This is a genomic window from Streptomyces coeruleorubidus (genome assembly GCF_008705135.1).
GTDB lineage: Bacteria > Actinomycetota > Actinomycetes > Streptomycetales > Streptomycetaceae > Streptomyces > Streptomyces coeruleofuscus.
Genome location: NZ_CP023694.1, coordinates 3,256,862 through 3,372,204, shown reverse-complemented (window position 1 = coordinate 3,372,204; position 115,343 = coordinate 3,256,862). Strand labels below are relative to the sequence as shown.

Genomic DNA, 115,343 nt, shown 5'->3' with positions numbered 1-115,343 from the left:
TGGTGATGGTCGGGGACAAGTCGCACAAGAAGAAGGACCCGACCAGTTCCAACATCAGGACCAAGGCCGACGCGAAGGCCGACGCCAAGGCCTGACCAGGACTTCTTTCGAGTCCGTCACGCACCTTTTCCGAGGGCGCCGCCCCCGCCGTACGAACGCGCATGCCGCCGTACGGCGACCGGGGCGGCGCCCTCGGCTTTCCCGGTGGCCGGGAGCCGGCCGGGATGGGCCGGGGTGGGCCGGGAGTCAGGGATTCGGTGCCGTCAGATAGCGCTGCACCGTCGGCGCCAGCCACGCCACGATCTCCTGGCGGCTGAGCGCCACGGCCGGCGGGAGGCGCAGGACGTACCGGGTGAGCGCCAGCCCGAGCAGCTGCGTGGCGGTGAGCGCGGCCCGCACCGGGACCTGCTCGGGGTCGGGGCACGCCTGGCGGGCGACCGGAAGCAACTGCTCCTGGAAGATGCCCTGCATGCGCTCGGCCCCGGCCTGGTTGGTGGCGCCGACCCGGAGCAGGGCCGTGAGCACCTCGTTCTCCTCCCACATGGCGAGGAAGTGGGTCACGAGGGCTGACCCGACCTCGTCCCGGGGCAGCGGGCCCAGATCGGGCAGCTTCAGATCGACGGCGACGGCGGCCGCGAACAGGCCCTCCTTGCTGCCGTAGTACCGCATCACCATGGACGGGTCGATGCCCGCGTCCCGCGCGATGGTGCGGATGGTGGCGCGCTCGTAGCCGTCGGCGGCGAAACGCTCGCGTGCGGCGTCGAGGATGGCGGCGCGGGTGGTGTCGGAGCGCCTGGCGGGGGCGGTGAGCTTGTTGTCGGGCATACCAACGAGCGTATGCCAACACCTGTAGGCCAACAAGCGTTGACGAAGTCGGCATCCGGTTCTACGTTGGTCAGCGAGCGTTGGTCAACGACCGTTGGCAAACGTGTGTTGGCCAACAGGCATCGCCCCACACGTGTTGGCTTATAGGGAGGCCCTGATGAGCGACACCACCCCGCACCGTGATCATCGTCGGTTCCGGCCCCACCGGCCTGCTTCTGGCCGGCGACCTGGCCGCCGCCGGCGTCCCCGTCACCGTCGTCGAGAAGCGCCCGCACGGGATCAGCAACCTCTCCCGCGCGTTCGTCCTGCACGCCCGCACACTGGAGCAGTTCGACGCCCGAGGGCTGGCGGACGAACTGGAGGCGGTCGGCCGGCGGCTCGGCCGGTTCCGCCTCTACGGCCGGCTCGGCCTCGACCTCTCCGCGCTTCCCTCCCGCTTCAACCACCTCCTCGTCCTTCCGCAGTACGAGGTGGAGAAGGCCCTGGAGCGGCGGGCGCTTGAGGCCGGGGCGCGGTTCCGCCACGAGACCGAGGTGACCGGGCTGACGCAGGACGCTCAGGGCGTGACGGTCGAGATCCGCGGGCCCGGCGGAGACGCGGAGGCGCTGCGTGCGGCGTACGTCGTCGGCGCCGACGGGATGCGCAGCACGGTGCGGAACGCCGTCGGGCTGCCGTTCCCCGGCCGTTCGGTGATCCGCTCCGTCATGCTCGCGGACGTACGGGTGACCGAGGACCCCGGGGAGCTGCTCACCTTCGACGCCGTCGGCGACGCCTTCGCCTTCGTCGTCCCCTTCGGCGACGGCTACCACCGCGTCGTCTGCTGGGACCGCGGCCGCGAGCTCCCCGACGACGCGCTGGTCGGGCTCGACGAGATCAGGGAGACCACCCGGCGCGCCCTCGGCCGTGACTTCGGCATGCACGACCCCCGCTGGATGTCCCGCTTCCACAGCGACGAGCGGCAGGCGCCCTCCTACCGGGCCGGCCGCGTCTTCCTCGCCGGTGACGCCGCGCACGTCCACACCCCGGCCGGCGCCCAGGGCATGAACACCGGCCTCCAGGACGCCGCCAACCTGAGCTGGAAGCTGGCCGCCGTCATCGAGGGGCACGCGGCCGACGCGCTCCTCGACACCTATCAGGCCGAACGGCACCCCATCGGCAGGACGGTGCTGCGCAGCAGCGGCGGCATCGTGCGTGCCGCGATGGCCCGGCGGCCCTGGACGATCGCGCTGCGCACCGCCTTCGCCGCCTTCCTCGGCACCGTCGGCCCGGCCCGCCGCAAGGCGCTCGGCCAGGTCACCGGGATCGGCTACCGCTACCCCGCGCCCCGCGGCTCCCACCGCTTCACCGGCATGCGCGTCCCGGACGTCGCCCTGGCCGGAGGCGGTCGCCTCCACGAGGCGATGCGCGGCGGCCGGTTCGTGCTGATCACCCCGGAGCCGTACAAGGCCGGGGCCGCCCGTGCGGGCCGGCTGGCCGTGGAGCGCTGGGCGAGCGACCGCCGTACGACCGTGCTGGTGCGGCCCGACGGGTACGCGGCATGGGCGGCCGATTCGGCGGACGCCCGGGCGATCGAGGCGGCCGTCACCGCCCACGTGGGGTAGCGCCTCGGCGGGCCGGCGCAGGCACCGGCCCGCCAGGTCACCGGCGAACGCGTCGGACGCCGGTTCAGTCCTGCCGGTCCTCCGTCGTGCGGAGCAACTCCCTGAGCAGCTCCGACAGCTGTCCGGCCTGCCCGTCGTCGAGGCCGGACAGCGCCTCCGTCTGGACGGCGAGTCCGGCACCGACCGCCTCGTCGATCAGCTCCAGGCCCTTGTCGGTGAGGGTGACCTTCAGGCCCCGGCGATCGTGCGGGTCGGGGGAGCGGCGCAGCAGGCCGGCGCGTTCCAGCTTGTCGAGGCGGCCCGTCATGCCTCCCGTCGTGAGCATCAGCGTGGCCGAGAGCTGCCGGGGCGAGAGCGTGTAGGGCTCGCCGGCGCGGCGCAGGGTCGCCAGGACGTCGAACTCCCCGCGGCCGATCCCGAACCGCGCGTACGCCTTCTCCGTCCGTTCGCCCATCGCGCGGGAGAGCCGGTAGATGCGGCCGAAGACCTCCATGGCGGCGGTGTCGAGGTCGGGCCGGACCGTCGCCCACTGGTCGATGATCGCGTCGACGGGGTCCTTGCGCTGCTCGGGGCGTTCGCTCATGGGCACGAGTATCCGACGACTCTGGGTCGCCCGCAAGAAAGTGGCTTGACGGCAAGTGGCTTAGCGCTAAGCTACTTGGTACTGACCTACTCGGAAGGGTGCGACTCATGCGTCCCCAGGCCGCGCACCGCGCCACGCTCACCGCCCTCACCGCCCTCGCCCCCGTCTCCTGGGGCACGACCTACGCCGTCACCACCGAGTTCCTCCCGCCCGACCGGCCCCTGTTCACCGGCCTCCTGCGCGCCCTGCCCGCCGGTCTGCTCCTGCTGGCCATCGCCCGGGTGCTGCCGCGCGGCGCCTGGTGGTGGAAGTCGGTGGTGCTGGGCGCGCTGAACATCGGCGCCTTCTTCCCGCTGCTGTTCCTCTCCGCTTACCGGCTGCCCGGCGGCATGGCGGCGGTCGTCGGCTCGGTCGGCCCGCTGTTCGTGGTCGGGCTCTCGGCCCTGCTGCTGGGGCAGCGGCCGTCGCCGCGCACGCTGCTCACCGGGATCGCGGCCGCGTTCGGCGTCAGCCTGGTCGTGCTCCAGGCGGCCGGGGCGCTGGACGCGCTGGGCGTGCTGGCGGCCTTCGCCTCCACGGCGTCCATGTCCACCGGCACCGTGCTCACCAAGCGGTGGGGGCGCCCCGAGGGCGTCGGCCCGCTGGCCCTCACCGGCTGGCAACTGACCGCGGGCGGCCTGCTCATCGCGCCCCTCGCCGTCCTCGTCGAGGGCGCGCCGCCCGCGCTGGACGGCCGGGCGGTCGGCGGCTACCTCTACCTCGCCCTGGCGAACACGGCGGTCGCGTACTGGCTGTGGTTCCGCGGCATCGGCCGCCTCACCGCCACGCAGGTCACCTTCCTCGGCCCGCTCTCCCCGCTGACCGCGGCCGTCGTCGGCTGGGCGGCACTCGGTCAGGCGCTGACACCGGTGCAACTGGCGGGCATGGCGCTGGCTTTCGGGGCGACGGTGGCGGGGCAGATCGGGCCGCGGCGGAAGCCGTCGGGCCCGGAGGCGGTTCGGGGTGCCTCTGGAGGGCCGGTCCTCGGGTCTCCTGGGAGGAAGGCCCCGAAGGACTCGACGGAGGTGGCAGGTCAGGGCGTGACGGGTCAGGACGTGACACGTCCGGCGCTGCGGCGATAGGTCCCGCTCCCGCTCATTCCGCCGCCACGATTCGCTCGACCGCGGCCGTCACGAGCTGTTCGCGCTCGGCCTCCGTGAAGACGTCCGGCAGGGTGAGCTGCTCGACGATCAGCCAGTTCAGGGTCAGCATGAGCAGTTTGACGGCCATGGCGTCGCCGGGGAGGCCGGACGCCTCGTGGTAGGCGACGTTGGCGTCGACGTCGGCCCGGACCCGTTCGGTGAGGACCTTGCGCAGCTCGGGGCGGCGGGTGGCCTCCAGCCGGAGTTCGAGCAGTGCGAGGTAGCCGGTGCGGAAGGAGGCGACGCGGCCGACGAGTTCGCGCATCAGCTCCACGTAGGTCTCCCGGTCGCGGCCGGCCGCGCGCTGGCGGGCGATGGTGGCCTCGTCGGGCTGGAGTCGCTCGTAGACACGGGCTCCGGCCTGGGTGAGCAGGTCGTCGCGGTTGGCGAAGTAGTTGGACGCGGTGCCCGCGGGTACGGCGGCCTCGGTGTCCACCGCCCGGAACGTCAGACCCCGCGCGCCTTCTCCGGCCAGCACCTCGATCGCCGCGTCGACGAGGGCGGCACGCCGCTGTTCGTTCCGCCTGACCATTGACACCACTCCATCCGTAGTACTACGTTCAAACCACTTCAGTCAGAGTACTACATGTGGAGTTAACTGATATGCGAAAGCTCGTGTACTACGTCGCCGTCACGCTCGACGGCCGCATCGCCGGGCCGGGCGGTGAGTACGACTTCTTCCCCGGCGGCGACGAACAGCAGTCCGCCGCCTACAGCGCCTGGACCAACAGCCTGTACCCCGAGACCGTGCCGACCGCCTTCCATGCCGCCGCCGGCCTCGCCGACGCACCCAACCGGCGCTTCGACACCGTCGTCATGGGCCTCGGCACTTACCGCCCCGCCCTCGACGGGGGAATCACCAGTCCGTACGCGCACCTGCGCCAGTACGTGGTCTCCAGCACGCTCAAACCCGACATCGACCCGGCCGTCACCGTCGTACCGGGGGATCCGTCGGCCCTCGTCCGCGAGCTCAAACGGGAGGAGGGCACCGGCCTGGACGTCTGGCTCTGCGGAGGCGGCAGGCTCGCGGGCACCCTGCTGCCCGAGATCGACGAACTGGTGATCAAGAACTACCCGGTGGTCGCGGGCGCCGGCGTCCCGGCCTTCGACGGCGCCTTCGACCCCACGGTCTTCGACGTAGCCGAACGCACCGCCTTCCCCAACGGCGTCACCCTCACCCGCCTCACCCGCCGCTAGGCCGCGCCATGAGGGACGCCGGATCGCACCGGCCTCCGGGCACGAACGAGGGCGCCGGATCGCACCGGCCCCCGGGCACGAACGAGGGGCGCCCGGCATCGCGCCGGGCGCCCCTCATCGCCGTACGGTCGGCTACTGCGCCGCCGCGTCCGCCGCCTGCGCCCTCAGTGCGCGCTCCACGCCCGCGCGCGACTCCGACACCAGCCGCCGCAGGGCCGCGTTCGGCTCGGCGGAGGCCAGCCAGGCGTCCGTCCTGTCCAGGGTCTCCCGGGAGACCTGGACCGTCGGGTAGAGGCCGACGGCGATCTGCTGGGCCATCTCGTGGGAGCGGGACTCCCAGATGTCCTTGACCACCTCGAAGTAGCGGTCCGCGTACGGGGCGAGCAGATCGCGCTGGTCCGTCTGGACGAAGCCGCCGATGACGGCCTCCTGCACGGCGTTGGGCAGCTTGTCGGAGTCGACGACCGACGCCCACGCCTCCGCCTTGGCCTCCGGGGTCGGCCGGGCCGCGCGCGCCGTGGCGGCGTGCCGCTCACCGGCGGCCGTACGGTCACGGTCGTACTCGCCCGCGATCTCCGTCTCGTCGAAGCGGCCCACCGCCGCGAGCCGCTGCACGAACGCCCAGCGCAGCTCCGTGTCGACGACCAGGCCCTCGATCGTCTGCGAGCCGTCCAGCAGGGCGTCCAGCAGGTCCAGCTGCTCGGGCGTGCGGGCCGTCGCGGCGAACGCGCGCGCCCACGCCAGCTGGTGGTCGCTGCCCGGCGCCGCCGCCCGCAGGTGCGCCAGCGTCGCGTCGGTCCAGCGGGCCAGCAGCGCCTCGCGCGCGGCCGGGTCTGCGTACAGGTCGACCGCCAGCTTCACCTGGCGGTGCAGCGACTGCACGACGCCGATGTCGGACTCCTTGCCGATGCCGGACAGCACCAGCGAGAGGTAGTCGCGGGCGGGCAGCTCGGCGTCACGGGTCATGTCCCAGGCCGACGCCCAGCACAGGGCGCGGGGGAGGGAGGACTCGAAGTCACCGAGGTGTTCCGTGACGAAGGCCAGGGACTGCTCGTCCAGGCGGACCTTCGCGTAGGACAGGTCGTCGTCGTTGAGCAGGATCACGGCCGGGCGGCGCTTGCCGACCAGCTGGGGTACGGCGGTCAGCTCGCCGTCCACGTCCAGCTCGATCCGCTCCTCGCGGACCAGCTTGCCGCTGGCGTCGTCCAGTTCGTACAGGCCGACGGCGATCCGGTGCGGGCGCAGCGTCGGCTCGCCCTTGGCGCCGGCGGGCAGGGCCGGGGCCTCCTGGCGGATGGCGAAGGACGTGACGACACCGTCCGCGTCCGTCTCGATCTCCGGGCGCAGGATGTTGATCCCGGCCGCCTGGAGCCACTTCTCCGACCATGTCTTCAGATCGCGGCCGGAGGTCTCCTCCAGGGCGCCCAGCAGGTCGGACAGGCGCGTGTTGCCGTAGGCGTGGCGCTTGAAGTAGGCCTGCACGCCCCGGAAGAACTCGTCCATGCCGACGTAGGCGACGAGCTGCTTCAGGACGCTGGCGCCCTTGGCGTACGTGATGCCGTCGAAGTTGACCAGGACGTCGTCCAGGTCCCGGATCTCGGCCATGATCGGGTGGGTGGACGGCAGCTGGTCCTGCCGGTAGGCCCACGTCTTCATGGAGTTGGCGAAGGTGGTCCACGCGTGCGGCCACCGGCTCCCGGGCGCGTGCGCCTGGCAGGCGATCGAGGTGTACGTGGCGAACGACTCGTTCAGCCACAGGTCGTTCCACCACTCCATGGTCACGAGGTCGCCGAACCACATGTGGGCCAGCTCGTGCAGGATGGTCTCCGCGCGCATCTCGTACGCCGCGTCCGTCACCTTCGAGCGGAACACGTACTGGTCGCGGATGGTCACCGCGCCCGCGTTCTCCATCGCGCCCGCGTTGAACTCCGGCACGAACAGCTGGTCGTACTTCTTGAACGGGTACGCGTAGTCGAACTTCTCCTGGAACCAGTCGAAGCCCTGCCGGGTCACCTCGAAGATGGCGTCCGAGTCGAGGTACTCGGCGAGCGAGGGACGGCAGTAGATGCCGAGCGGGACGGACTGGCCGTCCTTCTCGTAGACGCTGTGCACCGAGTGGTACGGGCCGACGATGAGCGCCGTGATGTACGTCGAGATGCGCGGCGTCGGCTCGAACACCCAGACGCTGTCCTGCGGTTCGGGCGTGGGCGAGTTCGAGATGACGGTCCAGCCCTCCGGCGCCCTCACGGTGAACTGGAAGGTCGCCTTCAGGTCCGGCTGCTCGAAGCTCGCGAACACCCGGCGGGCGTCCGGCACCTCGAACTGGGTGTAGAGGTAGGCCTGGTCGTCGACCGGGTCGACGAAACGGTGCAGGCCCTCACCCGTGTTGGTGTACGCGCACTCGGCGACCACCCGGAGGATGTTGCGGCCCTCCAGCAGGCCGCGCAGGGCGATCCGGGAGTCCGCGAAGACCTCGGCGGGGTCGAGGGAGCCCCCGTTGAGGGTCACCTCGTGCACGGCCGGGGCCACCAGGTCGATGAACGAGTCCGCCCCGTTCTCCGAGACGTCGAAGCGCACCGTCGTCACGGACCGGTAGGTGCCGCCCTCCTGCGCGCCGGAGAGGTCGAGTTCGATCTCGTACGAGTCAACGGCGAGCAGCTTCGCCCGCTGCTGCGCCTCCTCGCGGGTCAGGTTTGTGCCAGGCACGCGGTCATCTCCTCGGTATGGGTGGGTTGCGCCATCTTTCCACGGCAGCTTCGCATCAGGCGACGACCTTGGTGTCTCCTAGGGAAACCCCTTGCCCGGCGAGGGGCCGGGCGAACTCCCGTACGGCCGCCGTCTCCGCGTCCCGGTGCCACACCAGGCCGGGCGCCGACTCGGGCACGGGCTCCACCGGCACGAACACGGGCCGATGACCGGCGGCCCGCGACCCACGCCGGGCCCTGCCGTCATCGCGGCCGGGCCGGGGCGGTCGTCCGGCTGCCGGCCCCGGCGGCGGGCTCACACGCCGGCTCGGCGCTGCGGCTCGTCGTCTGCGGCCCGGTCCACGGGGGGGGGGCGTCCCGGTCTGCGCCCAGACCTGGCCGTCGGCCGCCGCGCCGAGGGCCCGCGAGTCGGGGTCGGCGCTCTTCGCGGGTGCCCGGGGCGGTGCCGCCTGCGGGGCGGGGAGACGGGGACGGTGTTCAACACGGGGATCGCGCTGGGCGCGTTCACCGGGGGCCGCGCGGCCGAGGCGCTGGGCCCGACGGCGGTGCCCGGCGTGGGCGGCTGCCCGGCGCTCCTGGCCCTGCCGGCGGTCGTACGGGCCGGGCTGCCCGGGACAGAGGCAGCACGACGTCCGGATCCCGCCGGTCCGGAGGGCCCGGGCGAGCAAGCCTGATGAGCATGACGACGACCTACACCGCACAGCCCATCGCCGCGCGCGTCCTGAAGGAACTGCGTACGACGGACGACGCGGGCCGCCCCGCGGTCCCCTTCACCGACAGCGAGGGCGGCGCGCCCCTGCGCTGCTGCCTGGGCCGCAGTGAGCCGGGCCAACGCATCGCCCTGGTCTCCTACGCCCCGCTACGCCGCTGGGCGGCGGAACAGGGCGTCGATCCCGGCGCGTACGACGAAGTGGGTCCGGTCTTCATCCACGCAGACGACTGCCCGGGACCGGACGCCGACGCCGCCCTGCCCTTCACCAACGCCCACCGCACGGTCCGCCGCTACTCGGCCGAGGGGCACATCCTGGGCGGCCGGCTGGTCGAGGAGCCTGGCGACTTCGACGAGGCCCTCGCGGAAGCGTTCGACGACCCGGCCGTGGCGCTCGTCCACGTCCGGGCCGTCGAGTACGGCTGTTTCCTGTACGAGGTGCGCAGGGGGCGCGAGGTGCGCAGGGACTAGCTAGCCCTTCAGCTCGGCCGCCACCAGTTCCGCGATCTGGACCGCGTTCAGCGCGGCGCCCTTGCGGAGGTTGTCGTTGGAGACGAAGAGGGCCAGGCCGTTGTCCACCGTCTCGTCGCGGCGGATGCGGCCGACGTAGGACGGGTCCTTGCCGGCGGCCTGGAGGGGGGTGGGGATGTCGGAGAGCTCGACGCCCGGGGCGTCCTTCAGCAGCTCCGTCGCGCGCTCCGGGGAGATCGGGCGGGCGAAGCGGGCGTTGACCTGGAGGGAGTGGCCGGAGAAGACCGGGACGCGCACGCAGGTGCCGGAGACCTTCAGCCCGGGGATCTCCAGGATCTTGCGGGACTCGTTGCGGAGCTTCTGCTCCTCGTCGGTCTCGTTCAGACCGTCGTCGACGATGTTGCCCGCGAGCGGCAGCACGTTGAAGGCGATGGGGCGCTTGTAGACGCCCGGCTCGGGGAAGTCGACCGCCTCGCCGTCGTGCGTGAGCTGGTCCGCTTCGGCGACGACCTTCTGCGTCTGGCCGTGCAGCTCGGCGACGCCGGCGAGGCCGGAGCCGGAGACCGCCTGGTACGTGGCGACGACCAGGGCTTCCAGGCCCGCCTCCGCGTGCAGTGGACGCAGCACCGGCATCGCGGCCATCGTCGTGCAGTTCGGGTTGGCGATGATGCCCTTGGGGCGGTTCGCGATCGCGTGCGGGTTCACCTCGGAGACGACCAGCGGGACCTCCGGGTGCTTGCGCCACGCCGAGGAGTTGTCGATCACGACGGCGCCCTGGGAGGCGACCTTCTCGGCCAGCGCCTTGGACGTGGCACCGCCCGCGGAGAACAGCACGATGTCCAGGCCGGTGTAGTCGGCGGTCGCCGCGTCCTCCACCGTCACGCCGTCCAGCTCGGAGCCCGCCGAGCGGGCCGAGGCGAACAGACGCAGCTCCGTGACCGGGAAGTTCCGTTCCTTGAGGATCCTGCGCATGACCGTGCCCACCTGTCCGGTGGCTCCGACGATTCCGACCCTCACGGTGACTCCCTCTCCTGCGTCTCTTCACGTGCTCGTTGCTTGGCCGAGGCTTTTCCATCATGCGGCCGACCAAGGCCCGTCTGTCCACTTCTTTCCCCGGTCTGCCCGGGGAGTGGGACGACGTGTCCCGTTCCATGGTTGCGGACATTCGGCGTCCACCCCTGCTGAGCTGGATAAATTCGTCTGCCGGGGGTCATACGCCGCAAGGTCGCCTGCCCCTGTTGTTCTCGGCCACACGGAAGTGTGACGTACGCCTCTGCCGCCCGCCGGAAAGAGGACCGAACGTTCCGGGCGGTGCCGGCGTCCTAGGAGAAACACGGCGAGGGGGGTGGCTTGTGCTGCTGCGCGGAAGGGCCCGGCGGGGCAGGGAGGCGCACGCCGGGACCGGTGACGATCCGCTGGACGCGGCACAGGAGCGCCGGGTGCGGGCGGTGCTCGCGCTGGGCGGGGTGCCGCAGGCGGACCTGCCGGACGGGGTACAGCAGGTCCGCCTGCGGCTGCTGGAGCGGGCCGCGAGCGGCCGGGAGGCGCCGCGGGACGTCTCGGCGTGGGCGGCGGTGGTCGCCTCCAACCTGGCCATGGACTGGCACCGGGCCAAGCGCCGCCAGGAGCGCCTCGGGGAGCGGCTGGCCGCCCTGCGGCAGCTCGAGCACCCCTCCGGCGAGGACACCAGCGTGCTGTCCGTCGCCGTCGCCCAGGGCCTGGACGAGCTGCCCGACGCCCAGCGGCAGGTCGTCGTGCTGCGTTTCTACGCCGACCTGCCGGTCCGGTCCATCGCCGAGCAGCTCGGCGTCCCCGAGGGCACGGTCAAGAGCAGGCTGCACACGGCGGTACGGGCTCTGCGCGCCCGCCTGCACGAGGACGAGGTGGTGTGACATGCCCGCCCGGAACGACGACGGCCGGCGCGACGCCGACTACGACGGCATGGACGCGCTGATGGCAGCGCTCGTCGACGACCCGCTGCCGGAGGGGGCTCGACGGGACCCGGCCTTCATGACGGCCCACCGCGCGGCCATGGCGGACGTGGCACAGCTGCGGGACCAGCTGCTGCTCCTGGGAGACACCCTGGCGCGCGACGCAGGGGCGGACGTGGCCGGGGCCGAGGGGGAGCCCGGCGCCGGGAGCGAGGCCGGGGCGCGGGCTCGGGGGGAGGCGGGGCCGGCGGCCGGCCCGCACGCCGACGGGCCGGGGGCGGCCGTCGACCCGTCGATGAGGGGGCTGCCCGTGGGGCCCCGGGCAACTGGGGGCCGGCCCGGGCAGCGGAGCGGTGTCGGGTCGTCGTCCGGGCGGCGCAGCCGGCCCCGGCCCCTCGTCGTGGTGCTGCGCGGGCTCGCCGCTGCCGTGGCCGCCACTGTCGTCGTGGGTATGGGATGGCTCGTCGTGCAGGGCGGTAGCGGGTCGGGGCAGGACTCGGGCTCCGGCTCCGACTCGGCCGCCGACTCCGCGGCCGGTTCGCGCCAGGGTGTTCAGGAATCCGGGCCCGGGCGCGCCGGCTACCTCGCCTGTGCCCGGCTCGTGGCCGAGGGCACCGTCGCCGAGGTCGAACCCGTCCCCGGCACGGGCCAGGACCGCGTCACCGTGGACGTCGACCGGTACTACAAGCCCGCCAAGGGCCAGGACCGGGTCGTCTTCCCCATGGACGAGGGCGCCGCACCCCAGCCGCGGCCGGGCGAACGCGTCCTCGTCGGGATCACGCGCGGGCAGGCCCAGCCGGACCTGTGGAAGGCAGGGGAGAAGGAGATCGCCCCCGAGCGGGCCCGGATCGCCGCCGCCCTTCCCGAGTCGGGAACCCTTCCCTGCGAGTGAGCACAGGGCGGAAACGCCGAGGGCGGGCGTCCGTCCGGACGCCCGCCCTCTTGATGCCGTCGAACCGCTACGGCAGGACCTTCTCGATCTTCACGCTGCCCACGCCCGCGGCCGTCCCGCGCGCGTTGACCAGCTGGACCTCGCCGAAGAACACACGCCCCTCGGGCGCGGCCGCGGCGGCGGTAACGCTGCCCGAGACCGTCGCCGAGTCGCCCGTGCCGAGCTTCACCGGCGCCGAACCGTCGACGGTGATGCTGCCGAGGGAGGGAGCGAAGAACACGTCCCGGTAGTCGTACTCGGTCGTGCCGGCCGGCACCGAGTAGCCGTCGACCTTGACCGTGTACTTGCCGGCGGCCGGGGAGGGAACGGAGACGGACTCCTCCGAGTCGCCGTCCGCGGAGCTGCCGACCTGCTTGCCGGCGGCGTCGTAGACCGCGAGGTCCAGGTCGGCGGCCGCGTCCGAGACACCGCCGATGGCGACGTCCAGCGACTTCGCGCCCGCGGGCACGTCGACCGTGATGGTCTGCGTCTCGCCGTCCTTGATCGACGGCCGGGTCGTCTTGGAGGAGCCGAGCGAACCGCCCACCAGCTTGCCGTCGATCGGGGCGAAGCCGTTCGTCACCTTCCAGGAGGCGGCGGCCGGGGTGCCGACCTTCGCCTCGGGCACGGTGACGGTCTCCGGCTCGAAGGCCGCGCCGAGCACGGCGACATCGAGCTTGTACGGGTTGTCGAGCAGCGGCGACGTACGGCGCGACTCGACCTCGATCTCCCACACGCCGGGCTGCGGGTTCGCGTAGGAACGCAGGTCCGGGCGGCAGGTGTTGGCCGGGTTCGCGTAGTTCGGGTAGCAGTTGATCGTCGACGTCGGGTCGGAGGGGACGCCGAACGGGTGGATGGAGATGAACCGGGTCTGGCTCTTGTCCTTCAGCCCGCTCATCGCGACCTCGAGCGTCTTCGCGCCCTCGGGCACGGTGACGTAGTAGTGCCGCGAGCTGTTGCGCTGCACCGAACCGGACGCGGAGAACGTGTACTTCAGCGGCGCCGCGACCACGACCGTGCTGAGGACCTGCCTGTCGATGCCCTCGGTCTTCGGGTCGTCGACCTCGAGGATCGCGCTCTTGATGCCCGCGGACTTCGGCGCGGCCTGGACCTTGACGGTGACCGGCTTGTTCAGCGGCAGCTTCACCTCGTCGGAGCCGACGATCCGGAACGTGCCGCCCGCGTTGTTCTCGAAGTGCAGCTCGTGCCGGACCGCCTTGTCGGCGCCGGACGTACGCGTCACGGTGATCTCGTACGTCTTCTTCTGGCCGGCCTTCAGGCCGCCCTCACGGTCGTACAGCCCCGTGCCGTAGCCGGGCGTCTTGAGCTTGTCGTCCATCGCGGTGTCGACCGGCGCCTTCACCGTGTACGCGTGGGAGGTCGCGCCGTCGCGGATCGAGTCCCAGGCGTCCTCGATGTTCATCAGGCCCGCGCCCTCCTCGTACGCCTGCACACCCTTGATGTGGTCGGCGGTCGAGGTGAGGGCCGTGCGCAGGGTCGCCGGCGTGAGCTCGATCTTCTTCTGCTCGGCGGCCGACAGCAGCAGCGCGGCGGCGCCGGCGGCCTGCGGGGAGGCCATCGAGGTGCCCTGGAGCATGCCGTAGCCGGCCGGCAGGGAGTAGCCCGCCTCGGCGACCGGCTGGCCCGGCATCCACGTCTGGATGGTGTTGATCGCGGCGCCCGGGGCGACCAGGGTCGGGGTGAAACCGCCGTCCTCACGCGGGCCGCGCGAGGAGAACGGCATCAGCGCGTACTTCTTCTCCACGACCGAGCCGTAGTTGGCGGCCCAGGTCTCCTTGGAGACGGAGGCGCCGACCGAGATCACCTTGTCGGCCAGGGCCGGGTCGCCGATGGTGTTGGTGCCGGGGCCGGAGTTGCCCGCGGAGATCACCAGCTGGACGCCGTAGGTGTCGATCAGGCGCGTGTACAGCTCGGCGCGCGCGTTGTTGCCGTCGTTCAGCGCCGGCAGGCCGCCGATCGACATGTTGACGATGTCGACGCCGCGCTTGGTGACGAGGTCGATCATGCCCTCGGTGAGTGCGACGTTGGTGCAGCCGCCGGACCAGGTGCAGGCGCGCGAGGAGACGAGCTTGGCACCCGGCGCGGCGCCGTCCATCTTGCCGCCGAACAGGCCGTTCGCGGCGGTGATGCCCGCGACGTGCGTGCCGTGCTCGGACTCGATGACGCCGATGTTGACGAAGTCGGCCTTCGCGCCGGCGCCGTTGTAGACGACGTCCTTGCGGATCTCGACGACGAACGGCTGCCGCTCGGCGACGTCGGTCTTCGGGTCGTCGGTGCCGAAGTAGCCGATCTGGAAGCCGTCCTTGTACGGCTTCATCGCGGTGTCGTCACCGAAGTCGTTGTTGTTGTTCAGATCGACGCGGACCGTGCCGGCGGCCGGGTCGTACAGCACGCCCCAGGCGTCCGTGGTGTCGCCGTCGCGGTTGGCGTCACCCGCGGCGTCACCGCCGGTGGTGTACGACTCCTTGAAGGTGCTCACCCGGTACGAGCCCGACGGGGCCTGCCACGTCCTGCCGTCGTGCGTGAACGTGGGGCCGGAGACGGAGGTGTCCATCCGGCGCCAGGTGTTGTCGTTGTCGACGACCGGGTCCGTCGCGGTCACCCAGTCGACGATCTTCCGCTCGCCGGTCGTGGTCTTCTGGAGCGCCGGGTGGCCGAGGTCGACGCCGGAGTCCAGGATGCCGATGGTGATGCCGCGGCCGTCCGCCTTCGGGTGGTCCTCGACGAAGTCGACCGCGCCCGTCTCGAAGGACGGGTTGTACGGGTTCTCCGCGGGGGTCTTCTTCCCCGGCGCCGGGTACGTCCCCGCGGCGGCCTTGGCGCCCTTGGCGGCGTCCGCGGCCGGCGTCGGGTCGTCCAGCGGGATCTCCTCGCGCAGGTCGATGCCGTGCACGGAGGAGAGCTTGACGGCGGCGGCGATGGCGGAGTCCGCCCGGGACGTCGGGACGGTGGCGCGGACGTAGCCCAGCTTGTCGTCGGTCCGGCCGACCGCGCCGCCCTTGACCGCGTCCAGCTGCCCGGCGACCTGCTCGGTCTGCCCGGGCGCGGTGGCGACCATCATCGTGACGGTCTTGTCGCCGTCCGCCTTCGCCTCGGCGAGCAGGTCCGCGTCGCCCGAACCGAGCTTGGCGTGCGCGGACTTGACGTCGGTGTCGGCCGGGGCGGACGCGCCCGGCTCGTCGGCGGCGAAGGCGAGGGGGACCGGCCCGGCCGCGGAGAGCGCGGCGACGAGACCGGCGGCCACGGCGACGCGTGCCACGCGTCTGCGGGCCGATATCAGGTCACGCTGGGGGGTGTTGGTCATCGGCATCCCTTGTAGGTAAAGGAACGAGCGGGAGCGACCGGGGCCGATCGGTCCTGGTCGCGACCGTCCGGAACGCAGGCCCGGACGATCGCACAGCTTTACGTAAGGGGAGGTTCTTTGGGGAGCCTTGACCGAAACGAAATGGATGTATGGGGAAAACCCGCGATGCGTTTTGCGGGCATGAGTCCCGAAGGCGGCGAAATCGGTTAACGTCCCGGAGTGAGACAGAAGTTGAGGGTGGCGGCCTACGCCGTATGCGTCCGTGACGGACAGATCCTGCTCGCCCGTTCCCCCGCCGCCGACGGCACCCCCGAGTGGGTCATGCCCGGCGGCGGCATGGAGCACGGCGAGGACCCCTACGACACCGTGCGCAGGGAGGTCGAGGAGGAGACCGGGTACCACATCGAGGTCACCGGACTGCTCGGCGTGGACTCCTCCCACCGCGTCTTCCGCGAAGGCATCGGACGTGCCGTCGACCATCACGCCGTCCGCTTCGTCTACGAGGGCCGGATCATCGGCGGCGAACTGCGCAACGAGGTGAACGGCTCCACCGACCTCGCCGCCTGGCAGGACCTGGACGCGGTGCCCGGACTGGTCCGGGTGGGGATGGTCGACATAGCACTGCGCCTGTGGCGGGAGCGGCCGGCCACCGGACGGCTCGCCGACGTCATGGAGGACGCCGAATAGGTTCAGTACCCCGGAAGATGAACACCGCGTGACCGGCTCCCGGCCGTTCCCGGAGCGGCCGACGACGCGCAGGGTAGTCCAAGATCCACGTACGGTGATCGGCGCTGCGCGTTGCCACCCCGTTTACGCGCAGGTCATTCCCAGTGCCAACGATCCAGTACGAGCGGGATGTTCGCGTGCCGGACATCCCGCGACCACTGCCGACGCGTTCGCACTCGGGGAGAGAAGCGCATGTCGCGCACACGCTCAGTCGCCGGCTCCGGCCAGGGCATCCACCGTCGTTCCGTCCTCGCCGCCACGGGAGCGGTCGCCCTGTCCGCGGGCGTCGGCTACGCCCTGCGGCCCAGCGACAGCCAGGCCGCCACGGGCACCAGGGAAACCACCGAGGCCGTCGCCGCCTCCTCCCGCCGGGCACCGGCCGCGCCGCTGGCCCCGTACACCAAGGGCACGACCGTGGCGTCCGTGTCCACCCCGCGCGGCTCCGGCTACCGGCGTCTGGGCGACGGACCGGGCTGGCAGCGGGTCGTGCGCTCCGACCTGGCCGCGCCCAAGTCCGGCCGCGCCGGGCGCCGTACCGCGCTCGCGGCGTTCGTCCAGCTCACCGACCTGCACATCATCGACGCCCAGCACCCGCTGCGCCTGGAGTACCTGCGCTCCGCCGACGTGCACGCCTGGCGGCCGCACGAGGCACTGACCGTGCAGGGCGCGATCGCGCTGGTGGAACGGATCAACGCGCTGCGCGGCGCGCCCGTCACCGGAAGCCCGCTGCACTTCGCCATGACCACCGGCGACAACACGGACAACAACGCCAAGTCCGAGCTGGAGTGGTTCCTGAAGGTCATGAGCGGCGGGCGCATCACCCCCAACACCGGGGACCCGCGCCGGTACGAGGGCGTCCAGAACAGCGGCCTCAAGCTGTACTGGCAGCCGGACGCCGCGGTCCGCGACACCGACAAGCAGGCCGGCTTCCCGCACCTCGACGGCTTCCTCAAGGCCGCCATCCGCGAGGTCCGCAGCCCCGGCCTCAACCTGCCCTGGTACTCCACCGTCGGCAACCACGACACCATGCCGATGGGCTGCTACGCCTCGCACGGCGACTCCTTCCTCACCGAACTCGCCGTCGGCGGCAAGAAGCTGATGAACGTGTCCGCCGCCGAGGCGCAGCGGCTCCAGACCCTCATCAAGAAGGCCCGGGACCCCGAGGGCGTCCGCTACCACGACTTCCTCAAGACCCACGCCCGGTCCACACGCTCGGTCACCCCCGACGAGAGCCGCGCCCCCTTCACCCCCACCGAGTACATCCAGGCGCACCTGGACCCGGCCTACCGCGGAATCGGCCCGGCCGGCCACGGCTACTCCTCCGCCAACCTCGACACGGGCACCCAGTACTACGCCTTCCGCGTCTCCGACGACGTCATCGGCATCAGCCTGGACACCACCGACGCGGGCGGCCACTACGAAGGCTCGCTCGGCACGGCCCAGTTGAAGTGGCTCGACCGGACACTGCGGGAGAACAAGGACTCCTACGCGGTGATCTTCAGCCATCACACCAGCAAGACGATGACGAACACCCGCACCGACCCGGCCCGCCCCCACGAGCGCCGGCACAACGGCCAGGAGGTCCTCGCCCTCCTCGGCGGCCACCGCAACGTGCTCGCCTGGGTGAACGGCCACATCCACAAGAACGTCATCACCCCGCACTCGATGTCCGGCGGCGGCTCCTTCTGGGAGGTCTCCACGGCCTCCCACGTCGACTATCCCCAGCTCGCCCGCATCATCGAGCTGGCCGACAACAAGGACGGCACGGTCTCCCTGTTCACCACGCTGGTGGAGTCCTCGGCCCCGCACCGCACGGACTTCTCCGACCTCTCCCAGACCGGCCTCGCGGCCCTCTACCGCGAGCTGTCCCTCAACGCCCCCGGCGCGAGCACGGCCCTCGGCGGCGACCCGGAGGACCGCAACACCGAGCTGGTACTGAAGAAGGGCTGAATCCCGCCCAACCCGCCCGGACCGGTCAACTCCGCCCCGGCGGCTCGGGTCCCACCCCCTGACACCGCTCGACGTGACGGGGGTACGGGGCATGAACAGACGGACACGCACGATCCTGACGGCGGTGACGGCCGTGGCGCTGTCGGCGGCCCTGGCGGGCCCCGCGGTCGCGGCCCCGCCCACGGACGGCCACGACGCGACCCGGCAGGCGATGCGGGCCGCGGTCGCCGACGGCGTCCCGGGCGTGACCGTGAGAGCGCAGCGAGGGCACGGCGCCTGGGCGGCCACGGCCGGAGTGGGCGACCTCGAGACGGGCAAGCCGCGTTCGACGCGGGACCACTACCGCGTCGCCAGCATCTCCAAGACGTTCGTCGCCACCGTCGTCCTGCAACTGGAGGCGGAGGGACGGCTGTCGCTGGACGACACGGTGGAGAAGTGGCTGCCGGGCGTGGTGCGGGGCAACGGCCACGACGGCCGCAAGATCACCCTCCGCCGGCTCCTGAACCACACCAGCGGCATCTTCGACTACCTGGCGGACCCCGGTTTCCAGCGGACGTACATGACCGCGGACGGCTTCATGAAGCACCGGTTCGACGAGGCGGACCCCGAGGAACTGCTCGCCTACGCCCTGGCGAACGAGCCGTACTTCGCGCCGGGCAGGTCGTTCGAGTACTCCAACACGAACTACCTCCTGGCCGCGCGGGTGATCGAGAAGGCCACGGGCAACGACTACGGCGACGAGATCGACCGGCGCATCATCGCCCCGCTGCACCTGACCTCCACGTCCGTCCCCACCACCCGGGTCACCGTGCCCCGGCCGAGCAGCCGTGCCTACTCCAAGCTGGCCGAGACGGGCACGGGCCCGACGTACGACGTCACGGAGCTGAACGCGCGTCTGGCCTACGGCTCGGGTCAGATGGTCTCCAGCTCGGCCGATCTGAACCGCTTCTACTCGGCCCTGCTCCGTGGCAGGCTGCTCCCGCCCGAGCAGCTGAAGGAGATGAAGACCACGGTTCCCTCCAGCCGGGAGACCAGCCGCTACGGCCTGGGGCTCGTCGACCGCGAGCTCAGCTGCGGCGTCCACGTCTGGGGTCACGACGGCGGCATCAGCGGCTCCCAGTCGACCGCCGTGACGACCGAGGACGGCCGCCATTCCCTCGCCGCCAACCTCAACGGCGACTGGTCGGGCAGCACCGAAGCGATCATCGATGCGGAGTTCTGCGACACGTAGGACGGTGCCGCCTGTCCGCTTGGTGAGAGGCCCGCTCATCATGCGAGAAGAACACCCGGACCCTCCATCCCTCGGCTGCCTGGCTCCGAATTCCCAGCGAGGAAGGGCACGCGACAGTCGCAGCCGAGGGGGTCCTCCTCATGAAGGGACAGCAACTCCAGGAGGCGGCCAGGGGCGTCATGGAGGGAGCCCGGCCCCGCGAAGCGCCGCCGGATCCCGCGGTATCCGCTGCGGCGGAGCGGCTCGCCGCGCTGCTGGCGGAGGTCGCCCAGCTCGACGAGGTGCCGCTCGACAGCAACTTCTTCGATGATCTCGGCGCCGACTCGCTGGTGATGGCGCACTTCTGCGCGCGGGTGAGGAACCGGCCGGACCTGCCGCCGGTGTCGATGCGCGACGTCTACCGGCACCCGACCGCCGGCGGCCTTGCGGTCGCACTGCTCGACGGCACCCCGCCGCCACCCGAATCCGAGACGCCCGGCCGACCGGCACTGCCCAGGCGGCAGGCCGAGGCCCCGGCACCGGCGCCGCCGACGGGCCGCCCGCACCGCGTGCTCTGCGGGGCACTCCAGCTTCTGGCCTTCCTCGGCTACGCCTTCCTCGTCGCCGCCGTCACCGCCCAGGGCTACGAATGGATCTCCGCGTACGCTCACCTGCTCGACGCCTACCTGCGGAGCGTGGTGTTCGGTGCCGCGCTGCTCCTCGTGCTGTGCGCCCTGCCCTTGATCGCCAAGTGGCTGCTGTTCGGCCGGTTCACACCACGCCGGTTCCGCGTCTGGAGCTTCACCTACTTCCGGTTCTGGCTGGTCAAGACACTGATCCGGTCGAGCCCGCTGGTCCTGTTCGCCGGGTCGCCGCTCTACCCCCTCTTCCTGAGGGCCCTGGGCGCGCGGATCGGCACAGGAGTGACGATCCTTTCCCGCTCCGCTCCCGTCTGCACCGATCTGCTGACCGTCGGTGACGGCACGCTCGTCCGCAAGGACGCGCTGATGAGCTGCTACAACGCGGCCGACGGGGTGATCGAGACGGGGCCGGTCACCCTGGGCCGGGGGGCGGTCGTCGGTGAGGTGACCGTGCTGGACATCGGGACCCGGCTCGGCGACGCGTCCCGGCTCGGGCACGCGTCCTCCCTGCACACCGGCCAGGCGGTCCCCGACGGCGAACACTGGCAGGGCTCTCCGGCCCAGCCCGCGGACGGCGACTTCCAGGAGGTGGAGCCCGCCCGGTGCGGCACCGCACGCCGAGCGGTCCACGGCACCCTGCTGCTGCTCACGGTGCTGTTGGTGTACCTGCCGCTGGCGGTGGGCTGCCTGGACGTGCTGCTCTCCCGGATGCTGGAGGGATCCGTGGTGGCGAAGGGCGGGGCCACGGTGCTCTACGCCGACCTGCTGGTGGTCACGGCCGTGGTCTTCTTCGGCGGCGTGATCGCCGCTCTCGTCGTCCTGGCCACCGTCCCTCGGCTGCTGGGCCTGCTGGTCCGGCCCGGCCGGACGTACCCGCTCTTCGGCTTCCACTACTCCGTGCACCGGACGATCGTCCTGATGACGAACAGGAAATCCCTGACGCGTCTGTTCGGCGACAGCTCCTGCATCGTGCACTACCTGCGCTGGATCGGCTATCGCCTGACTCCCGTGGAGCAGACCGGCTCGAACTTCGGGACAGCGGTCAAGCACGAGAGCCCCTACCTGAGCAGGGTCGGCACCGGGACCATGGTCGCGGACGGACTGTCCCTGATGAACGCCGAGTACTCCAGCACCTCCTTCCGGTTGTCGCCGACCGTGATCGGGGCGCACAACTTCCTCGGGAACCGGATCGCCTACCCCGCCGGAGGCCGGACCGGCGACAACTGCCTCCTCGCCACCAAGGTGGCCGTCCCCGTCAGCGGACCGCTCCGGTACGACGTGGGACTGCTCGGCTCCCCCTGCTTCGAGATCCCGCGGTCGGTGGCGCGGGACAGCACCTTCGACGAACTCAAGGACGGGGACGCCCTGCGCCGGGCCCTCGCGGCCAAGAACCGGCACAACGCCGTCACCATGGCATGCCATCTGCTCACGGGATGGCTGTACTTCTTCTGCGTCACCCTGCTCTTCGCGCTCGCCGCGAGCCGGTACCCCGCGTGGGGCACAGTGGCCCTCGCGCTCGCCAACGCCGCCCTGCTGCCGTTCACCTTCCTGTACTACGTCCTCCTCGAGCGGGCCGTCATCGCCGCGCACCCACCGGAGCCGTTGTTCTGCTCGATCTACGACCGCCGCTTCTGGCGCCGTGAGCGGTACTGGAAGGTCCCGTCCGAGACCTATCTGCACATCCTCGACGGCACCCCGTACAAGACCGTCGTGTGGCGCCTGCTGGGCGTCCGGATCGGGGCGCGGGTCTTCGACGACGGCTGCCACATGACGGAGCGCCCCATGGTCGCCATCGGGGACGGCTGCACCCTCAACTCGGGCAGTGTCCTGCAGTGCCACTCCCAGGAGGACGGCACGTTCAAGTCGGACCGCAGCGCGCTCGGCGCCGGCTGCACCCTCGGCGTCGGAGCGCTCGTGCACTACGGAGTGACGGTCGGCGACAGTGCCGTGCTGGCGGCTGACTCCTTCCTCATGAAGGGCGAGACGGTTCCCGAGAACGCCCGCTGGGCGGGGAATCCTGCCCGTCCCCTCGACGAAAGCGGAGGTGCGCGGTGATGGCGGCGACAGCGACCGACGCGCGCGTCCCCGGAAGCGACAGCAGGGCCGAGGGCGGCTTCACGGCCGTGCCCCGATGGGCGAAGGAGCCGGTGCCCGGCACCGGGGAGCACGTCAGGAGCGTTCCCGGCGACGTGACGGCGACCCTGCGCGGGCGGGCCCGTGAACTCGGGGTGCCGCTCACCGCGATCCTCCTCGCGGCACACGCGAAGGTGCTCGCCCTGCTCTCCGGCGATCCGGACGTGCGCAGCGGCTGTCTGCTCCCGGGCCGAACCGGGCCGCTGCCCTTCGAGTTGACGGTCGAGCCCGGCACCTGGCGCCGGCTGGTCCTGGAAGCCCGGCGGGCCGAGGCGGCGGTGCCGTCGCCCGGGACCGGCTCGCCGTCCGCGGCCGGAGCCGAAGCGGTGTTCGCCCCGGCCGGGCAGGAGGTCACCGTCCCGGCGGACGGCAGCGTGCTCCTCGGCGTCTCGGCGGGCGAGGAGGGCGGCCGGCTCCTGCTGCGCCTGCGTCACCGGACGGACCTGCTGGACGCGGACTGTGCCGCGCGGATCGGGGGGTACCACCTCGCCGCACTGGAGGCGATCGCCGCCGATCCCGACGCCCCCCACGACCGACGCAGCCTGCTGTCCGCGGACGAACTCCGGTTCCAGCTCGACGGGCTGGCGGGGCCGCACCGCGCGCTGCCGGACCGCCGGTTCCACGAGCTGTTCGAGGAGCGGGTGCGCAAGGTGCCGGACGCCGTCGCCGTGGTCCACCAGGGCCGCGGCCTGACGTACGCGGACCTCGACACACGGGCCAACCGGCTGGCCCGCGCCCTGCTGGCCGAGGGGCTCGGACCCGAGGACACGGTCGCCGTGGTGACCGAGCGCGACCTCCACTGGGCGGCCGCCGTGCTCGGCGTCCTCAAGGCCGGCGGCGTGTACCTGCCCGTCGACCCGCGTCACCCGCCCGGCCGCATCGCCGCGATGCTCACCCGCGCCGACTGCTCGTACGTCCTCACCGAACCGGACAGCACCGGGCAGCTGGACCGGGCGCTCGCATCGCTCCCCGGGACCCGGCGGCTGCTCGTCCCGGGCGTCACCGACCGGGCCACCGACGGAACGGACCTCGGCCTGGACATACCGGCGGACCGGCTCGCGTACGTCTTCTTCACCTCCGGCTCCACCGGGGAGCCGAAGGGCGCCATGTGCGAGCACGCCGGCCTGCTCAACCACCTGTACGCCAAGATCGACGACCTGGGCATCGGCGAGGGCACCGTGGTGGCGCAGACGGCCTCACAGTGCTTCGACATCTCGCTGTGGCAGTTGCTCGCGGGGCTGATGACGGGCGGGCGGACCCTGCTGGTCGAGCAGGACGCCATCCTCGACGCGGACCGGTTCCTTGACACGATCATCGAGGGCCGCGTCAACGTCCTGCAACTGGTGCCGTCCTATCTCGACGTCATCCTGTCCGCCCTGGAACGCCGCCCCCGGGACCTGCCGGACCTGCGGTGTGTGTCCGTCACCGGCGAGGCGCTGAAGACGGAGCTGGTCCAGCGGTGGTTCGCCACCGGTCCCGCCGTGCGACTGGTCAACGCCTACGGACTGACCGAGACCTCCGACGACACCAACCACGAGGTGATGGACCGGCCGCCCGCCACCGACCGGATCCCGCTCGGCCGGCCCATCGCCAACGTGTACCAGTACGTCGTCGACGACAATCTGCTCCCGGTTCCGCTCGGGGCGCCCGGCGCCATCGTCTTCTCCGGGGTGTGCGTCGGCCGCGGCTACGTCAACGACGCCGAACGCACCCGGCTCGCCTACCTGCCCGACCCCCACCGCCCCGGCCGGCGGCTCTACCGCGGGGGAGACTTCGGCCGCTGGCGGCCCGACGGAAAACTGGAGTTCCTCGGCCGCCGGGACGCGCAGGTGAAGATCCGGGGGTTCCGGGTCGAGATCGGCGAGGTCGAGAACGCGCTGCTGCGCGTGCCCGGCGTCACGGACTGCGCGGTCGTGGTGACCGGCGCGGAAGGGCACGCCCGCCAGCTGGCGGCCTTCTGCACGAGCGCGGGAGCGGTGACCGCCGAGGACCTGCGGGAACGGCTCGGGGACCTGCTCCCCGCGTACATGATCCCGTCGTCCTTCCACCGGCTGGACCGCCTGCCGCTCACAGCGAACGGCAAGACCGACCGCAAGGCGCTCGCGGCGCTCGCCGAGGACCTCGGTCCGGCCCGGGATGCCCTTGGCGCCCCGCGGACGCCGGCCGAACGGCGGCTCGCGGCGCGATGGGAGGCGGAACTCGGCCTGCCGCCGGGACGGATCCGCCGGGACGACAACTTCTTCGACCTGGGCGGCACTTCCCTGTCGGCGGTACGGCTGGCGGTCTCGCTGGGCCGGGTGATCTCCCCGCGCGACCTCGCCGGCCGTCCCGTACTGGCCGACCTGGCCGAGCTGATCGACAGCCGGACCGGCGGAGAACCGTGACGGACACGAGGAGTACGAGAGGAGATCCCCATGCTGTCGGCACTCTTCCGCAAGAACAGGGCCACCACGGCACCGGCTCCGGACGGCCTTCCGGTCCTCGATGCCGCAGACACCGGGGACGCCACGGACGCGGCGGCCTGGGCGGCGGGCCGGCGGAACGCGCTGCGTGAACTCGTCGCCGAGCGGGGGGCCCTCGTCGTCCGGGGTCTCGGCCTGCGCACCCCGGCCGACGTCGAGTCGGTCCTGCGCCAGGTGGCCGAGCGCCCCGTGGCCGAACGCGAGGCGTTCGCCGCCCGCGACCGCCACGCGGACGGCGTCTACTCGTCCTCGGCATGGCCGCCCAACCAGCCCATGTGCATGCACCACGAACTGAGCTACGCCTTCGAGTGTCCCGGCCTGCTGATGTTCGCGTGTCTGGAGCCGCCCGACGAAGGCGGTGCCACCGCGGTGGCCGACGCGACGGAGGTGCTGCACGCGCTGCCCGCCGAACTCGTCGACCGTTTCGCCCGGGAGGGCTGGCTGCTCGACAGGGCCTACAACGAGGGGATCGGCGCGACGCTCGGTCAGTCCTTCGGCACCGACGATCGCGACGCGGTCGAGGCCTACTGCCGTGCCCACGCGATCGACTGGTCCTGGCAGCCGGATGGTTCGCTGCGCACGCGCCAGCACCGGCCCGCCGTCGTGCGGCACCCCGTCTCCGGCCGGCACTGCTGGTTCAACCAGATCGCGTTCCTGAACGAGTGGACGATGGCACCCGAGGTCAGGGAGTTCCTGACCGAGGAGTACGGACCGGACGGGCTGCCCTTCAACACCCGTTACGGCAACGGCGATCCGGTGCCCCCGGACGTCGTCGAGCAGATCAACAAGACGTACGAAGCCCACACCGTGCGCCGGCCCTGGCAGCGCGGGGACCTGATGCTCGTGGACAACATCCGCACCGCGCACAGCCGGGAGGCGTACCGGGGGCCGCGGAACATCGTGGTGGCGATGGCCGACCCCGTGCGCCCCGGCCTTCCGGAACCGCGGACGGGGAGGGAAGCGGCATGACCACCCTGCACACCGCACCGCAGACCGCCCGGACGGACACCCCGGCCGTGCCGTCCTTCGCCGTCGTCCCCGGAAGCCAGGTCAAGGAGGTGCTCCAGGGACGGGAGAAGACCGTGGTGGAGGTCGTCGAGGCGACCTACCGGCTGCACGGCGCCGGCCGCACGGTCAACCCGCCGTCCTCCTTCCTGGGCTTCCCCGACCGGCCGACGTCACGGATCATCGCCCTGCCCGCCTCGCTCGGCGGCGAGGGCCGGGTGGACGGACTGAAGTGGATCTCCAGCTTCCCCGCCAACGTCACCTCGGGCATCCCCCGGGCGTCAGCCGTCCTCATCCTCAACGACCCCACCACCGGCTACCCCTTCGCCTGCATGGAGAGCTCGATCATCAGCGCCGCCAGGACCGCGGCGTCCGCCGCGTCGGCCGCCGACCGGCTCAGCAGGGGACGACCCCGCCCCGCCCGCCTGGGGTTCGTCGGGGCGGGTCTGATCGCCCGCTACATCCACACGTACCTGGAGGGCACCGGCTGGACCTTCGACACCATCGGTGTGCACGACCTGTCCCCCGACAGCGCTGCCGGCTTCCGCACCTACCTGGAGCAGTCCGGGGCCGTCGGACGCGTCACCGTGCACCGCAGCGCCGAGGAGCTGATCCGGCTCAGCGACCTGATCGTCTTCGCCACGGTCGCCGACCGGCCGCACATCACCGAGCCGTCGTGGTTCCGGCACAACCCGGTGGTGCTGCACGTGTCGCTGCGCGACCTGGCGCCGCAGGTGCTGCTCAGCGCCACCAACGTCGTCGACGACATCGACCACTGCCTCAGGGCCGCCACCTCGCCGCACCTCACCGAACGCCTCACCGGCAACCGCGACTTCCTGCTCGGCACGCTCGACGACGTGATGGCCGGCCGCGTGACGGTCCCGCCCGACCGTCCGGCGGTCTTCTCGCCGTTCGGCCTGGGCGTGCTGGACCTGGCGGTCGGCTCCTACGTCTACGACGAAGTGGCCCGCTCCGGAGGACTGCAGGTCATCGACGACTTCTTTCACGAACTGAGCCGGCACGGCTGAGGACGGCACCCGTCCGCCGTCCGGCCCTGGACGAGGAGAACATCGTGCCAGTCATATCCGTACCCCACGCCTTCAACGAGGAGGACCTGTACGTCGACCTCGAGCCGATGACGGGACACCGGCTCTTCCTCAAGTGCGAGGGCTTCAACTTCGCCGGTTCCATCAAGCTGAAGGCCGCGACCGAGATGGTGGAGTCCGCCGAGCGGAGCGGGACCCTCAGGCGGGACTCGATCCTGATCGAGTCCTCCTCCGGCAATCTGGGCGTGGCGTTGAGCATGATCGCCGCGAGCAAGGGCTACCGCTTCGTCTGCGTGACGGACTCCCGGTGCAACCTGGCGACCCGGCTGATGATGGAGGCCCTGGGCAGTCGGGTCCACGTCGTCTCCGACGAGCACGCCGCGGGCGGTCTCCTGGGCGCGCGGCTGGCGCACCTGCGCGATCTGTGCGCCGCGGACCACCGTTACGTGTGGCTGAGTCAGTACACCAACCCCGACAACTGGAGGGCGCACTACTTCCGGACGGCCCCGGCCATCGCCCGCTGGTTCCCGTACCTGGACGTCCTGTTCATCGGTGTCGGCACGACCGGCACGCTGATGGGCTGCGCCCGCTGGTTCCGCTCCTGGCACCGGCCGGTGCGGATCGTCGCGGTGGACAGCGTCGGCTCCGCCATCTTCGGCGACCCGCCCGGACGGCGGATGATTCCCGGACTGGGCATGAGCCTTAGGCCTCCCCTGCTCGACGAGAGTTACGTCGACGAGGCGGTCCGCGTCGAGGAGGCCGATTCCATCCGTACCTGCCAGAGCCTGGCGAGGCGGGGCTTCCTGTTCGGCGGTTCGACCGGCACGGTCGTCAGCGGGGCGACGAGCTGGCTCGCCCGGCACGGAACGCCGGGCCTCACACCCGTCGCGATCGCCCCCGACCTCGGTGAGCGCTACCTCGACACCATCTACCAGAGCAACTGGGTGCAGGCCCTGTACGGCGGCGACGCGCTCGCCCCGCCGGTGTCGCACGCCGGCGGAATCGAGGGCCCCAGCGCCGTGCCGGCCCCCTCCGACTGAAGGCGGCCCTTGCCGTGTGCCTCCTCCCCGCGAGACCGGTCCCGCGTCCCGAACGGCTCACGCCCGCGGCCTGGACCAGGCTCCCGGAGCCGCCCCGCCCCGGTCGGCCCCGGCTGTGGCTGGCCCGGGTGGAAGACCTCCGCGGCGCCGTGGCCCCGCTCGCGGATGTGGTGCTGGACAGCGGGGAAAGGGCGCGGGCCGCGGCACTTCACCGGGCGGAGGACAGGGACGGTTACCGGGTCGCCCACGTGTGCCTGCGCATGCTCCTCGGTGCCTACCTCGGCGCCGAGCCGTCGGAGGTGCCGCTGGTACGGCGGCCCTGTCCCGTGTGCCGGGCCCCGCACGGTCGCCCCGACGTGCCCGGCGTGCCCCTGTGCTTCTCCGTCTCCCGGACCGCCGGGCTCTGCCTTCTCGCCTTCGCGGACACAGCGGTCGGCGCGGACATCGAGCGGCTGCCCGCCCCCGACGTCGTCTCCGCCCTCACGGCGACGCTGCACCCCCGGGAGGCCGCCGAACTCGCCGCGTGCCCGCCGGACCGGCGCCCGGCCGCCTTCGCGCGTGTGTGGACACGCAAGGAGGCGTATCTGAAGGGGCTCGGCATCGGACTGGCGCGCGACCTGCGCTCCGACCATCTCGGCGCCTCCGCGCGCGGGCCCAGCCGGGTGCCGGGCTGGGCGATCGACGACGTGGCGGTGGGGAGGGGGTGTGCGGCCGCCGTCGCGGTGGCCGAGCAGTGATCGTCAACGGGGGACGGAGATGTAGCCGATGGGGTCGGTGGTGGGCTGAGTGGAGCCGTCGGCCGGTTCCACGGTGATACAGACGGCGGTGGCCCCGTCGAGGCGCCCGTCCAGGACGTATGCCTGACGTCCGCCCGCTGAGGACAGCAGTCCGGCCGGCCGGTACCGTCCCGATTCGGCGTACCAGAGTTCGTAGACCCGGTCGCCGGTGAGCTGCGGCAATTGGGAGGCGATGAGCGCGGACTGGCCCTGCGCCCGGGAGGCGACCACGCTCGCGGTCCCGCCGCCCGTGAGCTCCTGGCTGCTGATCGTGGCGTCGGGGGCGGCAAGGACATCGGTGAGTTGCCGGTACTCGGCACGGTCCTGCGCGGACTGCTCGCGTGCGGTGTCGGCCTCGGAGTTCTGCCACCAGGCGACGCCTCCGAGAGCCGCGGCCGCCGCCACGGATGCCGCCAGCGCCGGCTTGAGACTCCAGCGTCGGCGTCGGCGCCGGTACCCGCCTGTGACGGACCTGTCCTGACGTACGGTGGCGATCTGGTCGAGCACGCGGTGGCGCAGGTCCGCGGAGGGTGTGCTCGTCTCGGCCTCCCCCAGCCGAACGGCCGCACTCGACAGCTGATCGACTTCCAGACGACATGGGCCGCACACGGCCAGGTGCTTCTCGAAGTCGGTCTCCTCACCGGTCGGCAGCGCGTGCAGCACGTACGCTCCGACCGCGAGGTGGGGGTCGTCGGTGAGGTTCACGAGGCGGCCTCCATGCAGTCGTGCAGGCGCCGCAGCCCCTGGCGCATCCGCGACTTGATGGTTCCCGTCGGCATCGAGAGCGCCTCGGCGACCTCCGCGTACGTCAGCCCCTCGTAGTAGGCCAGCACCAGCGGCAGCCTCAGCTCGCGGGCCAGCTGGGTCAGGCAGCGGAAGACCGCGCGCTGCTCCTCGCGCACCTCGACCTCTTCGGCGACGGTGTCGAAGGACCGTTCCTGCTCCATGACCGCGGCGCGCAGCTCGCGGACGCGACCCGCGGTGACGGACCGCACCCGGTCCACCGCGCGGCGGTGCGCGAGGGTGAGCACCCAGTTCCGGGCGGCTCCGCGCGCCGGCCGGAACCGGTCGGCGGTCCGCCACACCTCCACCATCACGTCCTGGGTCACCTCCTCCGCCTGGGCCTTGTCCCCCACCACCCGGCAAGCCAGTCCCAGCACCGTGTGCGCCAGGGCGTCGTACAGCTCGGCGAAGGCCTGTTCGTCGCCCTCGGCGGCGCGGACGAGCAACTGGTCCAGCCCGGGGTCGTCCGCCGACCCTCCTCGCCGCCCTTGCCTGTCACCTTCCCTCCGAGCTCCGGCTCCTCGGTCCATCGTGCCTCCTCGCCTCAGCTCGACACTGGCCCTCCTGTGCGAGCGGCGCATCCGGTCCGAAGCCGTCCGTCTGACAGATTCACCTGCCTGCCGCAGCAAACGTCCGGTCTCGCGCCGGGCGGGGCGTTTCCCCTCACCCTTTGTTCGAAGCTGCCGCCGCGACAGATCATGATCGATCGCCGCCGGAGTGCGAGGAGGGGCCGCCGGCGACTCCGGCGGCCCCTCCTCTCCCCTCCCGGCCCTGCCCGTCACTACCGGGGCAGTACCAAGACATACGCGGCCGGATCGCGGTCGGCCGAGGCCATCAGGGCCGTGCGGACCACCGTCGCCTGCTGTTCCGGACTGTCGCGGAGCTTCCTGGGCGTGATGTGGACGACGGTGATGCCGAGGCGCTCCAGGTGCTCGCGCTTGCGGGCGTACTCGGACCACAGGGCGTCGTCGTCCTGCCGGGGCGCCCGCGTGTCCAGCTCCAGCGCCACCGCCTGGTCGGGCCAGTACGCGTCCAGGCCCCCGAGGTAGGGGCCGCCGGGCAGGCGCAGGTCCACGTTCCAGACCGGGTCGGGCAGGCCGTACTCGCGCACCATCCGGTACAGGCGGTCCTCCGCGATCACCCGGCCCTCGGCCAGCAGGGACTCCACCGCGTCCACCACGTGCGGACGGCTCAGCAGCCGCGCCTCGTTCAGCTCCCGCACCACCGCCGCCGGCTCGCAGTGGGCGCCGCGCACCGCCTCCGTCATCAGCCGGCGCACGGTGCCGGCGTCCCGGAGGTCGGCCACCGCGTCGGCCAGCGCGCGGGCGACCGGGGCCACCGGCAGACCCGTGACCTGCTCGGGGGCGGGCAGCGGGGCACTGCGGACGATGCGCGCACAGCCCGTCGAGCGCAGCCGACGCAGCCGCGGGACCAGGACGTCGATCGCGTCCAGGGACGGCAGCGGGGGAGTGGAGGAGAACCCGTGCAGCGTCAGGGCGGCCAGGCCGGTGATCATCACATCCGGGTAGGCGGGGGCGTGCCCCCCGCTCGCGCCGGGCTGGGCGGGAACGCCCGTGCCGCGCTCCCGCGCCGCGTACATCAGCACCGCGTGCAGCCGCTCCTCGCTGGTCGGCGGGCCCGGGTGGAGCAGGACGACGCCCGGGAGGAGCTGCTGCCAGGGTCCGCCGGGGCGGCACTGCTCGTTCGTCTCGGACGACGTCACACCGTGCGAGCGGAGCTGCGCGACCGTCATCACGCGGAGCCGGCCGCGGCCGGACAGGTCGTGCAGCGGGCGCGGTGAGAGCGGGGTGTTGTGGGTCATGACCCGCAATTTCCCGTGCTTCGGCCGCCCTTTAACCGCTGTTACAGGCCCGTCGACAAATACGGACAACCCAGCCCTAAAGGACGGGTGTTCGGATGCCGAAAGCCCCTGGTCCGTTCGGGTGCGGACCAGGGGTTACGGCTTGCGGGGCACGCATCTCGTAACGATGGCGGAACGCCCGGATCTCAGGCCAAAGCTACTGGTCGGAGGCCGCGTCGCAGTCCTGCCCCCGCAGCGCCCGCGCCAGGTCGTCCCGGGCCTCCAGCACCAGCCGGCGCAGGGCCGGAGCCGCCTCCCGGTGGGCCTCCAGCCACGCGTCCGTGGCGTCGAGGGTGTCCCGGGACTGCTGGAGCGAGGGGAACATGCCCTGCACCACGTGCATCCCGATCTGGATCGACCGCTCGGCCCACACCCGCTCGATCGCCGCGAAGTACTTCTGCGCGTACGGCGCGAGCAACTCCCGCTGCGAGCCCTGGGAGAAGCCCGCGATGGTCGCCTCGACCATGGCGTTGGACAGCGCGTCCGACTCCACGACCTGCGCCCACGCCTGCGCCTTGACCGCCTCCGACGGCCGGGCGGCCAGACAGCGCACCTGGTGGCGCTTGCCGGACGCCGTGTCGTCCCGGGCCAGCTCCTCGGCCAGCGCCTTCTCGTCCACCACCCCGTGTGCGGCCAGCGGCTCCAGGAACACCCACCGCAGCTCCTGGTCCAGGTCGAGGCCCTCGACCGCCGCCGTGCCCGCCAGCAGGTCGCTCAGCAGCTCGAAGTCGGCCTCGGCGGCGGCCGTCCGGGCGAAGAAACGCGCCCACGCGAGCTGGTGCTCACTGCCGGCCTCGGCCGCGTACAGCTCGCGCCGCGCGCCCTCGGCGAGGAGGCGGGCGGTCGTCTCCCGCCGGGCGGGCGCCGCGTAGTGCGTGACCGCCGACTCGGCCCACGCGTGCAGCATCTGCACCACGCCGATCTCGGACTCGCTCCCCGCGAACCGCAGCACCAGGTCCACGAAGTCCCTCGCCGGGAGCAGCGCGTCCCGCGTCATGTTCCACAGCGCCGACCAGCACAGGGCACGCGCCAGCGGGTCGGTCACCGACCCCAGGTGCTCGCGCAGCGTCGCCAGCGAGGTCTCGTCGAAGCGGATCTTGCAGTACGTCAGGTCGTCGTCGTTGACCAGGACCAGGTCGGGCGCCTCGGCGCCGGACAGTTCCGCCACGACCGTCCGCGGGCCGTCGACGTCGACCTCGGCGCGCGCGTACCGCTCGACCGCCCCGCCGTCCGTCGCCCGGTACAGGCCCACCGCCACCCGGTGCGGGCGCAGTTCGGGATGCGACTCGGCCGCCTCCTGCACCACCGCCAGCTCCTGGACGCGGCCCTGCGGGTCCAGCAGCAGCTGCGGGGTCAGCGAGTTCACCCCGGCCGTCTGGAGCCAGGACCGCGACCAGGCGCTCATGTCCCGGCCGCTGGTCTCCTCCAGCACCGACAGCAGGTCACCGAGGCGGGTGTTGCCGTACGCGTGCCGCTTGAAGTAGCGCCGGGCGCCCTCCAGGAACGCGTCCTGGCCGACGTACGCGACGAGCTGCTTCAGCACCGACGCGCCCTTGGCGTACGTGATGCCGTCGAAGTTCAGCTTGGCGTCCTGGAGGTCGCGGATGTCCGCCGTGATCGGGTGCGTGGAGGGAAGCTGGTCGGCCCGGTAGGCCCACGACTTGCGGCGGTTGGCGAAGGTGATCCAGCCGTTGACGAAGCGGGTCGCGCCGACCAGCGAGAACTCGCCCATGAAGTCCGCGAACGACTCCTTCAGCCACAGGTCGTCCCACCACTCCATGGTGACCAGGTCGCCGAACCACATGTGCGCCATCTCGTGCAGGACGACGTTGGCCCGGCCCTCGTAGGACGCCTGCGTCACCTTGCCCCGGAAGATGAACTCCTCCCGGAACGTCACCAGGCCCGGGTTCTCCATCGCGCCCAGGTTGTACTCGGGCACGAACGCCTGGTCGTACTTCCCGAACGGGTACGGATAGTCGAAGTGGTCGTGGAAGAAGTCCAGGCCCTGCTTGGTGACCAGGAAGACGTCCTCGGCGTCGAAGTAGGGCGCGAGACCCTTGCGGCACAGGGCGCCGAGGGGGATCTCCAGCGTCGTGCCGTCGGCGAACGTACGGGAGTAGCTGTCCGTCACGTAGTGGTACGGGCCCGCCACCACACATGTGATGTACGTCGAGATCGGCTTGGTCTCGGCGAACCGCCAGACCCCGTCGGCCCGTTCGCCCACGCCGTTGCTCCACACCGTCCAGCCCTCCGGCGCCCGCACCTCGAAGCGGAACGGGGCCTTGAGGTCGGGCTGCTCGAAGTTGGCGAAGACGCGGCGCGAGTCGGCCGGCTCGTACTGCGTGTACAGGTACACCTCGCCGTCCTCGGGGTCGACGAAGCGGTGCAGGCCCTCGCCCGTGCGGGAGTAGGCGCACTGCGCGTCGACCACCAGCTCGTTGTCGGCGGCCAGGTCCTCCAGCGTGATCCGCGAGCCGTCGAAGACCTCCCCGGGGTCCAGATCACGGCCGTTGAGTGAGACGGCGGTCACACTCGGGGCGATCAGATCGGCGAAGCTGCTCGCGCCGGGCTCGTTGCAGCGGAACCGGACGGTCGTGACGGACCGGAACGTGCGGGGCCCGTCGGTGTCGTCCGCACCGACCGCGGACCGCAGGTCGAGGGACACCTCGTACCCGTCGACGCCGATCAGGGCGGCCCGCTCCCGGGCCTCGTCGCGGGACAGATTCTCACCGGGCACGGGCGGAACTCCTCAAGCGTCGTCGGATACGGCTGAACGGCGACGATCCTGCCACGTACCCCTGACACGAGGCAGCCGGGAATGACCGGGGCGAGCGGCGGCGTTCCCGGAGAAACGGTTTCCTCATGAGGAGAGACATGTCGGACAAGACTCCCGTCGACTTCTGGTTCGACCCGCTGTGCCCCTGGGCGTGGATGACCTCGCGTTGGGTGCTGGAGGTGGAGAAGGTCAGGGACATCGAGGTCCGCTGGCATGTCATGAGCCTCGCCGTGCTCAACGAGGACAAGCTCGACGAGCTGCCCGAGGAGTACCGCGAACTGCTCGAGACCAAGGCGTGGGGTCCCGTCCGGATCGTCATAGCGGCACAGCAGGAGCACGGCGCCGAGGTGCTGGGCGACCTCTACACCGCGCTCGGCACCCGCTTCCACAACCAGGGCGAGGGCCCCGGCAAGGAGACGGTCGCCGCCGCGCTGAAGGACGTCGGCCTGCCCGAGTCCCTCATGGAGCACTGGGACGGCACCCGGTACGAGCCCGAGCTGCGCGCCTCCCACAAGGAGGGCATCGACAAGGTCGGCCAGGAGGTCGGCACGCCGGTCATCGCCGTGCCCGGCGCGGACGGCGAGCAGATCGCCTTCTTCGGCCCGGTCGTCACCCCGGCCCCCAAGGGCGAGGAGGCCGCCCGCCTCTGGGACGGCACCCTCGCCGTGGCCTCGGTCCCGGGCTTCTACGAGATCAAGCGCACGCGTACCAAGGGCCCGGACTTCTCCAACCTCTAGGCATCACACCGAGGCGTCGGCTCCCGGGTTCTCCAGTTCCTCCGGGAGCCGGCCCCCGCCGGCCTGATGGCCCCAGGGCTGGTACCACCGGCAGCCCGCAGCGGTGCAGCGCCACAGGTCCGTGCGGTGCGTGCCGAGCGCTTTTCTCTCCTCGGGCTTGAGCGGCGTGAACACCTGCGTTCCGCTGCCGCCACAGGTCGGGCAGTGCTTGTCCTTGAAGAACATCAGCCCCTCCTCGCCATCACCGCCAAGTCCGGGAAGTCGGTTACCACCGCATCGACCCCCATGCGGTAGTACAGCGCGTATTCGGCGAACGCGTCCCCGAAATCGGTGCTTCCGGTGCCGCGCCGGAATTCCGCCGGCAGGAACTGGTTCTCCGCCCGGAAGGTGTACGGCCCCACGCGCAGCCCCGCAGCATGTGCGTCCGCGAGGAGTGACGTGCCCACGAGCGACGACTTGTCCGGGCCGATCCAGTCCGCGTACTCGGCGATGTCCGCCAGCCCGTCCGGGGTCATCATCTCCCGGTAGGTCGTCGTGGGCAGGTCGTACGGCCCGCCCGTGGTCCCCAGGGCCTGCCACAGCGGTACGCCCAGGCCTGTCATGCGCTTCAGGCTCGTCGGCTCGAATGACTGCACGACACACTCGCGCCGGCCCAGCCGGTTGCGGCGGATCGCGGCCGCCAGCTTCGGCTCCAGGGGCAGGCCGATGGACCGGAAGTACGTCGGGTGCTTGGTCTCCGGGAAGACGGCGATCGTCCGGCCGTGCGCCTTCGACAGCTTCCGCGCCAGATCCACGACCTCCTGGAAGGTCATGACCTCCTCGCGCCCGTCGAAGACCGTGTTGCGGTTGCGGACCTGCGGCAGCCGCTCCACCGCCCGCAGCGTCTTCAGCTCGGCGAGGGTGAAGTCCTCCGTGAACCATCCGGTCACGGACCGGCCGTCGACCGTCTTCGTCGTGCGGCGGTCCGCGAACTCCGGGCGGCGGGCCACGTCGGTGGTCTGGGAGATCTCGTTCTCGTGCCGGACCACCAGCACATGGTCCTTCGTCGGCACCAGGTCCGGTTCGATCCAGTCGGCGCCCGTCTGCACGGCGTACGTGTACGAGGCGGCCGTGTGCTCGGGGCGCCAGCCGGCCGCGCCGCGGTGCCCGATGACCAGCGGCCCGCCGGGTGTGGCCGCGGCAGCGGGTGCCGCGAGCGCGGGTACGGTCGCGGCCGCCGGGGTGGCGGCGGCCGCGAGCAGGAGAGATCGGCGTCTCAGGTGCATCCAGTTCCCTTTCGCCATCCGGATGGTCAGCTCCTTGCCCGGGCCCGTGCCCCGGCAAGCCGGACCAGGTGCTCCTCGTACCCTTTCGTGTAGTACGCCGCCCGGCCCCGGTCCGGCTCGACGACCTGCGTCGGGCGTGTCCACACCCGCGCGTCCAGCGCGACCCCGTACCGCTCGGCCGCCGCGAGGACCGCGCCCCGCGCGCCCACCTCGCCCTCGACGACCCGCAGCGGCCGGCCGAGCACATCGGCGAGCAGCCGCATCCAGGCGGGGCTGCGGGTGCCGCCGCCGCAGACGGCCAGATTCCCCGTGAGGCCCGCCGCCTCCAGGCAGTGCCGGGCCGCGTACCCGATGCCCTCGCAGGTGGCGCGGACCAGATCGCCCCGGGTCGACTCCAGGGAGACACCCGTGAGTTCGGCGCGCAGCCGGGGCTCGACGAACGGGGCGCGTTCGCCGGAGGGCGCGAAGTACGGCAGCACACGGACGCCGTTCGCGCCCGGCGGGGTCCGAGCCAGCAGGCCGTCCACCTCGTCGTGCCGCACGCCCGTCGTCGACAGCACCCAGTCCAGGGCCGCCGTGCCGACCATCGCGGGCATGGCGCGCAGCCAGTACCCGGGCCGGTCGGTGGAGATGTACAGGCCGGCCGGTTCGCCCGTCAGGTCCAGCTCGGTCGTGGCGACCAGACTGGCCAGACAGGTCCCGACGATCAGCAGACCGTCCCCCGGGGCCGTCACCCCGGCGCCCAGCGCGCAGGCCGGCAGATCGTACGGCCCGTTCGCGATCCGGGTGCCCGACGGCAGGCCCTCACCGCGCGCCTCGGCCGTCGCGACCGGGTCGCTCACCGGGGCGAGCAACCCGCGCCGGTGCGTGAGCCCCAGCAGCTCCACGACCCGGTTGTCGTACGTCCGGGTGCGCGGGTCCAGGAAGGGCATCGAGGCGTCCGACACATCCGTCGCCGGATCCGCTCCCGTCAGCCGCTGGAACACCATGTCCTTGCAGTACAGGGCGGTCTTCGCGGCATCCAGCACCTTCGGTTCGTTGCTGTCCAGCCAGGCCAGCAGCGGCCCCGGACAGCCCGGGAACATCGCGCTGCCCGTCCGCCGGAACACCGTCTCGAACGTACCGTCGGCCAGCCACCGGTCGACCAGTTCGTGCGCCCGCCCGTCCATCCAGGAGGCTGCCGCCCGCACCGGCCGTCCCTCGCCGTCGACCAGCCACACCCCGTCACCCTGCCCGGTGAGCCCGGCCAGCTCGACCGGCCCCGGCACCCGTCCGGTGAGTTCCTCCAGCACGGCGACGACCGCCCCGTACACCTCCTCCATGTCCTGCTCGACGAATCCGCCGTGCAGTTTCAGGTCCACCGGGCGGGAGGACACGGCCAGTTCCCGGCCCGTGCCGTCGAAGGCCGCCGTCTTGACCATGGACGTGCCCACATCGATACCGACGTACATGCGGCTCTCCTCCAGGTCTCAGGTCAGACAGTGGGCGAGGGGCTCTCCACGGACCCAGCGGCCCACTTCCCCGGCGGCGATCCGCGCGGCCTTCTCCGCGACGGCGCGCGAAGCGCCACCCAGATGCGGGGTCAGCACGACGCGCTCGCCCAGCCCCAGAAGCCGCGACTGAGCCGGCAGCGGCTCCCGCTCGTACGTGTCGAGCGCCGCCGCCGACACCTGCCCGCTCTCCAGCGCGTCGCACAGCGCGCCCTCGTCCAGCAGCGGGCCCCGGGCCACGTTCACCACCACCGCGCCGGACGGCAGCAGCCCCAGCTCCCGGGCGCCGATCAGACCCCGGGTCTCGGGGGTGAGCCGGGCGTGCAGGGTGATCACCTGGGAGCGGCGCAGGAGCTCGTCCAGCGAGGTCATGCGCAGTCCGTGGATCTCGCCGTGCACGTACGGGTCGTACACCATCACCCGCGCCCCGAACGCGCACAGCACCCGCGCGACCCGGCTGCCGACGGCCCCGTACCCGACCAGCCCGACCGGCAGGTCCTCCAGCTCCAGACCGCTCTGCTCGTACGTGTAGTACGTCGCGCCCTCCCAACTGCCCTGCCGGGCCAGCGGGTCATGGGCCTGGGGGATGCGGCGCAGGGCGGCCAGCATCATGCCGACGGTGAACTCGGCGGTGGCGGCGGCGTTGCGGCCGGGCGCGAAGCACACCCGCACGTCACGCCGCTTGGCCGCGTCCAGGTTGACGTTGACCGGCCCGCCCCGGCAGACCACGACCAGCCTCAGATCCGGGCAGGCCGCGAGGACCCGTTCGGTCACCGGCCCCATCTGCGTGACCAGCACCTCCGCCCCGGCCAGCGCCTCGATCATCTCGTCCTCGGCGTCACTGGCCTCCTGCACCTCGGCGACCGGCCCGAACGGCTCCAGCGGCCAGCCGAGTTTCACTTCCGTCACCCGGGCCCGTTCCACCTCGTGCTCCACCGCTCGCGTGATCAGCGACGGCAGGACGAAGTGGTCACCGGCGGCCACGACACGCACGCTGTTTCCGTCAGTCATCGCAGGGCTTCTCCTGTCTCGGCGTCGAAGACATGGGTGTGCCGGCGGTCGGCGGCGACCCGGACCCGTTCGTCGTGGGCGAGCCGCACATCGGGATCGGTGAGGACGACCAGGTGCCGTTCGACACCGTCGAGAGCGAGGGTCGCGATGCCCGACTCCAGCAACGGCTCATGGGCGACGACCCGGGCGGGCAGGCCGTCTTCGGCGGTGAGCCGGACGTCCTCCGGGCGGATCCCGACCACCACCTCCCGCCCCGGGTCCACCGGCACGGGCAGCGCGATCCGCACCGAGCCGGAGAGGCGGGCGTGGCCGTCGCGGTCGGCGATGCCGGGCAGCAGGGTGATCGCGGGCTCGCCGACGAAGTCCGCGACGAACACGTTGGCCGGGCTGTCGTAGATCTCGTAAGGGGTGCCGAGCTGCTGGATGACGCCGTCCTTCATGACGGCGATCCGGTCGGCGAGGGAAAGGGCCTCCTCCTGGTCGTGGGTGACCAGGATCGTGGTGTGGCCCAGGTCCTTCTGGATGCGCTTGAGTTCGCGGCGGGTGGTGTCGCGCTGGGCCGCGTCCAGGTGGGACAGCGGTTCGTCGAGCAGCAGCACGTCCGGTTCGCGGATCAGGGCCCGGGCCAGGGAGACCCGCTGCTTCTGGCCGCTGGACAGGCCCGCCGGGCGGGCGTCGAGGAGGTCGGTCAGGCCGACCCGTTCGGCGATCTCCTTCACCTTGCGGTCGACGTCCCCACGAGCCTTGCGGCCCCGGGCCTTCAGCCCGAACGCCAGGTTCTCCGCCACCGACAGCGGCGGATACAGCGCGTAGTTCTCGAACGCGACCCCGATGTTCCGCCGCTGCGCGGGCCGTTCGACCACCGACGCCCCGCCGACCAGGATGTCTCCGCCGGTCACCGGCTCGAGACCGGCGATCATGCGGAGGGTCGTCGACTTGCCGCAGCCGGACGGCCCGAGCAGTCCGAGCAGCTCCCCGGAACGCAGCGCGAGGTCGAGGCCGCGCACCGCGTCCACGCCCGGACGACCCCGGGCCCGGTAGGTCTTGCGCAGATCACGTAGCTCCAGCTCGGTCATCGCTGCCCTTCGTCGCACAGACCTCGTAACGGACCTTGTGCTCGTCCAGGTCCCGCAACGCCTCCGCCGACGCCCCGTCGTCCACGAGGAGCGTGTCGAAGCGGGACAGCGGGACGACCCGGTGCAGGGCGACCCGGCCGAGCTTGGTGTGGTCGATCAGCAGGACGTTCCGCGCGGCCGCGTCGAGCATCGCCCGCTTCACGGACACGATGTGCTGCTCCTGGTGGTAGGCGTAACCCCCGTGCACCGCCGACGTCGACGCGAAGCACACGTCCACCCGCAACTGCTCGACCGCCTCCACGCAGGACACCCCCAGGAAGGAGGAGTGCAGCGGGTCGTAGTCGCCGCCGAGCGCCATCAGGTGGATGCCCCGCTGGTCGGCCAGCAGGTTGATCGCCTCCAGGAAGTTGGTGACGACCGTCAGCGGCGTGACCTCGCCCGTGCGCAGACGCCGGGCTATCTCCAGGGTGGACGTGGAGTCGTCCAGCAGGATCGCCATGCCGGGCTCCACCATCCGCAGCGCGTGCTCGGCGACGGCGGCCTTCTCGGCCCGCATGGTCTTCAGCCGGTACTGCACGTTCGACTCGAAGACCCCCGACGGCTGCGCGGTCACCCCGCCCCGGGACTTCCGTACGATGCCCTGCCGTTCCAGCTCGTCGAGGTCCCGGTGGATGGTCATCAGGCTCACCCCGAACCGCTCGGCCAGCTCCGCCGCCGTCGCCGAGCCGTCGGCCAGCACCTGCTCGGCCATGGCGGCCTGCCGCGCCGCCGGCCCCTGCTGTCCACCACTGCTGCTGCTCATAGCTGTGTCTCTATCCGTCGTCCCGGTCGCTCCGGCCGGTCGGCCTCGAACAGCAGCAGGTTCTCAGGCCGGACGACGAGCCGTACCGGATCGTCCGGACGAAGGCGTGCCGCGTCCGCCCGGGGGGCCACCAGCGACACCCGCTGCTCCCCGGTCCCGAGCCGGACGGTGACCTCGACGGACCGGCCGAGCACCTCGGTGACGTACACCGTGCCGGTCAGCTCGTGGCCCTCGCCGTGCAGGGCGATGTCCCGGGGCCGCAGCCCGACGAGGACCTCGGTGCCGGGCGTGGCCTGCGCCCGGACGGGCAGCTCGACCCCGCCGTCCGACCGCACCCCGCTCTCCGTCACCACCCCCGGCAGCAGATTGATCCGGGGCCGCCCGAACGCCCGTGCCACCTCGGTGTCGTGGGGCCGGTACCAGATCTCCTCCCGCGTGCCCGTCTGCACGATCCGCCCCTGCCGGATGACCCCGATCCGGTCCCCGAGCGCCAGCGCCTCGACGGAGTCGTGGGTGACGTACAGCGTGGTGGTGTGCTGCACGGCCCCGATCGCCTTCAGCTCGGCCCGCATCTGCTGGCGGAGCTTGGCGTCGAGGTGGGAGAGCGGCTCGTCGAGGAGGAAGGCCCGGGCGGGGCGGACCAGCACCCGGCCGAGGGCGACGCGCTGCCGCTGGCCGTTGGACAGCTGACCCACCGGACGGTCCAACAGCCCCGAAATTCCTAGCAGTTCGGCGATCGTGCCGATCCGCTGCCGGGCCTCGGCGGTGGGCAGCCGGTGCCGGGGGGAGCGCAGCGGCGAGGCCAGGTTGTCGTAGGCCGAGCGGTGCGGGTAGAGGGCGTAGCTCTCGAAGCACATCGCCACGCCCCGGTCGTACGGCTCGACGCCCCGCATGTCCTCGCCGTCGAGCGCGACCGTGCCGGAGTCGGGTTGTTCGAGCCCGGCGACGGTCTTCAGCGTCGTGGTCTTGCCCGCGCCGGACGGGCCCAGCAGGCAGAAGAACTCGCCCTCCCGCACCTGAAGTTCCAGTCCGTCGAGTGCGACGGTCCTCCCGTACGCCTTCCGTATCCCGCTCAGCGTGATCATGACTTCACCGCCCCGAACGACAGTCCCCGTACCAGATACCGCTGGATCGTCAGTGCCAGCAGCAGCGGCGGTACGACGGACACCAGCGCGGCGGCGGCCGTCAGGTTGTACTTGGGCCGGTCGCCGCCGAGGAAGGACAGCGCGCCGACCGTCACCGTCTGGGCCTCGTTGGAGGTGAGGATCAGCGGGAAGACGAAGTTGTTCCAGGCGAAGATGAAGGCCAGCAGCGACACGGCCGCGATGCCCGGCTTGACCAGCGGCAGCGCCACCTTGAAGAACGCCTGCTTGCGGGTGTAGCCGTCCAGCAGCGCCGCCTGCTCCAGCTCCGGCGTGAGGTCGGCGAAGTACGACCGCATGATCCACACGATCAGCGGCAGGGTGACCAGTTGCAGCACCCACACCATGCCGACGTACGTGTCGAACAGCCCGAGCTTCTGGTACAGCACGAACAGTGGGATGATCACGGTCAGTTCGGGCGCGAAGCGGAACGACAGCAGCGTGAACATCAGGTTCTCGGAGCCCTTGAACCGCCACCGCGCCGAGGCGTACGCCGCCGGCAGTCCGACCACGAGCGACAGCACCACCGCGCCGACCGACACCACCAGGCTGTTGACGAAGAACCGCACGAACGGGATGCCCTCGCTGTCGCCGAGGACCGTCCGGTAGCCGTCCAGGGTCGGGGAGAAGGAGAAGTAGGTGGAGAAGAGCTGGTCCGCCGGCTTCAGCGACAGGATCACCATCCAGGCGATCGGGAACAGCGCGAAGACGAAGTAGAGGACGAGGGCGGTGTCCGCGAGCCACCCCAGCACACGCTTCTTCACTCAGGTCACCTCCGCGGCCCGGCGCTGGATCTTCCCCAGGTGCTTCACCAGCACCATCGCGGCCAGATACACCACGGCCCACAGCACGATCGTGTAGCTGATCCCGAAGGAGTACCGCTGGAAGCGGATCGCCTCCAGGTACGCCCGGATCTGGAGGACGACGGTCGAGTCACCGGGCCCGCCCTCGGTGAGGGCGTAGATGATGTCGAACACCTTCAGCGAGTCCATGAACCGGAAGATCACCGCGACCAGCACGTACGGCCACAGCATCGGCAAGGTCAGCCGGCGGAAGGTGTACCACCATCCCGCGCCGTCCACGGCCGCCGCCTCGAACGGGGAGGTGGGCAGCGACCGCAGACCGGCGAGGGCGAGGATCGCCACGAACGGCGTGTACACCCACACGTCCACGGCGATCGACGACAGGAGGGCACCGGTCGGGGTGTCGGTCCACTGCACCCCGCCGAGACCGAAGGGCCTCAGCAGGTAGTTGACGACCCCCACGGACGGCTGGAGCATCAGCTTCCAGATGATCGCCGCGATCACCGGGGCGATCATCAGAGGCAGGATCAGGATCTTCTCCAAGACGCGGCCGAGGAGACTCGACCGGTGCAGCAGCAGGGCGACGGCCACCCCGAGCACGGTCTCGACGAGGGCAGCCCCGACCGCGTACAGCACCGTCACCCACGCCGAGTTCCAGAAGGCCTCCTGCGTGAAGACGGTCGTGTAGTTCTCGAACCGCACCATGTCCGGCTGCGGTTTGCTCGCCGAGAAGTCGAACAGCGTGTAGTACAGGCCGAGCCCGAACGGGTAGAGGATCCCGCAGGTCAGCAGCAGTGCGGGCACGATCAGGACGTACGGGCGCAGGGTGAGCCGCCACCCCATCGGCTAACCCACCTTGCCGGCGAGGTCGTCCGCCAGCCCGTCCAGCACCGACTGCGCGCCCTTGCCGCCGTAGATCTCCTGGAGGGCCGCGGCCCAGCTGGTGGTCGCGTCGAAGAACTGCGCCTGCGGGGTGAACTGGATCTTCGTCTGGTCGACGACCGTCTCGAAGGTCTCCAGGAAGCCCGGCAGGTGCCTCATCTTGTCCTTGTACGCGGCGTCGTCGGCGACCGACTTGCGCACCGGGTCGATGTGGTTGTGCCTGATCGCGCCCTTGCGCAGGTGCTCCTTGCCGGTGGCCCACTGGAGGAACAGCCAACTGGCGCTCTTCTTCTCGCTCTTGGCGTTCATGCCGAGCGACCAGATCCACATGTTGGTGGCGAGCGACCCGTCCGGGCCCTTCGGCCCGGGGTGGAAGGCGATCTTCCCGGAGGCGGGGCTGGCGCCCCTCACCGCCTGGAAGTAGGCGGCCGTGTCGGCGTCGAACAGCATCCCGGCCTTCTTCGCACCGAGGTCGCTGGAGCACTGGTACCAGGTGTACGACGTCCAGGACGGCGGGCCGCCCCGCTTGACCATGCGCGCCCAGTCCTCGGTGAACGCGACGGCCTCGGGGCTGTTCATGGCGGGTGCGAGCTTCCCGCCGTCGACCGTGAAGTCCTTCAGCCCGTTGCGGGCGTACATCGTCATGAAGCCCGGGTGGATGGTGGCCCAGCTCCTGGACCCGCGTACGGCGATCCCGTACATCCCGTCGAAGCCGGCGCCCGGCGCCTTCCGCTTGATGGTCCCGGCGAGTTCGGCCAGCTCGTCGAAGGTCTCGGCCGGCTTCAGCCCCAGCTTCCCGAACACCTCGGTGTTGTAGGCGACGACGTTCGTCTCCCAGCCCCACGGCAGCGCGTACTGCCCGCCCTGGCCGAGCGGCGCGCCCGCCTTCAGCGACCACTGGTCGGCCTGGAGCAGGTTCGGGAAGAAGTCCGCCTGGTCCCACTCGGCGCCCGTCGCCGAGGAGTTGCGCATCCAGGGCCCGAGGTCCTCCAGCCAGCCCGGCGGACCGTACTGCCACACCATGTACGCGCCGAGCATGAAGACGTCGTAGGAGGCACGCCCGCTGGACAGGTCCACCGTGAGCTTGTCGAAGTAGTTGTCCTCCGGGAAGACGTCGTACTCGACCTTGATCCCGGTCTTCGCCGTGAAGGACTTCAGGTCGGCGATGAGCGCGTCCGTGTACGGGTGCTTGTTGAGCAGCGCCTTGACGGTGGTGCCCTTCTCCCGCTTCCAGTCGAAGGAGCCGGTGACGTCGTCGGCGGCGGACCCGTCGCTCTTGCTGTCGTCCCCGCCGAAACCGGCGCCGCAGGCCGTGAGCAGCGGGGCCGCGGCAGCCCCGGCGGCGAGCGCGAGGAAGCGCCGCCGGTCGTGCACGTGCGTGTTCATCCGTACCTCCACGTGGGGGCTGGTTGACACGTCGAGTCGACTCGTTAACAGAGGGTGGAACGGCTGAAGTTGGGCGTCAATCCCTCGCGCACGGGAAAATATCGGGGCACAGTGAGAACTTCACACTTCCGGATGCGACGTCGTGGGAGGTTCCGGATGGCGGACGAGGATGCGGGCTGGCTGGGGATCGACCTGGGCACACAGAGCGTCCGCGTGCTGCTCGTCACCGCCGACGGCAGGGTCCTCGGCAGCGGCTCGGCCGCGCTGACCGGGCGGCGGGAGGGGGTGCGGCACGAGCAGGATCCGGAGCGGTGGTGGTCGGCGCTGTGCACGGCGTCCCGGGCGGCACTCGGCTCCGCGCCCGGCGTCCCGGTCGGCGGCCTCGCGGTGTGCGGCACCTCGGGCACGGTCCTGCTCACGGACGGCTCGGGCCGCCCGGTGAGCCCCGCGCTGATGTACGACGACGGCCGAGCGGCGGCCGAGGCCGCGCGGGCCCGGGAGGCGGGGCTCGCGGTCCAGGACACCTGGGCGCTGCCGAAGGCGTTGTGGCTGGTGGGGGAGTACGGCCCCGGCCTCCGGCTCGCCCACCAGCCCGACCTGGTCGTCACCCGCCTCACCGGCGAACCGCCCCCGGCGGACTCCAGCCACGCCCTCAAGACCGGCTACGACCTGCACGCGGAGGCCTGGCCGGAGGCCGCTCTGGCCCAACTCGGCGTCCCGGACCGCCTGCTGCCCGGCGTCGTACGCCCGGGCACGCGCCTCGGCGAGGTCTGCGCGCACGCCGCCGACGCCACCGGCATCCCCGCCGGCACCCCGGTGCTCGCCGGGATGACGGACGGCTGCGCGGCCCAGATCGCCTCGGGCGCGCTGCGCCCCGGCTCCTGGAACTCGGTGCTCGGCACCACACTCGTGCTGAAGGGAGCCGCCCGCGACCCCGTCCGGGACCCCACCGGCGTGGTCTACAACCACCGCGCCCCCGACGGCACCTGGCTGCCCGGCGGGGCGTCGAGCGTGGGAGCGGGGGCCCTCACCGCGCACTTCCCGGACGCCGACCCCGCCGCTATGGACGAGTCGGCGGCGGCGTTCGAGCCGTCCCGCGCGGTCGTCTACCCGCTGGTGTCGCCGGGGGAGCGGTTCCCGTTCCGGGCGCCGGAGGCGGTCCCCCTCGTCCTCGGCGAACCCGAGGGCGACGCCGGCCTGTGGGCCGTGCTGCTCCAGGGCGTCGGCTTCGCGGAACGCCTGTGCCTGGACTATCTGCACCACCTGGGCGCCCCCCTCGACGGTCCGCTCACCTTCACCGGCGGCGGCGCGCGCAGCCCCTACTGGAACCAGCTCCGCGCCGACATCCTCGGCCGCCCGGCCCGCGTCCCGGAACAGACGGAACCGGCCCTGGGAATGGCGGCTTTGGCCGCGTACGGGGCATACGAAGGTCATGAGGCATCCGGAGCCGGATCCCTCGCCGACGTCGCCGAGCGCATGGTCCGCGTCCGCACCGTCCTCGAACCCCGCGCCGAGCGCACGGCCCGCTTCACCGAGCCGTACGCTCGCCTCGTCGACGCACTGGAGACCCGCGGCTGGCTCCCCGCCCCCGTCGCGGCACACGCCCGAACCCGCCTGCACCTGGACACCGGGAAGTCATGACCACCACGACCACGACCCTCCTCCTCGCCCGGCACGGGCAGACCGTCTGGCACGCCGAGAACCGGTACGCCGGGGTCAGCGACATCGACCTCACCGACACCGGCCGCGCCCAGGCCGAGGCCCTCGGCCGCTGGGCCGCCGCCCACCCCGTCGACGCGATCTGGACGTCGCCGCTCTCCCGGGCCGTCGCCACCGCCGAGCCCGCCTGCCGTGCCCTGGGCCTGGTCCCGCAGCGCGAACCCGGCCTCACCGAATGCGACTTCGGAGTCGTGGAGGGCCGTACGCTCGCCGAGTTCGAGGCCGAGGACCCCGGCCGGGCCGCGGCCTACCGCGCCGACCCCGTCGCGCACCCCTTCCCCGGCGCCGAGGACCCGACGGCGGCAGCGGCCCGCGGGACCGGCGCCCTGCGGCGTATCGCCACCGCCCACCCCGGCGGACGCGTCCTCGTGGTCGCCCACAACACCCTGCTGCGCCTGGTGCTGTGCACACTGCTGTCCATCCCGGCCGGGGAGTACCGCAGAGTGTTCCCGCGGTTGCGGAACGCGGCGATCAGTGAACTGCGCATGAACCCCGACGGTTCCGCCGCACTCCTCTCACTCAATGTGCCGTGCGGGACGGACGTGCCGTAGCACTATGAGCCCATGACGCAGATCGACACCTCGGTGCCGCACTCGGCCCGGATCTGGAACTACTGGCTGGGCGGCAAGGACAACTACCCGGTGGACGAGGCGGCCGGTGACGCCTACACCGCCGTGTTCCCCGGCATCGTCACCATCGCCCGCGGCAGCCGTGCCTTCCTCGGCCGCAGCATCCGCCACCTCGTCCAGGAGGCCGGCGTACGCCAGTTCCTCGACGTCGGCACCGGTCTGCCGACCGTCGACAACACCCACGAGGTGGCCCAGCGTCTCGCCCCCGAGTCGCGGATCGTCTACGTCGACAACGACCCGCTGGTCCTCGCCCACGCCCGCGCCCTGCTCACCTCCACGCCCGAGGGCGCGACGGCGTACGAGCCCGTCAGCCTCTTCGAGCCGGAGCGCATCGTCGAGGCCGCCGGCAAGACGCTCGACCTCACCCGCCCCACGGCCCTGATCCTCAGCGGCATCCTGGGCCACGTGGCCGACTACGACGAGGCCCGCGACCTCGTCCGCCGCCTCCTGGCCGGCCTGCCCCCGGGCAGCTACCTCTCCCTCAACGAGGGCTCCCGCGGCACCGACCCGGCCTACGAGCAGGCCCAGGACGCCTACAACGAGACCGGCGCGGTCCCGTACCACCTGCGGCCGGTCGAGCAGATCGAGGCCTTCTTCGAGGGCCTGGAGCTGGTGGAACCGGGCGTGGTCTCGGTACCGCTGTGGCACCCCGAGCCGGGCGCTCCGACCGAGCCGATCGGCCAGCACGGCGGCCTGGGCCGCAAGCCGTAGCGCACGCGCGAGCCAGCGCACGCACGGAAAGCCCCCGCGAGTCACGTCCTCACGGGGGCTTCCTTCATACCGCCTGCCGTTCGTGAGGGGTGAGAAGACGATCACGAGGCAGGACGACTCGACAGCGCGTCGCCGTCAGGGCGTCAGCAACAGCACGTCCGCCCGGGACTTGGCGGCCTCGTAACGCTGGCCCACGTCCTGCCAGTTGACGACCTGCCACATCGCCTCGATGAAGTCGACCTTCTGGTTCCGGTACTGGAGGTAGAAGGCGTGCTCCCAGGCGTCGAAGACGAGGATCGGGGTCGAGCCCTGGCCGACGTTGCCCTGGTGGTCGTAGACCTGCTCGACGATCAGCCGCCCGCTCAGCGGCTCGTAGGCGAGCACGCCCCACCCGGAACCCTGCGTGGTCGCGGCGGCCTTGGACAACTGCGTCTTGAAGCTCGCGAACGACCCGAACGACTCGTTGATCGCGTCCGCGAGCTCACCCACGCCATCGGCGGCCAGCGGCTCACCACCACCGTCCTTCGGGCCGGTCATGTTCTGCCAGTAGATGCTGTGCAGGATGTGCCCGGACAGGTGGAAGGCCAGGTTCTTCTCCAGCCCGTTGATGGACCCCCACGTCTCCTTGTCCCGCGCCTCCGCAAGCTGCTCCAGCGTGTCGTTGGCGCCTTTCACGTAGGCCGCATGGTGCTTGTCGTGGTGCAGCTCGATGATCTCGGGGCTGATCACGGGGGCGAGCGCGGAGTAGTCGTAGGGCAGGTCGGGCAGCGTGTAGACGGGCATGGGCGGGATCCCCTCCGGAACCTCTTATTGCAACGGTCTTGCAACTGCACGCTAACAGCAAGAAGGTGCGAGTGGGTGCTCAGGACACACAAAAGGCCCCCGCGTGTGCCGCAGGGGCCTTTCTGTGCCGGGATGCCTACTGCCGGGCGCGCGCCTTCTGCCACGCGAACCCGACGGCCGCCAGGGCCAGCGTCATCCCGCCGGTCGAGTAGAGCTGCACCCGGGTGTCGGGCTGGCGGGCCATCAGGACGAAGACGGCGGCCATGCCGGCCAGCGCGATCCACGTCAGCCACGGGAACAGCCACATCCGCACGACGAGCTTCTCCGGCGTCTCCCGCTCCAGGCGTCGCCGCAGGCGCAGTTGCGAGACGGCGATGAAGATCCAGACGACCAGGATCACCGCGCCGATCATGTTCAGCAGCCAGGAGAAGACGTCGTTCGGCCGCCAGTAGCTCAGCAGCACGCACAGGAAGCCGAAGACGGAGGAGGCGAGAACGGCGATCCGCGGGACCCCGCCCGAGACCCGGCCCAGCGCCTTCGGGCCCTGGCCGCGCTCCACCAGTGAGTACGCGATGCGCGAGGCGCCGTAGATGTTGGCGTTCATGGCGGACAGCAGCGCCACCAGGACGACCACGTTCATCAGCTGGCCGGCGCCCGGGATGCCGAGTTCGTCGAGGGCGGCGACGTACGGGCCCTTCTCGACGACCTCCTTCGAGTCCCACGGCACCAGCGTGACGATGACCGCCATCGAGCCGACGTAGAACAGCGCGATGCGCCACATCGCCGTACGGACCGCGCTCGCCACGCCCTTGACGGGGTTCTCCGACTCGGCCGCCGCGATGGTGACCGTCTCCAGTCCGCCGTAGGCGAAGACCGAGGCGAGCAGGCCGATGACCAGGCCCTCACCGCCGTTGGGGAGGAAGTCGGTGAGGTGCGAGGCGCCGGGGGAGTCCGTGCCGGGCAGGATCCCGAGGATCGCCAGGACGCCGAGCGCCAGGAACAGGGTGATCGCGCCGACCTTCAGGGCCGCGAACCAGAACTCGAACTCGCCGAAGTTCTTCACGGCTGCGAGGTTCGTGCCGCAGAAGACCACCATGAACAGCGCGACCCACGCCCACTCCGGCGTGCCCGGCAGCCAGCCGCTGACGATGTTCGCGGCACCGATGCCCTCCAGGCCGACGGCCGTGCACAGCAGCACCCAGAACGCCCAGCCGGCGGTGAATCCGGCCCAGGGGCCGATCGCCCGCTCCGCGTGCGCCGAGAACGAACCCGACGACGGATACGCGGCCGACATCTCGCCGAGCATCCGCATCACCAGCATCACGAGGAGGCCGGAGAGGGCGTAGGCGACGACGATCGACGGACCGGCGGCGGCGATACCCGCGCCGGAGCCGACGAAGAGACCGGCGCCGATCACCCCACCGAGGGCGATCATCGACAGGTGGCGCTGCTTCAGGCCGTGGGAGAGGGAGACGTCGTCCGTGCTGGGCGGCGTCCCGGTGGTGGTGCTGGGCATGGGCGCGGCTCGTCCAATGCGTGAGAGGCGTGAGAGGGCAAAAACGCCGCCAGTCTGGGTGGTCCCTCCACCCCGCGGGGAGGGCTGTCCATCATGCGGACGCCTGGAACGCGCGCTGTGAGTGGCCGTGAACGGAGGGTTGACACGCGCCCAGTGGGTGATTTGGTGAAACCCTACAGTCCGCCTTCCCGCCCGCCAGGTGACCGAAGCCTCGCCACCTCCGTGACCGGCATCACTCCGCGTCCGGTGTACCCCCGTCCTTTGTCAGAAGCCGACCAGCCGCGCGATCTCCCCTTTGTCGAGCGCTGACGGTGAACCGGGCGAGCGCGCTGGGATAGCGTCACCGTGTCCCGAACGGCCCTCACTCCCGCGGAGTCCCCATGAGCACCGCTGCCGCCACACCCGCCCGCACCGGGCAGGTCCTCGCCGACCTGCTGCCCGCCTCCCGTGTCCGGGACGCGGCCCTCGTGCTCGGCGGAGCCGCGCTCACCGGCCTCGCCGCGCAGATCGCGCTGCCCGTGCCCGGTTCCCCGGTGCCGGTGACCGGCCAGACCTTCGCCGCGCTGCTCGTCGGCACCGCCCTCGGCGCCGGCCGCGGCTTCCTCTCGCTGGCGCTGTACGCCGTGGCCGGCCTCGCCGGTATGCCGTGGTTCGCGCAGGGCACCTCCGGCGTCGCCCCGTCCTTCGGCTACATCCTCGGCATGATCCTCGCCTCCACGGTGGTGGGCGCCCTGGCCCGCCGCGGCGCCGACCGCTCGATGCTGCGGATGGCGGGCACGATGCTGCTGGGCGAGGCGATCATCTACGCCGTCGGCGTTCCCTACCTGGCCCTCGCCACCGGCATGTCCGCGGCCGCCGCGATCGCGGCCGGCCTCACGCCGTTCCTGATCGGCGACGCGCTGAAGGCGGCGCTGGCGATGGGAGCGCTGCCGACGGCATGGAAGTTCGCCGACAAGCGCTGACCCCTCGTTCCACACCAGAGGCTCCCCGGGCACACCTTCCCTCAGGCCCGGGGAGCCTCTCGTGTGTCATGGCACGGAAGGCCGGTTCAGCCCTCCTGCCGCCGCCGCGACCACCACATCCCGGCCGCGCCCGCCGCGAGCAGCGACGCACCGGCCGCGCCCAGCGGCAGCAGATCACGCGCCGGACCGGTCTTCGGCAGCTCCTTGCCGCCCGGGGAATCCGGCTTGCCGGGGGAGACCGGCTCGTTGTCGGTGCCGAGCAGCAGTGGCGTCGCCGGTGCGTCCGGCGACGGATTCGTCGTGCCGAACGGCACCGGGCCCTGCTGCCAGAACGTCTTCTTCCCGTCGCTCGCCTGGACGGGCAGACAGATCTTCCCGGTCTTTCCCAGGTCGTACGTCGCGTCGACGGCGTACGACTTCGACTTACCGGCCGCGAGATTGTCGACGGGGCAGCTGAAACCGCTGTTCGATCCCTCCGGAAGATTGTTCTCGGCTATCGGTGAGCACCCCTGGACGTTCTTGACGGTGAGCCCGTCGAAACCGACGACCAAAAGCCGGATCTTCCCGCTGTCCTTGTTTCCCTCGTTCTTCACCGTGGCGGTGAGCGCTGTCTTTTCGGAGCCGTTGTCGACCGAGATCTTCTCGGGCAGCAGCGTGGTCAGCTTCACCCCCGCCGGCGCCTCGTCAACGACCTTTCCTCCCTTGCTGCTTGCGGGCCCTTCGTCTTCCGCGCCGGCTGTTCCGGAAAGGATCACCACCACCGAGAAAGATGCCGCTACCAGCGATCCCGTGACCGCCGCCGTGCGACGAGAACTCATGTTCGCCCCCCTTGCGTCCCCCTGGACTGCGCCTGAATTCGCAGTACTCAAAGAGCTACCACAAGATTTCCCGGCACTATCCTGATGGGGCACGAAGTGTGACCGTTGTGTTTCACTGGAGTCGGTCGCGGCGTCGCGGAGGGGGTGCAGCGGATTGCCGGGGAATGCGAACATCGGCGGTGTTCCAGGGGTATTGGTGACGGGGCGCTATCGGCTGGTCGAAAGTATCGGTCAGGGGGGAATGGGGCGGGTGTGGCGAGCCGCCGACGAAATACTCGACCGGCAGGTCGCCGTCAAGGAAATGCGCATCGACGGCCTTGACGCCGAGGACAGCGGGACGCGCCGCGAACGCACCCTGCGCGAGGCCAGGGCCACGGCCCGGATCGACCACCCCAACGTCGTACGGGTCTACGACGTCGTCGACGAAGGCGAACGCCTGTGGATCGTCATGGAGTTGGTCGCCGGCCGCTCCCTCGAACGGATCCTCGCGGAGGAGGGCCCCCTGGGCCCGTGCGATACGGCCCGGATCGGGCTCGGCCTGGTCGCGGCGCTACGGCAGGTCCACGCACGGGGAGTACTGCACCGGGACATCAAGCCGGGCAACGTGCTGGTGGAGAACGGGAGCAGCCCGGCGGGACCGGGACGCGAACGACGCGTGGTCCTCACGGACTTCGGTATCGCCGCGATCCAGGACGCCAAGGCGCTCACGATGGTCGGCATGCTGGTCGGCTCGCCCGATTACATGGCGCCCGAGCGCATCTCCGGCCGCCCGCAGGGCCCGCCGTCCGACGTCTGGTCCCTCGGCGCGACCCTCTGCGCGGCCCTGGGCGGCCGTTCCCCCTTCGCCCGCGACACCACGCTGGCGACCCTGCACGCGGTCTTGTACGAGGAGCCCGAACTCCCCGCCGCGTACGGCCCGTTGCGCGGCATCCTGACGTCCCTGCTGGAAAAGGACCCGTCGGCCCGCCCGGGTCTCGACGAACTGGAAGAGGCCTTGGAACCGGTCGCGTTCCCGCCGCCGACGCCTACGGTGCCGGTGGGGGCGGGCCGGGAACGGCGGGAGTGGGCGACGAAGTTGCCGGACCCGGTGTCGGATTCGGCGCCCGCGCAGGAACCGGTAGCGGTACCGGGCCGCCGGCCCGAACACGCACCCGACCCCGAGCCGCACGAGCAACCCGACTCGCGCAAGCGACCGGACCCGCCGGCATCGGACGGGCAACCCGAACGGGACGGGCAACCCGAACGGGACGGGCGCCCCGCCCCGGAACCGGAACGGGAGCCGCGGACATCGGCCCCCGCGCCACCACCACCCCCGCCACCCGCGCCGCCACCACCCCGGCCGCCCACTCCGAAGGACCCCCGCCAGCCCGCCCCACACCCACCGCCGCAGCCCCCACACCCACCCCGCAGACGACACCACCGAACACGGCGGGTTCGCCGAACCCCTCCGTCAGCAGCACCACCACCGCCAGTGCCGCCACTGCCGCTACCACCACGACCACCCACGGCCCGAGCCGCGTCTCCCTCACCCGAGCGCAGGCGGCGACGGAGTGCCGCCCCCACCTCGCCCCGACACCCACCGCGATGCCGCCGGGCGACCTCCCCGGCCCTGCCACACCGGTCGCCGCCCGCCCCCGTGCCGGCCACCGCCGCACCATGCTCGCCGCCGCGGCAGCCACGGTCGCGACGGTCGGCGCCGTCGTGGGAATCGTGCTGGCGACGACCTCCGGCTCACCGGGCGACGACGACCCGCGCGCGGGCTCCTCGGCCTCCGCACCACTCACCACAGCCCCCGCCACGGACCCCACCCCCGACTCCACGCCCTCAGCCACGGTCGGAGGCACAGCCAGGCCGCAGAGCCTGCCGCCGGGCGCGCACCGGGAGGCCGGTGGATTCGCCTGGGCGACACCCGAGGGCTGGCGGCGGGACGTGAAGACGGGGGCGGAGGTGCACTACACCTCCCCGGACGGCACGCAGGAACTCGTCGGCAAGTCGTCCCTGGCCCGCGGCGACCTGCTGGAGACCTGGCAGACCTCGGAGCGCAACGCCCACCAGGGTGAGGACTACCGCAAGATCCGCCTGGAGGAGACGACGTACCGCGGCCACCCGGCGGTGATCTGGGAGTACACCTTCACGCTGCGGGGCGTCCACTGGCACGCCCGCCTGCTCGGCTTCAACGTGGACGGCAAGTCGTACCAGATCAACACCTGGTACGACTCCGGCATCGAACCGGAAGCCCTGCGCACGTACGAGAAGGTCAAGGACAGCTTCACGGTGCTGTAGGCGGCAACGGAAAAGGCCTGCGGTGCGTGTTCCGGCGGAACACGCACCGCAGGCCCCGGTTCACCACGAACGGCGAGCGCCGGAAGGGTCAGCCGGCCGAGACCTCGTCCCGGCTGTCGTCCTGGGCCTGTGCCTCGGCGGCGCCGGCGGCGGCCCGCTGCCCCCGACGGACCTTCTCCTTCACGAAGGCGACGGCGAGGACGAGCGCCGCGACGAGCAGCGACAGCAGGATGGTCTGGCGCCCGTCGTGCTCGGTGTCGGTGAGCATGTAACCGAGGATGAACACGATCAGCGCGGCCGTCGCCCAGGTCAGGTACGGGTACAGCCACATCTTCACGACGAGCTTCTCGGGCGCCTCGGCCTGGATGATCTTCCGCATCCGCAGCTGGGAGAAGCAGATCACCAGCCACACGAACAGGGCGACCGCGCCACTGGAGTTCACGAGGAAGAGGAAGACGGAGTCCGGGAACTTGTAGTTGAAGAAGACGGCGACGAATCCGAACGCCACGGAGGCGAGGATGGCCGTCCGCGGCACGCCGTTGGCGGTCGTGCGGGCGAAGGACTTCGGGGCGTCACCGCGCCGGCCGAGCGAGAAGGCCATGCGGGAGGCGGTGTAGAGGCCGGAGTTGAGGCAGGACAGCACCGAGGTCAGCACGATGAAGTTCATGATCTGACCGGCGTGCGGAATGCCGAGGGAGTCGAGCGCGGCGACGTAGGAGCCGTCGTCGGTGATGGACTTGCTGTCCCACGGCAGCAGGGACACCACGACGAGGATCGAGCCGAGGTAGAAGACGGCGACTCGCCAGATGATGCTGTTGGTGGCCTTGGTGACGGCCTGCTGCGGGTTCTCGGACTCACCGGCGGCCAGGGTGGCGATCTCGCTTCCCATGAAGGAGAAGACGACGAGCAGCACACCGGTGAGGATCGCCCCGGCACCATGGGGCAGGAAGCCCCCGTGCTCGGTGAGGTTGCTCAGTCCGGCCTGTTCGCTGTCGACACCGGGCAGCACCCCGAACACGGCGAGCCCGCCGATGACGATGAACGCGGCGATCGCGACCACCTTGATCCCGGCGAACCAGAACTCGAACTCGCCGTACGACCCGACGGAGACGAGGTTGGTGGCGGTGAGCACCACCATCACGATCAGGGCCCAGGCCCACTGCGGCACGGCCGGGATCCACCCCTCCAGGATCACGGCACCGGCGGTCGCCTCGACCGCCAGCACGACCACCCAGAAGAACCAGTACAGCCAGCCGATGGAGAAACCGGCCCAGGGCCCGAGCGCCCGGTCGGCGTGCGCGGAGAAGGAGCCCGAGGTCGGGTTGGCGGCCGACATCTCACCGAGCATCCGCATCACCAGCACGACGAGCGTGCCGACGAGGGCGTACGACAGCAGGATGCCGGGCCCCGCGGTGGCGATACCCGAGCTGGACCCGACGAACAGGCCCGCCCCGATGACACCGCCGATGGCGATCATCGACAGATGCCGGTTCTTGAGCCCTGCCTGGAGCCCGGGTTCGCCACCGGGTTCTCCGGGGCCGCCGGGTTCGTGTCCTGTCGTCTTGAGAGTCGGCTGCGAGGTCATGGAACGGTTTTCCTTTGCGCCGGGGAGCTGTTTTCCGTGCGCACCGCCTGAGCCGTACGAACGGGGTGTGTCGCGGCAAGACGGTGCACAGGGCTCATACGAGCGGTGTACGAGCGGTGTACGAGCGCGTCCAGTGAATCGGAGGCGAACGATGGGGAGAACCTTTGAATCCAGATTGTTACTTGAGGTTTTCCTGAGCTTCTATAACGCGGCTCACATTCGCCTCGCGTTTTCGTGAGCGCCACCCCGCGCGCCTGCCCCGAAACACCCGTGTCACACTCGTCCCATGCGCGTGTACCTCGGCTCGGACCATGCGGGCTACGAACTCAAGAACCACCTCGTCGAGTGGCTGAAGGCGGCGGGTCACGACCCCGTCGACTGCGGCCCGCACATCTACGACGCCCAGGACGACTACCCGCCCTTCTGCCTCCGCGCCGCGGAGCGGACGGCCGCGGACCCCGAGGCCCTCGGCATCGTCATCGGAGGCTCCGGCAACGGCGAGCAGATCGCCGCGAACAAGGTCAAGGGCGTCCGTGCGGCCCTCGCCTGGAGCGAGGAGACGGCGGCACTCGGCCGCCAGCACAACAACGCCAACGTCGTCGCCGTGGGCGCGCGCATGCACTCGCAGGACGAGGCGACGGCGTTCGTCGAGACGTTCCTCAGCACGCCGTTCTCCGGTGACGAACGTCACATCCGCCGAATCGACATGCTCGAGACGTACGAATCAACAGGCGACCTCCCGCCCATCCCGCCCCACCACCCCCAGCCGTAAGCCCCGGCCGGTCCCGAGGCGTACGCCTGTACGGCAGCGGCCAGGCGCGCTCGCCCCGAGCGGGCGAAAGCCCCCGGCCCGGGGCGCGAGGCCGCCGAGGTGCCGAACCCCGCGTCCCGCGTGCGGCCCTGTCCGAGTCCTGGTGGGGACCCGCCGGGGCCCGGGGCGGAGCCACGAGGTTTTTCGACCCCGGCGGCGACGATCACAGGAGCAACCCGTGCCGGAAGGCCACACCATCCACCGGCTGGCCCTCGACTACGCCAGGGCCTTCCTCGGCACGGCCCCCCGGGTAACCAGCCCCCAGGGCAAGTTCACCGACGCCGCCTCCCTCCTCACCGGCACGGAACTCACCCACACGGAAGCCCACGGCAAGCACCTCTTCCTCGGCTTCGGCTTCCACGGCACCGACTGGGTCCACATCCACCTCGGCCTCTTCGGCAAGGTCGCCTTCGGTCCCGCCCCCGCACCCCCACCCACCGACACCGTCCGCCTCCGCCTCGCGAACGACACCACCTACGTGGACCTCCGCGGCCCCACCACCTGCGCCCTCATCACACCCCCGGAGAAGCAGGCGATACACGACCGCCTCGGCCCCGACCCCCTCCGCGACGACGCCGACCCGGACACCGCGTACCGCCGCGTCTCCCGCAGCCGTACGACCATCGCCGCCCTGCTCATGGACCAGAAGGTCATCGCCGGCGTGGGAAACGTCTACCGCGCGGAGGTCCTCTTCCGGCACCGCATCGACCCGTACCGCGCGGGCAAGGACATCACCCCCTCCGAGTGGCACGCGATCTGGACCGACCTGGTCGAGCTCATGCACGAGGGCGTCCGCAACAACCGCATCGACACGGTCCGCCCGGAACACACCCCGGAGGCGATGGGCCGCCCGCCCCGCGTGGACGACCACGGCGGCGAGGTGTACGTCTACCGCAGGGCCAACCAGCCCTGCCACATCTGTGGCGGCGAGATCCGCACCGCCGATCTCGCCGCCCGCAACCTCTTCTGGTGCCCGACCTGCCAACGCCCCTGAAAAACAGCTCCGCCCTCAGAAACCGTGCGGCAGCCACGGCGCCGCCACACCGGCCCCGAACCCCGACGAGGCCTCCGCCAACGCCCCCCGCCGCACCTCCCGCACACGCCCCGCCGCCCCCAACGCCCCGAGGCTCACCCCGCCGAGATAGGCCGCCCCCAACTCCCGTACGGACAAGGCGACGTCCGCCGTATCCGTCGTACGCGCGCAGGACGCCCCCTTCGCATCCCCGCTGAGCCGCCAACGCCCGGCGTTCCAGGGACAGAACGCGTCCTCCACCTCGAACACCACATCCACCGGCGCCTGGTACGTCCGCGCCTCCAGCGCGGCTCCGACATCCACCAGCCGTACGTGCAGCGAATCCCGCAACCGCGGCTGACACCGCCGTATGTCGGACACCAGGTGCTGCCACGCGTCGTCGACCGGCCGCCCCCGCAGCACCAGCGTCGACGTCAGGTCGATGCCGAACAGGAACCGCAGCATCGCCGCGTCCGCCGCGGGGTCCAGCGCGGCCGAGTTCTCCACCACCACGCTGCCGTTGGGCCCGGCGGGCCCCCAGTTCGGCTTGACGCGGTACCGCGCGTACCCGACCGTCTCCCCGTCCCGCTCGGCGAGGACGCACTGAAGCGGCGACGCCCCGTCCCGGTCGCTCTCCGGATCGAGCACCCCGAGCCGTTCCCAGCCGGGCTGGCGCGCCAGCATCCCCGGCCGCGACGGCACCAGCCGCGCGTACACCGCCTCGCACACATCGACGACCCCGGCGGGAACGGCGTATCGCAGACGCACCTCGTCCGTACCCGCGGGCAGCGACGGCAGCCGCACCCGGCTCGTGTCGATCTCGGCGCTCAAGTGGAAGGTGGCGATGCCGTACCCGAACCGGCCGTAGATCGCCGGTTCGGAGGCCGTGAGCACGGCCAGCGGCTCACCCCAGTCACGGACGTCGTCCAGCTGCCGCCGCATCATCGACGTCAGGACACCACGCCTGCGGTGTGTGGCGGCCACGCTCACCATCGTGACGCCCGCGGCCGGCACCGAGGCCCCACCGGGCACGGTGAGCCGGAAGCGGAACGCCCCGGCCGTCCCCACACAGTCGTCCCCGTCCCAGACACCGAGTGAACGGTCGAACTCGGTCAGCGAGTTCCACAACTCCCGCTCCTCGGCGGACTCCGGCACCCCGCCGAAGCCGCGGATGAGGGTGTCGTACCACTGGTCCCAGTCGTCCTGCCGAAGTACCCGCGGGGTCGCCGCGGAGCCGGCCGTGTCAGTCGTCATGGACCATGCCTAGCAGGGCGATGCGGGGCGAGCGAGGGAATTTCCCCGGGGTGGCGCAGGGCGGCGCGGTGTGCAGTTCACTGTGAAGTCGGCCCTCGGACGGGGGACAAGTAGGACCTCCCGTGCCAAGTGCCCGGTCCGATGGATAGGGTCCCGAACTAATGGCAGCAGGACGAGAGCGGCGCGCGGAAGCCGATACGTTCACGGCCCGGTTGAAGAAGCAGTGGCACCGGGCCCGCGTCGGCGTGCGCCGGGCCGCCGTGGACTACTTCCGCGGCGACGGCTCGGACTGGATCGCCCTGGCCGGTCTGCTCCTGATGGTCCCGCTGATCACGGCGGCGACGCTGGCGAACTCCGTGTGGTTCTCGCCGGCCGCCCTGGTCCTGCCGGTCGTCGTGGGCGGCCTGCTGCTGCGCCCGGCGAGCCTGCTCGGCCTGTACGCGGCGGCGGCCACGGCGCTGATCGTGGAGTCGGTGCAGCTCGGCCCCTACACGGAGGGCCCGTCCCGGGTCACTCCGGGCGTGGTGCTGGTGGTCGCGGCCTGCGGGTTCTTCGGGCTGCTGCTGGCCCAGTTCCGCAGCCGCGTCGGCGTGCCCTGGCGGCGCGGCGGAACCATGCTGTTCGACCTGCGTGAACGCATCCGGGTGCAGAGCAAGCTGCCCGGCCTGCCCGACGGCTGGCACCGCGAGATGGCGCTGCGCCCGGCGGGCGGCCAGTCCTTCTCGGGCGACTTCGTGGTGGCCGCGCGCACCAACGGCGGCCGTACGCTCGAGGTCGTCCTCACCGACGTCTCCGGCAAGGGCATGGACGCGGGCTCCCGGGCGCTGCTCCTGTCCGGTGCGTTCGGCGGCCTGCTCGGCTCCCTCCCGCCGCACGCCTTCCTCCCGGCCGCCAACGGCTACCTGCTCCGCCAGGACTGGGACGAGGGCTTCGCCACCTCCATCCACCTGGTCCTCGACCTGGACTCCGGCGACTACGAGCTCTACTCCGCCGGCCACCCGCCGGGCCTTCAGCTCAGCGCGGGCAGCGGCCGATGGGAGGAGAAGACGGCGGAAGGCCCGCTCCTCGGCGTGTACGACGGTGCCCAGTTCGACCCGGTGAAGGGCTCGCTCCGTCCGGGTGACGTGCTGATGCTGTTCACGGACGGCCTGGTGGAGACCTCCGACCGCGACATCGTCGAGGGCATCGACCGCCTGACCGGCGAGGCCGACCGTTACGTCGCGGGGGGCTTCCACGGCGCCGCCTGGCACCTCATCGAGGCGGTGGCCAAGGACGTCAACGACGACCGGGCCCTGCTGCTGATCTGCCGGGAAGGCCCGACGGCGGCCGCCGCCCGCTGAGGCGCCGTTCTGCCCAGGCGCGCACTGGAGCCGAGTGCGCACGGAAGCCAGGTGCACACTGGAGCCGTGACCGAGACACCCCGCACCCCGCTGACCCTGGCCCAGGTCGAGACCACCGCCCGGGCCGCGCACGCCGGCCAGACCGACAAAGCCGGACGGCCCTACGCCGAGCATCTCCAGGCGGTCGCGGAGGGCGTACGGGCGCGGGGCGGTGACGACGAACAGATCGCGGCGGCCTGGCTGCACGACGCCGTCGAGGACGACGCGCTCTCGCCCGAGTGGCTGCGCGAGGCCGCGCTGAGCAGCCGTACCAAGGACATCGTCCTGGCGGTCACCAAGCGGTCCGGGGAACCGCCCGAGGCGTACGCCGCGCGCATCCTCGCCACGCCCGGCGCGCTGCTGGTGAAGGAGTCGGACCTGGCACACAACGCGGACCCGGCACGCCTCGCGGTCCTGGACGAGGCCACCCGCAAACGACTGACCGAGAAGTACGCGCGGATGCGCGCACTTCTCGGTCTCGTCGGATGAACTCCGGTACGGGCGTCAGGCGCTGACCTTCTCGCGCTCCCGCCCGCGTTCGCGCTCGGTCCGCTCGGCGCTCTGGCGCTCACGGGCGAGCTCGGCCGCGTCCCGCTTGAAGGCCCACTCCATCTTCGGCTCCATCGCGAACCGGAAGGCACGCTGCACCGGCTTGGTGCACAGCACCGTCACGACGGCGGCCGCGGCGACGGTCACGGCGATCTCGCCGAGCGGCTGGTGCATCCACGTCGGCTCGAACCAGCCCTGGTAGTCGCCGGCCTTCACCAGGAAGCCGTGCAGCAGGTAGCCGTAGAGCGTGCCGGCGCCGAGCGCGGTGAACCACATGTGGCGGCGCGGCACCCAGGCGAAGAAGCAGGCGGTCAGCAGCAGGGAGCAGCCGAACATCGCGAGGACCATGACCGGGCCGGTCCACCACGGCGCACCCAGCTCCTGCGCGGAGTCCCGGTGGTAGAACCACGCGGTGTTCATGCGCGGCACGGCCCACCAGCTGACGGCCAGCGCGGCGGCGAACACGGGCACCGAGGCGATCCGCATGGAACGGCGGCGCACCATGTGGAAGTGCTCGGGCTTCATCACCAGGCCCAGCACGAAGAACGGCAGGAACTGCAGGACCCGCTGGAGGTCCAGGTCGTCACCGATCTCCGGGGAGACGCTCGCGACCATCGCGAGGCCGAGCGCGAGCGGCAGCGGCCAGCGCGCCATCTTCCAGATGGGGGTGGTCATCCGCCAGATGAACAGCGCGCACAGGAACCAGGTCAGGTACCAGGGGTCGAGAAGGCTGATCTCCTGGTGCGGGTCGTTGTCGATCCACCGCTTGAAGAGGGGGTAGGCCGTCTCGAAGAGGATGTACGGCACGGCGACGCCGGTGATCAGGCGCTTGAGCCGGTCGGGCCGCATGTCGAAACTGCGCGAGAAGTAGCCGGAGATGATGATGAACGCCGGCATGTGGAAGGCGTAGACGACCTGGTACGCGGCCTCGAGTATCCGGCTGTCGCCCTTGAGCGGCTCCCAGGCGTGGCCCATGGCCACCAGCACGATCGCCAGGTACTTGGCGTTGTCGAAGAACGCGTCGCGCTGCTTGCCGCTCTGCTTCTTCTGCGGGCTCTGCGGCGAGCGCGGGCTCGGCACTCCGTCGGCCGACGACTGTGCCGGGGGAAGTGGCGCCCTGCGGTCGCCGTTCGGTCGCAGCGAGTTCGTCACAGACCCTCCCACCAAGAACTCGGGGAGACGATCCGGGACCTCGCTGCGCTTGCGGGGGACGAGGCAGCGTGGAACATCTGAGGCACCCTAGCGTTCCCTGCGGCTATTCGTAAAACGCCGGATGTGAATCCTGGCTATTCGCTGTGGGTACCCCCGGATTTCGGGTAGTTGACGTCACTGTCGGAGTGATGACCAACACATCAGCCAGCGGCGGGCTGTGCTCGTCACACCCGCCCTGCTTGTCGTGATACTTCCGGACTAAGTGACGCATAAGACCAGCAGGCGACTCCGGCGGAATGTCCACTTCCGCACCCCTTCGAAGCCTGCCCGCCGGGTTGTTGAGGGGCTTGCGAGGGCAATTCGAATTAGCTGCGAACACGTTGTGTGGGCATGGAAACGACTCGGTTGAATTCCCTGTGCGGGTGGCGCATCGAATTGCCGTACGAGTCCGGGGTGTTCGGTGCCAGAGCCCAGGCGGCGCACACCGGTTCGGACACGAGTGAGGTGGTCGATGCGTCACGGGCCGCATAGCCCGGCCGCGTTGGTGGCACGATGGTTCTGGCGGGGTGCGCGTGGTCGTGTCCCGGGCCGGGAGAGCGGACCGACCGAGGGTGTGATCAGTTGTGGCCATTTCACTGTCTGTGGTGCTGCTGTTGGCGATCATCCTGGTGGTGTTGCTGAGAGGCGGCTCCATCAAGGCAGGCCCAGCGATCGTGGCGGTCCTCTTCGGCTTCTTCCTCGCCTCGACCGGTATGGCCGACGACATCCAGCGATTCCTCAACTCGATAGCGGAGACCATCAACTCCATCAGCTTCTGACCGGGCCGGTACCGCCGACCCGAGGAGCGTGCGGATACGCTCCTCCCCGACCACAGGACGGTGCGTGACGGGGGGAACGTACGGGGATGGCGCTGCGCGACTCCGACCCGCCGGAGGTGGGTGGCTACCGCATCGAGGACCGCCTCGGCTCCGGCGGCATGGGTGTGGTCTACCTGGCCCGCTCGGCCTCCGGCCGGCGCCTCGCGATCAAGCTGGTGCACGGCCAGTACGCCGACGACGACGAGTTCCGCACCCGCTTCCGCCGCGAGGTGGCCGCCGCCCGCCAGGTCAGCGGCGCCTTCACGGCCCCCGTCGTGGACGCGGGCGCCGACGCGCCGCGCCCCTGGATGGCCACGCTCTACATACCGGGCGCGGACCTCGGCACCCACGTCCGCGAGCACGGCCCGCTCCCGCTGCCCCGCCTGCGCGAACTCGCGGCCGGCCTCGCCGAGGCGCTGCGCGACATCCACCGCGCCGGAGTCGTCCACCGCGACCTGAAGCCGGCCAACGTGATGCTCGCCGACGACGGCCCGCGCGTCATCGACTTCGGCATCTCCCGCGCCGCCGAGTGCGCCGCCTCCGACGCCCTCACCCAGACCGGCCGCGTCATGGGCACGCCGCCCTTCATGTCCCCTGAGCAGTTCGCCTCTCCCCAGGACGTGGGCCCTGCAGCCGACATCTTCTCCCTAGGCTCGGTCCTCACCTACGCGGCCACCCGCCGGGGTCCGTTCGACAGCCCCAGCCCGTACGAGACGGCTCTGCGGGTCGTCGAAGGCGAGCCGGACCTCACCGGCGTACCGGACGAGCTCCTTCCGTTCATCCGCTCCTGCCTGGAGAAGCACCAGAAGTCGCGCCCCGCCGCGGACGACCTGTTCACCCTGCTCCGTGGGGGCGCGACCCCCGGCACCGCCCCACCACGTCCGGTACGGCCCCGGCCGGGCACCCGCCCCACCGAGCCCGCGGTCGCGGCATGGCCGGAGGCGCCCACCACCGACCGGGGCGAAGCCCCGCTCCACCTGCCCGCGGAGCCGGACACCGAGCGGGAAGAGGACCGCCGCCACCGGCCCGGCAAGACGCCGACGAAGCAGCGCGGCCCGGCCCGCGATCCGGCCGGGACACCGGCACCGGAGGCCGGACGCACCCGCAGGCGTCGCAGACACGGGCTGCTGCTGATCACGGCCGCCGCGGCAGTCGCACTCGCCGCGCTCGTCACCACCACCCTCACCCTGACCCGCGACCGAGACCGCGACCGCGCGCCCTCGCCCACCGCCGAGCCGGCCGACCTCCCCGAGGGCTGGAAGCCCTGGGCGACCGCCGCGAAGGCCGCGCCGGGCAGCGACCGCGTCCTGGGAGGTACCGACACCTCCCTCGCGGGCTGTGCCGCCGTCGACGCCTCCCTGGTCTGCGCCGGCGCCGACCTCATGGCGACCCGCTTCGCTCTCGCCGACGGCCGCAACACGTGGTCCCGGCCCGTCGACCGCACCCCCGACGGCGCCTCCGGCAACGAGGGCGCGCTCATCGGGACCGGCGACGGCCGCGTCTACGGCTACGAGGCCGACGACCAGAACTCCGCGAACAGCATCCGGACCACTTACACGGTCAACGCCTTGGCCGCCGACACCGGCAAGGTGCTCTGGAGGACTGACACCGGCGCAGGCGAGACGGCGACCGTCCCCGACAGCGCGCAGGGCGCGGCCACCGCCGTCCCCGAAGGCGTGGTCACTTTCTACGGGGCTCAGAGCGACCAGTACGCCCTGCTCGACGCCGAGACCGGCGACGTCCGCTGGAGGCAGCCGAAGCCGGACCTCCCGGACTGTGAGCTGCTCTCGGCGGCCCGCCGTGCCTACCTCGTCTGCGCGACCGCGCAGGAGGAGGGGAAAACCGGCCGCAGCACCGTCTCCCAGATCGACCCGGCCACGGGAAAGGCCCGCTGGACCGTCGAGGTCGACGGCTCCGCGCAGGTGCTCGGCCAGCACGACGGACGCCTGGTGCTCGCGGACACCCTCGACACGAACCGCGGGCTGACCCTGATCGACGTCTCCTCCCACGTGCTCACCGTGCGGCGACTCGCGCAGCCCCGGCCCGAGGACGCCGACGCGTACCTGGTGCGCGGCACCGTCTACTTCACGCGGGCGAGCGGAGGCGTCCGCGCGGTCTCCCCGCGAACCGGCCGGACGCTGTGGGAATCGAACTCCTCCGTGGAGCAGCAGGGACCCCCGGCCGCCTCCGCCACCCATGTGTACCTGGCGTCTCCCAGCGGCCGCCTCGCCGCTCTGAACGCGAGTACCGGCAAGATCGAGGGCACCCGCTCCGGCCGAGACGACGGCGGTCGCGCCAGCAGCATGTACGTCACCGCGGGCGCCCCGCTCGTCCTCGTCGGCGACGCACTGTACGTCCCCTACGGTGTCCGCTCCGTCTACACGGTGGACGTACGCGACCTGTGACCCGCTGCGGAAACACCTCGGGCCCGGTTCCGAAGAACCGGGCCCGAGGTCCACAGAGCGGGCGACGGGAATCGAACCCGCGTAGCTAGTTTGGAAGACTAGGGCTCTACCATTGAGCTACGCCCGCACAGCGCGCGCCGCAGGTCGGGTGACCGCGGCACTGAAGGCATCGTAGCGGGTCGGGCCCGTCCGTCGCACACCGCATTCCCGCCGTGGCCGACGCGGCACGGGCCCTGTGGAAATGCGTCGGCCGCAGCGCCTGGCGGCATGTACCCTACGTGTCGCACCAGACGGGGTGTGGCGCAGCTTGGTAGCGCGTCCGCTTTGGGAGCGGAAGGCCGTGGGTTCAAATCCCGCCACCCCGACCAGCCGGCCGATCACCTCGCGTGATCGTCTCCTGATCATTCGCGTGATCGCCTTTTGGGCGGTGTAGTCGCTGCCGTTACTATGCAAGCTGCACGCCCGTGTGTCTCATCGTCTGAAGTCCTCCGGGCGGCGAAATCCGCCGGGCCGCTCTGGCACCGGCAGAACCCAAGAAGTCAGCCACAAGGAGACCGAACCGTGAAGAGCGCCGTGGAGACCCTGAACCCGACTCGGGTTCGGCTCACTGTCGAGGTGCCCTTCGAGGAGCTCAAGGACAGCCTCGACGCGGCGTACAAGAAGATCAACCAGCAGGTCACGGTGAAGGGCTTCCGCAAGGGCAAGGTCCCGGCCCGGGTCATCGACCAGCGGTTCGGCCGCGGTGCGGTGCTGGAGGAGGCCGTCAACGACGCGCTGCCGAAGTTCTACACCGACGCGGTCAACGAGGCCGAGCTGAGCCCCCTGGGCCAGCCGGAGGTCGACATCACGGAGCTGAAGGACGGCGAGACGCTGAACTTCACCGCCGAGGTCGACATCCGCCCCGCGATCGAGATCCCGGACTACTCCGGCATCGAGGTCGAGGTCGACGCCGTCGAGGTCACCGAAGAGGACGTCGACAAGGCGGTCGAGGAGCTCCGTGAGCGCTTCGCCTCCACCGCGCCGGTCGAGCGTGCCGCCGAGGACGGCGACGTCGTGACGATCGACCTGGAGGCCAAGGTCGAGGGCGAGGTCCTCGAGGACGGCGTCGCGAGCGGCGTCTCCTACACCATCGGCTCCGGCGAGCTGCTGGACGGCATCGACGACGCCGTGAAGGGCCTGGAGGCCGGTGGCGAGGCCACCTTCACCTCCGAGCTCAAGGGCGGCTCGGCGGCCGGCAAGGAGGCCGAGGTCACCGTCAAGGTCACCCAGGTCGCCAAGCGTGAACTGCCCGAGCTGGACGACGAGTTCGCGCAGCTCGCCTCCGAGTTCGACACCATCGAGGAGCTGCGCGCCGACAGCCGCAAGCGCCTGGAGAACATGAAGCAGTACGACCAGGCCACGCAGGCCCAGGAGCGCGTCCTGGAGAAGCTGCTCGAGCTGGTCGAGGTCCCGGTCCCCGAGAAGCTGCTCGAGGACGAGGTCAACACGCGCAAGCACAACCTCGAGCACCACCAGCTCGGCCAGATGGGTCTGGACCTCGCGAAGTACCTGGAGATCCAGGGCAAGAGCGAGGAGGAGTTCGAGACCGAGACCCGCGAGGCCGCGGTCAAGGGCATCAAGACCCAGTTCGTCCTCGACGAGCTCGTCAAGCAGGAGAAGCTCAACGTCAACCAGGAGGAGCTCACCGAGCACCTCATGCGGCGTGCCGCCTCCTCCGGCATGTCCCCCGACCAGTTCGCCCAGGCGGTCGTCGAGGGCGGCCAGGTTCCGCTCCTGGTCGGCGAGGTCGCCCGCGGCAAGGCCCTGGCCGTCGTGGTCGAGAAGGCCACGGTCAAGGACACCAACGGCGAGATCATCGACCTCGACGACGAGGAGGAGGAGTCCGAGGCTCAGGCCACGGAGGCCTCCGCCGAGGAGACCCCGGCCGAGACCGCCGAGGAGAAGACCGAGGGCTGAGCCCCCGGGCACTTCGTGATGCCGTAAGGACGGGCCCCGAGAGACACACAGTGCCTCTCGGGGCCCGTTGCGCTACATGCCCTCAGGGGCGCGGGGCTGTATCGATGTGCGGCTCCGCCGCGTGGGCGCGTTCGACCACGACGAGCCCGCAGCCGCCCACGGGACGAACCACCCCCGGCGAGCCCGCGCAGCGCTACGCCCCCGGCGAACACTCCCATCTCCGGGATTCCCCGAAGGGACCCGCGCGTTAGGGTCCATGAGTACCAGGGCAGTGGAGTCTCCGATACGGCTCCCGCCCCGCAGGGAACACGTGAAGACGGCCCGGCGCCGTCGTAAGACGAGCAGGTGGATACGTGACGAATCTGATGCCTTCAGCCGCCGGCGAGCCTTCCATCGGTGGTGGCCTCGGCGACCAGGTCTACAACCGGCTGCTCAACGAGCGGATCATCTTCCTCGGCCAGCCGGTCGACGACGACATCGCGAACAAGATCACCGCACAGCTGCTGCTCCTTGCCGCCGATCCGGACAAGGACATCTACCTGTACATCAACAGCCCCGGCGGTTCGATCACGGCCGGCATGGCGATCTACGACACCATGCAGTTCATCAAGAACGACGTGGTGACGATCGCCATGGGCCTCGCGGCCTCGATGGGACAGTTCCTGCTCAGCGCGGGCACCCCCGGCAAGCGCTTCGCGCTGCCGAACGCCGAGATCCTCATCCACCAGCCCTCCGCCGGCCTGGCGGGCTCGGCCTCCGACATCAAGATCCACGCCGAGCGGCTGCTGCACACCAAGAAGCGCATGGCCGAGCTCACGTCCCAGCACACGGGGCAGTCGGTCGAGCAGATCACCCGCGACTCGGACCGCGACCGCTGGTTCGACGCCTTCGAGGCCAAGGAGTACGGCCTCATCGACGACGTGATCCCCACGGCCGCCGGTATGCCGGGCGGCGGCGGCACCGGGGCCTGAGAGGTCCCCACGGGGCCTGTGGAGCCCCGTGAGGCCCACGGAGCCCTCCCCGGGCCCCCGCGACCCCAGACAGCCCCAGCCGACCGCCTCAGCCTTTTTCAGGAGACACCGTGAACCAGTTCCCCGGCAGCGGGATCTACGACCGTATGCACGCCGTGCAGGACATGCGCGCCGCCCAGGGCGAGTACACCGGCCCGCAGGCCGAGTCCCGCTACATCATCCCGCGCTTCGTCGAGCGCACCTCCCAGGGCATCCGCGAGTACGACCCGTACGCGAAGCTCTTCGAGGAGCGCGTGATCTTCCTCGGCGTCCAGATCGACGACGCCTCCGCCAACGACGTCATGGCGCAGTTGCTGTGCCTGGAGTCGATGGACCCCGACCGTGACATCTCGGTCTACATCAACAGCCCCGGCGGTTCCTTCACGGCGCTCACCGCGATCTACGACACGATGCAGTACGTGAAGCCGGACATCCAGACGGTCTGCATGGGCCAGGCGGCCTCCGCCGCCGCCGTCCTGCTGGCCGCCGGCACCCCGGGCAAGCGCATGGCCCTGCCGAACGCGCGCGTGCTGATCCACCAGCCGTACAGCGAGACCGGCCGCGGCCAGGTGTCCGACCTGGAGATCGCCGCCAACGAGATCCTCCGGATGCGTACGCAGCTGGAGGAGATGCTGGCCAAGCACTCGACCCAGACGATCGACAAGATCCGCGAGGACATCGAGCGCGACAAGATCCTCACGGCCGAGGACGCGCTGAGCTACGGTCTGATCGATCAGGTCATCTCCACCCGGAAGATGGACAACTCGAGCCTGCGCTGAGGCGAGAGGCTGTATCGTCTGCCGCCCCTTGGCACGGTTTGGGACGGTCCACGTCAAAGCGAACCGCGCCAAGGGGGGCCCGAACGAGGGGCCCGGCAAGGTACCGTCGGACATAAGGCAGCACCAGGAGTCCGCTGGACGTCGGCGTCCAGGAGTCTCCCAGGCGAAGGGGAAGCACACCGTGGCACGCATCGGTGACGGCGGCGATCTGCTCAAGTGCTCGTTCTGCGGCAAGAGCCAGAAGCAGGTCAAGAAGCTCATCGCAGGGCCCGGTGTGTACATCTGCGACGAGTGCATCGACCTCTGCAACGAGATCATCGAGGAAGAGCTGGCGGAGACCAGCGAGGTCCGCTGGGAGGAGCTCCCGAAGCCCCGCGAGATCTACGAGTTCCTCGAGGGGTACGTGGTCGGCCAGGAGGCCGCCAAGAAGGCCCTCTCCGTGGCGGTCTACAACCACTACAAGCGGGTCCAGGCCGGTGAGAACGGCGGGGCGAACGGCCGCGACGACGCCATCGAGTTGGCGAAGTCCAACATCCTCCTCCTCGGCCCCACGGGCTCCGGCAAGACCCTCCTCGCGCAGACCCTCGCGCGGATGCTCAACGTCCCCTTCGCGATCGCCGACGCCACGGCCCTGACGGAGGCCGGGTACGTCGGCGAGGACGTCGAGAACATCCTGCTCAAGCTGATCCAGGCCGCCGACTACGACGTCAAGAAGGCCGAGACCGGGATCATCTACATCGACGAGATCGACAAGGTCGCGAGGAAGAGCGAAAACCCCTCGATCACGCGCGACGTGAGCGGGGAGGGCGTACAGCAGGCCCTGCTGAAGATCCTGGAGGGCACCACGGCCTCCGTCCCGCCGCAGGGCGGCCGCAAGCACCCGCACCAGGAATTCATCCAGATCGACACGACGAACGTGCTGTTCATCGTGGGCGGTGCCTTCGCGGGCCTGGAGAAGATCATCGAGTCCCGGGCCGGCGCCAAGGGCATCGGCTTCGGCGCGCAGATCCGCTCCAAGCGCGAGATGGAGTCCAAGGACCAGTTCCAGGAGGTCATGCCGGAGGACCTGGTCAAGTTCGGCATGATCCCCGAGTTCATCGGCCGCCTCCCGGTCATCACCTCGGTCCACAACCTCGACCGCGAGGCCCTGCTCCAGATCCTCGTCGAGCCGCGCAACGCGCTGGTCAAGCAGTACCAGCGGCTCTTCGAACTCGACGGCGTGGAGCTGGACTTCGAGCGCGAGGCCCTCGAAGCCATCGCCGACCAGGCCATCCTCCGCCAGACCGGCGCGCGAGGCCTGCGCGCCATCATGGAGGAAGTCCTCCAGGGCGTGATGTACGAGGTCCCGTCCCGCAAGGACGTGGCCCGGGTCGTCATCACGGCGGACGTCGTCCAGTCGAACGTGAACCCGACGCTGATTCCGCGGGATGCGCGGGGGCGGGGGCCGGGGGAGCAGAAGACGGCCTAGTCACACACTGCACGCGAAGGCGCCCAGCACAGTTGCTGGGCGCCTTCGTCGTTTCCGGCGTCAGGCCTTGACGCGAACTTCCCCGCGGACCTTGGTGGTGAGGTCGATCGCCACGTCCTTGGTGACGCCCTGCGCCGCGTCGCCCGGCGACACGATGGCGATGGTGCTGTAGTCGGCCCACGCGCAGAACCAGTTGGTCTTCTCCTGCTTGGTCGCGCGGTCCTGCCCCTTGACCGACTGGCACTTCATGACGGCGCCGTCGAGGTCGGCCGCCTCGGGCTCGCCGATCAGTTCGGGCTTGCCGGACCCGGTGGCGGACTCCTTCTCGGCCGACTTCTTGAAGTTGGCGAAGAACAGGTCCAGAGTCGCCTCCGGGTCGGAGATCTCACCGTATGCACCGGCCACCGAAAGGGTCTTGGCCGTCGCCATCTTCGCCGCGGACGAGGGATCGTCGGGGTCGTAGTCGCTCAGGTCCACCGTGTTGTAGAGGCCCGCCGTGGACTCGGCGTTCTTGACGCCGCTTTTCTCCAGCTCCGCCGTCAAGTCGTCGCCGGCGGTCTGCCCGTCCTTCGTGGTGCGCTTGTAGTCGCTGAGCACGGTCGCCGGCGTCGTGAGCTTGTGCGGCCCGTCGTCCTCCAGGCCGCCACCACCCCCGCCGATCACGAAGTACGCGCCCACACCGATCGCGGCCACCACCGCGACCGCGCCGATGATGAGGCCCGTCTTCTTCTTGCCGCCGCCCGGGGCCGGGGGCTGGGGGACGCCGTACGGGGCCTGGCCGTAGGGCGGCTGCGGCTGCTGGCCGTACGGGGGCTGCTGGCCGTACGGTCCGGGCTGCTGGGGCGGGACGCCCTGCGGGGGCTGCTGCGGGTAGCCGTAGCCGGGCTGGGGCGGAGGGGTCTGCTGGGGGTAGCCGTAGCCAGGCTGGGGGGCCTGCGGCGGCTGGCCGTAGGGACCCGGCTGCCCGTACGGTCCGGGCTGCTGGGGCTGCCCGCCGTACGGGCCCGGCTGGTTGTAGCTCATGTTCTGGGTTCCCCTCCAGATGCCTATGTGTTCGAGACATCCTGGCGCAGACCCGCCGTGTCCATGGCATCGGGGCCCCGACCGTTACGAAGCAAACGCGTTTCGGGACGGGGCAGTGACACCTCTAAACTGACCCCCGTGACCGAGAACGCTCAGCAGCAGCCACCAGCGCCCAGCACCGACCTGCCGACCCAGTACGCGCCGGCCGACGTAGAGGGGCCGCTGTACGAGCGCTGGGTAGAGCGGGGTTACTTCGAGGCGGACGAGAAGAGCGACAAGCCGCCGTACACGATCGTCATTCCGCCGCCGAACGTCACGGGCAGCCTGCACCTCGGGCACGCCTTCGAGCACACCCTCATCGACGCCCTGACCCGCCGTAAGCGCATGCAGGGCTACGAGACGCTGTGGCAGCCCGGCATGGACCACGCCGGTATCGCCACGCAGAACGTCGTCGAGCGGGAGCTCGCGAAGGAGAACAAGTCCCGGCACGACCTGGGCCGTGAGGCCTTCGTCGAGCGGGTCTGGCAGTGGAAGGGCGAGTCCGGCGGCCAGATCAGCGGCCAGATGCGGCGCCTCGGTGACGGCGTCGCCTGGTCGCGCGAGCGCTTCACCATGGACGAGGGTCTCTCCCAGGCCGTCCAGACCATCTTCAAGCGGCTCTACGACGACGAGCTGATCTACCGCGCCGAGCGCATCATCAACTGGTGTCCGCGCTGCCTGACCGCCATCTCGGACATCGAGGTGGAGTACCAGGACGACGACGGCGAGCTCGTCTCCATGAAGTACGGCGACGGGGACGACACCATCGTCGTCGCCACCACCCGCGCCGAGACCATGCTCGGTGACACGGCCGTCGCCGTTCACCCCGAGGACGAGCGCTACCAGCACCTGATCGGCAAGCTGGTCAAGCTGCCGCTGACCGACCGTTCCATCCCGGTCGTCGCCGACGAGCACGTCGACCCGGAGTTCGGCACGGGTGCCGTCAAGGTCACCCCGGCCCACGACCCGAACGACTTCGAGATCGGGCAGCGCCACGACCTCCCGGCCCTGACGATCATGGACGAGCACGCCGTGATCACCGCCCACGGCCCGTTCCAGGGTCTGGACCGGCTGGAAGCGCGGTCGGCGATCGTCGCGGCCCTGCGCGCCGAAGGGCGGATCGTCGCCGAGAAGCGGCCGTACGTCCACTCGGTCGGCCACTGCTCGCGCTGCAAGACGACGATCGAGCCCCGGCTCTCCATGCAGTGGTGGGTCAAGGTCGGCCCGCTGGCGAAGGCCGCCGGCGACGCCGTCCGCGACGGGCGCGTCAAGATCCACCCGCAGGAGATGGAGAAGCGCTACTTCGACTGGGTCGACAACCTCCACGACTGGTGCATCTCGCGGCAGTTGTGGTGGGGCCACCGCATCCCGGTCTGGTACGGCCCGAACGGCGAGGTCGTCTGCGTCGGCCCCGACGAGGAGCCGCCCAGCGGCGAGGGCTGGCGTCAGGACACCGACGTCCTCGACACCTGGTTCTCCTCCGGCCTGTGGCCGTTCTCCACGCTCGGCTGGCCCGAACAGACCGAGTCGCTCGCGAAGTTCTACCCGAACTCCGTCCTGGTCACCGGCTACGACATCCTCTTCTTCTGGGTCGCCCGGATGATGATGTTCGGCCTGTACGCGATGGACGGCACTCCGCCGTTCCACACCATCGCCCTGCACGGCATGGTCCGCGACCAGTTCGGCAAGAAGATGTCGAAGTCCTTCGGCAACGCGGTCAACCCGCTGGACTGGATGGACAAGTACGGCAGCGACGCCCTGCGCTTCACCCTCGCCCGTGGGGCGAACCCCGGTGTCGACGTCCCGATCGGCGAGGACTGGGTCCAGGGCTCGCGCAACTTCGCCAACAAGATCTGGAACGCGACGCGCTTCGCGCTGATGAACGGCGCGACGGTGGACGGCCCGCTGCCGGACCCGTCGAGGATGTCCTCGACGGACCGCTGGATCCTCTCCCGCCTGAACACGGTCGTCGCGGAAGTCGACGCGTTCTACGACGACTACCAGTTCGCGAAGCTGTCCGACTCCCTGTTCCACTTCGCGTGGGACGAGGTCTTCGACTGGTACGTCGAGCTGTCCAAGACGACGTTCCAGGCGGGCGGCGAGGCGGCCGAGGTCAGCAAGCGGGTCCTCGGTGAGGTCCTCGACGTCACGCTGAAGCTGCTGCACCCGGTGGTCCCCTTCGTCACCGAGACGCTGTGGACCACCCTCACCGGCGGCGAGTCGGTCGTCATCGCCGACTGGCCGAAGGACAGTGGCTTCCGGGACACCGGCGCCGAGCGCGAGATCGAGAGCCTCCAGTCGGTCATCACCGAGGTCCGCCGCTTCCGCGCCGACCAGGGGCTCCAGCCCGGCCAGCGGGTCCCGGCCCGGCTGACCCTGGACGGCACGCCGTTCGCGGCGCACGAGGCCGCCATCCGCCAGCTGCTCCGGCTCCAGCCGGAGGGCGACGCGTTCACGGCCACGGCGACCCTGCCGGTCGCCGGCGCCGAGGTCGCCCTCGACCTCTCCGGCACGATCGACGTGGCGGCGGAGCGCAAGCGCCTCGCGAAGGACCTCGCGGCGGCGGAGAAGGAGAAGGCGCAGGCGAACGCCAAGCTCGGCAACGAGGCGTTCCTGGCGAAGGCCCCTGACCACGTCGTGGAGAAGATCCGCACCCGCCTGTCCAAGGCGGATGAGGACATCGCCCGGATCCAGGCGCAGCTGGAGAGGCTGCCGCAGGCGTAAGGGTTCGTACGGTCGTGGAGGTCCCGGTGCTGGTCAGCGCCGGGGCCTCCACGCGTTCGACCCGGGCGAACACCCCGACGCAAACCACCCCCGAGCAATGTCACCCCCGCTCCGTAGACTGGCCCCGTGAGCGAGCTCCCTCCAGACCACGACGACGACCAGCCCGACCCCCTCGACACCTTCGACGAGATCATCGCGGAGGAGACCACCCGCGACCCCGATCTCGCCGTCATCGAAGCCGGCAGCCGAACCCTGCGCACCCAGGGCGGCCCGCCCGACGCCGACATCCCGACCCGGCCCGCCGACCCCGAGGTCGACAAGGCCCTGCGCGAGGTCGAGGCGGAGCTGGCCACACGCTGGGGCGAGACCAAGCTGGAGCCGTCCGTCAGCCGTATCGCCGCGCTGATGGACGTGCTGGGAGAGCCGCAGCGGTCGTACCCGTCGATCCACATCACGGGGACGAACGGCAAGACCTCCACGGCCCGCATGATCGAGGCCCTGCTCGGCGCCTTCGAGCTGCGGACCGGCCGCTACACCTCACCGCACGTGCAGTCGATCACCGAGCGCATCAGCCTGGACGGCGCCCCCATCTCGCCCGAGCGGTTCATCGAGACGTACCAGGACATCAAGCCGTACATCGAGATGATCGACGGGCAGCAGGAGTACCGGCTGTCCTTCTTCGAGGTGCTCACCGGCATGGCGTACGCGGCGTTCGCCGACGCGCCCGCCGACGTCGCCGTCGTCGAGGTCGGCATGGGCGGCTCCTGGGACGCCACGAACGTGATCGACGGTGACGTCGCCGTCGTCACGCCCATAGACCTCGACCACACCGACCGGCTCGGCACCACGCACGCGGAGATCGCCTCGGAGAAGGCCGGCATCGTCAAGCAGGGTGCGACCGTCATCCTGGCGCAGCAGCCGGTCGACGCGGCGCAGGTGCTGCTGAAGAAGGCCGTCGAGGTGGACGCGACCGTGGCCCGGGAGGGCCTGGAGTTCGGTGTCGTCGAGCGGCAGGTGGCCGTCGGCGGGCAGCTCGTGACGCTGCGCGGGCTCGGCGGCGAGTACCCGGAGCTCTACCTGCCGCTGCACGGCGCGCACCAGGCGCACAACGCGGCCGTCGCGCTCGCCGCCGTCGAGGCGTTCTTCGGCGTCGGCGCGCAGCGGGCCGAGCAGCTCGACCTGGACATGGTCCGCAAGGCGTTCGCGGCGGTCGCCTCGCCGGGGCGGCTGGAGGTCGTGCGGCGTTCCCCGACCGTCGTGCTCGACGCCGCCCACAACCCGGCGGGCGCCCGGGCGGCGGCCGAGGCCATCGGTGAGGCCTTCCAGTTCAGCCGGCTCATCGGTGTCGTCGGCGCGAGCGGCGACAAGAACGTGCGGGGGCTGCTGGAGGCCTTCGAGCCGGTGTTCGCCGAGATCGTGGTCACGCAGAACTCCAGCCACCGCGCGATGGACGCCGACGAGCTGGCCGGTATCGCCGTCGAGGTGTTCGGCGAGGAGCGCGTGCAGGTCGAGCCGCGGCTGCCCGACGCGCTGGAGGCCGCGATCACGCTGGCCGAGGAGGAGGGCGAGTTCGCGGGCGGCGGTGTGCTCGTCACCGGTTCCGTCATCACCGTCGGCGAGGCCCGACTGCTCCTGGGGAGGGGCTGAGATCCCGTGCGTACGCTCTGTTCGTCGACTCTGATCGGCGAGTTCTTCATCATCGGCTTCGCCGGTCTGGTCGCCATGAAGCAGCCCGACCTGTCCATGACGACCGTGTGGACGGTCAGCGGTGTCGCGATGTTCCTGTGCCTGGTGCTGTGCGGCCTGGTGACACGCCCGGGCGGGGTCGCGCTCGGCTGGGCGTTGCAGATCGCGCTCATCGCGTCGGGCTTCGCCGTGCCGATGATGTTCTTCCTGGGCGTGGTCTTCGCGGCCCTGTGGTGGGCGTCCGTGCACTACGGGCGGAAGGTGGACGAGGCCAAGGCGAGATTCGCCGCCCAGGCTGATTCCTCCACACCTGACGCTGTGTAACAGGCGCCCCGACACGCCGGGTAATCTCGTCCCACCGCACAACCTTGATACATAAGGAGCCCGTCGTGAGCCAGCGCACCCTCGTCCTCCTCAAGCCCGACGCCGTCCGTCGTGGCCTGACCGGCGAGATCATCAGCCGCATCGAGCGCAAGGCGGGCTGGACGATCACCGCGCTGGAGCTGCGCACCCTGGACCAGGACACGCTGGAGCAGCACTACGGCGAGCACAAGGGCAAGCCCTTCTACGAGCCGCTGGTGGAGTTCATGGCCTCCGGCCCGGTCGTGGCGATGATCGTCGAGGGTGAGCGGGTCATCGAGGGGCTGCGCGCGCTCGCCGGCCCGACCGACCCGATCGCCGCGGCCCCGGGCTCCATCCGCGGCGACTTCGGCGTCATCGTCCGGGAGAATCTGATCCACGCCTCCGACTCGGAGGAGTCCGCCGAGCGGGAAGTGAAGATCTTCTTCCCGGGTCGCGCGTAAGACGCGAAGGCCGAGCAAAGTCTGGGGGCGTCCGCTCCCAGACTTTTCTGGCATATACGTGCCGATCGAGGGAACGATCGCCCCCGAACGCCCGTCTCCACAAGCGAACCCGCACAGCATCTGCTGACATTGGCGGAGACCCTCCCGCAGTGTTCGCGAAGGCGCGTCTACGATGGAAGCCTTCACGTCACAGCACCCACCTTTGCCTACCTGAAAAGCCCTCAAAAGCTAGTGGGAAGGCCAGACGAATCCTGATGGGGAACTCAATGTCGTTCATCGGCCGTGACATGGCTGTCGACCTCGGGACCGCCAACACGCTGGTGTACGTCAGGGGTCGCGGGATCGTACTCAACGAGCCGTCCGTCGTCGCGATCAACACCAACACCGGTGGCATCCTCGCGGTCGGTGCCGAAGCGAAGAAGATGATCGGGCGCACGCCCGGCAACATCGTTGCCGTTCGTCCGCTGAAGGACGGTGTGATCGCCGACTTCGAGATCACCGAGCGGATGCTCCGCTACTTCATCCTGAAGATCCACAAGCGGCGGTATCTGGCTCGTCCGCGGGTCGTCGTCTGTGTGCCCTCGGGCATCACGGGTGTCGAGCGCCGCGCCGTCATCGAGGCGTCGTCCCAGGCCGGCGCCCGCCAGGTGCACATCATCGAGGAGCCCATGGCCGCGGCCATCGGCTCGGGCCTGCCGGTCCACGAGGCCACGGGCAACATGGTGGTCGACATCGGCGGCGGCACCACGGAGGTCGCGGTCATCTCGCTCGGCGGCATCGTCACCGCCCAGTCCATCCGTGTCGCGGGCGACGAACTGGACAACGCGATCATCCAGCACATCAAGAAGGAGTACTCCCTCCTGCTGGGTGAGCGCACGGCCGAGCAGATCAAGATCACGATCGGTTCGGCGTACGACCTGGACACCGACGAGCACACCGAAATCCGGGGCCGGGACCTGGTCTCCGGGCTGCCGAAGACCGTCGTCATCTCCGCGGCGGAAGTCCGCAAGGCGATCGAGGAGCCGGTCAACGCGATCGTCGACGCCGTCAAGACGACCCTCGACAAGTGTCCGCCGGAGCTGTCCGGCGACATCATGGACCGAGGAATCGTTCTGACCGGCGGCGGAGCGCTGCTCAGGGGCCTGGACGAGCGGCTGCGCCGGGAGACCGGCATGCCGATCCACATCGCCGAGGACCCCCTGGACAGCGTCGCGCTCGGTTCCGGAAAGTGCGTCGAGGAGTTCGAGGCGCTCCAGCAGGTGCTGGACGCCCAGCCGCGCAGATGACGTAACTCTTCGATTCCGCCGTACGGGACGATCTCCTCTCGTACGGCGGATCGTTGATATAGATGCATAAGCTCCCACAATGCAGCCCCTCGGGTTTCCCTGGGGCTTCCCGAATTCCTATGAGGAAGGGCACGGCCGCCGCACGTGAGGGACACACGAGAGAGCCGGCTGCTCCTGGTGCTGCTGATCGCCATCGCGTTCGCTTTGATCACGGTGGACATTCGCGGTGGGGAGGATTCCCCGGTCGACGGTGCCCGGCAGGGCGCGGCGACGGTCTTCGGCCCGATCGAGAGCGGTGTGTCGGCCGCGGTCGACCCGGTCGGCAACGCGGTCTCCGCCGTCCGGGACTCCGGTGAGCGGCACGACCGGCTCGCCGTGCTGGAAGAGGAGAACGCGGCCCTGAAGGCGCGGCTCGGCAGCGACGACCGCAGCCGCAGCCGCCTCAAGCAGCTCGACAAGATGCTGAAGATCTCCGGCCAGGGCCAGTACGGCATCAAGGGCGCCGAGGTCATCGCCATCGGGGCCGCGCAGGGCTTCTCCTGGACCATCACCATCGACGTCGGCGCCAACGACGGCATCAAACGCGACATGACCGTCCTGAACGGGGACGGGCTCGTCGGCCGGGTCACCACCGTCGGACCCAACACCGCCACGGTCCTGCTCGCCAGCGACCCCGACTTCACGGTCGGCACCCGGATGGAGGCCAGCGACGAACTGGGCTTCGCCTCCGGGCAGGGCGACCGCCCGCTGCGCGTGGAACTCCTCAACGGCAAGGCGGAGGTGAAGAAGGGCGACCGTCTGGTCACCTTCGGCTCGCAGGCCGACCGGCCGTTCGTGCCCGGAGTGCCCGTCGGCGTGGTCTCCCGCGTCGACCCGTCCGGCGGCGGGCTGACCCGCACGCTCTACGTCACGCCGTACGCCGCCTTCAGCAAGCTCGACATCGTCGGTGTCGTCGTCGAGGCCCCGAAGAAGGACCCGCGCGACACGGTGCTCCCGCCCAAGCCGAAGCCGACCCCCAGGCCGACGGTGACGGTGACCGTGACGCCGTCCGCCGAGGCCCCCGCGGACGGCCAGAACCAGCAAGAGCAGTAGGAGCTGTCACTTCATGCGCGTCAACCGGATCCTGCTCTCCTCCGCCCTGGTCGTCGTCGCCCTGGTCATCCAGGTGAGCGTCCTCGCCCGCCTCCATCTGCCGGGCGCCGTGCCCGACCTGATGCTCCTCACCGTCCTCGGCCTCGCCCTGGTGTACGGCCATGTGGGCGGCGCCCTCGTCGGGTTCGGCGCGGGCCTGCTCGCCGATCTGGCCCCGCCCGCCGACCACGCCGCCGGGCGCTACGCCCTCGTGCTGTGCGTCATCGGCTATCTCGCGGGCCTGGTGAAGCCGGAGACGGGCCGGCTGAAGTCCGCGACCGGCCCCATGGTCGTGGTGGTCGCCGCCGCCCTGGTCTCCACCCTGCTGTACGCCGGGGTCGGTGCCCTCGTCGGTGACACCGCCGCCCGCCATGTGGGCCTGGGGAGCCTGCTCTTCACGGCCGCCCTGTACGACCTGCTGCTCGCCCCGTTCGTGGTGCCGGGGGTCATGGCGCTGGCCAGACGCGCCGAGAACGATCCGCTCGCCGAGACCGGCTCCGCGGCCAAGACCACGGACATCTCCTCCGGCTGGCTCTCCGGCGGCACCGGTCTGAGGATCGGCAGCCAGCGGAACGGGCTGCGGGTGAAGGCGGCCCGGGCACGGATGGCGCGGGCGGGGCGCATCAAGGGGGTCAAGCGGCTGTGACGGCAGGGAAGTTCACCCGAACGCGCCGCTCCGGTAGGAACGCCGGCTCCGGGGCCCGTCGTTCCTCACTCGTATCCGCACACGCGTGCCCGGAGACACCTTCGTACCCGCACATCCGTACGCGCACCGAGAGGGGGAGGCGGCCGCAGTGACCAACATTCCCGAGACCGGCCGGAACTCACGGGTCCAGATCCGGCTCGTCGTCATCCAGGTCCTCGTCCTCTCCCTCCTGCTCACCCTCGGCGGACGCCTGTGGTACCTCCAGATCCGTGAGGGCGCGGCGTACGCCAAGGAGGCGTCGGGGAACCACGTCCAGCAGGTCGTCCAGCCGGCCGTCCGCGGCTCCATCCTGGATGCGCGCGGCGTGGCCCTCGCCGACAACGAGACGCGACTGGTCGTCTCCGCCTCCCGCACCGACCTGCTGAAGATGCCGGACGACGGCAAGGACGTCCTCACCAAGCTCGCATCGGTCCTGGGCATGAAGCCCAAGGAGGTCCAGGAGAAGGTCCGGCTGTGCGACGCCGAGACGCCCCAGCCCTGCTGGAACGGCTCGCCCTACCAGCCCATCCCCATCACCGACGAGGCCACCCCCAAGCAGGCCCTCCAGATCCGCGAGCGCGCCGAGGACTTCCCCGGCATCACCGCCGAGCCCCAGGCCGTGCGCCGCTACCCGAGCCCGGGCAAGGCCAACACCGCCCAGGTCCTCGGCTACCTCTCGCCGGTCACCGACGAGGAGATCAAGAAGGCGCAGAACACCAACTCGCCGTACCTGCGCTCCGACCAGGTCGGCCGCTCCGGCCTGGAGCGCCAGTACGACAAGGAACTGCGCGGCAAGGCCGGCGTCACGCGCTACGAGGTCGACAACCTCGGCCGCGTCATCGGCCAGGCCGAGGCCGACCCGGCCCACCCCGGCGACAACCTCGTCACCAGCATCGACGCCCGCGTCCAGCGGATCGCCGAGTACCAGCTGAACGAGGCGATGAAGGAGGCCCGCAAGCAGCACGACCGCAACACGGGCACGAACTACAAGGCCGACTCCGGCGCCGTCGTCGTCATGGAGGCCAAGACCGGCCGCGTCGTCGCCATGGCCTCCAACCCGACGTACGACCCGAACGCCTGGGTGGGCGGCATCTCCGCCAAGGACTACACGCGGCTCACCGGCAAGAGCTCCAACTACCCGCTGCTCAACCGCGCGATCCAGGGCCAGTCGGCCCCCGGCTCCATCTTCAAGGTGATCCCGACGGCCGCCGCGGTCAACGCGGGCTACTCCTTCAACGGCCCCTACCAGTGCTCCAGCTCGTACTCGATCGGCGGCCAGGTCTTCAAGAACTTCGAGTCCAAGGGATACGGCCCGATCAGCCTCGGCCGCGCCCTGGAGGTCTCCTGCGACACGGTCTTCTACCGGCTCTCCCACGAGGAGTGGAAGCGCGACGGCGGCACCAAGCCGAAGAAGAAGACCAACGACTGGTTCTACAAGACCGCCCACCAGTTCGGCCTCGGCAAGGAGACCGGCATCGACCTGCCCAACGAGGTCACCGGCCGCGTCCCCGACCGAAAGTGGAAGCTGGACTACTGGAAGGCCAACAAGGACGCCTGGTGCCGCACCGGCAAGCGCAACGGCAGCTACGCCGAGAAGATCGCCTACGAGAACTGCCTCGAAGGCAACCGCATGCGCGCCGGTGACTCCGTCAACTACTCCATCGGCCAGGGCGACACGCTCGTCACGCCGATCCAGATGGCCACGATCTACGGAGCCATCTCCAACGGCGGCACGATGTACACCCCCTCGGTCGGCAAGGCCGTCATCAGCGCAGACGGCAAGACGGTCACACCGATCAAGCCCCAGGCGCACGGCAAGCTCCCGATGACGCAGAAGACGCGCAACGAGATACACGAAGCCCTCGCGGGAGTCGCCACCCGCGGTACGGCCGCCTGGAGGTTCGGCGGCTGGCCGCAGGACAAGATCCCGATGCACGCCAAGACGGGTACGGCGGAGGTCTACGGCAAGCAGACCACCTCCTGGTTCGCCACGTACACCAAGGACTACACGGTCGTCATGACGATCTCCCAGGGTGGTACGGGCTCCGGAGCCTCCGGCCCGGCTGTCCGCAACATCTACAACGCGCTGTACGGCGTCTCCCCGGACGGCGACATCGACCCGAAGAAGGCGCTGCTGCCCACCCCGCAGAAGACCCTGCCGAAGGTCAAGACGGACGGCACCATCGCCTCCCCGAAGGTCCCCAAGGACCCGGCCAAGGACCAGGAGGCGAAGAAGAAGGACCCGAACGCCCCGGCCGACCCGCTCCAGCCGGCGACGGCGGCCCCGCCGACGCCGGAGAACCGTGACACCCGAAGGCGCCGGCGCCGGCGGGGAAGCCGGAGGTTGCCGACATGACCGGCGGTGTGAACAGCTTCCAGGTCTCCGGCTACGGCCCCGAGCGCTCCGGCTGGACCAGGCTCCTGGCCCGCGACTCGGTGGCGCGGCGCCTCGACTGGCCGATCCTGCTGTCGGCGACGGCCCTGTCGCTGCTCGGCACGCTCCTGGTGTACTCGGCGACCCGCAACCGCACGGAGCTCAACCAGGGCGACCCGTACTACTTCCTCGTCCGGCACCTGCTGAACACCGGCATCGGCCTCGCCCTGATGGCCGGCACGATCTGGCTCGGCCACCGCGGGCTGCGCACGGCCGTGCCGATCCTGTACGGCCTCTCGGTCCTGCTGATCCTGCTGGTGCTCACCCCGCTCGGCTCCACGATCAACGGCGCCCACTCGTGGATCAAGCTCCCCGGCGGCTTCTCCCTCCAGCCCTCGGAGTTCGTGAAGGTCACGATCATCCTGGGCATGGCGATGCTGCTGGCGGCCAGAGTCGACGCGGGCGACAGGCAGTACCCCGACCACCGCACGGTCGTGCAGGCTCTGGGCCTGGCCGCCGTGCCCATGGTGATCGTGATGCTCATGCCCGACCTCGGGTCGGTCATGGTGATGGTCATCATCGTGCTCGGCGTGCTGCTCGCCTCCGGCGCCACCAACCGGTGGGTGTTCGGGCTGCTCGGCGCGGGCGCCATCGGCGCGATCACCGTCTGGCAGATCGGGGTGCTCGACGACTACCAGATCGCCCGCTTCGCCGCCTTCGCCAACCCCGAGCTCGACCCGGCCGGCGTCGGCTACAACACCAACCAGGCCCGCATCGCCATCGGCTCCGGCGGCCTGACCGGCTCCGGCCTCTTCCACGGCTCGCAGACCACCGGCCAGTTCGTGCCCGAGCAGCAGACGGACTTCGTCTTCACCGTGGCCGGGGAGGAACTGGGCTTCCTCGGCGGCGGACTGATCATCCTGCTGCTCGGCATCGTCCTGTGGCGGGCCTGCCGTATCGCCCGGGAGACCAGCGACCTGTACGGCACGATCGTCGCCGCCGGCATCGTCGCCTGGTTCGCCTTCCAGACGTTCGAGAACATCGGCATGACGCTCGGCATCATGCCGGTCACCGGACTGCCGTTGCCGTTCGTGTCGTACGGCGGCTCGTCGATGTTCGCCGTGTGGATAGCGGTCGGTCTGTTGCAGTCCATCCGGGTCCAGCGCCCGATGTCGGCGTGAACACCGGCGGGGTGGCCCCCTGCCGCCCCGCCCCCGTGGCCACTAGATTCGGTCCATGGCGGACACCAAGCGCGAGATCGAGCGGAAATACGAGTCCGAGGACAGCGGACTCCCCGACCTGACCGGTGTCGCCGGGGTCGCGGCCGTGCTCGACAAGGGCGTCGCCCACCTCGACGCCACCTACTACGACACCGCAGACGAACGCCTCGCCGCGTCGTCCGTCACCCTGCGCCGCCGCACCGGCGGCTCGGACGCGGGCTGGCATCTGAAGTTCCCCGTCGCCCCCGGCGTCCGCGACGAGATCCAGGCCCCGCTCTCCGACACCCTCCCGGGCGACCTCGCCGGGCTCGTCCGCTCCCGCGTCCGCCACCGCGAACTGCTGCCCGTCGTCCGGCTGCGCTCCGACCGCGACGTACGCCACCTCGTAGACGCCGACGGCCGGCTGCTCGCCGAGGTCAGCGTCGACGCCGTACGGGCCGACCGGCTCACGGCCGGCGGCGGCGAAGCGCAGTGGACGGAGATCGAGGTGGAGCTCGCCGACGGGGGAGACCCCGCCTTCCTCGACAAGGTGGAGAAGCGGCTGCGCAAGGCGGGCATACGGCCGTCGGCCTCGGCGTCGAAGCTGGCGCGGGCCCTGGCGGAGACGGCACCGCACCAGCGGCGCGCGTCCGCCCCGGCCGGGGAACCGGTGACCGCCTCGGACCACGTCCTGGCCTACGTGCGCGCCCAGCGGGACGCCATCGTCGAGCTCGACCCGGCCGTGCGGCGGGACGCCGAGGACTCCGTGCACAGCATGCGCGTGGCCACCCGCCGGCTGCGCAGCACCTTCAAGTCCTACGGCGAGATCCTCGACCGGACCGTCACCGACCCCGTCGGCGACGAGCTGAAATGGCTGGCCGGTGAGCTGGGACTGGACCGGGACCGCGAGGTGCTGACCGAACGGCTCACGGCGGCCCTCGACGAGGTGCCGACCACCCTGGTCCGCGGCCCGGTCGCACAGCGGCTGCACACCTGGGCGAGAACCGAGCACGGCGGGGCCCGGGGCCGGCTCATCGGCGTCCTGGACTCCCGCCGCTACCTCGCCCTGCTCGACACCCTGGACGCGCTGATCGCCGGCCCGCCCCTGGGGAAGGCGGCCGGCAAGAAGCCCCGCAAGCCGATCGCCAAGGCCGTGAAGAAGGACGTCCGCAAGGTCGCCGGGCTGGTCGAGCGGGCCGTGGAACTGGAACCCGGCACCGACCGCGATGTAGCGATCCACGAGGCCCGCAAGAAGACCAAGCGCGCCCGCTACGCCGCGGAGGCCGCCCGACCGGCCCTCGGCAAGCCGGCCAAGGACCTGGTCAAGTCCATGAAGGCGCTCCAGACCCTGCTAGGCGAGCACCAGGACAGCGTGATGGCCCGGCAGGCACTGCGCGAACTGTCGGCGGTCGCCCACGCGGCCGGGGAGAGCGCCTTCACCTACGGCCTGCTCCACGAGCGCGAGGAGCAGCGGGCGGTGCGCGTGGAGAGCGAGCTGCCCGGATTCTGGGAGCGGACCAAGGGCGGGGTGGCGGGCCTGTGATCTCCCGCGCGTACGGAGGTGCGGCCCGGTCGCGTTAGTCTGGATGGTCACCCTGTCCGTTCAGTCCAGCTCACGAAGGTGCGCGACATGTCTGCCGAAGTCGCTGCGTCGGTGTTCCCGCAGCTCGAAGCTCTGCTCCCGCACGTGCAGAAGCCGATCCAGTACGTCGGCGGAGAACTCAACTCCACGGTCAAGGACTGGGACTCCTGTGACGTCCGCTGGGCGCTCATGTACCCGGACGCCTACGAGGTCGGCCTGCCCAACCAGGGCGTCCAGATCCTCTACGAGGTGCTCAACGAGCAGCAGGGCGTCCTCGCCGAGCGCACCTACAGCGTGTGGCCGGACCTCGAGGAGCTGATGCGGGAGCACGGCGTCCCGCAGTTCACGGTGGACAGCCACCGGCCCGTGAAGGCCTTCGACGTGCTGGGCCTGTCCTTCTCCACGGAGCTGGGCTACACCAACATGCTGGCGGCCCTGGACCTCTCCGGGATTCCCCTGGAGGCCAAGGACCGCGGCTTGGACGACCCGATCGTCATGGCCGGCGGCCACGCCGCGTTCAACCCCGAGCCGATCGCGGACTTCATCGACTGCGCGGTGATCGGCGACGGCGAGCAGGCCGTGCTCGAGGTCACCGCGATCATCCGCGCCTGGAAGGCGGAGGGCCGCCCCGGCGGCCGCGAGGAGCTGCTGTTCCGCCTGGCGAAGACGGGCGGGGTGTACGTGCCCGGCTTCTACGACGTCGAGTACCTGCCGGACGGCCGTATCGCCCGAGTCGTACCGAAGCGCAGCGGTGTCCCGTGGCGGGTCTCCAAGCACACGGTGATGGACCTCGACGAGTGGCCGTACCCGAAGCAGCCCCTGGTGCCGCTCGCGGAGACGGTCCACGAGCGCATGTCGGTGGAGATCTTCCGCGGCTGCACCCGCGGCTGCCGCTTCTGCCAGGCCGGCATGATCACCCGCCCGGTCCGCGAGCGCTCCATCACGGGCATCGGCGACATGGTCGAGCAGGGCCTGAAGGCGACGGGCTTCGAGGAGGTGGGCCTGCTGTCCCTCTCCTCGGCGGACCACTCGGAGATCGGCGACATCGCAAAGGGCCTCGCGGACCGCTACGAGGACGACAAGATCGGCCTCTCCCTCCCGTCCACCCGCGTGGACGCCTTCAACATCGACCTGGCGAACGAACTCACGCGCAACGGCCGCCGCTCCGGCCTCACCTTCGCCCCTGAGGGCGGCTCGGAGCGCATCCGCAAGGTCATCAACAAGATGGTCTCGGAAGAGGACCTGATCAGGACCGTCGCGACGGCGTACGGCAACGGCTGGCGTCAGGTGAAGCTGTACTTCATGTGCGGCCTGCCGACGGAGACCGACGACGACGTCCTCCAGATCGCCGACATGGCGACGAAGGTCATCGCCAAGGGCCGCGAGGTCTCGAACTCCAACGACATCCGCTGCACGGTCTCGATCGGCGGCTTCGTCCCCAAGCCCCACACCCCCTTCCAGTGGGCGCCCCAGCTCTCGGCGGAGGAGACGGACGCCCGCCTGGAGAAGCTGCGGAACAAGATCCGCGGCGACAAGAAGTACGGCCGCTCCATCGGCTTCCGCTATCACGACGGCAAGCCCGGCATCGTCGAGGGCCTGCTGTCCCGCGGCGACCGCCGGATCGGCGCCGTCATCCGCGCGGTCTACGACGACGGCGGCCGCTTCGACGGCTGGCGCGAGCACTTCTCGTACGACCGCTGGATGCGGTGCGCCGAGAAGGCGCTGGCCCCCTTCGGCGTCGACGTCGACTGGTACACGACCCGTGAGCGCACGTACGAGGAAGTCCTCCCCTGGGACCACCTGGACTCCGGCCTCGACAAGGACTGGCTCTGGGAGGACTGGCAGGACGCCCTCGACGAGACGGAGGTCGAGGACTGCCGCTGGACGCCGTGCTTCGACTGCGGGGTCTGCCCGCAGATGGACACCGAGATCCAGATCGGCCCGACGGGCAAGAAGCTCCTGCCGCTGACGGTCAAGGACGCGGCACCGGCGCCGAGCGGTCACGCGCACTGACGGTCGTCCGGCGGCGGCATCGAAACCGTCTCGCCGTACTGGGAGCCCCCTTCGACTCGGAGGGGGCTCTTTCTCTCCGGCAGGCCGGGTCGGCAGGTGAGAGGCCGGTCGTTCGGGGGACCCGCTGGGCAGGCGGGGTCGGCGGCGTTCCCCTTGGGGGCCGGCCCGGCTCAGGTTCCCCCGGTTCAGCCATGTGCTGGGGGAGCCGTGTACGCCAGGGGGGTGCCATGTACGTCGAGGGTCGACGCCCCATTGCCTTGCATATCGATTTTCGATAGATTTCCATCGTAGCTCGATCGAAGGAGTGGCGATGGGGAAGCTGGCCGTGGCGGCGTTGCGTGTGGTGCTCGTGGTGCTGCTCGCCGGGTCGTTGTTCGTGCAGGGGGTGATGGTCCCGCTGCTGGCCATCGACATGAACGGGCTCAAGCCCGAGTACGCGTACCTGCGCACGCCGATCCTCGTGACCCTGGTCCTGGGTGTCGTGACCGCCCAGGTCGTCCTGGTCTGTGTGTGGCGGCTGGTGACGATGGTGCGTCGCGGGACGGTGTTCTCCCTCGCCGCATTCCGGTACGTGCACATCGTGATCGGTGCCTTCGTGGCCGCGGCCTGCCTGGTGTTCGCCCTCGGGGTCGTCCTCGCGCCGGGCGAGGCCGTCGCTCCGGGGGTGGTACTGCTGCTGGGCGGGGCCGGCGTGGCCGTGCTGGGTGTCGCGCTGGTCGTGCTCGTCCTGCGGATGCTGCTCGCGCAGGCCGTCGCACGGGACATCGAAGCGGCCCGGATGCAGGCCGAGTTGGAAGAGGTCATCTGATGCCGATCGCCGTCGACATCGACGTGATGCTGGCCAAGCGGAAGATGTCCGTGGGCGAACTCGCGGAACGCGTCGGCATCACCCCCGCCAACCTGGCGGTCCTCAAGAACGGGCGCGCCAAGGCGGTCCGCTTCTCGACCCTCGCCGCCCTCTGCGAGGTCCTCGAGTGCCAGCCGGGGGATCTGCTGCGGTGGGAGGCGGACGGGGCCGCCGACCGGACAATGCCCTGATGGAGAACATCAGCATCCGCCCGGCTCGGTCCGGCGAACTGGCGGGCCGTGGCGGCACTTCGCTGGGAGTGGCTCGTCGAGAACGGCGGCGAGGACCTCGGCGAACACGAGGAGTTCGTACGGCACTTCGTCGACTGGGCCCGGGGCAACGCGGGTTGCATCGGTGCATGGTGGTCGTGCGTGACGACGACGGCGTCGTCATCGGCATGGCCTGGCTGGCGGTGGTCCAGCGGGTGCCCACGCCGCGGGCGCCGCGGCGGACCTCCGGCGACCTCGGGGCTGGAGCGGGTGACCGTGCACTCGAGCCGGCGGGCGATCCCCGCGTACGCGCGGTGCGGTTTCCAGGAGTCGCCCCGGCTGCTGCAGGCTCGGGTCGCGGGCGCGTGAACCGTATGATCATGACTCCAGGTGGAGGATCTGCGGAAGAACGGGGCGGGGCTGTGCGGTGCTGGAGCCGGACGGGGCGCTGAGGCGTCTACGACGGTATGGATCTGGAGAAGTCGGCCCGAGAGGGCTCCGAGACGCGAGTCGATCTGCGGAAACGGGCGCCCGAACCGTCCGCGCCGCCGGTGCGTGAGGCGGCGCCCGAGGGGTGTCTCGCCGTCGCGATCCGGATTCCCGTGCGGATCGTCGTGCTGGTGCTGGTCGTCCCCATGCGGATGGTGTGGGACGCGCTCGTCGTGGCCGGGCGGTTCCTGAACGACGTGCTGCTGCGGCCGCTGGGCCGGGCGCTGCTGTGGCTCGGACGGGCGGTGTTCGTCTGGCCGTTCGTGGGGCTGTGGCGGTATGTCGTCGTGCCGGTGGCCAAGGCGCTCGGGTGGCTCGGGAACGTGCTCCTGGTCGTGCCTCTGGTGTGGCTCTACCGGTACGTGCTGACGCCGGTGGGGCACGCGATCGCGTGGGTCGCCACCGGGGTCGCCAGGGGCGTCGGCGCCGCGCTCGGCTGGGTGTACTCGTATCTGCTCACGCCGGTCGGGCGTGCCGTCATGTGGGTGCTGAAGGGGCTCGGCGCCGTGCTCGCCGCGGTCGGGGCCGGTGTGTACGCCGTGGTGGCGTGGCTCGCCCGGTACCTGGTCGTCGTACCCGCCGTGTGGCTGTACACGTGGGTGCTCGCGCCCGTCGGGCGGGCGATCGTCTGGTGCGGCAAGGGGCTCGTGTGGCTGGTGAGCACGATCGTCACCGGCATCGGGACGGCCCTCTACTGGATCGCCCGGATCCTGCTCGTCCTGCCCGCGCTCGCCCTCTGGCGCTGGGTCCTCGCCCCGGTCGGACGCGTCCTCGCCGTCATCGGACGCGAGGTCCGGGACGCCCTCGGGCACGCCTGGCGCGTCGCCGGGTACGTCTCGCTCGCCGTCGGGCGGTTCCTCGCGACGCTCTTCCGGTGGATCTTCGTCGAGCCGGTGCGCTGGGTGTACCGAAGCGTCCTGACGCCCGTCGGGCACGTCGTGCGGGACGCCGTCCTGCGGCCCGTCGCCGAGGCCGTCCGCAGTGTGGGACGGGCCACGCGGCAGGCGCTGGCCTCCGCCCGGGAGTCCGTACGCCAGGCGCGCGCCGACTTCCGGCGGATGCTCTTCGGGGAGCCGGCGCGGCCGCAGCCGGTCGACCTCGGGGAACCTTCGGGCCGCGAGGCACGTACTCTTGGTAGAAGTACGACCGCTCTCACGAAGGACTGAACGACACTGGGCAAGCGACAGCCCGAAGGCCCGCCGCCCGCACCCGCGGTGCAGCGCATCCGACTGCGCTACACCAAGCGCGGCCGCCTCCGGTTCACCAGCCACCGTGACTTCCAGCGCGCCTTCGAGCGTGCGTTGCGCCGTGCCGAGGTGCCGATGGCCTACTCGGCGGGCTTCACACCGCACCCGAAGGTGTCGTACGCCAATGCCGCACCCACCGGCACGGGCAGTGAGGCGGAGTACCTGGAGATCGCACTCACCGCGCCCCGCGACCCGGAGCGGCTCAGGGCCCTCCTCGACGAGTCGATGCCCACCGGGCTCGACATCGTCGAGGCGGTCGAGGCCCGTACCTCGGGCCTCGCCGACCGGCTGACGGCTTCCGTGTGGGAGCTGCGACTGGACGGCGTGTTGCAGGAGGACGCCCGCCGAGCGGTGGACGCCTTCAACGCGGCCGAGACCGTCGAGGTCCAGCGCCTCATGAAGAACGGCGTCCGTACCTTCGACGCCCGCTCCGCCGTCGTGGGCCTGGAGATCCGCGACCTCGCAGAAACGCAGAGTTCCCAGGTTGATAGGCCGACCGACCAGCCCTGTGCGATACTGCGGCTGGTTGTTCGGCACGTGACGCCTGCCGTACGACCCGACGACGTCCTGTCCGGTCTCCGCGCCGTGGCCGACCTGGCGCCGCCGGTCCCCGCAGCGGTGACCAGGCTGGCGCAGGGGCTGTTCGATGAAGAGACCGGCACGGTGACCGACCCGCTCGCGCCCGACCGCGAGGCAGCGGAGGCCCACTCAACGGCCGAACCGACTGCCGCCGCGACGGCGTCGGCGTAAGGAAGGTTCCGCGTAGGGACGGACGTCGTAGCGCCGCCCTCGGACTCGGGAGCCACCTGGGTCGGGCAGCGTACCGACCAGAAGACTTTCGCCAGGCCGTACGCATTCGGCGTACGGAACCGGCGAGACAGGACACAGAGAGCTCCCGTGCGGCGCCCGCGCCCCGGACGGCGGCGACGCGCACAGCGCGAGCCGCGGACGTCACCGGCACAGCCGGACCAGGCGCGGCGCCCGGGAGCCTGACGGGAGAAAAGCCCGCATGCTCGGACCGACCGAACCCACAGAGTCCGCCACGGACTCCGAACAGAACACTCCCAGCGACACCCTGCCGCCTCGCCGGCGGCGTCGTGCCGCGTCCCGGCCGGCGGGTCCGCCCGTCGGCACCTCCTCCGACGCTCCGGTGGAGACCGTCACGCCGGCCATACCGGCCGCGGAGCCCGAGGACCTCGCGGCTGACGCCGTAGAGGACGGCGAGGCCGAGGAGACCGCCGCCGAGGAGACGGCCGCAGCGGCGCAGGAGACTTCCGAGGCTGCGGAGAGCGCCGAGGAGGCCGCGCCCGCCGCTCCGAAGCGGCGCCGTGTGGTCCGCCGTGCCGCCGCGCCCGCCGGGGCTCCCGCGTCCGCCGAGGCCGCCGAGACCGTGGTGCCGGTGACCGCCGCCGCTCCGGCCGATTCCGAGGCGTCGGAGCAGGCCGAGGCCTCCGCACCCGCCGAGGTGTCCGAGGACGCCGCTCCCCGGCGCACCCGGCGTCGTGCGACGCGCACGGTGACCTCCCCTGCCGCGACCCCGGCGGAGACGGAGACGGCGCCGGCCGCCGTCGCACAGGCCGAGCCGGGCGCCCCTGAGGCCGCCGCGGCCGTTGACGGCGCCGACACCGCGGAGGCCGCCGAGGAGGCTGCTCCGCGCCGGACTCGGCGGCGTGCCACACGACGCGTGACCGCGCCCACCGCAGCGCCTGCCGCCGCGGACGCGGCCGAAGAAACCGCCGACGCGGGCCGGTCCGGCTCCGTCGCCACCACCGACGCGCCCGCCGAGGCCGTCGCCGCCGCGTCTGGTGGGCCCGCCGAGGCCCCCTCCGGCTCGCCCGCCGAGGAGGCGAAGGCACCTGTGACCGATTCCCCTGCCGCTGAGTCCGAGGGAGCATCCGAGGCCGCCGCCCAGGCTTCCGAGCCCGCCGAGGACGCCGCTCCGCGGCGCCGCCGCCGGGCCGTCCGCCGGGCCGCCAGTGGTTTCGCCGAGCCCGCGCAGTCCTCGCGGGGTTCCCGGTCCTCGAAGTCCGCGCAGGCCGCCGCCGGTGACGACGAGGCGTCGGCGCGGCCCGCGCGGCCCGCTGTCGCCGTGTTCCAGGCGCCCGTGTTCACCGAGCCCCAGTTCCAGACGCCGGAGCGGGCCGCAGCCGCAGCCGCCGCCGAGGCGGCCGGGCCCGAGGAGCCCGAGGAGGCGGAGGAGTCCGCGTCGGCCGAGGTGCGCGAGGAGCAGTCCGGCGGGTCGCGCCGCCGGCGTCGTCGCCGGGGTTCCGCGGACGAGCCCGAGGCCCAGGCCGCCGAGGCCCCCGCTGCCGAGAGTGCCGCCGTCGACGAGGTGGAGGAGCCCGAGGAGTCCGCCGAGGGCGAGGACCAGGACGACTCCGAGGGTGCCGGCTCGCGCCGTCGCCGTCGCCGGGGCGGCCGCCGCCGTCGGCGCGGTGAGTCCGCCGAGAGCGACGCCGAGGGCGGCGAGGGCACGGACGCCGAGTCCGAGCAGGAGGCCGAGGACAGCGCGGAGCAGGCCGAGGAGGACCAGGACGAGTCTGACGAGGCCGCCGACCGTGACGAGTCGGGCGGCGGCTCCAGCAGCAGCCGCCGGCGCCGGCGCCGCCGTCGCCGTGCCGGTGACACCGCGGCCGACGCCGCCGAGCCCTCCGAGGACGACCCGGAGCGCACGGTCGTCAAGGTCCGCGAGCCCCGCCCCAAGGCCGAACCGTCCGACGAGGTGCAGTCCATCAAGGGCTCGACCCGTCTGGAGGCCAAGAAGCAGCGCCGCCGGGAGGGCCGCGAGCAGGGCCGCCGAAGGGTGCCGATCATCACCGAGGCCGAGTTCCTGGCCCGGCGCGAGGCCGTCGACCGCGTGATGGTCGTCCGGCAGCACGGCGACCGTACGCAGATCGGCGTCCTGGAGGACGGCGTGCTCGTCGAGCACTACGTCAACAAGGAACAGTCGACCTCGTACGTCGGCAACGTCTACCTCGGCAAGGTGCAGAACGTGCTGCCGTCGATGGAGGCCGCCTTCATCGACATCGGCAAGGGCCGCAACGCCGTCCTGTACGCCGGTGAGGTCAACTTCGAGGCGCTCGGCATGGCCAACGGCCCGCGGCGCATCGAGTCCGCCCTGAAGTCCGGGCAGTCCGTGCTCGTCCAGGTGACCAAGGACCCCATCGGGCACAAGGGTGCCCGTCTGACCAGCCAGGTCTCCCTCCCCGGGCGCTACCTCGTGTACGTGCCCGAGGGCTCCATGACCGGCATCAGCCGCAAGCTGCCCGACACGGAGCGGGCGCGGCTGAAGACGATCCTCAAGAAGATCGTCCCCGAGGACGCGGGCGTCATCGTGCGCACCGCCGCCGAGGGCGCGAGCGAGGACGAGCTGCGCCGGGACGTCGAGCGGCTCCAGGGGCAGTGGGAGGAGATCCAGAAGAAGTCCAAGAACGGCGGCAACGCGCCGACGCTGCTGTACGGCGAGCCGGACATGACCGTCCGGGTCGTGCGCGACATCTTCAACGAGGACTTCTCCAAGGTCGTCGTCAGCGGCGACGAGGCGTGGTCGACCATCCACGGGTACGTCTCGCACGTCGCGCCGGACCTCGCCGAGCGGCTGACGAAGTGGACCTCCGAGGTCGACGTCTTCGCCACGTACCGGATCGACGAGCAGCTCGCCAAGGCGCTGGACCGCAAGGTGTGGCTGCCCAGCGGCGGCTCGCTGGTGATCGACCGGACCGAGGCGATGGTCGTCGTCGACGTCAACACCGGCAAGTTCACCGGCCAGGGCGGCAACCTCGAGGAGACCGTCACCAGGAACAACCTGGAGGCGGCCGAGGAGATCGTGCGCCAGCTCCGGCTGCGCGACCTCGGCGGCATCATCGTCATCGACTTCATCGACATGGTGCTGGAGTCCAACCGGGACCTGGTGCTGCGGCGCCTGCTCGAATGCCTGGGCCGGGACCGCACGAAGCACCAGGTGGCCGAGGTGACCTCGCTGGGTCTCGTGCAGATGACCCGCAAGCGGGTCGGGCAGGGGCTCCTGGAGTCCTTCTCCGAGACCTGCGTCCACTGCAACGGACGCGGTGTCATCGTGCACATGGAGCAGCCGACCTCCGCCGGGGGCGGCGGCAAGCGCAAGAAGCGTGCGCGTGCCGGTGCCGCCGAGCCGCACGTGCACGAGGCGGCCGTCGAGACCGCCGAGGAGGAGGCGGAGACCGAGGCCGAGGTCGGTGCCGAGATCGCCGAGCCGGTCGCGCTGCCCGAGCCGGTCTTCGAGCCCGACGAGGAGCTGTACAGCAGCGCCGCCGAGGCGGAGGCCGCGGCCGGTCGCGGGCGGACGCGACGCCGGGCGAGCCGGCGGGCGTCGTCTCCGGCGGGTGCGCCGCGCGGTGAGACGGCCGAGCCGAAGACCCGGCAGGACAGGCAGGCCGAGCAGGCCGAGGCCGAGGTGCCGACGGCTCAGGACGTGACCGCCGCCGAGGAGGTCGCCCGTCCGGTGCAGCCGGAGCCGGCCGCCGAGGCGCACGCCGAGCCGATGGCCGTCGAGGACCCGGTCGTCGAGGCCCCGGCCGCCGAGGAGGCCGCGCCCAAGGGCCGTGGCCGTCGTCGGGCGACGCGCAAGGTGTCCGCGCCGGCCGGTTCTCCGGCGGGGGCGGAAGCGACCGTGGTGACGGTTTCCGAGACCGCGCCCGCCGCGTCCGAGGCCACTCAGGTGCCCGAGCAGGCCGAACAGCCCGCGGCGACGGCCGAGGCGGCCGTCGAGGCGCCCGCCGAGAGCGCCGCCCCGGCCCGTCCGCGGCGCCGTGCCGTGCGCAAGCCCACCGTGTCCACAGCGTCCGAGGAGGCGGCCGTCGTGGTCGTCCCGTCGGCGGCGTCCGAGGAGGCCCCCGAGGCCGCCGAGGCCGCCGTGGCTGAAGGCGCCGCCACGGAGGAGGCCGCCGAGGAGTCGGCCCCGGCCAAGAAGACGGCCCGCAAGACGGCCAAGAAGGCCACGGCGAAGAAGGCCGCCACCAAGAAGACCGCGGTGAAGAAGACCGCGGCCAAGAAGACGACGGCGAAGAAGGCGGCGGCGAAGACCACCAAGACCGCCGCGAAGAAGACCACGTCGAAGAAGACCGTCGCGGCGGAGCAGTCCCGCTCCTCCGTCTCGGCCTCCACCGACGAGGACTGACCGGCACCGACGCCCGCCGGGGCGTGCGCGAACCTGCGTACGCCCCGACCGGCGTGACCGGTCGCACAGGGGGCGGGCCCGGCTCGGTTTGACCCCTTCGGCCGCAGCCCCGTAACCTTGACCGTCGGCGTGTCGAATGACGCGTCACATCCCCGTAAACCTCATCCTCCGGGCGCCGGGCGCCCAGGAGAGGCCGCTCTTTGTGTCGGGCGGCTGGCCTGCGGGGGTGCCGTTTCCCCGAGCGAGAGAGTGAGTCCGCGTGTACGCCATCGTGCGCAGCGGTGGTCGCCAGCACAAGGTTGCTGTCGGCGACATCGTTGAGGTTGACAAGATTTCCACTGCCAAGGTTGGCGACACGGTCGAGCTCTCGACCCTGCTCGTTGTCGACGGCGACGCCGTGACCAGCGACCCGTGGGTGCTGGCCGGCATCAAGGTCCAGGCCGAGGTCGTGGACCACCACAAGGGCCAGAAGATCGACATTCTGCGCTACAAGAACAAGACCGGTTACCGCCGTCGTCAGGGCCACCGCCAGCAGTACACGGCGATCAAGGTCACTGAGATCCCCGCGGCTGCGAAGTAAGGGACTGAGGAGAGATGGCACACAAGAAGGGCGCATCGTCCACCCGTAACGGTCGTGACTCCAACGCTCAGCGCCTCGGCGTGAAGCGCTTCGGCGGTCAGGTCGTCAACGCGGGTGAGATCCTGGTCCGTCAGCGCGGCACCCACTTCCACCCCGGCGCCGGTGTCGGCCGTGGCGGCGACGACACGCTGTTCGCCCTCCAGGCCGGTTCGGTGCAGTTCGGCACCCACCGTGGCCGCAAGGTCGTGAACATCGTTCCGGTCGCCTGACCGGAAGCTTTCGCGAGGCGGACCTCACTTCCCTCACGGGAAGCGGGTCCGCCTTTCGCGTGTTACGCAGAGAACAACCCCGTACAACCCGTACGCAACGGCCGTACATCACTGGAGGCACCCACCATGACCACCTTCGTGGACCGCGTCGAGCTGCATGTCGCCGCGGGTAACGGAGGTCACGGCTGTGCCTCCGTCCACCGTGAGAAGTTCAAGCCGCTGGGCGGGCCCGACGGCGGCAACGGCGGGCGCGGCGGGGACGTGATCCTCACCGTCGACCAATCCGTGACCACGCTCCTCGACTACCACCACTCCCCGCACCGCAAGGCCACCAACGGCAAGCCCGGCGAGGGCGGCAACCGCTCCGGCAAGGACGGGCAGGACCTCGTCCTGCCGGTGCCGGACGGCACGGTGGTGTTCGACAAGGCGGGCAACGTCGTCGCCGACCTGATCGGGCACGGCACGTCGTACGTCGCCGCGCAGGGCGGCCGGGGCGGGCTCGGCAACGCGGCGCTGGCGTCCGCGCGGCGCAAGGCGCCCGGGTTCGCGCTGCTCGGCGAGCCGGGAGACCTGCGGGAAGTCGTCCTGGAGCTGAAGACGGTCGCCGACGTGGCGCTCGTCGGGTATCCGAGCGCCGGCAAGTCGTCGCTGATCTCGGTGCTGAGCGCCGCCAAGCCGAAGATCGCCGACTACCCGTTCACCACACTCGTGCCGAACCTCGGTGTCGTCACGGCCGGATCGACGGTGTACACGATCGCCGACGTGCCCGGACTGATCCCGGGAGCCAGCCAGGGCAAGGGCCTGGGCCTGGAGTTCCTGCGGCACGTGGAGCGGTGCAGTGTGCTCGTGCACGTCCTGGACACCGCCACGCTGGAGTCGGACCGCGACCCGGCCTCCGACCTCGACCTCATCGAGGAGGAGCTGCGGCAGTACGGCGGGCTGGACAACCGTCCGCGGATCGTCGTCCTGAACAAGGTCGACGTACCGGACGGCAAGGAGCTGGCCGAGCTGGTGCGGCCCGACCTGGAGGCGCGCGGGTACCGCGTGTTCGAGGTGTCCGCCGTGGCGCACATGGGGCTGAAGGAGCTGTCGTTCGCGCTCGGGGATCTCGTGGCGCAGTCGCGGGCGGCGAAGCCGAAGGAAGAGGCCACGCGGATCGTGATCCGGCCCAAGGCCGTGGACGACACCGGCTTCACGGTGACGCGCGAGGAGGACGGGCTGTTCCGGGTGCGCGGCGAGAAGCCCGAGCGCTGGGTGCGGCAGACCGACTTCGCCAACGACGAGGCGGTCGGCTACCTCGCGGACCGGCTGAACCGGCTCGGGGTCGAAGAGGAACTGATGAAGGCGGGCGCCCGCAGCGGCGACGGTGTCGCCATCGGCCCCGAGGAGAACGCGGTCGTCTTCGACTGGGAGCCGTCCGTGATGGCCGGGGCCGAGATGCTCGGCAGGCGCGGTGAGGACCACCGGTTGGAGGAGGCGCGACCGGCCGCACAGCGCCGCAGGGACCGGCAGGCCGAGCGGGACGACGCGCAGCGGGAGTTCGACGACTTCGAGCCGTTCTGAGCGTCCCGGGTTAACGGGAAGCAAATTCGCAACGGACTTCAAGGCAACCAAGTCGTTCTTCGGTGAGTCGTACTGGGCAGCGCGGATGAGGATCTTGTTCCTCTCCGTGCCGCAACTGCCCAGCGGATCACCGGAGTTCACGTGCCCCAGTCCATGAGCAAGCGCAGGATCGGCCGAGGAGCAGCAGTGGCGGCGGCCGTCGCGGTCGTCGCGGCCGTCACCGCCCCGGTGGCCGCACAGGCCGCCGACGCCGCCCCCACGACCCCGGCCGGCGCGGCGAAGCTCCACGACGACTTCAACGGCGACGGCTACGCCGACCTCGCCGTGGCCGCCCCGACCGCGACCGTCGGCGGCAAGAAGGGCGCCGGATACGTCGCCGTGGTCTACGGCACGAAGAACGGGCTGGACACGACGAAGAGGCAGGTGTTCAGCCAGAGCACGGCCGGCGTGCCCGGCAGCCCCGAGACGGACGACGCGTTCGGCAGCGCGCTCACCACCGCCGACCTCGACCGCGACGGGTACGCGGACCTGGTGGTCGGCGTGGGAAGCGAGGACACGGCCGACGGCGGGGAGGAGTCCGGGCTGGTCGAGGTCCTGTGGGGCGGTGCGAAGGGCCTGTCCGGCGGGGCCGTCCTGGCCACCGGGAAGGCCTACGACTGGCTCGGCCGCCAGGGGCGCCTGACCGTCGGGGACATCAACGGCGACGGTGCCGAGGATCTGGTGACCGTGGAGAACCAGCTCAACCTGCGCGTGCTGAAAGGCCCGTTCACCCGGGACGGCTCCACGGCCCACGGCGAGCAGCTCCTGACGGACGAGTTCGACAGCCGCTACCTCGACCTGGCCACCGGCGACGTCAACGGCGACGGTGTCACGGACGTGGCCGGCACGCAGATCGACGGCGACGAGTTCGACGCCCGCCGGGTCGTGTACTGGCTGGGCACCGAGCAGGGACTCACGCCGTACACCACCGTGCAGGGCGCCGACGGCTATCGGCTCAAGGGCGGCGAGAACCTCGACATCGGGGACATCGACCGGGACGGCTACGACGACATCGTGGTCGGCCGGGCCGTCACCGGGTACGACAGCGACCTCGACACCCCAGCGGCGAAGGGCGGCCGGGTCACCTGGATCCCGGGCGGCCCGGACGGGCCCGACGGTGTGAAGGCCAAGCACCTCAACCAGGACAGCCCCGGCGTGCCCGGCAGCGCCGAGGCGGGCGACGGCTTCGGCACCGACGTCCGGGTCGCCGACGTCAACGGCGACGGATTCCCGGACGTGGCGACCGGACTGCCCGGTGAGAACCTGGGCACCGTGGCCGACGCGGGAGCCGTCGTGGTGCTGCCCGGCACCGAGCGCGGGCTCACCGGCACCGGCGCCCAAGTAGTGACACAGGACACGCCCAACGTGCCGGGCACGGCCGAGAAGAACGACGCCTTCGGCAGGGCCGTCCACCTCGCCGACGCCAACCACGACGGCCTGGCCGACCTGGCCGCGGGCGCGCCGGGGGAGAACGGCAACGCCGGGTCCGTGTGGTACTTCAGGTCCGCCCCGGCGACCGTCGTGAGCCCCAACGCCACCACGACCTTCGGCAACACACTCCTCGGCACCACCGCCACGGAGGCCCGGCTCGGCACCGGCTTCGCCGACTGATCACCTGTCAGACCCGCCCCGGCAACGGCTTGTTCCAGCGCTGGCGGCGGGTCTCCTTTTGGCTGCTTAGTTGTCATGTACGTGAACCCCGGCGTTCAGCGGGCGGACCGCCCGCGAGCGTGAAGCTTCCCAGTGTCCAAGTGGCCAGCGAGGTAAGGGAGTCAGTCGATGACCGGAGCAGTATCCCCCGACCGACGCCGATTTCTGACCGGCGGTGCCGCGGTCCTCGGTGCCGCGGCCTCGGCCCAGCTGTGGCTTCCGGCCACCGCCCACGGGGCCGAGACACCGCTGCCCGACGGCGTGTTCAGCCTCGGCGTCGCCTCCGGAGACCCGCTGCCGGACGGCATCGTGCTGTGGACCCGGCTCGCCCCGGACCCGCTGAACGGCGGCGGTATGCCCGACCGGGTGGTGCCGGTGGAATGGCAGCTCGCGGAGGACTCCCGGTTCAGAAAGCTCGTCCGCCGGGGCACCGCCCAGGCCCGGCCCGAGTACGGGCACAGCGTTCACGTGGACGTACGCGGGCTGCGCCCGGACCGTACGTACTGGTACCGCTTCCGCACCAGCGGGCAGCTCTCGCCCGCCGGCCGCACCCGTACCGCGCCCCACCCCTACAGCTCCGGTGGCTCCCTGCGCATGGCGCTGGCCTCCTGCCAGAACTGGCAGCACGGCTATTTCACGCCGTACGCCGACATGCTCGACCAGGACCCGGACGTCGTGGTGTTCGTCGGCGACTACATCTACGAGTCCACGCCCTCGGCGACGGCGCTGCGGCGGCACGAGGGGACCGGCGAGCCGTTCAGCCTCGTCCAGTACCGCAACCGGTACGCGCAGTACCGCACCGACCCGGACCTCGCGGCGATGCACGGACACGCGCCGTTCGTGGTGAGCTTCGACGACCACGAGGTGGACAACGACTTCGCCGGTGAGATCCCGCAGGACCCGGACAAGCAGCCGCACGACGCGTTCGTGGCCCGGCTGACCGCGGCATACCAGGCGTTCTACGAGCACATGCCGGTCCGGGCGACCGCCGTCCCCAACGGTCCGCACATCAGGATGTACCGCCGTCTGGAGTTCGGCCGCCTGGCCCGGCTCAACGTCCTGGACACCCGCCAGTACCGCAGCGACCAGGCCACCAGCCAGGCCGGCGCCCAGGACCCGTCCCTGACCATGCTCGGCGCGCGGCAGAAGCAGTGGCTGCTGAACGGGCTCCAGGGCTCGCCGGCCCGCTGGAACCTGATCGCCTCGCAGATCATGATGGCCGAGACGGACCTCCAGGTCGGCGAGGGCAAGCTCTGGTTCTACGACGCCTGGGACGGCTACCAGGCCGAACGCAACCGGTTCCTCCAGGAGTTCAGGAAGGTCCGCAACCCCGTCGTGCTCTCCGGCGACCGGCACCTGACGATGATCAGCGACCTCAAGGTGGACTACGCCGACCCGGACTCCGCGGTCGTCGGCGCCGAGTTCGTCGGCACGTCCATCTCCAGCAACGGCGACCAGGACCAGGCGGCCTTCCGCAGGGAGTGGGACCCGCGGCGCCCGGACAACCCGCACTGGAAGCTGCTCGACGCCCATCGCGGCTACCACCTCTTCGACGTCCGCCGCGACGGCATCGACGCGCAGGTGAGGGTGGTCGACACCGTGCGGCAGCCGTCGGCGACGCCGAGCACGCTGGCCAAACTGCGGGTCGAGGCGGGCCGGCCGGGCGTCGAGGTGGTCTGACCCGGCCCCTGACGCTCCCGTGAGCCCGGTACTCCTCGGAGTGCCGGGCCCTTCGTCGTACGAGACGGGGGAGCCGTGTGAGAAGTCCCCCGCGGGCTTGTCGCGTATTGCTCTCGCCGAGACCGAAATGCTGCGGAATCTTGACCAGGAATTCCGCGGCAATGAACGGCCGGGCGAGCCGTATTCGCGCCCGGGCCTATGAAGAACGCGTGCAGCCCCTCGCCCCGGGACGTGAAGATCCGCGCACCACGGCCGCCGGGCCCGCCGCGGCGAGCGGCGGGGCCGGTACGCAGGGCGCCTTCAAAGCGCGTACCGTGCACCGGACATCGTCCAAGGAACTCGTGAAGGTCCTCGGTCACCGCCGTCCCGAGCGGCTCCGACGTCGCTGAGCATCTGTGGAGTTACTCACAGCGCATTTCCCCGGGGCCCGCGCAGCCGTCTCACCAATCACCAGGAGTGGGAGGTGAATGACAGGTTGCGCGCACATATGCGGCAGAGGTCGCTCACCTTGCACTGCGGTAACCACAAGTGGGACCATTTCGAAGTTCCCTGTCGCCCCAAGGTAGGTCACCTGTGTCCCAGCACATAGCCAAGCCCCGTACCACCGCAGTGATCCTGGCCGGTGGTACCGGTCAGCGCGTGGGTCTGTCGATCCCCAAGCAGCTGCTGAAGATCGCCGGCAAGGCAGTCATCGAGCACACGCTGACCACTTTCGAGAACGCCGACTCGATCGACGACATCATCGTGCTGATGGCGCCGGGCTATGTGCCCGACATCGAGAAGATTGTCGCGAAGGCCGGATTCAAGAAGGTCTCGAAGATCATCGAGGGCGGCGCCACGCGGAACGAGACCACCGAGCGCGCCATCTCGGCCCTGGGTGAGGGCCTGGCCGAGGGCGAGGACGCCAACGTCCTCTTCCACGACGCCGTGCGCCCCCTGCTGTCGCAGCGCGTCATCGACGACTGCGTGACCGCGCTGGAGCGCTACCAGGCCGTCGACGTGGCCATCCCCTCCGCCGACACCATCATCGTCACGCGCACGCACGGCGAGGACGGCGAGTTCATCACCGAGATCCCGGACCGCTCCCGGCTGCGCCGCGGCCAGACGCCGCAGGCCTTCAAGCTGTCCACGATCAAGCGGGCCTACGAGGTCGCCGCAGGCGACCCCAACTTCCAGGCGACCGACGACTGCTCCGTCGTGCTCAAGTACCTGCCGGACGTGCCGATCCACGTCGTCGCGGGTGACGAGTACAACATGAAGGTCACCCAGCCCGTCGACGTCTTCATCGCCGACAAGCTCTTCCAGCTCGCCTCCACGGCCGCGCCCGAGCAGGTCTCCGAGGAGGCCTACCGGGAGCTGCTGACCGGCAAGACGGTCGTCGTCTTCGGCGGCTCCTACGGCATCGGCAAGGACATCGCCGAGCTCGCCGAGTCCTACGGCGCCTCGGTCTACGCGCTGGGCCGCTCCACCACCGGCACCCACGTGGAGAATCCGGAGGAGGTCGACGACGCCCTGTCCAAGGCCTACGCCGAGACCGGCCGCATCGACTACGTGGTGAACACCGCGGGCGTGCTGCGCATCGGCAAGCTCGCCGAGACCGACAACGCCACCATCGAGGAGGCGCTGAAGGTCAACTACCTGGCCCCGGTGCAGATCGCCCGTTCGTCGTACAAGTACCTGTCCGAGACCAAGGGCCAGTTGCTGCTGTACACCTCCAGCAGCTACACCCGGGGTCGCGCCGAGTACAGCCTCTACTCCTCGACCAAGGCCGCGATGGTGAACCTCACCCAGGCCCTGTCCGACGAGTGGGCCGGCGACGGCGTCCGCGTCAACTGCATCAACCCCGAGCGCACCGCCACCCCGATGCGCACCAAGGCCTTCGGCCAGGAGCCGACAGGCTCGCTGCTGTCCTCCGAGGCAGTGGCGCGCACCTCGCTGGACGTGCTGCTGTCCGAGCTGACCGGCCACGTCATCGACGTCCGTCAGCAGGACCCGACCGCCGGTGCGGCCCGGGCCTCCGGCTTCGAGCAGGCGCTGGCCTCGGTGCTGGACCGGCAGGACGGCGTGTAATAATTGGCGCCAAATAGACTTCAGTAATTCAGGCCTCTGCGCCCTCCTGTTAACGGTGTTCGTCAACAGGAGTGTTCGCAGGGGCCTGAATCCATACCGTCTCGCGAATATTCACAGACCAGCCGCATTCTCGAACCAAGACCGGCACACCCCTCCCAAGAGCAGGTTTCTCCGTGATATCCACCGCTATTCGCGTCGCCCGGGTGGGCAGCGCGGCCGAGCTGGCCGCGGCGGTCCTCATGGTGGCGGGCTTCCCCGCCCTCATGCTGGCCGCGCTCGTCCCGAGCGTCCCCGCCTTCGCGGCAGCGGCCGCCGTGACGTACCTGGCGGACCACTATCTGCACCGCAAGGGCAGCTACCTGATCAACCGCCTCGGCAAGGTCCGGGCCGGCCTGTCGATCCGCTTCCTGATCCGGCAGCTGCTCCTGGTCCTGCTGCTGGCCCGGCTGTCCCTGGCGGACAACCTGATCTACTACGGCGCGATCGCCTGCTTCATCGCCTTCTACGGTCTCCAGGCCCCGCACGGCGCGCTGGTGCAGCTCATCCGCAACCGCCGCCGCATGCCGGTCGCCACGCGCAACGTGGACCTGAAGTCCCGCATCCGCATCCCGGACGCCCCGCCGCGCCGGCTGCTGCACCGCTCCGCCGAGAAGATGCTGCACCTCGACCTCTTCGCGGTCGTCGGCATCCTGCTCGCCGCGCAGGTGAAGTCGGCACTCGTCGGCTTCGTCGGCATCGGCATCACGGTGGCCGTCGCCACCCTGTACGTCGTGGCGCTCGTGCCGTACGTGCGCGGCCGCAAGATCCCGCCGAACGCCGAGCGGGTGCTGGCCGCCGTCGACGACTGGCTGGGCGGGTACAAGCCGGAGACGGTCCTGTACTTCTCGGGTTCGAAGGACTCCGCGTACCAGGTGAACATGTGGCTGGACACCATGGAGAACCTGGACTCCAAGCCGCTGATCATCCTGCGTGAGCGGGCCATCCTGAACAACCTGGCCCCGACCACGGTCCCCGTCATCTGCGTGCCCGGAGGGGTGCACCTGATGAACATGGACCTGTCCACGGTGCGGGTCGCGCTCTACGCGGCGAACGTCGGCAAGAACATCCACATGCTGCGCGTGCCCACCATCAAACACGTCTTCATCGGTCACGGCGACAGCGACAAGCTCGCCAGCGTCAACCCGTTCAGCAAGGTCTACGACGAGGTGTGGACGGCCGGCCGCGCGGGCCGCGACCGCTACGCCATCGCCGACGTCGGTGTCCGCGACGACGACATCGTCGAGGTCGGCCGCCCGCAGCTCGCCCCGATCCAGACCTGGCAGGGCGTGCCCGAGGGACGCATCCCCACGGTCCTGTACGCCCCCACCTGGGAGGGCTGGGACGACAACCCCGGCAACACCTCGATCCTGCTGGCCGGCGAGAACATCGTGCGCAGGCTGATCACGGCCGACCCGCCGGTCCGCGTCCTGTACAAGCCGCACCCGTTCACCGGCACGCGCAGCAAGGAGGCCAAGGCCGCGCACCAGCGCATCACCGCCCTGGTCCAGAAGGCCGCCGCCGAGCGCGCCGCCGACTCGCGTTTCGCCACCGACAGCGCCGCCCAGGCGCAGGTTAAGGCCGAGCTGGCCCGGATCGAGGCCCGGATCGCCCAGCTGGCCGGTACCGGCGACAAGGGCCGCGACGAGGCCGAGGCCACCCGTGACGGGCAGATCGACGTCGCCCGGCACGAGGAGGTCGCCCGGCTGCGCGCCGAGTGGAACGACGCCTACTGGCGTTCCTTCCCCACCTGGGAGCACCGCGTCATCACCGGCTCCGAGCCGCGGCTGTACGACTGCTTCAACGTCTCGGACGCGATGGTCTCGGACATCTCCAGCGTGGTCTCCGACTTCATCGCGAGCGGCAAGCCGTACGCGGTCACCGACTCCGCGGAGCTGGGTGCCGAGGAGTTCAAGCGGAACAACACGGCGGTGCGTGCCGCGGTGATCCTGTCCAACAGCGCGGCCGAGTTGGGCGAGCTGCTCGGCGCGGTGCGCGACCCGGCCGCCGATCCGCTGGCCGAGGACCGCAAGGAGCTCAAGCAGTACCTGCTGGGCCCGGACGAGCCGGCCTCCATCGACCAGTTCAACACCGCCGTCGCGAACCTCGCGATCAAGGCCGAGACGCGCAACGTCGGCCAGGAGTCACGGATCGCGGCCGCCACCGCCGACGCGGAGAAACTGGCGAACGCCGTGCCCGGTCAGCGGGTGTCCTCCGCCGGTGACACGGACGGCGTCGGCACGGGCTGAACCGCCGCCGCCTGCTTCAGAGTTCGGCCCCTGAGGAGCATTCCTCGGGGGCCGAACTCTTTCTCGTTCCCGCCGCCTGCCGGTTCACCATGTGACGTGACTCACTGATACGGGTGAGCGAGGCAACCGCTTGCCTCGATCACCCGTCTACCAAGTAGCGAATGAGGAGATACGGGGGGAATATCCCATTGACTAGGGGGAAACGTGACCGTGGCGCAGCCTGATGTGAGTGTGATCATCGGTGCGTACGAAGCGATGCCGTACCTGATCGAGTGCCTCTCGTCCGTCGAGGCACAGACCATCGATCCGGAGCGCATCGAGGTCATAGCGGTGGACGACGGATCGACGGACGGCACGGGGGAGTACCTGGAGGAATTCGCCGAGCGCGCTCCCATGCACGTCCTGGTGATCCGGCAGGAGAACTCCGGCGGCCCCAGCGGCCCGCGCAACGTCGGTCTGGGCAAGGCGACCGGGCGTTACGTCTTCTTCCTCGACGCCGACGACCGGCTGGGCCCCGAGGCCCTGGAACGGATGGTCGACATGGCCGACCGGGCCGGCACGGACGTCGTCCTCGGCAAGGTCGAGGGCGTCAACCGCTCGGCGCCGAAGTCCATGTGGGGCAAGACGGTGGAGCGCACGGACGTCTACTCGTCCAACATCAAGTTCACGCTCAGCGCGCAGAAGCTGTTCCGCCGGGAGCTGCTCGACCGGCACGGCATGCGGTTCGACGAGTCGCTGTTCACCGGCGAGGACGCGCTGTTCACGATGGAGGCGTACCTGCGGGCGGACGGCGTCTCGGTGGTCGCCGACCACACCTGCTACTACCTGGTCGGCCGTGACGACGGCAAGCACGTGACGAAGAGCGGCAGTTACACGCTGCGCTTCGACTCCGCGCGGGCGCTGATGAACCTGATCGCCGACCTCGTCCCCGCGGGCGGCCGGCGCGACCAGCTCATGGTCCGGCCCTTCCTCGTCACGCTGCTGCCGCAGTTCGGGCCCAAGTACCTGACGGACAGCGAGGAGATACGCCGGCACAAGTTCGAGCTGGCCAAGCCGCTGATGGACGCGTACTGGACCGAGGGCGTCGCCCAGCGTCTCAAGGTCCACGAGCGGCTGCGGCTGCACCTGGTCGCCGAGCAGCGTCCGGAACTGCTGCTGGACGTCGTGAAGTTCGTCAAGGCCAAGAAGCAGGCGGCGGCCCTCCTGGAGAAGAAGGGCCGCCGCGTCTACCTGGCCTATCCGCACTTCCGCGACCGCGCCGCGGGCATCCCCGACTCGGTGTACCTCGCCGAGCCGCGCGAGGCCCGCGCCTTCCCGGGCTACCGCGAGGGCGGCGTCGACACGTTCGTACGCCGGGCGGTGCGCAAGGCGCGGCGGGTGCTGACGTCGCGTGAGGTGCGGCAGGCGGCCTGAACACGGGCGCGGGGCCGTGGGTCGATCGCCCACGGCCCCGCGCCTGGTTCGCCGGTCGGTTCGTCGTGCCGTCCGCTGGTTCGTCTGGTTCGTCGTGCTGAGCGCTAGCGCGGTGCGGCCGTCGGCAGGCCCGCCCCGTCACCCGCCGGCTCCGTGCGCTGGCCGGGCAGTTCCGCCGTCAGGCGCTCCGCCACTCGTGCCCGGTGGGCCCGGGCCTCCTCGCACAGGGCCCGTACGGCCGCGTTGAAGCGCTCCTGCGACGGCGGATCGGCCGGGCCCAGCAGGCGCAGCTTCAACGCGGCGCGTGCCTGGGCCAGGTCGTCCTTCTCCGGGTGCCGGACCGTCTCCAGCAGGTCCGGCATCCCGGCCGCGTCCGGCGTCAGCACGGTCGCCGCCGCCACCGTCGGGAAGGCCGTACGGAAGGCCTCCTCGGGCAGTCCGCTGGTGTTCGCCACCGCGTACGGCTTCTCGCTCGCCAGGAAGTCGCTGATCACGCTCGACACGTCACTGATCAGCAGGTCGGCCACGTTGAAGCAGGAGTACAGCGCGGGCCGGGCGTCCGTGATGATCTGGTGCTCGCTCTCCGGCAGCGAGGCCCAGTACGCCTCCTCCCAGGCCGCCGTCGCCCGTGCCACCGCCTCCGCACGGCCCGGCTCCGGCGCCGACTGCACCCGCATCCGCTCCACCGTGTCGGCCCCGGTCCGGAAGGCGGTCGTAGTGAGCCGGTCCAGCTCCTCGGTGAGCCGGGCCAGTTCGGGACCGACCGTGGGACGACGCGCCCCCGTCCGCTCCCGGTTGGCCGCCCGGATCAGCTCCCGGATGCGCAGGTCGGCCGCGCCCGCGCGCGGGTCCACCGACCCGGTCAGCGGATGCGGCTTGTACAGCAGCCGCACGCCCGGGTCCGCCAGCAGCGCCCGCACCAGGTTCTCCCCGGCCGCGATCACCGACGTGTTGCCGGGGTTGCCGTCCCAGCCCTCCCAGGTCGGCGCGTACAGCACGGTCGTGAAGTGCCCGTCAGCGGCTCCGCCGCGGGGCCCCGCAGGCGGACCGGCGTACGGCCGTACGGCGTCGAGCTGCGGACGGCCCGTCTCCACCACGTCCTTGTCCTCGACGCCCACCTCGGCCAGCGCGTACCGCTCGCGCGCGGCGGGCCCGGCCACCCAGACCTCGTCGTACGCCTTCGCGTACGGGTTGCAGGAGGACAGCTTGTCGCTCTCGCCGTGGTTGACGAAGGTGTGCCTGATCGTGGGGATGCGCAGCACCTGGGAGGTCTTGCCCGAGTTCGAGGGGTGGATGAGGACCTGGAGCGTGGAGTGCTCGAGGCGCATCAGCGTGGACACCTTCGGCAGGCACACGATCGGGATGTCCGTCGCCGCGATCTTCTGCACCATGAACCGTTCGCGCAGCACGATGACCGGCTTCCCGTCGGTCTTGGCGAGCGGCTCCAGCCACATGTTCGCCTGGTAGGCCGAGGAGGCACCGCCGGAGAAGTACAGGCCCACGGTCGGCCGGTACTCGGCCAGCCACGCGTCGAACCAGTCGAGCACCTCCTGCTCGCCGGCCGGGCGGCGCCCCGGCAGCAGCCGGAAGAGCAGTGCGCCGAGGCCGGTCAGCGCGAGCGCGAGGGAGAGCGCGATGCCCGCGGCCGCGTACACGGGCTCGTCGCCCGGCGCGGCGGCAAGCAGCCCCGCCGTCGCCGGCAGGCCGAACACCAGCAGCCGGTGGCCGGGGCGGCGCAGCAGCGCGGACGGGGCCTTGGACAGCCGCAGCGCCGAGGCGTCGATGTTCCGGGTCACCACCGGCAGGGTGCGGGTCCGGCGCACCAGCACGGAGACCGCCTGGATCGCGCAGTGCAGCACGTAGAAGGCGAGCAGCCCGGCCACGAGCGGGGCGTACACGGTCTCCCGGTCCTGCTCGCCGAGCCGCAGCAGACCCACGACCAGCAGCAGGTCCCGCAGGACGTGCCGCACGGTGATGTCCGCGTGCGACTTGGCGAACAGCGACAGCACCCCGCGCTGCCACCGGTACAGGACGCCCTCGGTGGCGAGGGAGACGGTGGTCGCGGCGAGCAGCAGTGGAACGTGGGGCAGCAGCGCCGCGACCGCCTGAGCGGCGAACGCGGCGGCCAGGACGATGGTGACCAGCCCCTTCAGCAGGGCCGGTGGGCGGGGGAGAGGTAGGGGCACTGCGGTCACTCCAGGAGCGTCGGGTCGGCGCAGGTCGGCCGCCCGGGTTAACGCGCGGCGACCTCCTGACGACACGCGCGTGTCGTCAGGGCGTAGAGGGCGGCTGCCGTCCCGTGGTGTCGTGGGACCGTAGCGGAAGATCGCGTTCCTGTCGCGTGGTGGGACAGAAGAAGGGTGACTGCCGCCCTCCCGTGACGCGGGCGGCACCGTCCGTAGCGTGGACCGGCGCCGCGCCCCGCCCGCCCGTCCCGTAGATTTCCTGGTGAGCGACCGAATCGACGCGAGGGGACGGACGGCGACGTGGCAGGGGCAAGGCAGGCCGTGGGCGAGGCCCGCAGGATCGTCGTCAAGGTCGGGTCCTCCTCGCTGACGACCGCGTCGGGGGGCCTGGACGCCGACCGCGTGGACGCGCTGGTCGACGTGCTCGCGAAGGTCCGCAGCGGTGGTGAGCGCGAGATCGTCCTGGTCTCCTCCGGCGCCATCGCGGCCGGCCTCGCCCCGCTGGGCCTGAGCCGCCGCCCCAAGGACCTCGCCCGGCAGCAGGCCGCCGCCAGCGTCGGCCAGGGCCTGCTGGTCGCCCGCTACACCGCCTCCTTCGCCCGCTACGGCGTCCGCGTCGGCCAGGTGCTCCTGACCTCCGACGACATGAGCCGCCGCGCCCACCACCGCAACGCCTCGCGCACCCTCGACAAGCTCCTCGCGATGGGCGCCCTCCCGGTCGTCAACGAGAACGACACCGTCGCCACGGACGAGATCCGCTTCGGCGACAACGACCGCCTCGCCGCTCTGGTCGCCCACCTCGTCCACGCCGACCTGCTGGTCCTGCTGTCCGACGTGGACGGCGTCTACGACGGCGACCCCGGCAAGCCCGGCACCTCCCGCATCGCCGAGGTGCGCGACCCCTCCGAGCTCTCGGGCGTCGAGATCGGCAGCGCGGGCAAGGCCGGCGTCGGCACCGGCGGCATGGTCACCAAGGTGGAGGCCGCCCGCATCGCGGCCGCCGCCGGCGTGCCCGTCGTGCTCACCAGCGCCGTCCACGCGGCCGACGCCCTGTCCGGCCAGGACACCGGCACCTACTTCCACCCCACCGGCAAGCGCTCCGCCGACCGGCTGCTGTGGCTCCAGCACGCCTCCACCCCGCAGGGCGCCCTCACCCTGGACGACGGTGCCGTCGAGGCCGTCGTGGAGCGCCGCAAGTCGCTGCTGCCCGCCGGGATCGCCGCCGTCGAGGGCGAGTTCAGCGCCGGTGACCCGGTCGAGCTGCGGGACGCCACGGGGCGGGCCGTGGCCCGGGGGCTCGTCAGCTTCGACGCCAAGGAGATCCCCCGGCTGATCGGCCGCTCGACCCGCGAACTGGCTCGCGAACTCGGACCCGCGTACGAACGCGAGGTCGTACACAGGGACGACCTGGTGCTCCTGCACCCGTAATGGGTCGAAACCTCCGCCCCCGGTGGTGGACGTTCCGCAAAACCGCCCCGCGATCTCCTGCGGCCTGCTCAACTTTGTCTCGGGGACATATTCCACAGCAGCGCCACAGTGCAAAGGAGGCCGTCGTGAGACGAGTGCGCCCTGGGGCCACGGCGTCCCGTGGTGGTGCCGGCTCCCGCGCGGCCGGTGAGGAGCGGGCCCTGACGAGCGTGGCGGCCGGGGACCGGTTCGAGGGCGAGGAACCCGCGGACACGCCGCGCCTGTGGCACGTCACCCTCAGCGTCTCCGGCAAGGAGGCCCCGCTCCCCGAGGTCCGGCGCGCCCTCGAACAGCTCGCCCACGACCATCCCTTCCTCCTCACCAGCCGATACGCGGTCGACCACGCGGAGATCCGCTACTGGGAAGAGGCCCGCGACCTGCACGACGCGGCCGCCGTCGCCCTGCGCCTGTGGGGCGAGCACCGGCAGACCGCGGGGCTGCCGCCCTGGGAGATCGTCGGCCTGGAGGTCATCGACCGCGCGACCTACCACCAGCGCATCGCCGAGGGGTACGGTCCGCCGCCCGCGTCGCCGGTCGGAGTCCATCCGTTCTGACCCGGCCCGGAAGCCGTCTCGCAGAGTGTCTCGGGGTGTGGAACGCGCGGTGAACGGTCCCGCCCGGCACACTACGCTTCCCTTATGACCACGCTTTCGCCGTACGACTCCATGTCCCCGGTCACCGAGGCCGCCTACCGCGCCAAGGCCGCCGCCGCGAGCCTCGCGCCGCTGCCGAGGGCCGACAAGGACGACGCGCTGCTCGCCATCGCCGACGCGCTGGAGGTCCGTACGAGCGAGATCGTCGAGGCCAACGCCAAGGACGTCGCCAAGGCCCGCGAGGCCGGCATCAGCGAGGGCATGATCGACCGGCTCACGCTCACCCCCGAGCGGGTCCGCGCCATCGCCTCGGACGTCCGCGACGTCGCCGCGCTGCCCGACCCGGTCGGCGAGGTCGTACGCGGCTCCACGCTGCCCAACGGCATCGACCTGCGCCAGGTCCGCGTGCCGCTCGGCGTCGTCGGGATCATCTACGAGGGCCGGCCGAACGTCACCGTCGACGCCGCCGCCCTCTGCCTGAAGTCCGGCAACGCGGTCCTGCTGCGCGGCTCCTCCTCGGCGTACCAGTCGAACAGCGCCCTCGTGCGCGTCCTGCGCGACGCCGTGGGCGGTGCCGGGCTGCCCGCCGACGCCATCCAGCTGGTGCCCGGCGAGAGCCGCGACAGCGTGCGCGAGCTGATGCGCGCCCGCGGCCTGGTCGACGTGCTCATCCCGCGCGGCGGCGCCTCGCTGATCAACACGGTCGTCCAGGAGTCGGTCGTCCCGGTCATCGAGACCGGCACCGGCAACTGCCACGTCTACGTCGACGCCCAGGCCGACCTGGACATGGCCGTCGAGATCCTGATCAACTCCAAGGCCCAGCGCGTCGGCGTCTGCAACGCCGCCGAGACCCTTCTGGTCCACCAGGACATCGCCGCCGAGTTCCTGCCGCGGGCCCTGGACGCCCTCGCCGGCGCCGGGGTCACCGTGCACGCCGACGAGCGCGTCCTGGCCTACGCCAAGGACTCCAAGGCCACGGTCGTCGAGGCGACGGCCGAGGACTGGGAGACGGAGTACCTGTCGTACGACATCGCCGCGGCCGTGGTGGACTCGCTGGACAAGGCCGTCGAGCACATCCGGCTGTGGACCTCCGGCCACACCGAGGCCATCGTCACCACGTCGCAGCAGGCCGCCCGCCGCTTCACCCAGCTGGTCGACTCGACGACGGTCGCCGTCAACGCCTCCACCCGCTTCACCGACGGCGGCCAGTTCGGCTTCGGTGCGGAGATCGGCATCTCCACGCAGAAGCTGCACGCCCGTGGCCCGATGGGTCTGCCCGAGCTGACCAGCACGAAGTACATCGTCACTGGTGACGGGCACGTGCGGCGCTGACCGACTGCCGCGTGGGTGTGTGACGCGGCGCATGTGTGTGCGGCAGGGGAGGACCGGCCGGGCGTGCGCCGTGCGGCACCCCGTGAACGCCGTCTCAACCGGCGGATGAATTTCCATACCGTCTGCCCAAAATGACCCCCCAGGTCTACTCTGGAACCGTGCCGGAGGACGTGGGGGGCACGCCGTTTCCTGACGGCCGGGAGCCCGACGACGACCACGACCGCGGGGTGTCGGACGAAGAGTTCGCCTCCGTGGTCTTCGACGAGGCCTTCGTACGCGCGGCCGTGGTGCACGAGCCGAGCGCCGTGGAGCGCCTCCTGGCCGCCGCCAAGGCGAGAGCCGAGGCGGAGGCGCGCCGCGCCCACTCCAGAGGCGAGCGGTACGACGACGGGTACGGCCCGGACGGGTCCGGCAATTTTGGCCATGATCCCGAGCTGGACGACCTGGACGACCCCGATGTCCTCGAGGACCACTACGGCGGCACCGGGCCGTACTCCAAACGGGTCCGCTGGCACCGCCCCGTCGCCTGGGTGCTCGCCCTCGTGATGGGCATCGGCATGGTCGCGCTGGCCTTCACGGCGGTCTACCGGGGCGCGTCCTCCAACCGCCAGGACCCCGTGCCGGCGCCCACCTCGACCGGGCTGGAACAGGGCAGCGGGGCGGCTCCCTCCGCTTCCGCGGACTACTCCCAGCCGGCCGTCTCGGTGATCCCGCGCAACCCCTGACCGGAACCCGCTCACATTGGTGAGGACCTGTCAGAACTTGTGGTGCGGCAGGGCGTTTACCCGAGCTCCCGGAGACCTACCCTGAAGATATGGGCGGGCCAGGAGATCCACCTGAGGGGACACCCGAGGGCGCTCCCGGAGGTGGAGAGGACGAGTACCGATCCGTCGTCTTCGACGAATCGTTCGTCCGCGCTGCCCGCCTTCAGGAGTACTCCGCCCAGGAGCGGATCAGCGACCACGCGCCCGCCGTGCGCCGCGTCGCTCCCCTGCGCCGGGGCCTGTCCCGGCAGGCACTGGTCCTGGTCCTGCTGATCGCCTTCGCCTTCGGCACCGCGATCTACATGGGTGTACGGCACCCCTACCAGGCCCCCGCCGCCCAGGAGACCGCCGAACCCCTGCGGATGACCGTCATCCCGCTCGCCCCCGAGGGCAAGGTGCCCGGCACGGCCGACACGGCGTACCTGTACGAGCGCAGCCCCGCCGCACAGTTCAAGACCGGCGCGGAGGGCGTGCCGCTGCCCGCCTCGCGGCGCACCGCGCACTTCTCGGACAGCCAGGTCGTGTCCGCCCTGACCACCGCCAAGGACTACATCGTCCGCTCCGCCCTCGACCCGGACGTGCTCACGGGCCGTGAGGTCCGCGCCGTCCGCGTGCTGCTGGCCCCCGACCAGCTCGACCAGTTCGATCAGAGCTTCGCCCGCCCCACCGCGGACGGACGCCACGCGCCCACCGGATGGCTCGTCCGCTTCGACCCCTCCCGCGCCGAGCTGGCCGACCGCAGGGTTCGGGTCCAGGGCACGCTCCAGGCCGCGGAGGCCGACTCCTCCACGCTCGAGGTCACCGCCGACCACACGTTCGTGTACGCACTGCGGCCCGCCGGGGCCGGTGGCAAGGCCGAGGCGTCCCTGTTCACCGTCCGGCGCGAGCTGCACTTCCGCTTCGACCGCGACGACCTGCGCCTGCACCAGGCCCAGCTCGTCGTCTCCTACGTCCAGGCCGGCCCGCTCTCCTGTGCCGAGGACTCCACGAACCACCTGCGCCCCCTCCTGGCCGGCCAGACGGCCAAGGAAGGCGGCCCCGCCGGCACGGACCCCTACGCCACGGGCAGTGCCACGGCCCTGTGCGGCTCCCTGGCGACGAGCGCGCAGCCGAGGGTGTGACGGCGGGCTTCCGGGCGCTCCAGCCGGCGCTGGGCGCTGTGGTTCTCCCGGTGCCCCTCCCGGTGCCCCTCCCGGTGCCCCTCCCGGTGCCCCTCCCGGTGCCCCTCCCGGTGCCCCTCCCGGTGCCCCTCCGGGCTTCTCAGCTCTCGTCGCGCGGCGGCCGGTCGTCTCCCGGGGAGTCCGACGTGCCCGGCGTCCCGGGCCCCTGGGGCGGCTTCTGAGCCGGGTTGGTGAAGCCGCCGAAGCCGCGGCGGACGCGGTCGCCCAGGTCGCCGGCGCCGCCGGCGAGGTCGGTGACCAGCTTCATCAGCGGGTCCTTGGAGTTCTTCACATGGGTCGAGTAGTGGTTCGCCGAGTCCCGCCAGGAGTCCCGGACCGAGGTGTCCTTGTCCTCGTCGCGCCGCGGGTAGTGGCCGTCCATGATCCGCTGGTAGTCCCGCGACTCGGCCCACTTCTTCAGCTCGGCCGCCCGCACGGTGGTGAAGGGGTGGGAGCGCGGCAGCACGTTCAGGATCTTCAGCACCGAGTCGCGCAGGTCGCCCCCGGCCTCGTACTCCTCGGCCTGGGCGAGGAACGCGTCCACGTTCATCTCGTGCAGGTGGTTACCGCCCGCGATCTTCATCAGACCCCGCATGGACGCCTGGAGATCCTGCCCGACCAGCAGCCCCGCCCGGTCCGCGGACAGCTCCGACTTGCGGAACCACTCGCGCAGCCCGGTCACGATCGCCATGATCGCGAGGTTGCCCAGGGGGATCCAGGCGACCCGGACGGCGAGGCTGGTCAGGAACAGCAGGATGGTCCGGTAGACCGAGTGCCCGGACAGCGCGTGCCCCACCTCGTGGCCGACGACCGCCCGCATCTCCTCCTCGTCGAGCAGTTCGACGAGGCCCGTCGTCACGACGATGATCGGCTCGTCCAGGCCGATGCACATCGCGTTCGGCTGCGGGTCCTGGTTCACGTACATCGGCGGGACCTTCTCCAGGTCCAGGATGTAGCAGGCGTCCCGCAGCATCACGTTCAGATGCGAGAACTGCTGGTCGGACACCCGTACCGAGTCGGACAGGAACAGCAGCCGCAGACTGCGCTCGGGCAGCAGGCCGCTGAGCGCCTTGAACACCGTGTCGAAACCGCTCAGCTTGCGCAGCGCCACCAGGGCCGAGCGGTCGGCCGGGTGCTCGTACGTACGCGAGGAGATTCCGGGGAAGCGCCTGCGCTGCCTGCTCGGCACGTGCTCGTGCCCGTTGTGCTCGTGGCCGTCGGACATGTCTTCCCCCATGTGCGTCTGTGTGACCTTTACGGCCCTTTGTGCGGCCTTTTGCTTCCCCGAGGCAGAGCCCAGCCTAGGCGGAGTTACGGTGGTCGGGCAGTACAGCGAAGGAGACCGCCGCCATGGAGCACCACCCCGCAGCCGCCTGGCTCGCAGAGGCCGCGACCGCCGCCGAGCGGCAAGGAGGGCCGGGGATGCTGCGGTACGTACTGATCGTGATGATCCTGGGCTGTGTGCTGACCGCGTGGTTCCTGCTGCGTGGCTACAGACGGAAGGACGACTGAGGCACCGGGAAGGTTCCCCGCACGAGGCCCCGGGACCGGGCCGGGTGGGAGCGGGCACCGCCTCCGCGTCACGAACAGGCGGAGTCGGGGTGATCGCGGTCGGGGCGCCCGCTTACGATGAGCCGACGTCTTTAACCCGCCCACATGCGATAGGTCCTGCCGAAGATGAGCTTCCACAGCACCGCTGC

At 71.1% G+C, this 115,343-nt stretch carries 95 protein-coding genes, 2 tRNA genes and 1 pseudogene (2 of these 98 running past the window's edge); 67 read left to right on the top strand and 31 right to left on the bottom strand.

Translation table 11 applies throughout. The features are described from left to right. On the top strand, positions 1-95 hold the 3' portion of the coding sequence (locus tag CP976_RS15495; RefSeq protein WP_150480891.1) for a hypothetical protein. 193 nt of this gene lie to the left of the window's left edge; the window shows 95 of its 288 coding nt (coding positions 194-288); the start codon falls outside the window, past its left edge; its stop codon occupies positions 93-95. Between the two features lie 151 nt (positions 96-246). Here CP976_RS15495 and CP976_RS15490 read toward each other — a convergent pair whose 3' ends face one another. Next, a complete protein-coding gene (locus CP976_RS15490; RefSeq protein ID WP_150480890.1) occupies positions 247-825 on the bottom strand; it encodes a TetR/AcrR family transcriptional regulator in 579 nt (192 codons plus the stop codon). Between the two features lie 179 nt (positions 826-1,004). Here CP976_RS15490 and CP976_RS15485 point away from each other — a divergent pair, with 179 nt between their 5' ends. Beyond that, positions 1,005-2,426 carry an FAD-dependent monooxygenase gene (locus CP976_RS15485; protein WP_150480889.1) on the top strand — a complete coding sequence of 474 codons (1,422 nt, stop codon included), beginning with the start codon at positions 1,005-1,007 and terminating at the stop codon, positions 2,424-2,426. A 64-nt stretch (positions 2,427-2,490) separates the two neighbouring features. Here CP976_RS15485 and CP976_RS15480 read toward each other — a convergent pair whose 3' ends face one another. Then, positions 2,491-3,009: a MarR family winged helix-turn-helix transcriptional regulator gene (locus CP976_RS15480; protein ID WP_150480888.1), complete on the bottom strand. Its 519-nt coding sequence runs from the start codon at positions 3,007-3,009 to the stop codon at positions 2,491-2,493. Positions 3,010-3,116: 107 nt separating this feature from the next. Between CP976_RS15480 and CP976_RS15475 the strand changes: the two genes are divergently transcribed. Then, positions 3,117-4,130, top strand: coding sequence for an EamA family transporter (locus tag CP976_RS15475; RefSeq protein WP_229875205.1), 1,014 nt, complete (start codon positions 3,117-3,119; stop codon positions 4,128-4,130). Positions 4,131-4,143: 13 nt separating this feature from the next. Here the strand turns inward: CP976_RS15475 and CP976_RS15470 are convergent, their stop codons facing one another. After that, the gene (locus CP976_RS15470) at positions 4,144-4,722 is read right to left on the bottom strand and encodes a TetR/AcrR family transcriptional regulator (protein ID WP_150480887.1); all 579 of its coding nucleotides are present in this window, start codon (positions 4,720-4,722) and stop codon (positions 4,144-4,146) included. A gap of 71 nt (positions 4,723-4,793) precedes the next feature. On the opposite strand from CP976_RS15470, the gene CP976_RS15465 reads away from it, so the two are divergent. Next, positions 4,794-5,387 (top strand): dihydrofolate reductase family protein, encoded by a 594-nt coding sequence (locus CP976_RS15465; protein ID WP_150480886.1) that lies wholly within the window; start codon positions 4,794-4,796, stop codon positions 5,385-5,387. A 132-nt stretch (positions 5,388-5,519) separates the two neighbouring features. Here the strand turns inward: CP976_RS15465 and pepN (CP976_RS15460) are convergent, their stop codons facing one another. Together pepN (CP976_RS15460) and CP976_RS15455 are read right to left on the bottom strand one after the other, a co-directional pair. Continuing rightward, entirely contained in the window at positions 5,520-8,093 is a 2,574-nt protein-coding gene (gene pepN, locus CP976_RS15460; RefSeq protein ID WP_150480885.1) for an aminopeptidase N, read from the bottom strand. A gap of 55 nt (positions 8,094-8,148) precedes the next feature. Beyond that, complete coding sequence (locus CP976_RS15455; RefSeq protein WP_190146792.1) at positions 8,149-8,292, bottom strand: hypothetical protein; 144 nt, start codon at positions 8,290-8,292, stop codon at positions 8,149-8,151. 273 nt (positions 8,293-8,565) lie between these two features. On the opposite strand from CP976_RS15455, the gene CP976_RS42920 reads away from it, so the two are divergent. Both CP976_RS42920 and CP976_RS15450 read left to right on the top strand, forming a co-directional pair. Next, positions 8,566-8,766 (top strand): hypothetical protein, encoded by a 201-nt coding sequence (locus tag CP976_RS42920; RefSeq protein WP_167537345.1) that lies wholly within the window; start codon positions 8,566-8,568, stop codon positions 8,764-8,766. Positions 8,767-8,771: 5 nt separating this feature from the next. Continuing rightward, positions 8,772-9,272 (top strand): DUF1203 domain-containing protein, encoded by a 501-nt coding sequence (locus tag CP976_RS15450; RefSeq protein ID WP_150480884.1) that lies wholly within the window; start codon positions 8,772-8,774, stop codon positions 9,270-9,272. Here the strand turns inward: CP976_RS15450 and CP976_RS15445 are convergent, their stop codons facing one another. Beyond that, positions 9,273-10,289: an aspartate-semialdehyde dehydrogenase gene (locus tag CP976_RS15445; RefSeq protein WP_150480883.1), complete on the bottom strand. Its 1,017-nt coding sequence runs from the start codon at positions 10,287-10,289 to the stop codon at positions 9,273-9,275. 338 nt (positions 10,290-10,627) lie between these two features. Between CP976_RS15445 and CP976_RS15440 the strand changes: the two genes are divergently transcribed. Together CP976_RS15440 and CP976_RS15435 are read left to right on the top strand one after the other, a co-directional pair. Next, entirely contained in the window at positions 10,628-11,164 is a 537-nt protein-coding gene (locus CP976_RS15440; protein WP_059420040.1) for an RNA polymerase sigma factor, read from the top strand. A gap of 1 nt (position 11,165) precedes the next feature. Next, a complete protein-coding gene (locus CP976_RS15435) occupies positions 11,166-12,095 on the top strand; it encodes a hypothetical protein (protein ID WP_150480882.1) in 930 nt (309 codons plus the stop codon). A 67-nt stretch (positions 12,096-12,162) separates the two neighbouring features. On the opposite strand, the gene CP976_RS15430 is transcribed toward CP976_RS15435, so the two are convergent. Beyond that, positions 12,163-15,459 (bottom strand): S8 family serine peptidase, encoded by a 3,297-nt coding sequence (locus CP976_RS15430; RefSeq protein ID WP_150480881.1) that lies wholly within the window; start codon positions 15,457-15,459, stop codon positions 12,163-12,165. A gap of 219 nt (positions 15,460-15,678) precedes the next feature. Here CP976_RS15430 and CP976_RS15425 point away from each other — a divergent pair, with 219 nt between their 5' ends. The 9 genes from CP976_RS15425 (at position 15,679) to CP976_RS15385 (ending at position 28,409) form a co-directional block, all read left to right on the top strand. Next, positions 15,679-16,146, top strand: a complete 468-nt coding sequence (locus tag CP976_RS15425) for an NUDIX hydrolase (protein ID WP_229875208.1) — start codon at positions 15,679-15,681, stop codon at positions 16,144-16,146. A 231-nt stretch (positions 16,147-16,377) separates the two neighbouring features. Next, positions 16,378-18,135: a TIGR03767 family metallophosphoesterase gene (locus CP976_RS15420; protein WP_150480880.1), complete on the top strand. Its 1,758-nt coding sequence runs from the start codon at positions 16,378-16,380 to the stop codon at positions 18,133-18,135. A gap of 91 nt (positions 18,136-18,226) precedes the next feature. Further along, entirely contained in the window at positions 18,227-19,366 is a 1,140-nt protein-coding gene (locus CP976_RS15415) for a serine hydrolase domain-containing protein (RefSeq protein WP_150480879.1), read from the top strand. Positions 19,367-19,506: 140 nt separating this feature from the next. Continuing rightward, positions 19,507-22,041 (top strand): Pls/PosA family non-ribosomal peptide synthetase, encoded by a 2,535-nt coding sequence (locus CP976_RS15410; protein ID WP_150480878.1) that lies wholly within the window; start codon positions 19,507-19,509, stop codon positions 22,039-22,041. Then, on the top strand, positions 22,041-24,503 hold the full coding sequence (locus tag CP976_RS15405; RefSeq protein WP_150480877.1) for a non-ribosomal peptide synthetase: 2,463 nt from the start codon (positions 22,041-22,043) through the stop codon (positions 24,501-24,503). Before CP976_RS15410 ends, CP976_RS15405 begins: the two co-directional genes overlap by 1 nt. Before the next feature lie 30 nt (positions 24,504-24,533). Further along, positions 24,534-25,550, top strand: a complete 1,017-nt coding sequence (locus tag CP976_RS15400; protein WP_150480876.1) for a TauD/TfdA family dioxygenase — start codon at positions 24,534-24,536, stop codon at positions 25,548-25,550. Further along, a complete protein-coding gene (sbnB, locus tag CP976_RS15395) occupies positions 25,547-26,614 on the top strand; it encodes a 2,3-diaminopropionate biosynthesis protein SbnB (RefSeq protein ID WP_150480875.1) in 1,068 nt (355 codons plus the stop codon). The genes CP976_RS15400 and sbnB overlap by 4 nt, the downstream gene beginning before the upstream one ends. Positions 26,615-26,658: 44 nt before the next feature. Continuing rightward, on the top strand, positions 26,659-27,672 hold the full coding sequence (sbnA, locus tag CP976_RS15390) for a 2,3-diaminopropionate biosynthesis protein SbnA (protein ID WP_150480874.1): 1,014 nt from the start codon (positions 26,659-26,661) through the stop codon (positions 27,670-27,672). A 128-nt stretch (positions 27,673-27,800) separates the two neighbouring features. Then, positions 27,801-28,409 carry a 4'-phosphopantetheinyl transferase family protein gene (locus tag CP976_RS15385; RefSeq protein WP_229875211.1) on the top strand — a complete coding sequence of 203 codons (609 nt, stop codon included), beginning with the start codon at positions 27,801-27,803 and terminating at the stop codon, positions 28,407-28,409. Positions 28,410-28,412: 3 nt separating this feature from the next. On the opposite strand, the gene CP976_RS15380 is transcribed toward CP976_RS15385, so the two are convergent. The 4 genes from CP976_RS15380 to pepN (CP976_RS15365) form a co-directional block, all read right to left on the bottom strand. Further along, positions 28,413-29,153 carry an anti-sigma factor gene (locus tag CP976_RS15380; RefSeq protein ID WP_150480872.1) on the bottom strand — a complete coding sequence of 247 codons (741 nt, stop codon included), beginning with the start codon at positions 29,151-29,153 and terminating at the stop codon, positions 28,413-28,415. Continuing rightward, complete coding sequence (sigK, locus tag CP976_RS15375; protein WP_150480871.1) at positions 29,150-29,761, bottom strand: ECF RNA polymerase sigma factor SigK; 612 nt, start codon at positions 29,759-29,761, stop codon at positions 29,150-29,152. The genes CP976_RS15380 and sigK overlap by 4 nt, the downstream gene beginning before the upstream one ends. A 251-nt stretch (positions 29,762-30,012) precedes the next feature. Continuing rightward, complete coding sequence (locus tag CP976_RS15370; protein ID WP_150480870.1) at positions 30,013-31,053, bottom strand: hypothetical protein; 1,041 nt, start codon at positions 31,051-31,053, stop codon at positions 30,013-30,015. 196 nt (positions 31,054-31,249) lie between these two features. Beyond that, positions 31,250-33,829 (bottom strand): aminopeptidase N, encoded by a 2,580-nt coding sequence (pepN, locus tag CP976_RS15365; protein ID WP_150480869.1) that lies wholly within the window; start codon positions 33,827-33,829, stop codon positions 31,250-31,252. A gap of 137 nt (positions 33,830-33,966) precedes the next feature. On the opposite strand from pepN (CP976_RS15365), the gene CP976_RS15360 reads away from it, so the two are divergent. Further along, positions 33,967-34,605, top strand: a complete 639-nt coding sequence (locus tag CP976_RS15360; RefSeq protein WP_167537344.1) for a mycothiol-dependent nitroreductase Rv2466c family protein — start codon at positions 33,967-33,969, stop codon at positions 34,603-34,605. Between the two features lie 3 nt (positions 34,606-34,608). On the opposite strand, the gene CP976_RS15355 is transcribed toward CP976_RS15360, so the two are convergent. The 10 genes from CP976_RS15355 to CP976_RS15310 are packed head-to-tail and all read right to left on the bottom strand — an operon-like array spanning position 34,609 to position 44,462. Continuing rightward, positions 34,609-34,830: a hypothetical protein gene (locus CP976_RS15355; RefSeq protein ID WP_150480867.1), complete on the bottom strand. Its 222-nt coding sequence runs from the start codon at positions 34,828-34,830 to the stop codon at positions 34,609-34,611. After that, a complete protein-coding gene (locus CP976_RS15350) occupies positions 34,830-35,870 on the bottom strand; it encodes a glycerophosphodiester phosphodiesterase family protein (protein ID WP_150480866.1) in 1,041 nt (346 codons plus the stop codon). The genes CP976_RS15355 and CP976_RS15350 overlap by 1 nt, the downstream gene beginning before the upstream one ends. Positions 35,871-35,896: 26 nt before the next feature. Continuing rightward, entirely contained in the window at positions 35,897-37,321 is a 1,425-nt protein-coding gene (locus CP976_RS15345; RefSeq protein WP_150480865.1) for an FGGY-family carbohydrate kinase, read from the bottom strand. Positions 37,322-37,339: 18 nt separating this feature from the next. Continuing rightward, complete coding sequence (locus tag CP976_RS15340; RefSeq protein ID WP_150480864.1) at positions 37,340-38,371, bottom strand: 2-hydroxyacid dehydrogenase; 1,032 nt, start codon at positions 38,369-38,371, stop codon at positions 37,340-37,342. Then, the gene (locus tag CP976_RS15335) at positions 38,368-39,447 is read right to left on the bottom strand and encodes an ABC transporter ATP-binding protein (RefSeq protein WP_150480863.1); all 1,080 of its coding nucleotides are present in this window, start codon (positions 39,445-39,447) and stop codon (positions 38,368-38,370) included. The genes CP976_RS15340 and CP976_RS15335 overlap by 4 nt, the downstream gene beginning before the upstream one ends. Beyond that, the gene (locus CP976_RS15330; RefSeq protein WP_150480862.1) at positions 39,425-40,249 is read right to left on the bottom strand and encodes a DeoR/GlpR family DNA-binding transcription regulator; all 825 of its coding nucleotides are present in this window, start codon (positions 40,247-40,249) and stop codon (positions 39,425-39,427) included. The genes CP976_RS15335 and CP976_RS15330 overlap by 23 nt, the downstream gene beginning before the upstream one ends. After that, positions 40,246-41,334, bottom strand: a complete 1,089-nt coding sequence (locus CP976_RS15325) for an ABC transporter ATP-binding protein (RefSeq protein WP_150480861.1) — start codon at positions 41,332-41,334, stop codon at positions 40,246-40,248. The genes CP976_RS15330 and CP976_RS15325 overlap by 4 nt, the downstream gene beginning before the upstream one ends. Continuing rightward, entirely contained in the window at positions 41,331-42,155 is an 825-nt protein-coding gene (locus CP976_RS15320; RefSeq protein WP_150480860.1) for a carbohydrate ABC transporter permease, read from the bottom strand. Before CP976_RS15320 ends, CP976_RS15325 begins: the two co-directional genes overlap by 4 nt. After that, positions 42,156-43,037 carry a carbohydrate ABC transporter permease gene (locus CP976_RS15315; protein WP_086849315.1) on the bottom strand — a complete coding sequence of 294 codons (882 nt, stop codon included), beginning with the start codon at positions 43,035-43,037 and terminating at the stop codon, positions 42,156-42,158. A 3-nt stretch (positions 43,038-43,040) separates the two neighbouring features. Further along, the gene (locus CP976_RS15310) at positions 43,041-44,462 is read right to left on the bottom strand and encodes an ABC transporter substrate-binding protein (protein WP_150480859.1); all 1,422 of its coding nucleotides are present in this window, start codon (positions 44,460-44,462) and stop codon (positions 43,041-43,043) included. A gap of 156 nt (positions 44,463-44,618) precedes the next feature. Here CP976_RS15310 and CP976_RS15305 point away from each other — a divergent pair, with 156 nt between their 5' ends. Genes CP976_RS15305 through CP976_RS15295 form a run of 3 tightly spaced genes read left to right on the top strand, consistent with a single transcriptional unit; the run spans position 44,619 to position 47,521 of the window. Beyond that, complete coding sequence (locus CP976_RS15305) at positions 44,619-46,103, top strand: FGGY-family carbohydrate kinase (protein WP_150480858.1); 1,485 nt, start codon at positions 44,619-44,621, stop codon at positions 46,101-46,103. Next, positions 46,100-46,732 (top strand): histidine phosphatase family protein, encoded by a 633-nt coding sequence (locus CP976_RS15300; RefSeq protein WP_150480857.1) that lies wholly within the window; start codon positions 46,100-46,102, stop codon positions 46,730-46,732. The genes CP976_RS15305 and CP976_RS15300 overlap by 4 nt, the downstream gene beginning before the upstream one ends. A gap of 12 nt (positions 46,733-46,744) precedes the next feature. Next, positions 46,745-47,521 carry an SAM-dependent methyltransferase gene (locus tag CP976_RS15295; RefSeq protein ID WP_150480856.1) on the top strand — a complete coding sequence of 259 codons (777 nt, stop codon included), beginning with the start codon at positions 46,745-46,747 and terminating at the stop codon, positions 47,519-47,521. Positions 47,522-47,656: 135 nt separating this feature from the next. On the opposite strand, the gene CP976_RS15290 is transcribed toward CP976_RS15295, so the two are convergent. Continuing rightward, entirely contained in the window at positions 47,657-48,304 is a 648-nt protein-coding gene (locus tag CP976_RS15290; protein ID WP_150480855.1) for a superoxide dismutase, read from the bottom strand. A 136-nt stretch (positions 48,305-48,440) separates the two neighbouring features. Next, the gene (locus CP976_RS15285) at positions 48,441-49,820 is read right to left on the bottom strand and encodes an amino acid permease (RefSeq protein WP_150480854.1); all 1,380 of its coding nucleotides are present in this window, start codon (positions 49,818-49,820) and stop codon (positions 48,441-48,443) included. 380 nt (positions 49,821-50,200) lie between these two features. On the opposite strand from CP976_RS15285, the gene CP976_RS15280 reads away from it, so the two are divergent. Then, entirely contained in the window at positions 50,201-50,782 is a 582-nt protein-coding gene (locus CP976_RS15280) for a biotin transporter BioY (RefSeq protein ID WP_150480853.1), read from the top strand. Between the two features lie 86 nt (positions 50,783-50,868). Here CP976_RS15280 and CP976_RS15275 read toward each other — a convergent pair whose 3' ends face one another. Further along, a complete protein-coding gene (locus tag CP976_RS15275) occupies positions 50,869-51,600 on the bottom strand; it encodes an LPXTG cell wall anchor domain-containing protein (protein WP_150480852.1) in 732 nt (243 codons plus the stop codon). 241 nt (positions 51,601-51,841) lie between these two features. Here CP976_RS15275 and CP976_RS15270 point away from each other — a divergent pair. Beyond that, positions 51,842-52,537, top strand: a pseudogene (locus CP976_RS15270) (serine/threonine-protein kinase); the annotation flags it as partial. Positions 52,538-53,184: 647 nt separating this feature from the next. Next, entirely contained in the window at positions 53,185-53,883 is a 699-nt protein-coding gene (locus tag CP976_RS15265) for a hypothetical protein (protein ID WP_208838989.1), read from the top strand. A gap of 88 nt (positions 53,884-53,971) precedes the next feature. Here CP976_RS15265 and CP976_RS15260 read toward each other — a convergent pair whose 3' ends face one another. Further along, positions 53,972-55,468 carry an amino acid permease gene (locus tag CP976_RS15260; protein WP_150480851.1) on the bottom strand — a complete coding sequence of 499 codons (1,497 nt, stop codon included), beginning with the start codon at positions 55,466-55,468 and terminating at the stop codon, positions 53,972-53,974. 286 nt (positions 55,469-55,754) lie between these two features. Between CP976_RS15260 and CP976_RS15255 the strand changes: the two genes are divergently transcribed. Further along, on the top strand, positions 55,755-56,240 hold the full coding sequence (locus CP976_RS15255; RefSeq protein ID WP_150480850.1) for a ribose-5-phosphate isomerase: 486 nt from the start codon (positions 55,755-55,757) through the stop codon (positions 56,238-56,240). Positions 56,241-56,457: 217 nt separating this feature from the next. After that, a complete protein-coding gene (locus tag CP976_RS15250; RefSeq protein WP_150480849.1) occupies positions 56,458-57,273 on the top strand; it encodes an Fpg/Nei family DNA glycosylase in 816 nt (271 codons plus the stop codon). Between the two features lie 15 nt (positions 57,274-57,288). Here CP976_RS15250 and CP976_RS15245 read toward each other — a convergent pair whose 3' ends face one another. Further along, positions 57,289-58,545, bottom strand: coding sequence for a GNAT family N-acetyltransferase (locus tag CP976_RS15245; RefSeq protein ID WP_150480848.1), 1,257 nt, complete (start codon positions 58,543-58,545; stop codon positions 57,289-57,291). A gap of 161 nt (positions 58,546-58,706) precedes the next feature. Between CP976_RS15245 and CP976_RS15235 the strand changes: the two genes are divergently transcribed. Further along, positions 58,707-59,885 carry a PP2C family protein-serine/threonine phosphatase gene (locus tag CP976_RS15235; protein WP_150480847.1) on the top strand — a complete coding sequence of 393 codons (1,179 nt, stop codon included), beginning with the start codon at positions 58,707-58,709 and terminating at the stop codon, positions 59,883-59,885. A gap of 66 nt (positions 59,886-59,951) precedes the next feature. Continuing rightward, positions 59,952-60,413, top strand: coding sequence for an HD domain-containing protein (locus CP976_RS15230; protein WP_150480846.1), 462 nt, complete (start codon positions 59,952-59,954; stop codon positions 60,411-60,413). 15 nt (positions 60,414-60,428) lie between these two features. Here the strand turns inward: CP976_RS15230 and CP976_RS15225 are convergent, their stop codons facing one another. Continuing rightward, positions 60,429-61,625, bottom strand: a complete 1,197-nt coding sequence (locus CP976_RS15225) for an acyltransferase family protein (RefSeq protein ID WP_150480845.1) — start codon at positions 61,623-61,625, stop codon at positions 60,429-60,431. Between the two features lie 623 nt (positions 61,626-62,248). Here CP976_RS15225 and CP976_RS15220 point away from each other — a divergent pair. Together CP976_RS15220 and CP976_RS15215 are read left to right on the top strand one after the other, a co-directional pair. After that, a complete protein-coding gene (locus CP976_RS15220) occupies positions 62,249-62,443 on the top strand; it encodes a hypothetical protein (protein WP_003990237.1) in 195 nt (64 codons plus the stop codon). Between the two features lie 86 nt (positions 62,444-62,529). After that, on the top strand, positions 62,530-64,887 hold the full coding sequence (locus CP976_RS15215; protein ID WP_150480844.1) for a protein kinase domain-containing protein: 2,358 nt from the start codon (positions 62,530-62,532) through the stop codon (positions 64,885-64,887). Positions 64,888-64,943: 56 nt separating this feature from the next. Here CP976_RS15215 and CP976_RS15210 read toward each other — a convergent pair. Continuing rightward, positions 64,944-65,014 (bottom strand) — tRNA-Gly (locus CP976_RS15210). A 164-nt stretch (positions 65,015-65,178) separates the two neighbouring features. Here CP976_RS15210 and CP976_RS15205 point away from each other — a divergent pair. The 5 genes from CP976_RS15205 to clpX all read left to right on the top strand — a co-directional run bounded on the left by CP976_RS15205 (position 65,179) and on the right by clpX (position 70,100). Next, positions 65,179-65,255: transfer RNA gene (locus tag CP976_RS15205), tRNA-Pro, on the top strand. Between the two features lie 193 nt (positions 65,256-65,448). Further along, a complete protein-coding gene (gene tig / locus CP976_RS15200; RefSeq protein WP_150480843.1) occupies positions 65,449-66,843 on the top strand; it encodes a trigger factor in 1,395 nt (464 codons plus the stop codon). A gap of 365 nt (positions 66,844-67,208) precedes the next feature. Further along, positions 67,209-67,814: an ATP-dependent Clp protease proteolytic subunit gene (locus CP976_RS15195; protein ID WP_030818448.1), complete on the top strand. Its 606-nt coding sequence runs from the start codon at positions 67,209-67,211 to the stop codon at positions 67,812-67,814. Positions 67,815-67,924: 110 nt separating this feature from the next. Further along, positions 67,925-68,632, top strand: a complete 708-nt coding sequence (locus CP976_RS15190; protein ID WP_150480842.1) for an ATP-dependent Clp protease proteolytic subunit — start codon at positions 67,925-67,927, stop codon at positions 68,630-68,632. 181 nt (positions 68,633-68,813) lie between these two features. Beyond that, on the top strand, positions 68,814-70,100 hold the full coding sequence (gene clpX / locus CP976_RS15185; RefSeq protein WP_010041898.1) for an ATP-dependent Clp protease ATP-binding subunit ClpX: 1,287 nt from the start codon (positions 68,814-68,816) through the stop codon (positions 70,098-70,100). 60 nt (positions 70,101-70,160) lie between these two features. Here the strand turns inward: clpX and CP976_RS15180 are convergent, their stop codons facing one another. Next, a complete protein-coding gene (locus tag CP976_RS15180; RefSeq protein ID WP_150480841.1) occupies positions 70,161-71,123 on the bottom strand; it encodes a hypothetical protein in 963 nt (320 codons plus the stop codon). A 138-nt stretch (positions 71,124-71,261) separates the two neighbouring features. Between CP976_RS15180 and CP976_RS15175 the strand changes: the two genes are divergently transcribed. From CP976_RS15175 to CP976_RS15055, 25 genes are all read left to right on the top strand, one after another. After that, on the top strand, positions 71,262-73,886 hold the full coding sequence (locus CP976_RS15175; protein WP_150480840.1) for a valine--tRNA ligase: 2,625 nt from the start codon (positions 71,262-71,264) through the stop codon (positions 73,884-73,886). Positions 73,887-74,012: 126 nt separating this feature from the next. Further along, the gene (gene folC, locus CP976_RS15170; RefSeq protein WP_150480839.1) at positions 74,013-75,533 is read left to right on the top strand and encodes a bifunctional tetrahydrofolate synthase/dihydrofolate synthase; all 1,521 of its coding nucleotides are present in this window, start codon (positions 74,013-74,015) and stop codon (positions 75,531-75,533) included. A 6-nt stretch (positions 75,534-75,539) separates the two neighbouring features. Then, a complete protein-coding gene (locus CP976_RS15165) occupies positions 75,540-75,896 on the top strand; it encodes a DUF4233 domain-containing protein (protein WP_150480838.1) in 357 nt (118 codons plus the stop codon). A 65-nt stretch (positions 75,897-75,961) separates the two neighbouring features. Then, positions 75,962-76,375, top strand: coding sequence for a nucleoside-diphosphate kinase (gene ndk / locus CP976_RS15160; protein ID WP_150480837.1), 414 nt, complete (start codon positions 75,962-75,964; stop codon positions 76,373-76,375). A 266-nt stretch (positions 76,376-76,641) separates the two neighbouring features. Next, entirely contained in the window at positions 76,642-77,661 is a 1,020-nt protein-coding gene (locus tag CP976_RS15155; protein WP_006133575.1) for a rod shape-determining protein, read from the top strand. Positions 77,662-77,805: 144 nt separating this feature from the next. Continuing rightward, the gene (gene mreC / locus CP976_RS15150) at positions 77,806-78,753 is read left to right on the top strand and encodes a rod shape-determining protein MreC (RefSeq protein ID WP_150480836.1); all 948 of its coding nucleotides are present in this window, start codon (positions 77,806-77,808) and stop codon (positions 78,751-78,753) included. A gap of 13 nt (positions 78,754-78,766) precedes the next feature. Next, complete coding sequence (mreD, locus tag CP976_RS15145; RefSeq protein WP_150480835.1) at positions 78,767-79,438, top strand: rod shape-determining protein MreD; 672 nt, start codon at positions 78,767-78,769, stop codon at positions 79,436-79,438. 148 nt (positions 79,439-79,586) lie between these two features. Then, complete coding sequence (mrdA, locus tag CP976_RS15140) at positions 79,587-81,833, top strand: penicillin-binding protein 2 (RefSeq protein WP_150480834.1); 2,247 nt, start codon at positions 79,587-79,589, stop codon at positions 81,831-81,833. Further along, positions 81,830-83,032 (top strand): rod shape-determining protein RodA, encoded by a 1,203-nt coding sequence (rodA, locus tag CP976_RS15135; protein ID WP_150480833.1) that lies wholly within the window; start codon positions 81,830-81,832, stop codon positions 83,030-83,032. The genes mrdA and rodA overlap by 4 nt, the downstream gene beginning before the upstream one ends. 55 nt (positions 83,033-83,087) lie before the next feature. Next, positions 83,088-84,593, top strand: coding sequence for a CYTH and CHAD domain-containing protein (locus CP976_RS15130; RefSeq protein WP_150480832.1), 1,506 nt, complete (start codon positions 83,088-83,090; stop codon positions 84,591-84,593). 87 nt (positions 84,594-84,680) lie between these two features. Continuing rightward, positions 84,681-86,645 carry a TIGR03960 family B12-binding radical SAM protein gene (locus tag CP976_RS15125; RefSeq protein WP_150480831.1) on the top strand — a complete coding sequence of 655 codons (1,965 nt, stop codon included), beginning with the start codon at positions 84,681-84,683 and terminating at the stop codon, positions 86,643-86,645. 310 nt (positions 86,646-86,955) lie between these two features. After that, on the top strand, positions 86,956-87,453 hold the full coding sequence (locus CP976_RS15120) for a DUF2975 domain-containing protein (protein WP_150480830.1): 498 nt from the start codon (positions 86,956-86,958) through the stop codon (positions 87,451-87,453). Beyond that, positions 87,453-87,683 (top strand): helix-turn-helix domain-containing protein, encoded by a 231-nt coding sequence (locus tag CP976_RS15115; RefSeq protein ID WP_003990215.1) that lies wholly within the window; start codon positions 87,453-87,455, stop codon positions 87,681-87,683. The genes CP976_RS15120 and CP976_RS15115 overlap by 1 nt, the downstream gene beginning before the upstream one ends. Positions 87,684-87,731: 48 nt before the next feature. Beyond that, entirely contained in the window at positions 87,732-88,070 is a 339-nt protein-coding gene (locus CP976_RS15110) for a GNAT family N-acetyltransferase (protein WP_229875213.1), read from the top strand. Between the two features lie 98 nt (positions 88,071-88,168). Continuing rightward, positions 88,169-89,356: a hypothetical protein gene (locus tag CP976_RS15105; protein ID WP_190146793.1), complete on the top strand. Its 1,188-nt coding sequence runs from the start codon at positions 88,169-88,171 to the stop codon at positions 89,354-89,356. 48 nt (positions 89,357-89,404) lie between these two features. Then, the gene (locus tag CP976_RS15100; RefSeq protein WP_150480829.1) at positions 89,405-90,187 is read left to right on the top strand and encodes a TIGR03936 family radical SAM-associated protein; all 783 of its coding nucleotides are present in this window, start codon (positions 89,405-89,407) and stop codon (positions 90,185-90,187) included. A 259-nt stretch (positions 90,188-90,446) separates the two neighbouring features. After that, positions 90,447-94,592 (top strand): Rne/Rng family ribonuclease, encoded by a 4,146-nt coding sequence (locus CP976_RS15095; RefSeq protein ID WP_150480828.1) that lies wholly within the window; start codon positions 90,447-90,449, stop codon positions 94,590-94,592. A 259-nt stretch (positions 94,593-94,851) separates the two neighbouring features. Continuing rightward, positions 94,852-95,172: a 50S ribosomal protein L21 gene (gene rplU, locus CP976_RS15090; protein ID WP_004931419.1), complete on the top strand. Its 321-nt coding sequence runs from the start codon at positions 94,852-94,854 to the stop codon at positions 95,170-95,172. Between the two features lie 14 nt (positions 95,173-95,186). Continuing rightward, the gene (gene rpmA, locus CP976_RS15085) at positions 95,187-95,441 is read left to right on the top strand and encodes a 50S ribosomal protein L27 (protein WP_010041940.1); all 255 of its coding nucleotides are present in this window, start codon (positions 95,187-95,189) and stop codon (positions 95,439-95,441) included. Between the two features lie 126 nt (positions 95,442-95,567). After that, on the top strand, positions 95,568-97,004 hold the full coding sequence (obgE, locus tag CP976_RS15080) for a GTPase ObgE (protein ID WP_150480827.1): 1,437 nt from the start codon (positions 95,568-95,570) through the stop codon (positions 97,002-97,004). A gap of 153 nt (positions 97,005-97,157) precedes the next feature. Then, a complete protein-coding gene (locus CP976_RS15075) occupies positions 97,158-98,654 on the top strand; it encodes an FG-GAP-like repeat-containing protein (protein WP_150480826.1) in 1,497 nt (498 codons plus the stop codon). Between the two features lie 168 nt (positions 98,655-98,822). Continuing rightward, complete coding sequence (locus CP976_RS15070) at positions 98,823-100,373, top strand: alkaline phosphatase D family protein (protein WP_150480825.1); 1,551 nt, start codon at positions 98,823-98,825, stop codon at positions 100,371-100,373. Between the two features lie 573 nt (positions 100,374-100,946). Continuing rightward, positions 100,947-102,443 carry a bifunctional cytidylyltransferase/SDR family oxidoreductase gene (locus CP976_RS15065; RefSeq protein WP_059417764.1) on the top strand — a complete coding sequence of 499 codons (1,497 nt, stop codon included), beginning with the start codon at positions 100,947-100,949 and terminating at the stop codon, positions 102,441-102,443. A gap of 203 nt (positions 102,444-102,646) precedes the next feature. Next, positions 102,647-104,728, top strand: a complete 2,082-nt coding sequence (locus CP976_RS15060; protein ID WP_150485360.1) for a hypothetical protein — start codon at positions 102,647-102,649, stop codon at positions 104,726-104,728. A gap of 204 nt (positions 104,729-104,932) precedes the next feature. Beyond that, positions 104,933-106,141: a glycosyltransferase family 2 protein gene (locus CP976_RS15055; protein ID WP_150480824.1), complete on the top strand. Its 1,209-nt coding sequence runs from the start codon at positions 104,933-104,935 to the stop codon at positions 106,139-106,141. Positions 106,142-106,245: 104 nt separating this feature from the next. Here CP976_RS15055 and CP976_RS15050 read toward each other — a convergent pair whose 3' ends face one another. Beyond that, positions 106,246-108,327: a hypothetical protein gene (locus CP976_RS15050; protein ID WP_167537556.1), complete on the bottom strand. Its 2,082-nt coding sequence runs from the start codon at positions 108,325-108,327 to the stop codon at positions 106,246-106,248. 321 nt (positions 108,328-108,648) lie between these two features. Between CP976_RS15050 and proB the strand changes: the two genes are divergently transcribed. From proB to CP976_RS15025, 5 genes are all read left to right on the top strand, one after another. Further along, the gene (proB, locus tag CP976_RS15045; RefSeq protein WP_150485359.1) at positions 108,649-109,755 is read left to right on the top strand and encodes a glutamate 5-kinase; all 1,107 of its coding nucleotides are present in this window, start codon (positions 108,649-108,651) and stop codon (positions 109,753-109,755) included. A 134-nt stretch (positions 109,756-109,889) separates the two neighbouring features. Further along, positions 109,890-110,348, top strand: a complete 459-nt coding sequence (locus tag CP976_RS15040) for a hypothetical protein (RefSeq protein WP_059416949.1) — start codon at positions 109,890-109,892, stop codon at positions 110,346-110,348. A gap of 84 nt (positions 110,349-110,432) precedes the next feature. Then, entirely contained in the window at positions 110,433-111,719 is a 1,287-nt protein-coding gene (locus CP976_RS15035) for a glutamate-5-semialdehyde dehydrogenase (protein ID WP_150480822.1), read from the top strand. Positions 111,720-111,877: 158 nt separating this feature from the next. Continuing rightward, the gene (locus CP976_RS15030; RefSeq protein ID WP_444545278.1) at positions 111,878-112,444 is read left to right on the top strand and encodes an SCO2584 family spore wall biosynthesis protein; all 567 of its coding nucleotides are present in this window, start codon (positions 111,878-111,880) and stop codon (positions 112,442-112,444) included. 89 nt (positions 112,445-112,533) lie between these two features. Then, on the top strand, positions 112,534-113,604 hold the full coding sequence (locus CP976_RS15025) for an SCO2583 family membrane protein (RefSeq protein ID WP_150480820.1): 1,071 nt from the start codon (positions 112,534-112,536) through the stop codon (positions 113,602-113,604). Positions 113,605-113,743: 139 nt separating this feature from the next. On the opposite strand, the gene CP976_RS15020 is transcribed toward CP976_RS15025, so the two are convergent. Then, positions 113,744-114,868: a M48 family metallopeptidase gene (locus CP976_RS15020; RefSeq protein WP_150485358.1), complete on the bottom strand. Its 1,125-nt coding sequence runs from the start codon at positions 114,866-114,868 to the stop codon at positions 113,744-113,746. A gap of 125 nt (positions 114,869-114,993) precedes the next feature. On the opposite strand from CP976_RS15020, the gene CP976_RS42915 reads away from it, so the two are divergent. Together CP976_RS42915 and CP976_RS42910 are read left to right on the top strand one after the other, a co-directional pair. Continuing rightward, positions 114,994-115,155: a hypothetical protein gene (locus tag CP976_RS42915; RefSeq protein ID WP_086602242.1), complete on the top strand. Its 162-nt coding sequence runs from the start codon at positions 114,994-114,996 to the stop codon at positions 115,153-115,155. A gap of 165 nt (positions 115,156-115,320) precedes the next feature. Then, positions 115,321-115,343, top strand: partial view of a hypothetical protein gene (locus CP976_RS42910; RefSeq protein WP_086602241.1) — the start only. 142 nt of this gene lie beyond the right edge of the window; 23 of the gene's 165 nt are visible here — the first part of the coding sequence; it begins with the start codon at positions 115,321-115,323; the stop codon falls past the right edge of the window.

Coding starts and splice junctions, on each gene's coding strand:
- CP976_RS15490 (WP_150480890.1), bottom strand. CDS start 825: ATGCCCGACAACAAGCTCACCGCCCCCGCCAGGCGCTCCGACACCACC.
- CP976_RS15480 (WP_150480888.1), bottom strand. CDS start 3,009: ATGAGCGAACGCCCCGAGCAGCGCAAGGACCCCGTCGACGCGATCATC.
- CP976_RS15475 (WP_229875205.1), top strand. CDS start 3,117: ATGCGTCCCCAGGCCGCGCACCGCGCCACGCTCACCGCCCTCACCGCC.
- CP976_RS15470 (WP_150480887.1), bottom strand. CDS start 4,722: ATGGTCAGGCGGAACGAACAGCGGCGTGCCGCCCTCGTCGACGCGGCG.
- CP976_RS15465 (WP_150480886.1), top strand. CDS start 4,794: ATGCGAAAGCTCGTGTACTACGTCGCCGTCACGCTCGACGGCCGCATC.
- CP976_RS15450 (WP_150480884.1), top strand. CDS start 8,772: ATGACGACGACCTACACCGCACAGCCCATCGCCGCGCGCGTCCTGAAG.
- CP976_RS15435 (WP_150480882.1), top strand. CDS start 11,166: ATGCCCGCCCGGAACGACGACGGCCGGCGCGACGCCGACTACGACGGC.
- CP976_RS15430 (WP_150480881.1), bottom strand. CDS start 15,459: ATGACCAACACCCCCCAGCGTGACCTGATATCGGCCCGCAGACGCGTG.
- CP976_RS15420 (WP_150480880.1), top strand. CDS start 16,378: ATGTCGCGCACACGCTCAGTCGCCGGCTCCGGCCAGGGCATCCACCGT.
- CP976_RS15415 (WP_150480879.1), top strand. CDS start 18,227: ATGAACAGACGGACACGCACGATCCTGACGGCGGTGACGGCCGTGGCG.
- CP976_RS15410 (WP_150480878.1), top strand. CDS start 19,507: ATGAAGGGACAGCAACTCCAGGAGGCGGCCAGGGGCGTCATGGAGGGA.
- CP976_RS15405 (WP_150480877.1), top strand. CDS start 22,041: ATGGCGGCGACAGCGACCGACGCGCGCGTCCCCGGAAGCGACAGCAGG.
- CP976_RS15400 (WP_150480876.1), top strand. CDS start 24,534: ATGCTGTCGGCACTCTTCCGCAAGAACAGGGCCACCACGGCACCGGCT.
- sbnB (WP_150480875.1), top strand. CDS start 25,547: ATGACCACCCTGCACACCGCACCGCAGACCGCCCGGACGGACACCCCG.
- sigK (WP_150480871.1), bottom strand. CDS start 29,761: ATGGACCGAGGAGCCGGAGCTCGGAGGGAAGGTGACAGGCAAGGGCGG.
- CP976_RS15370 (WP_150480870.1), bottom strand. CDS start 31,053: ATGACCCACAACACCCCGCTCTCACCGCGCCCGCTGCACGACCTGTCC.
- CP976_RS15360 (WP_167537344.1), top strand. CDS start 33,967: ATGTCGGACAAGACTCCCGTCGACTTCTGGTTCGACCCGCTGTGCCCC.
- CP976_RS15355 (WP_150480867.1), bottom strand. CDS start 34,830: ATGTTCTTCAAGGACAAGCACTGCCCGACCTGTGGCGGCAGCGGAACG.
- CP976_RS15350 (WP_150480866.1), bottom strand. CDS start 35,870: ATGCACCTGAGACGCCGATCTCTCCTGCTCGCGGCCGCCGCCACCCCG.
- CP976_RS15345 (WP_150480865.1), bottom strand. CDS start 37,321: ATGTACGTCGGTATCGATGTGGGCACGTCCATGGTCAAGACGGCGGCC.
- CP976_RS15340 (WP_150480864.1), bottom strand. CDS start 38,371: ATGACTGACGGAAACAGCGTGCGTGTCGTGGCCGCCGGTGACCACTTC.
- CP976_RS15335 (WP_150480863.1), bottom strand. CDS start 39,447: ATGACCGAGCTGGAGCTACGTGATCTGCGCAAGACCTACCGGGCCCGG.
- CP976_RS15330 (WP_150480862.1), bottom strand. CDS start 40,249: ATGAGCAGCAGCAGTGGTGGACAGCAGGGGCCGGCGGCGCGGCAGGCC.
- CP976_RS15325 (WP_150480861.1), bottom strand. CDS start 41,334: ATGATCACGCTGAGCGGGATACGGAAGGCGTACGGGAGGACCGTCGCA.
- CP976_RS15315 (WP_086849315.1), bottom strand. CDS start 43,037: ATGGGGTGGCGGCTCACCCTGCGCCCGTACGTCCTGATCGTGCCCGCA.
- CP976_RS15310 (WP_150480859.1), bottom strand. CDS start 44,462: ATGAACACGCACGTGCACGACCGGCGGCGCTTCCTCGCGCTCGCCGCC.
- CP976_RS15305 (WP_150480858.1), top strand. CDS start 44,619: ATGGCGGACGAGGATGCGGGCTGGCTGGGGATCGACCTGGGCACACAG.
- CP976_RS15300 (WP_150480857.1), top strand. CDS start 46,100: ATGACCACCACGACCACGACCCTCCTCCTCGCCCGGCACGGGCAGACC.
- CP976_RS15295 (WP_150480856.1), top strand. CDS start 46,745: ATGACGCAGATCGACACCTCGGTGCCGCACTCGGCCCGGATCTGGAAC.
- CP976_RS15290 (WP_150480855.1), bottom strand. CDS start 48,304: ATGCCCGTCTACACGCTGCCCGACCTGCCCTACGACTACTCCGCGCTC.
- CP976_RS15285 (WP_150480854.1), bottom strand. CDS start 49,820: ATGCCCAGCACCACCACCGGGACGCCGCCCAGCACGGACGACGTCTCC.
- CP976_RS15280 (WP_150480853.1), top strand. CDS start 50,201: ATGAGCACCGCTGCCGCCACACCCGCCCGCACCGGGCAGGTCCTCGCC.
- CP976_RS15275 (WP_150480852.1), bottom strand. CDS start 51,600: ATGAGTTCTCGTCGCACGGCGGCGGTCACGGGATCGCTGGTAGCGGCA.
- CP976_RS15265 (WP_208838989.1), top strand. CDS start 53,185: ATGCCGCCGGGCGACCTCCCCGGCCCTGCCACACCGGTCGCCGCCCGC.
- CP976_RS15260 (WP_150480851.1), bottom strand. CDS start 55,468: ATGACCTCGCAGCCGACTCTCAAGACGACAGGACACGAACCCGGCGGC.
- CP976_RS15255 (WP_150480850.1), top strand. CDS start 55,755: ATGCGCGTGTACCTCGGCTCGGACCATGCGGGCTACGAACTCAAGAAC.
- CP976_RS15245 (WP_150480848.1), bottom strand. CDS start 58,545: ATGACGACTGACACGGCCGGCTCCGCGGCGACCCCGCGGGTACTTCGG.
- CP976_RS15235 (WP_150480847.1), top strand. CDS start 58,707: ATGGCAGCAGGACGAGAGCGGCGCGCGGAAGCCGATACGTTCACGGCC.
- CP976_RS15215 (WP_150480844.1), top strand. CDS start 62,530: ATGGCGCTGCGCGACTCCGACCCGCCGGAGGTGGGTGGCTACCGCATC.
- CP976_RS15195 (WP_030818448.1), top strand. CDS start 67,209: ATGCCTTCAGCCGCCGGCGAGCCTTCCATCGGTGGTGGCCTCGGCGAC.
- CP976_RS15180 (WP_150480841.1), bottom strand. CDS start 71,123: ATGAGCTACAACCAGCCGGGCCCGTACGGCGGGCAGCCCCAGCAGCCC.
- CP976_RS15155 (WP_006133575.1), top strand. CDS start 76,642: ATGTCGTTCATCGGCCGTGACATGGCTGTCGACCTCGGGACCGCCAAC.
- mreD (WP_150480835.1), top strand. CDS start 78,767: ATGCGCGTCAACCGGATCCTGCTCTCCTCCGCCCTGGTCGTCGTCGCC.
- rodA (WP_150480833.1), top strand. CDS start 81,830: ATGACCGGCGGTGTGAACAGCTTCCAGGTCTCCGGCTACGGCCCCGAG.
- CP976_RS15130 (WP_150480832.1), top strand. CDS start 83,088: ATGGCGGACACCAAGCGCGAGATCGAGCGGAAATACGAGTCCGAGGAC.
- CP976_RS15125 (WP_150480831.1), top strand. CDS start 84,681: ATGTCTGCCGAAGTCGCTGCGTCGGTGTTCCCGCAGCTCGAAGCTCTG.
- CP976_RS15120 (WP_150480830.1), top strand. CDS start 86,956: ATGGGGAAGCTGGCCGTGGCGGCGTTGCGTGTGGTGCTCGTGGTGCTG.
- CP976_RS15115 (WP_003990215.1), top strand. CDS start 87,453: ATGCCGATCGCCGTCGACATCGACGTGATGCTGGCCAAGCGGAAGATG.
- CP976_RS15105 (WP_190146793.1), top strand. CDS start 88,169: ATGGATCTGGAGAAGTCGGCCCGAGAGGGCTCCGAGACGCGAGTCGAT.
- CP976_RS15095 (WP_150480828.1), top strand. CDS start 90,447: ATGCTCGGACCGACCGAACCCACAGAGTCCGCCACGGACTCCGAACAG.
- rpmA (WP_010041940.1), top strand. CDS start 95,187: ATGGCACACAAGAAGGGCGCATCGTCCACCCGTAACGGTCGTGACTCC.
- obgE (WP_150480827.1), top strand. CDS start 95,568: ATGACCACCTTCGTGGACCGCGTCGAGCTGCATGTCGCCGCGGGTAAC.
- CP976_RS15075 (WP_150480826.1), top strand. CDS start 97,158: ATGAGCAAGCGCAGGATCGGCCGAGGAGCAGCAGTGGCGGCGGCCGTC.
- CP976_RS15070 (WP_150480825.1), top strand. CDS start 98,823: ATGACCGGAGCAGTATCCCCCGACCGACGCCGATTTCTGACCGGCGGT.
- CP976_RS15035 (WP_150480822.1), top strand. CDS start 110,433: ATGACCACGCTTTCGCCGTACGACTCCATGTCCCCGGTCACCGAGGCC.
- CP976_RS15025 (WP_150480820.1), top strand. CDS start 112,534: ATGGGCGGGCCAGGAGATCCACCTGAGGGGACACCCGAGGGCGCTCCC.
- CP976_RS15020 (WP_150485358.1), bottom strand. CDS start 114,868: ATGTCCGACGGCCACGAGCACAACGGGCACGAGCACGTGCCGAGCAGG.
- CP976_RS42915 (WP_086602242.1), top strand. CDS start 114,994: ATGGAGCACCACCCCGCAGCCGCCTGGCTCGCAGAGGCCGCGACCGCC.